The sequence below is a fragment of the Delftia sp. DT-2 genome (assembly GCF_028401915.1).
Classification (GTDB): Bacteria; Pseudomonadota; Gammaproteobacteria; order Burkholderiales; family Burkholderiaceae_C; genus Comamonas; species Comamonas tsuruhatensis.
The window spans coordinates 396,015-507,550 of sequence record NZ_JAQOTI010000002.1; the positions used below are offsets into that span (position 1 = coordinate 396,015).

General features: G+C 67.9%; 110 protein-coding genes and 1 tRNA gene (2 of these 111 cut by a window edge). 36 read left to right on the forward strand and 75 right to left on the reverse strand.

Going from position 1 to position 111,536, the window contains the following annotated elements:
• The 3 genes in view from PO605_RS04290 to PO605_RS04300 are tightly spaced (each overlapping or abutting the next) and all read left to right on the forward strand, a layout consistent with a single transcriptional unit that may run on beyond the window.
• Window positions 1-934, forward strand: partial view of a putative FMN-dependent luciferase-like monooxygenase gene (locus PO605_RS04290; protein WP_272206135.1) — the 3' portion only. It extends 179 nt beyond the left edge of the window; the window shows 934 of its 1,113 coding nt (coding positions 180-1,113); its start codon lies off the left edge, out of view; it ends in the stop codon at window positions 932-934.
• Entirely contained in the window at window positions 931-1,623 is a 693-nt protein-coding gene (locus PO605_RS04295) for a CMD domain protein (RefSeq protein WP_016449183.1), read from the forward strand. Before PO605_RS04290 ends, PO605_RS04295 begins: the two co-directional genes overlap by 4 nt.
• Window positions 1,620-2,207 (forward strand): alkylhydroperoxidase domain protein, encoded by a 588-nt coding sequence (locus PO605_RS04300; protein WP_016449182.1) that lies wholly within the window; start codon window positions 1,620-1,622, stop codon window positions 2,205-2,207. Before PO605_RS04295 ends, PO605_RS04300 begins: the two co-directional genes overlap by 4 nt.
• Window positions 2,208-2,219: 12 nt before the next feature.
• On the opposite strand, the gene PO605_RS04305 is transcribed toward PO605_RS04300, so the two are convergent.
• The gene (locus PO605_RS04305; protein ID WP_272206136.1) at window positions 2,220-3,725 is read right to left on the reverse strand and encodes a DASS family sodium-coupled anion symporter; all 1,506 of its coding nucleotides are present in this window, start codon (window positions 3,723-3,725) and stop codon (window positions 2,220-2,222) included.
• A 294-nt stretch (window positions 3,726-4,019) separates the two neighbouring features.
• Between PO605_RS04305 and PO605_RS04310 the strand changes: the two genes are divergently transcribed.
• A complete protein-coding gene (locus PO605_RS04310) occupies window positions 4,020-4,337 on the forward strand; it encodes a hypothetical protein (protein ID WP_016449180.1) in 318 nt (105 codons plus the stop codon).
• A gap of 82 nt (window positions 4,338-4,419) precedes the next feature.
• Here the strand turns inward: PO605_RS04310 and PO605_RS04315 are convergent.
• The 25 genes from PO605_RS04315 to PO605_RS04435 all read right to left on the reverse strand — a co-directional run bounded on the left by PO605_RS04315 (window position 4,420) and on the right by PO605_RS04435 (window position 22,315).
• Window positions 4,420-4,496, reverse strand: a tRNA-Met gene (locus tag PO605_RS04315).
• Between the two features lie 21 nt (window positions 4,497-4,517).
• Complete coding sequence (gene rplQ, locus PO605_RS04320) at window positions 4,518-4,910, reverse strand: 50S ribosomal protein L17 (protein WP_012202979.1); 393 nt, start codon at window positions 4,908-4,910, stop codon at window positions 4,518-4,520.
• Window positions 4,911-5,096: 186 nt separating this feature from the next.
• Window positions 5,097-6,095, reverse strand: coding sequence for a DNA-directed RNA polymerase subunit alpha (locus PO605_RS04325; protein WP_012202978.1), 999 nt, complete (start codon window positions 6,093-6,095; stop codon window positions 5,097-5,099).
• Between the two features lie 112 nt (window positions 6,096-6,207).
• Entirely contained in the window at window positions 6,208-6,831 is a 624-nt protein-coding gene (gene rpsD / locus PO605_RS04330; protein WP_012202977.1) for a 30S ribosomal protein S4, read from the reverse strand.
• A gap of 90 nt (window positions 6,832-6,921) precedes the next feature.
• Window positions 6,922-7,326, reverse strand: a complete 405-nt coding sequence (rpsK, locus tag PO605_RS04335; RefSeq protein WP_012202976.1) for a 30S ribosomal protein S11 — start codon at window positions 7,324-7,326, stop codon at window positions 6,922-6,924.
• 18 nt (window positions 7,327-7,344) lie between these two features.
• Window positions 7,345-7,710 (reverse strand): 30S ribosomal protein S13, encoded by a 366-nt coding sequence (gene rpsM / locus PO605_RS04340; RefSeq protein WP_012202975.1) that lies wholly within the window; start codon window positions 7,708-7,710, stop codon window positions 7,345-7,347.
• A gap of 22 nt (window positions 7,711-7,732) precedes the next feature.
• Window positions 7,733-7,846 carry a 50S ribosomal protein L36 gene (gene rpmJ / locus PO605_RS04345; RefSeq protein ID WP_003050535.1) on the reverse strand — a complete coding sequence of 38 codons (114 nt, stop codon included), beginning with the start codon at window positions 7,844-7,846 and terminating at the stop codon, window positions 7,733-7,735.
• A gap of 132 nt (window positions 7,847-7,978) precedes the next feature.
• Entirely contained in the window at window positions 7,979-9,298 is a 1,320-nt protein-coding gene (secY, locus tag PO605_RS04350) for a preprotein translocase subunit SecY (RefSeq protein WP_012202974.1), read from the reverse strand.
• A 24-nt stretch (window positions 9,299-9,322) separates the two neighbouring features.
• Complete coding sequence (gene rplO, locus PO605_RS04355; RefSeq protein WP_016449179.1) at window positions 9,323-9,754, reverse strand: 50S ribosomal protein L15; 432 nt, start codon at window positions 9,752-9,754, stop codon at window positions 9,323-9,325.
• A gap of 11 nt (window positions 9,755-9,765) precedes the next feature.
• Window positions 9,766-9,948 (reverse strand): 50S ribosomal protein L30, encoded by a 183-nt coding sequence (rpmD, locus tag PO605_RS04360; protein WP_012202972.1) that lies wholly within the window; start codon window positions 9,946-9,948, stop codon window positions 9,766-9,768.
• 14 nt (window positions 9,949-9,962) lie between these two features.
• Window positions 9,963-10,484 (reverse strand): 30S ribosomal protein S5, encoded by a 522-nt coding sequence (gene rpsE / locus PO605_RS04365; protein ID WP_016449178.1) that lies wholly within the window; start codon window positions 10,482-10,484, stop codon window positions 9,963-9,965.
• A gap of 15 nt (window positions 10,485-10,499) precedes the next feature.
• The gene (gene rplR / locus PO605_RS04370; protein WP_012202970.1) at window positions 10,500-10,865 is read right to left on the reverse strand and encodes a 50S ribosomal protein L18; all 366 of its coding nucleotides are present in this window, start codon (window positions 10,863-10,865) and stop codon (window positions 10,500-10,502) included.
• 11 nt (window positions 10,866-10,876) lie between these two features.
• Window positions 10,877-11,410 (reverse strand): 50S ribosomal protein L6, encoded by a 534-nt coding sequence (gene rplF, locus PO605_RS04375; RefSeq protein ID WP_016449177.1) that lies wholly within the window; start codon window positions 11,408-11,410, stop codon window positions 10,877-10,879.
• 24 nt (window positions 11,411-11,434) lie between these two features.
• Entirely contained in the window at window positions 11,435-11,830 is a 396-nt protein-coding gene (gene rpsH, locus PO605_RS04380; RefSeq protein ID WP_016449176.1) for a 30S ribosomal protein S8, read from the reverse strand.
• Window positions 11,831-11,850: 20 nt separating this feature from the next.
• A complete protein-coding gene (gene rpsN / locus PO605_RS04385; protein ID WP_012202967.1) occupies window positions 11,851-12,156 on the reverse strand; it encodes a 30S ribosomal protein S14 in 306 nt (101 codons plus the stop codon).
• An 8-nt stretch (window positions 12,157-12,164) separates the two neighbouring features.
• Entirely contained in the window at window positions 12,165-12,704 is a 540-nt protein-coding gene (rplE, locus tag PO605_RS04390) for a 50S ribosomal protein L5 (protein ID WP_016449175.1), read from the reverse strand.
• A gap of 10 nt (window positions 12,705-12,714) precedes the next feature.
• Window positions 12,715-13,035, reverse strand: a complete 321-nt coding sequence (rplX, locus tag PO605_RS04395) for a 50S ribosomal protein L24 (RefSeq protein WP_016449174.1) — start codon at window positions 13,033-13,035, stop codon at window positions 12,715-12,717.
• A gap of 10 nt (window positions 13,036-13,045) precedes the next feature.
• The gene (gene rplN / locus PO605_RS04400) at window positions 13,046-13,414 is read right to left on the reverse strand and encodes a 50S ribosomal protein L14 (RefSeq protein ID WP_016449173.1); all 369 of its coding nucleotides are present in this window, start codon (window positions 13,412-13,414) and stop codon (window positions 13,046-13,048) included.
• Between the two features lie 679 nt (window positions 13,415-14,093).
• Window positions 14,094-15,683: a glycerol-3-phosphate dehydrogenase/oxidase gene (locus PO605_RS04405; RefSeq protein ID WP_016449171.1), complete on the reverse strand. Its 1,590-nt coding sequence runs from the start codon at window positions 15,681-15,683 to the stop codon at window positions 14,094-14,096.
• A 370-nt stretch (window positions 15,684-16,053) separates the two neighbouring features.
• A complete protein-coding gene (locus PO605_RS04410) occupies window positions 16,054-17,787 on the reverse strand; it encodes an ABC transporter substrate-binding protein (protein WP_047471240.1) in 1,734 nt (577 codons plus the stop codon).
• 100 nt (window positions 17,788-17,887) lie between these two features.
• Window positions 17,888-18,196, reverse strand: coding sequence for a DUF2160 domain-containing protein (locus PO605_RS04415; RefSeq protein ID WP_016449169.1), 309 nt, complete (start codon window positions 18,194-18,196; stop codon window positions 17,888-17,890).
• Between the two features lie 174 nt (window positions 18,197-18,370).
• Window positions 18,371-19,186, reverse strand: coding sequence for a carbohydrate ABC transporter permease (locus PO605_RS04420; RefSeq protein ID WP_013804448.1), 816 nt, complete (start codon window positions 19,184-19,186; stop codon window positions 18,371-18,373).
• 75 nt (window positions 19,187-19,261) lie between these two features.
• Window positions 19,262-20,155 (reverse strand): carbohydrate ABC transporter permease, encoded by an 894-nt coding sequence (locus PO605_RS04425; protein WP_047326320.1) that lies wholly within the window; start codon window positions 20,153-20,155, stop codon window positions 19,262-19,264.
• On the reverse strand, window positions 20,152-21,234 hold the full coding sequence (locus tag PO605_RS04430; protein ID WP_272206137.1) for an ABC transporter ATP-binding protein: 1,083 nt from the start codon (window positions 21,232-21,234) through the stop codon (window positions 20,152-20,154). Before PO605_RS04430 ends, PO605_RS04425 begins: the two co-directional genes overlap by 4 nt.
• A gap of 1 nt (window position 21,235) precedes the next feature.
• Complete coding sequence (locus PO605_RS04435; RefSeq protein ID WP_034363480.1) at window positions 21,236-22,315, reverse strand: ABC transporter ATP-binding protein; 1,080 nt, start codon at window positions 22,313-22,315, stop codon at window positions 21,236-21,238.
• A gap of 277 nt (window positions 22,316-22,592) precedes the next feature.
• Here PO605_RS04435 and PO605_RS04440 point away from each other — a divergent pair, with 277 nt between their 5' ends.
• The 3 genes from PO605_RS04440 to PO605_RS04450 all read left to right on the forward strand — a co-directional run bounded on the left by PO605_RS04440 (window position 22,593) and on the right by PO605_RS04450 (window position 26,096).
• Entirely contained in the window at window positions 22,593-23,357 is a 765-nt protein-coding gene (locus PO605_RS04440) for a DeoR/GlpR family DNA-binding transcription regulator (RefSeq protein ID WP_016452008.1), read from the forward strand.
• Window positions 23,358-23,430: 73 nt separating this feature from the next.
• A complete protein-coding gene (gene glpK / locus PO605_RS04445; RefSeq protein WP_047469841.1) occupies window positions 23,431-24,927 on the forward strand; it encodes a glycerol kinase GlpK in 1,497 nt (498 codons plus the stop codon).
• Window positions 24,928-24,938: 11 nt separating this feature from the next.
• Entirely contained in the window at window positions 24,939-26,096 is a 1,158-nt protein-coding gene (locus PO605_RS04450) for an esterase-like activity of phytase family protein (protein WP_272206138.1), read from the forward strand.
• Between the two features lie 7 nt (window positions 26,097-26,103).
• On the opposite strand, the gene PO605_RS04455 is transcribed toward PO605_RS04450, so the two are convergent.
• Window positions 26,104-26,799, reverse strand: coding sequence for a GntR family transcriptional regulator (locus PO605_RS04455; protein WP_047472280.1), 696 nt, complete (start codon window positions 26,797-26,799; stop codon window positions 26,104-26,106).
• A 95-nt stretch (window positions 26,800-26,894) separates the two neighbouring features.
• Here PO605_RS04455 and PO605_RS04460 point away from each other — a divergent pair, with 95 nt between their 5' ends.
• The 6 genes from PO605_RS04460 (at window position 26,895) to PO605_RS04485 (ending at window position 37,695) form a co-directional block, all read left to right on the forward strand.
• The gene (locus PO605_RS04460) at window positions 26,895-28,592 is read left to right on the forward strand and encodes a thiamine pyrophosphate-binding protein (RefSeq protein ID WP_272206139.1); all 1,698 of its coding nucleotides are present in this window, start codon (window positions 26,895-26,897) and stop codon (window positions 28,590-28,592) included.
• Window positions 28,593-28,656: 64 nt separating this feature from the next.
• On the forward strand, window positions 28,657-29,637 hold the full coding sequence (locus PO605_RS04465; RefSeq protein ID WP_047472300.1) for a tripartite tricarboxylate transporter substrate binding protein: 981 nt from the start codon (window positions 28,657-28,659) through the stop codon (window positions 29,635-29,637).
• 38 nt (window positions 29,638-29,675) lie between these two features.
• Entirely contained in the window at window positions 29,676-30,467 is a 792-nt protein-coding gene (locus PO605_RS04470) for a VOC family protein (protein WP_047472302.1), read from the forward strand.
• A 32-nt stretch (window positions 30,468-30,499) separates the two neighbouring features.
• Window positions 30,500-31,339, forward strand: coding sequence for a pyrroline-5-carboxylate reductase (proC, locus tag PO605_RS04475; protein ID WP_047472303.1), 840 nt, complete (start codon window positions 30,500-30,502; stop codon window positions 31,337-31,339).
• 261 nt (window positions 31,340-31,600) lie between these two features.
• A complete protein-coding gene (locus tag PO605_RS04480; protein WP_272206140.1) occupies window positions 31,601-34,612 on the forward strand; it encodes a DUF7948 domain-containing protein in 3,012 nt (1,003 codons plus the stop codon).
• A gap of 224 nt (window positions 34,613-34,836) precedes the next feature.
• Window positions 34,837-37,695, forward strand: a complete 2,859-nt coding sequence (locus PO605_RS04485) for a DUF7948 domain-containing protein (RefSeq protein ID WP_272206141.1) — start codon at window positions 34,837-34,839, stop codon at window positions 37,693-37,695.
• Here PO605_RS04485 and ubiA read toward each other — a convergent pair.
• The 6 genes from ubiA to recG all read right to left on the reverse strand — a co-directional run bounded on the left by ubiA (window position 37,628) and on the right by recG (window position 44,754).
• Entirely contained in the window at window positions 37,628-38,497 is an 870-nt protein-coding gene (gene ubiA / locus PO605_RS04490) for a 4-hydroxybenzoate octaprenyltransferase (protein WP_016449157.1), read from the reverse strand. The two genes, PO605_RS04485 and ubiA, sit on opposite strands and share 68 nt — an antisense overlap.
• 126 nt (window positions 38,498-38,623) lie before the next feature.
• Window positions 38,624-39,421 (reverse strand): phosphatase PAP2 family protein, encoded by a 798-nt coding sequence (locus PO605_RS04495; protein WP_047472616.1) that lies wholly within the window; start codon window positions 39,419-39,421, stop codon window positions 38,624-38,626.
• 50 nt (window positions 39,422-39,471) lie between these two features.
• Window positions 39,472-40,059 carry a Dps family protein gene (locus tag PO605_RS04500; RefSeq protein ID WP_016449155.1) on the reverse strand — a complete coding sequence of 196 codons (588 nt, stop codon included), beginning with the start codon at window positions 40,057-40,059 and terminating at the stop codon, window positions 39,472-39,474.
• Window positions 40,060-40,179: 120 nt separating this feature from the next.
• Window positions 40,180-41,145, reverse strand: coding sequence for a LysR substrate-binding domain-containing protein (locus tag PO605_RS04505; protein ID WP_016449154.1), 966 nt, complete (start codon window positions 41,143-41,145; stop codon window positions 40,180-40,182).
• 226 nt (window positions 41,146-41,371) lie between these two features.
• A complete protein-coding gene (locus PO605_RS04510) occupies window positions 41,372-42,145 on the reverse strand; it encodes an MHYT domain-containing protein (RefSeq protein ID WP_043789162.1) in 774 nt (257 codons plus the stop codon).
• A 344-nt stretch (window positions 42,146-42,489) separates the two neighbouring features.
• Entirely contained in the window at window positions 42,490-44,754 is a 2,265-nt protein-coding gene (gene recG / locus PO605_RS04515) for an ATP-dependent DNA helicase RecG (RefSeq protein ID WP_047472614.1), read from the reverse strand.
• A gap of 184 nt (window positions 44,755-44,938) precedes the next feature.
• Between recG and PO605_RS04520 the strand changes: the two genes are divergently transcribed.
• Window positions 44,939-46,192, forward strand: coding sequence for an HD-GYP domain-containing protein (locus PO605_RS04520; protein WP_047472613.1), 1,254 nt, complete (start codon window positions 44,939-44,941; stop codon window positions 46,190-46,192).
• Window positions 46,193-46,289: 97 nt separating this feature from the next.
• On the forward strand, window positions 46,290-47,390 hold the full coding sequence (gene queA / locus PO605_RS04525) for a tRNA preQ1(34) S-adenosylmethionine ribosyltransferase-isomerase QueA (protein ID WP_016449150.1): 1,101 nt from the start codon (window positions 46,290-46,292) through the stop codon (window positions 47,388-47,390).
• Between the two features lie 81 nt (window positions 47,391-47,471).
• Here queA and PO605_RS04530 read toward each other — a convergent pair whose 3' ends face one another.
• The 9 genes from PO605_RS04530 to hpf form a co-directional block, all read right to left on the reverse strand.
• Complete coding sequence (locus PO605_RS04530; RefSeq protein WP_034363473.1) at window positions 47,472-48,230, reverse strand: iron ABC transporter ATP-binding protein; 759 nt, start codon at window positions 48,228-48,230, stop codon at window positions 47,472-47,474.
• Window positions 48,227-49,225, reverse strand: coding sequence for an iron chelate uptake ABC transporter family permease subunit (locus PO605_RS04535; RefSeq protein WP_047217905.1), 999 nt, complete (start codon window positions 49,223-49,225; stop codon window positions 48,227-48,229). The genes PO605_RS04530 and PO605_RS04535 overlap by 4 nt, the downstream gene beginning before the upstream one ends.
• On the reverse strand, window positions 49,222-50,205 hold the full coding sequence (locus PO605_RS04540; RefSeq protein WP_047472617.1) for an ABC transporter permease: 984 nt from the start codon (window positions 50,203-50,205) through the stop codon (window positions 49,222-49,224). Before PO605_RS04540 ends, PO605_RS04535 begins: the two co-directional genes overlap by 4 nt.
• A gap of 46 nt (window positions 50,206-50,251) precedes the next feature.
• Window positions 50,252-51,223, reverse strand: coding sequence for a siderophore ABC transporter substrate-binding protein (locus PO605_RS04545; protein ID WP_349303797.1), 972 nt, complete (start codon window positions 51,221-51,223; stop codon window positions 50,252-50,254).
• Between the two features lie 53 nt (window positions 51,224-51,276).
• Entirely contained in the window at window positions 51,277-53,043 is a 1,767-nt protein-coding gene (gene fes, locus PO605_RS04550) for an enterochelin esterase (RefSeq protein ID WP_272206142.1), read from the reverse strand.
• Window positions 53,044-53,047: 4 nt separating this feature from the next.
• A complete protein-coding gene (locus PO605_RS04555; protein WP_272206143.1) occupies window positions 53,048-55,225 on the reverse strand; it encodes a TonB-dependent receptor in 2,178 nt (725 codons plus the stop codon).
• A gap of 246 nt (window positions 55,226-55,471) precedes the next feature.
• Window positions 55,472-56,428: an HPr(Ser) kinase/phosphatase gene (gene hprK / locus PO605_RS04560; protein WP_016449143.1), complete on the reverse strand. Its 957-nt coding sequence runs from the start codon at window positions 56,426-56,428 to the stop codon at window positions 55,472-55,474.
• 32 nt (window positions 56,429-56,460) lie between these two features.
• Window positions 56,461-56,934 carry a PTS sugar transporter subunit IIA gene (locus PO605_RS04565; RefSeq protein ID WP_016452020.1) on the reverse strand — a complete coding sequence of 158 codons (474 nt, stop codon included), beginning with the start codon at window positions 56,932-56,934 and terminating at the stop codon, window positions 56,461-56,463.
• A gap of 155 nt (window positions 56,935-57,089) precedes the next feature.
• On the reverse strand, window positions 57,090-57,449 hold the full coding sequence (hpf, locus tag PO605_RS04570; protein ID WP_016449141.1) for a ribosome hibernation-promoting factor, HPF/YfiA family: 360 nt from the start codon (window positions 57,447-57,449) through the stop codon (window positions 57,090-57,092).
• 364 nt (window positions 57,450-57,813) lie between these two features.
• Between hpf and PO605_RS04575 the strand changes: the two genes are divergently transcribed.
• Together PO605_RS04575 and PO605_RS04580 are read left to right on the forward strand one after the other, a co-directional pair.
• Entirely contained in the window at window positions 57,814-58,737 is a 924-nt protein-coding gene (locus PO605_RS04575) for a phosphoribosylaminoimidazolesuccinocarboxamide synthase (protein ID WP_016449140.1), read from the forward strand.
• 142 nt (window positions 58,738-58,879) lie between these two features.
• Entirely contained in the window at window positions 58,880-59,464 is a 585-nt protein-coding gene (locus PO605_RS04580) for a DJ-1/PfpI family protein (protein WP_016449139.1), read from the forward strand.
• 29 nt (window positions 59,465-59,493) lie between these two features.
• Here PO605_RS04580 and PO605_RS04585 read toward each other — a convergent pair whose 3' ends face one another.
• Complete coding sequence (locus PO605_RS04585) at window positions 59,494-60,354, reverse strand: DMT family transporter (RefSeq protein WP_047472388.1); 861 nt, start codon at window positions 60,352-60,354, stop codon at window positions 59,494-59,496.
• A 94-nt stretch (window positions 60,355-60,448) separates the two neighbouring features.
• On the opposite strand from PO605_RS04585, the gene PO605_RS04590 reads away from it, so the two are divergent.
• The gene (locus PO605_RS04590; protein WP_017406462.1) at window positions 60,449-61,345 is read left to right on the forward strand and encodes a LysR family transcriptional regulator; all 897 of its coding nucleotides are present in this window, start codon (window positions 60,449-60,451) and stop codon (window positions 61,343-61,345) included.
• Between the two features lie 3 nt (window positions 61,346-61,348).
• Here PO605_RS04590 and PO605_RS04595 read toward each other — a convergent pair whose 3' ends face one another.
• The gene (locus PO605_RS04595) at window positions 61,349-62,260 is read right to left on the reverse strand and encodes a LysR substrate-binding domain-containing protein (RefSeq protein ID WP_272206144.1); all 912 of its coding nucleotides are present in this window, start codon (window positions 62,258-62,260) and stop codon (window positions 61,349-61,351) included.
• 99 nt (window positions 62,261-62,359) lie between these two features.
• On the opposite strand from PO605_RS04595, the gene PO605_RS04600 reads away from it, so the two are divergent.
• The gene (locus PO605_RS04600; RefSeq protein ID WP_047473336.1) at window positions 62,360-63,166 is read left to right on the forward strand and encodes an aminotransferase class IV family protein; all 807 of its coding nucleotides are present in this window, start codon (window positions 62,360-62,362) and stop codon (window positions 63,164-63,166) included.
• 63 nt (window positions 63,167-63,229) lie between these two features.
• On the opposite strand, the gene trxA is transcribed toward PO605_RS04600, so the two are convergent.
• Entirely contained in the window at window positions 63,230-64,186 is a 957-nt protein-coding gene (gene trxA, locus PO605_RS04605; RefSeq protein WP_016449132.1) for a thioredoxin, read from the reverse strand.
• Window positions 64,187-64,454: 268 nt separating this feature from the next.
• Here trxA and PO605_RS04610 point away from each other — a divergent pair, with 268 nt between their 5' ends.
• The 6 genes from PO605_RS04610 (at window position 64,455) to PO605_RS04635 (ending at window position 70,482) form a co-directional block, all read left to right on the forward strand.
• The gene (locus tag PO605_RS04610) at window positions 64,455-65,441 is read left to right on the forward strand and encodes an ABC transporter ATP-binding protein (protein WP_043789141.1); all 987 of its coding nucleotides are present in this window, start codon (window positions 64,455-64,457) and stop codon (window positions 65,439-65,441) included.
• A complete protein-coding gene (locus PO605_RS04615; RefSeq protein WP_047470695.1) occupies window positions 65,438-66,826 on the forward strand; it encodes a hypothetical protein in 1,389 nt (462 codons plus the stop codon). The genes PO605_RS04610 and PO605_RS04615 overlap by 4 nt, the downstream gene beginning before the upstream one ends.
• Window positions 66,827-66,909: 83 nt before the next feature.
• Window positions 66,910-67,407, forward strand: coding sequence for a 5-(carboxyamino)imidazole ribonucleotide mutase (purE, locus tag PO605_RS04620; protein WP_047470696.1), 498 nt, complete (start codon window positions 66,910-66,912; stop codon window positions 67,405-67,407).
• The gene (locus tag PO605_RS04625; RefSeq protein ID WP_272206145.1) at window positions 67,404-68,567 is read left to right on the forward strand and encodes a 5-(carboxyamino)imidazole ribonucleotide synthase; all 1,164 of its coding nucleotides are present in this window, start codon (window positions 67,404-67,406) and stop codon (window positions 68,565-68,567) included. The genes purE and PO605_RS04625 overlap by 4 nt, the downstream gene beginning before the upstream one ends.
• A gap of 11 nt (window positions 68,568-68,578) precedes the next feature.
• Complete coding sequence (locus tag PO605_RS04630; RefSeq protein ID WP_047326340.1) at window positions 68,579-69,577, forward strand: L-threonylcarbamoyladenylate synthase; 999 nt, start codon at window positions 68,579-68,581, stop codon at window positions 69,575-69,577.
• A gap of 215 nt (window positions 69,578-69,792) precedes the next feature.
• Complete coding sequence (locus tag PO605_RS04635) at window positions 69,793-70,482, forward strand: NYN domain-containing protein (protein WP_272206146.1); 690 nt, start codon at window positions 69,793-69,795, stop codon at window positions 70,480-70,482.
• 36 nt (window positions 70,483-70,518) lie between these two features.
• Here PO605_RS04635 and PO605_RS04640 read toward each other — a convergent pair whose 3' ends face one another.
• Window positions 70,519-71,418 (reverse strand): MurR/RpiR family transcriptional regulator, encoded by a 900-nt coding sequence (locus tag PO605_RS04640; protein ID WP_047470703.1) that lies wholly within the window; start codon window positions 71,416-71,418, stop codon window positions 70,519-70,521.
• A gap of 100 nt (window positions 71,419-71,518) precedes the next feature.
• On the opposite strand from PO605_RS04640, the gene PO605_RS04645 reads away from it, so the two are divergent.
• The 4 genes from PO605_RS04645 to PO605_RS04660 are packed head-to-tail and all read left to right on the forward strand — an operon-like array spanning window position 71,519 to window position 76,384.
• Complete coding sequence (locus tag PO605_RS04645) at window positions 71,519-73,492, forward strand: bifunctional 5-dehydro-2-deoxygluconokinase/5-dehydro-2-deoxyphosphogluconate aldolase (RefSeq protein WP_047470705.1); 1,974 nt, start codon at window positions 71,519-71,521, stop codon at window positions 73,490-73,492.
• A complete protein-coding gene (gene iolB / locus PO605_RS04650; protein WP_047470706.1) occupies window positions 73,489-74,292 on the forward strand; it encodes a 5-deoxy-glucuronate isomerase in 804 nt (267 codons plus the stop codon). The genes PO605_RS04645 and iolB overlap by 4 nt, the downstream gene beginning before the upstream one ends.
• 45 nt (window positions 74,293-74,337) lie before the next feature.
• Window positions 74,338-75,357, forward strand: coding sequence for a Bug family tripartite tricarboxylate transporter substrate binding protein (locus PO605_RS04655; RefSeq protein WP_082001514.1), 1,020 nt, complete (start codon window positions 74,338-74,340; stop codon window positions 75,355-75,357).
• Between the two features lie 46 nt (window positions 75,358-75,403).
• Window positions 75,404-76,384 carry a tripartite tricarboxylate transporter substrate binding protein gene (locus tag PO605_RS04660; protein WP_016452035.1) on the forward strand — a complete coding sequence of 327 codons (981 nt, stop codon included), beginning with the start codon at window positions 75,404-75,406 and terminating at the stop codon, window positions 76,382-76,384.
• Window positions 76,385-76,394: 10 nt separating this feature from the next.
• Here PO605_RS04660 and PO605_RS04665 read toward each other — a convergent pair whose 3' ends face one another.
• Entirely contained in the window at window positions 76,395-77,345 is a 951-nt protein-coding gene (locus tag PO605_RS04665; RefSeq protein WP_016449120.1) for a LysR family transcriptional regulator, read from the reverse strand.
• Window positions 77,346-77,427: 82 nt separating this feature from the next.
• Here PO605_RS04665 and PO605_RS04670 point away from each other — a divergent pair, with 82 nt between their 5' ends.
• A complete protein-coding gene (locus PO605_RS04670; RefSeq protein WP_047470711.1) occupies window positions 77,428-78,966 on the forward strand; it encodes a CoA-acylating methylmalonate-semialdehyde dehydrogenase in 1,539 nt (512 codons plus the stop codon).
• 63 nt (window positions 78,967-79,029) lie between these two features.
• Here PO605_RS04670 and PO605_RS04675 read toward each other — a convergent pair whose 3' ends face one another.
• From PO605_RS04675 to dacB, 3 genes are all read right to left on the reverse strand, one after another.
• On the reverse strand, window positions 79,030-79,701 hold the full coding sequence (locus tag PO605_RS04675) for an OmpW/AlkL family protein (protein ID WP_047470713.1): 672 nt from the start codon (window positions 79,699-79,701) through the stop codon (window positions 79,030-79,032).
• A gap of 31 nt (window positions 79,702-79,732) precedes the next feature.
• Window positions 79,733-80,866: an SGNH/GDSL hydrolase family protein gene (locus PO605_RS04680; protein WP_047217891.1), complete on the reverse strand. Its 1,134-nt coding sequence runs from the start codon at window positions 80,864-80,866 to the stop codon at window positions 79,733-79,735.
• A 264-nt stretch (window positions 80,867-81,130) separates the two neighbouring features.
• The gene (gene dacB, locus PO605_RS04685; protein ID WP_272206147.1) at window positions 81,131-82,699 is read right to left on the reverse strand and encodes a D-alanyl-D-alanine carboxypeptidase/D-alanyl-D-alanine endopeptidase; all 1,569 of its coding nucleotides are present in this window, start codon (window positions 82,697-82,699) and stop codon (window positions 81,131-81,133) included.
• Between the two features lie 69 nt (window positions 82,700-82,768).
• Between dacB and tsaB the strand changes: the two genes are divergently transcribed.
• The 4 genes from tsaB (at window position 82,769) to corA (ending at window position 86,116) form a co-directional block, all read left to right on the forward strand.
• Window positions 82,769-83,509 carry a tRNA (adenosine(37)-N6)-threonylcarbamoyltransferase complex dimerization subunit type 1 TsaB gene (gene tsaB / locus PO605_RS04690; protein ID WP_016449115.1) on the forward strand — a complete coding sequence of 247 codons (741 nt, stop codon included), beginning with the start codon at window positions 82,769-82,771 and terminating at the stop codon, window positions 83,507-83,509.
• Window positions 83,506-84,030 (forward strand): ribosomal protein S18-alanine N-acetyltransferase, encoded by a 525-nt coding sequence (gene rimI / locus PO605_RS04695; RefSeq protein ID WP_016449114.1) that lies wholly within the window; start codon window positions 83,506-83,508, stop codon window positions 84,028-84,030. The genes tsaB and rimI overlap by 4 nt, the downstream gene beginning before the upstream one ends.
• Window positions 84,021-84,956, forward strand: coding sequence for a uracil-DNA glycosylase family protein (locus PO605_RS04700; protein WP_272206148.1), 936 nt, complete (start codon window positions 84,021-84,023; stop codon window positions 84,954-84,956). Before rimI ends, PO605_RS04700 begins: the two co-directional genes overlap by 10 nt.
• Window positions 84,957-85,129: 173 nt before the next feature.
• The gene (corA, locus tag PO605_RS04705; protein ID WP_016449112.1) at window positions 85,130-86,116 is read left to right on the forward strand and encodes a magnesium/cobalt transporter CorA; all 987 of its coding nucleotides are present in this window, start codon (window positions 85,130-85,132) and stop codon (window positions 86,114-86,116) included.
• 31 nt (window positions 86,117-86,147) lie between these two features.
• Here corA and PO605_RS04710 read toward each other — a convergent pair whose 3' ends face one another.
• The 4 genes from PO605_RS04710 to PO605_RS04725 form a co-directional block, all read right to left on the reverse strand.
• Window positions 86,148-86,543, reverse strand: coding sequence for a RidA family protein (locus PO605_RS04710; protein ID WP_047469589.1), 396 nt, complete (start codon window positions 86,541-86,543; stop codon window positions 86,148-86,150).
• Window positions 86,533-87,675 (reverse strand): DSD1 family PLP-dependent enzyme, encoded by a 1,143-nt coding sequence (locus PO605_RS04715; RefSeq protein ID WP_272206149.1) that lies wholly within the window; start codon window positions 87,673-87,675, stop codon window positions 86,533-86,535. Before PO605_RS04715 ends, PO605_RS04710 begins: the two co-directional genes overlap by 11 nt.
• Window positions 87,676-87,694: 19 nt before the next feature.
• On the reverse strand, window positions 87,695-88,708 hold the full coding sequence (locus PO605_RS04720) for a tripartite tricarboxylate transporter substrate binding protein BugD (RefSeq protein ID WP_016452041.1): 1,014 nt from the start codon (window positions 88,706-88,708) through the stop codon (window positions 87,695-87,697).
• 66 nt (window positions 88,709-88,774) lie between these two features.
• Window positions 88,775-89,440, reverse strand: a complete 666-nt coding sequence (locus tag PO605_RS04725; protein ID WP_016449108.1) for an HAD family hydrolase — start codon at window positions 89,438-89,440, stop codon at window positions 88,775-88,777.
• Between the two features lie 72 nt (window positions 89,441-89,512).
• Between PO605_RS04725 and PO605_RS04730 the strand changes: the two genes are divergently transcribed.
• Window positions 89,513-90,421 (forward strand): LysR family transcriptional regulator, encoded by a 909-nt coding sequence (locus PO605_RS04730; RefSeq protein ID WP_272206150.1) that lies wholly within the window; start codon window positions 89,513-89,515, stop codon window positions 90,419-90,421.
• Window positions 90,422-90,427: 6 nt separating this feature from the next.
• Here PO605_RS04730 and PO605_RS04735 read toward each other — a convergent pair whose 3' ends face one another.
• From PO605_RS04735 to PO605_RS04790, 12 genes are all read right to left on the reverse strand, one after another.
• Entirely contained in the window at window positions 90,428-91,723 is a 1,296-nt protein-coding gene (locus PO605_RS04735; RefSeq protein ID WP_047472360.1) for an MFS transporter, read from the reverse strand.
• A gap of 29 nt (window positions 91,724-91,752) precedes the next feature.
• Window positions 91,753-92,820: a porin gene (locus PO605_RS04740; protein WP_013804504.1), complete on the reverse strand. Its 1,068-nt coding sequence runs from the start codon at window positions 92,818-92,820 to the stop codon at window positions 91,753-91,755.
• A gap of 198 nt (window positions 92,821-93,018) precedes the next feature.
• Window positions 93,019-93,978, reverse strand: coding sequence for a PDR/VanB family oxidoreductase (locus PO605_RS04745; RefSeq protein ID WP_047472359.1), 960 nt, complete (start codon window positions 93,976-93,978; stop codon window positions 93,019-93,021).
• Window positions 93,975-95,000, reverse strand: a complete 1,026-nt coding sequence (locus PO605_RS04750) for an aromatic ring-hydroxylating oxygenase subunit alpha (RefSeq protein ID WP_047472358.1) — start codon at window positions 94,998-95,000, stop codon at window positions 93,975-93,977. Before PO605_RS04750 ends, PO605_RS04745 begins: the two co-directional genes overlap by 4 nt.
• A 24-nt stretch (window positions 95,001-95,024) precedes the next feature.
• Window positions 95,025-95,246, reverse strand: a complete 222-nt coding sequence (locus tag PO605_RS04755) for a recombinase-like helix-turn-helix domain-containing protein (protein WP_016452043.1) — start codon at window positions 95,244-95,246, stop codon at window positions 95,025-95,027.
• Between the two features lie 43 nt (window positions 95,247-95,289).
• Complete coding sequence (locus PO605_RS04760) at window positions 95,290-96,267, reverse strand: Bug family tripartite tricarboxylate transporter substrate binding protein (RefSeq protein WP_047217886.1); 978 nt, start codon at window positions 96,265-96,267, stop codon at window positions 95,290-95,292.
• A 52-nt stretch (window positions 96,268-96,319) separates the two neighbouring features.
• On the reverse strand, window positions 96,320-97,282 hold the full coding sequence (locus tag PO605_RS04765; protein WP_272206151.1) for a VOC family protein: 963 nt from the start codon (window positions 97,280-97,282) through the stop codon (window positions 96,320-96,322).
• A gap of 11 nt (window positions 97,283-97,293) precedes the next feature.
• Window positions 97,294-98,769 carry an aldehyde dehydrogenase gene (locus PO605_RS04770; protein ID WP_017406709.1) on the reverse strand — a complete coding sequence of 492 codons (1,476 nt, stop codon included), beginning with the start codon at window positions 98,767-98,769 and terminating at the stop codon, window positions 97,294-97,296.
• A gap of 35 nt (window positions 98,770-98,804) precedes the next feature.
• Window positions 98,805-100,511, reverse strand: a complete 1,707-nt coding sequence (locus tag PO605_RS04775) for a thiamine pyrophosphate-binding protein (RefSeq protein ID WP_016452045.1) — start codon at window positions 100,509-100,511, stop codon at window positions 98,805-98,807.
• A gap of 34 nt (window positions 100,512-100,545) precedes the next feature.
• Window positions 100,546-101,343 (reverse strand): SDR family oxidoreductase, encoded by a 798-nt coding sequence (locus PO605_RS04780; protein ID WP_047472355.1) that lies wholly within the window; start codon window positions 101,341-101,343, stop codon window positions 100,546-100,548.
• The gene (locus tag PO605_RS04785; protein ID WP_047472354.1) at window positions 101,336-102,229 is read right to left on the reverse strand and encodes an IclR family transcriptional regulator; all 894 of its coding nucleotides are present in this window, start codon (window positions 102,227-102,229) and stop codon (window positions 101,336-101,338) included. The genes PO605_RS04780 and PO605_RS04785 overlap by 8 nt, the downstream gene beginning before the upstream one ends.
• A gap of 12 nt (window positions 102,230-102,241) precedes the next feature.
• Complete coding sequence (locus PO605_RS04790) at window positions 102,242-103,012, reverse strand: SDR family oxidoreductase (protein WP_012202888.1); 771 nt, start codon at window positions 103,010-103,012, stop codon at window positions 102,242-102,244.
• 821 nt (window positions 103,013-103,833) lie between these two features.
• Between PO605_RS04790 and PO605_RS04795 the strand changes: the two genes are divergently transcribed.
• Window positions 103,834-104,109, forward strand: a complete 276-nt coding sequence (locus tag PO605_RS04795; protein ID WP_082001649.1) for a hypothetical protein — start codon at window positions 103,834-103,836, stop codon at window positions 104,107-104,109.
• 367 nt (window positions 104,110-104,476) lie between these two features.
• On the opposite strand, the gene PO605_RS04800 is transcribed toward PO605_RS04795, so the two are convergent.
• From PO605_RS04800 to PO605_RS04840, 9 genes are all read right to left on the reverse strand, one after another.
• Entirely contained in the window at window positions 104,477-105,232 is a 756-nt protein-coding gene (locus tag PO605_RS04800) for a 5'-methylthioadenosine/adenosylhomocysteine nucleosidase (protein WP_012202885.1), read from the reverse strand.
• Between the two features lie 103 nt (window positions 105,233-105,335).
• Window positions 105,336-106,133, reverse strand: a complete 798-nt coding sequence (locus PO605_RS04805) for an aspartate dehydrogenase (protein WP_047474933.1) — start codon at window positions 106,131-106,133, stop codon at window positions 105,336-105,338.
• A 54-nt stretch (window positions 106,134-106,187) separates the two neighbouring features.
• On the reverse strand, window positions 106,188-106,994 hold the full coding sequence (locus tag PO605_RS04810) for an IclR family transcriptional regulator (protein ID WP_016449819.1): 807 nt from the start codon (window positions 106,992-106,994) through the stop codon (window positions 106,188-106,190).
• 22 nt (window positions 106,995-107,016) lie between these two features.
• Window positions 107,017-107,871, reverse strand: a complete 855-nt coding sequence (locus PO605_RS04815) for an alpha/beta fold hydrolase (RefSeq protein WP_047474931.1) — start codon at window positions 107,869-107,871, stop codon at window positions 107,017-107,019.
• Window positions 107,872-107,885: 14 nt separating this feature from the next.
• Window positions 107,886-108,416, reverse strand: coding sequence for a cupin domain-containing protein (locus tag PO605_RS04820; protein ID WP_016449821.1), 531 nt, complete (start codon window positions 108,414-108,416; stop codon window positions 107,886-107,888).
• A 199-nt stretch (window positions 108,417-108,615) separates the two neighbouring features.
• Window positions 108,616-109,812 carry an MFS transporter gene (locus PO605_RS04825; protein ID WP_272206152.1) on the reverse strand — a complete coding sequence of 399 codons (1,197 nt, stop codon included), beginning with the start codon at window positions 109,810-109,812 and terminating at the stop codon, window positions 108,616-108,618.
• Window positions 109,813-109,834: 22 nt separating this feature from the next.
• Window positions 109,835-110,719 (reverse strand): NAD(P)-dependent oxidoreductase, encoded by an 885-nt coding sequence (locus PO605_RS04830; protein WP_047475230.1) that lies wholly within the window; start codon window positions 110,717-110,719, stop codon window positions 109,835-109,837.
• Between the two features lie 137 nt (window positions 110,720-110,856).
• A complete protein-coding gene (locus PO605_RS04835) occupies window positions 110,857-111,447 on the reverse strand; it encodes a TetR/AcrR family transcriptional regulator (protein WP_013804518.1) in 591 nt (196 codons plus the stop codon).
• Between the two features lie 81 nt (window positions 111,448-111,528).
• On the reverse strand, window positions 111,529-111,536 hold the 3' end of the coding sequence (locus PO605_RS04840) for an Lrp/AsnC family transcriptional regulator (RefSeq protein ID WP_016449824.1). It continues 484 nt past the right edge of the window; the window shows 8 of its 492 coding nt (coding positions 485-492); its start codon lies off the right edge, out of view — the gene reads right to left on this strand; the stop codon is at window positions 111,529-111,531.

Below are 111,536 nucleotides of genomic sequence, written 5' to 3' on the forward strand. Positions count from 1 at the left end.
TTTCCATGAAAGCGAGGGCGGCCTGCCCTCGCCCTTCGTCTTCCTGGCCCATGTGGCGGCGCGCACGCGGCGCATCCGCATCGGAACGGGCGTGATCACGCTGCCGCTGGAAAACGCGCTGCGCGTGGCCGAGGATGCGGCAGTGCTGGACCTGCTGACCGGCGGCCGCCTGGAGGTGGGCCTGGGCACGGGCGGCACGGCCGAATCCTTCGAGGCCTTTGGCGTGCAGAGCGCCGAGCGCGGCGCCGTCTTCGCGCGCAACTTCGGCGTGCTGCAGGACGCCTGGGCCGGGCGCGCGCTGGCCGGTGGCGTCCACCTGTACCCGGCCGCGCCGCAGCTGCTGGAGCGCGTCTGGCAGGCCACGTTCTCGGCCGAGGGCGGCGCGCGGGCCGGGGCCAACGGCGACGGCCTGATGCTGTCGCGCACCCAGCCACGGCCCGAAGGCGCGCCGCAGGCCACGCTGTCTGAGATCCAGAACCCCATCATCGACGCCTACCTTGCCCGCCTGCCCGCGGGGCGGGCGCCGCGCATCCTGGGCTCGCGCACGCTGTTCGTGGCCGACCGCCGAGACGATGCGCTGCGCTGGGCCGAGGCCGGCCTGCGCCGCGTGGCCCGGCGCCATGCCGCCCAGCCCTCGCAGTGGGCGGCCCGCGTCGATCCGCAGGCGCCGCTGGCCGATCTCATCGCCGCCTACGACGTGCATGTGGGCACGCCCGACGAGGTCATCGCCTCGCTGCGCGCCGACACGGCGCTGGCGCGCGTGAGCGACATCGTCTTCCAGGTGCATTCCATCGACCCGCCGCACGACGCCATCCTGCGCTCCATCGAGCTGACGGCCGCCCATGTGGCACCAGCCCTGGGCTGGCGCCGTGCAGATCTGCAGGCACCCTCTTCCCTCCCCGCAGCCCGGGCCGGACTGCTGCAAGCCGCATGACCATGAACACCACCGTACAGCCCCGTTTTCCGGACGACGTCATCGACCACCTCGCCGGCATCACCCCCGGCAGCGCCCTGGACCGCGTGCGCCGCCACCGCACCGAGGCGCGCACGCAGGCCCAGCAGAGTTTTGCCGCCCTGTTCACGCCCGCCGAGCCCGTGCCCGGCACGGTCTCGCTGCGCGAGCGGCTGGCCCTGGCCGCCTTCACGGCCGGGCTGCATGGCGAGCCGCGCAGCGCCGCCTTCTATGCGAAGGCACTGGCGGCCGAAGATGCGGAACTGGCTGCCGCCGTGGCATCCGAAGTCGTGCGGGGCCGTGCACAAAGCCTTCAGCCCGGCAGCGGCCCGCACGGGCCGTACGGCCGCTACCCGGCAGGCCCGCTGAGCCGCGAAGACCAGAGCGGCCCCGCCTATGCCGTGGACCCGGCCCATGCCGCGCTGCTGGGCGCGCGCCTGGCCGCGGCGCTGGCCCATGCGCACCTGCTGGCCTACCACCCGCGCGACGCCAGCGCCGGGGCCCTGCAGGCGCTGCAACAGGCGGGCTGGAGCGAGACGGACATCGTCATCGTGTCCCAGCTGGCGTCCTTCCTGTCCTTCCAGATCCGCGTGGTCGCGGGGTTGCGCGTGCTGACTGCACGCCCCGCGTCCCCGGCAGCCCATCAACCCACCCTGCAAGCCCAGCCATGACCTCAACGAACTCCGCCGCTCCCCAGGTCTTCACTCAGGAACAGCTCGACTGGCTGCCATGGATTGAGCCGCTGGACGAAAGCGAGCTGACCGAACGCCACCATGCAGGCCTGGTCGATGCCTCACGCGCGCAGTCCCCCTACTTCCGCCTGCTGGCGCGCGACCCCGACACGCTGGGCGCACGCACGCGCACCGACAAGGACATCTTCTACAACCCCGACGCCGGCCTGCCGCGTGCCGAGCGGGAGCTGGCGGCCGCTGCCACTTCGCGCGCCAATGGCTGCATCTACTGCGCCTCGGTCCATGCGCGCTTTGCCACGCACTTCTCGCGCCGGGGCGGCGACGTGCAGCGCCTGCTCGACGAGGGTCCGGGCACGGACCTGGGACCGCGCTGGAACGCCATCGTCACGGCGGCCGTGGCGCTGACCCAGACGCCGCCTGCGCTGGAGCCCGCCCACATCGATGCGCTGCGCGCCGCCGGCCTGGACGATGCCGCCATCTCCGATGTGCTGCACGGCACGGCCTTCTTCAACTGGGCCAACCGGCTCATGCTGTCGCTGGGCGAGCCACGGACCACCGCATGAGGGCGGCCGCCCTCACCACAGGCCCAGCAGCTTCCACCAGACACTGCCGACCACGGCAAAGACCAGCAGCTCGATCACGCACATGGCCGCGCCCACGCGCCACCAGTTGCCCAGCGTGACGTAGCCGCTGCCGAAGATGATGGGCGAAGTGCCGGTGGCGTAGTGGGTCAGCGTCATCATGATGGCCGAGCCGGCCGTCATCATCAGCATGAAGGGCACGACATAGTCGGCAGGAATCAGCTGGGCGCCCACGGTCAGGAAGGCCAGCATCATGGCGCTGATGTGGGCCGTGGTGCTGGCGAACAGGTAGTGCGAGAACACGAACACGCCCACCAGGATGGCCGCCACCGGCAGCCAGTCCAGGCCGCTGGCGACGATGGCGTTCTTCATGCCCACGGCAAACCAGGACACCACGCCCAGCTTGTTGAGCTGCTCGGCCAGCATGACCAGGGCGCCGAACCACACCAGCGTGTCCCAGGCGCTTTTCTCGGACAGCACGTCATCCCAGTCGATGGTGCCCGTGATGATCAGCACGAACAGGCCCAGGAAGGCGACCACCGTCGGGTCCAGCGTGAAGGCAGGCCCGAACAGCATCTGCGGCACGTTGGCCCACAGCAGCAGCATCAGGCCGAAGGTGCCCAGCATCACGCGCTCCTTGCCCGACAGCGGCCCCATGCGTGCCATCTCGCTGCGCGCGTACTCCACGGCATTGGGCGTGGCCTTGAGTTCGGGAGGCGACAGAAGGTAGATCACCAGCGGCATCAGCAGCAGGCACAGCAGGCCCGGCAGCAGCATGTACAGCGCCCAGGTGGTCCAGCTCAGGTGCAGGGCCTGGCCCGTGGCCTTGGCCACGAAGTCCACCACCAGCGGATTGGGCGCCGTGGCGGTCAGGAACATGGCCGAGGTGATGGGATTGGCGTGGTAGTTGACCAGGGCCAGATAGGTGCCCACCTTGCCCTGCGTACCCTTGGCCGGGTCCGACTCGAAGGCATTGGCGATGGACTTCATGATGGGGTGCACGATACCGCCGCCGCGCGCCGTGTTGCTGGGCGTGAACGGTGCCAGCACCAGCTCGCAGATCGCCAGGCCGTAGCCGATGCCGATGGTCCGCTTGCCCAGCAGCGCGATGAACATCAGTCCGATGCGGTTGCCCAGCCCCGTCTTCTTGAGGCCGCGCGAGATCAGGATGGCCACCACGATCAGCCAGATCAGCGGGCTGGAAAAGCTGCTCAGCGCATCGGTGACTGCGCCCTTGGACGAGCCAGACGTGACCTGGGACAGCGAGACGATCACGATGGCCATCAAGGCCATCACGCCAATGGGCATGACCTTGAGGATGATGGCCACGATGGTGGTCAGGAAAATGGCCACCAGCTGCCAGGCCTTGGGCGTCAGCCCCTCGGGCACGGGCACCAGCAGCAGCCCGAACAGCACGGCGGTGGCGATCAGCGCCGGCACCAGCCGGAACGGCACGGCCGACTTGAAGTAGCGGAACAGCGAGGCAATCTTCTCGAGCATGTGGATCCTTTGCGTTGCCGGAGCGGCGCCGAGAGAGCATGGCCTGCCGGGAGCAAAAGCCCACCAGCCTGCACGGGCACTGGCGGCCGCGCCGCATGACTGACATCATGATGCAGTGCAGCATGAGCCCGGCTTCCAGCGGGCGCCTGCGCCACCGAAGTTTGACAGGCATCAAGGCCGGGCCAGTAAACCTGGCGACCCAGGCCACCGAGCCCCGCTCACATGACAGCATCCCCAGACCGGGTGCCTTTCGCCCCGGTGTACCCATGCAGTGAAAAAAGGAGAAAAGCCGACATGCCAGCCAACCGATTCTTGCCCGAGGAATGGGAATGCCGGCTCCAGGAGATCGACCTGGAGATCGCCCGCCACGCCGTCATCTGCAAGATCCCGCTGCTGCAGGCCGGCGTGGTGGAGCGCGTGCTGGCCGATGACGCCAGCGTCTGCGGCGGCGACCACGAGGCCGCTTTCAAGACCCTGCGCGGCCTCTTGTACATGCATTACACCGAGCTGCTGCACATCAGCGAGGTGCTCAGCCCCGATGCCGCCCAGGAAATCGCCCACCGCGTGCGCCTGCGGCTGGGCCAGCGCATCGGCAACCAGCTGGGCGGCTGATGCCGGGCTGTCTGCCTGGCCTTTGCCCTGGCGCGAGGGCATGAAAAAAGGGCTACGACAACTGTCGTAGCCTTTTTCAATTTGGTTGCGCGAGAAGGATTTGAACCTCCGACCTTTGGGTTATGAGCCCAACGAGCTACCAGACTGCTCCATCGCGCGGTATTCCAAAATTATAGCAGATTATTCAGCTGCCTTGGCTTCGGCGGCGCCTTCTTCAGCGCGCTCGACCAGTTCCACGAAGGCCATGGGGGCGTTGTCGCCCACGCGGAAGCCCATCTTCAGGATACGGGTGTAGCCACCAGGACGCTTTGCGAAGCGGGGGCCCAGCTCGTTGAAGAGCTTGGTCACGCTGTCGCGGTCGCGCAGGCGGTCGAATGCCAGGCGGCGGTTGGCAACGGTGTCGACCTTGGCCAGGGTGATCATGGGCTCGATCACGCGGCGCAGTTCCTTGGCCTTGGGAACGGTGGTCTTGATGGCTTCGTGCTCGATGAGCGAATTCATCATGTTCTTCAGCATCGCCAGGCGGTGCGAAGAGGTGCGATTGAGTTTGCGGAGGCCGTGACCGTGACGCATGGTGCTTTATTCCTAAAATATGTAATTAGGGCTTGCGCAAACAAGGATGCAAGCCTGGACCCGTTACCGGATCTGCAGCTTGCCTCAACCGAATTTGCGCAAGTTGTTGATTAATTCGGGCAGCCGTATCAGGTACTGCCCGAGGCACTGAGGCTCTCCAAAAAGGAGAGCCCGCAATTATAGTGCTTAGCGCTTTTCCAGGCCAGCAGGCGGCCAGTTCTCCAGCTTCATGCCCAGCGTCAGACCGCGGGAAGCCAGGACTTCCTTGATCTCGTTTAGCGACTTGCGACCCAGGTTGGGGGTCTTGAGCAGCTCGTTTTCGGTACGCTGGATCAGGTCGCCGATGTAGTAGATGTTCTCTGCCTTGAGGCAGTTGGCCGAACGCACGGTGAGTTCCAGCTCGTCCACGGGACGCAGCAAGATGGGATCAAAGGCGGTTGCGGCACCACGGCCACCGGCCGGAGCATCGAAGACGCTGGCGATATCGCCGCCGTCCAGCTGAGCGAACACGGCGAGCTGTTCCACCAGGATCTTGGCGGAGGCGCGCACGGCGTCCTCGGCAGTGATCGCACCATTGGTTTCGATCTCCACCACCAGCTTGTCGAGGTCGGTGCGTTGTTCAACGCGGGCCGATTCGACGGCGTAGCTCACGCGCTTGACGGGCGAGAACGAAGCGTCCAGCACAATGCGGCCGATCGACTTCGTGGACTCGTCGCCATAGCGGCGCACATTGCCGGGCACATAGCCGCGGCCCTTCTCGACCTTGATCTGCATGTCCAGCTTGCCGCCTTGCGACAGGTTGGCGATGACATGATCAGGGTTGATGATTTCCACGTCGTGGGGCGTCTGGATGTCGCGCGCCGTCACGACGCCTTCGCCATCCTTGCGCAGGGAGAGCGTGACCTCGTCGCGGTTGTGCAGCTTGAACACCACACCCTTGAGGTTCAGCAGGATGTTGACCACATCTTCCTGGACACCGTCAATGGACGAGTACTCGTGCAACACACCAGCAATCGTCACTTCCGTCGCTGCGTAACCCACCATGGACGAGAGCAGGACACGGCGCAGGGCATTGCCCAGCGTATGGCCGTAGCCACGCTCAAACGGCTCCAGAACAACTTTGGCGCGATTGTGGCCAAGCTGCTCGACATTGATCGTCTTGGGCTTCAGCAAATTGGTTTGCATGCAGACTTCCTCTCAATACCCCCGGCTCGTTACACCGGTAAGGCTGGTGAAGCACCCCAGCGCGATGCCTCGCGGCTGGGGGACGGTTTTACAGAAATGTCGCTGCGCGGAATTAACGCGAGTACAACTCAACGATCAGGGATTCGTTGATGTCTGCACCGAACTCGTCGCGGTCAGGCGACTTCTTGAACGTGCCTTCAGCCTTGTCGGCCGACACTTCCACCCATGCGGGGAAACCGACTTGACCAGCCAGTTGCAGGGCTTCGACGATGCGGGCCTGCTTCTTGGACTTTTCACGTACCGCGACCACGTCACCCACCTTCACCATGTAGGAAGGGATGTTGACGGATTGGCCGTTGACCGTGATGGCCTTGTGCGACACCAGCTGACGCGCTTCCGAGCGGGTCGAGCCGAAGCCCATGCGGTACACCACGTTGTCCAGACGCGACTCCAGCAGCGACAGCAGATTGGCACCGGTGTTGCCCTTCTTCTTGTCGGCGGCTTCGAAGTAGCGGCGGAATTGCTTTTCCAGCACGCCGTACATGCGCTTGACCTTCTGCTTTTCACGCAGCTGCAGGCCGAAGTCGGAAGTACGCTGACCGGAAGTGCGGCCGTGCTGACCGGGCTTGGTGTCGAACTTGGACTTGTCGGCGATCGAGCGACGTGCGCTCTTCAGGAACAGGTCAGTGCCTTCACGGCGGGAGAGTTTGGCCTTGGGGCCGATATAGCGTGCCACTTGATTTCCTTTGTGTCATCTGCCGTGCACAAGCACGGGAGCCGCCCGCGATGTTACACATCTGGGCGGCGGTGGGCTTGGTGAAAAAGCTTAGATACGACGGCGCTTTTGAGGGCGGCAGCCGTTGTGGGGAACCGGCGTCACGTCCGCGATGGAAGTGATGCGGATGCCCAGGGCGCCCAGGGCGCGAACCGAGGATTCACGGCCGGGACCGGGACCCTTGATTTCGACGTCCAGGTTCTTGATGCCCTGTTCGATGGCAGCACGACCAGCCACTTCCGAAGCCACCTGGGCAGCGAAGGGAGTCGACTTGCGCGAACCCTTGAAGCCCTGGCCACCCGACGAGGCCCACGACAGAGCGTTGCCTTGGCGGTCGGTGATGGTGATGATCGTGTTGTTGAACGAAGCGTGCACGTGGGCAATGCCGTCCGAAATGTTCTTACGGACTTTCTTGCGAACGCGCTGTGCAGCGTTGTTTGCGGGAGACTTAGCCATAGTGATCTTTCAATCTCTTTATTTCTTCAAAGCCGCGGCACCCTTGCGCGGACCCTTGCGGGTACGTGCATTCGTGCGGGTACGCTGACCACGCATGGGCAGGCCACGACGATGACGGAAACCGCGATAGCAACCGATGTCCATCAAACGCTTGATGTTCATCGTTGTTTCGCGACGCAGATCACCTTCCAGCGTCAGGGAAGTCAGCTGATCGCGGATCTTTTCCAGATCGCCGTCAGTCAGTTCCTTGATTTTCTTGGAATATGCGATGCCAGCGGCTTCGCAGATCTTGCGTGCAGTGGTGCGACCGATCCCATAGATAGCGGTCAGGCCGATTTCAGCGTGCTGATGCGGCGGGATGTTAATGCCAGCGATACGTGCCATTATTCGTCCTCAAACTTTCCTATCAACCCTGGCGCTGCTTGTGGCGCTGGTCCGTGCAGATCACTCGCACCACACCCTTGCGGCGGATGATCTTGCAGTTACGGCAGATTTTTTTGACCGAAGCCGAAACTCTCATTTCATTCTCCTAAAACTCTACATCCGTTACGGCCTATCGACCGGGAAACATGCCCGCGATGGATAGATCGAATGGGCGTCTACTAACTCTTACTGGACCCGCCGGCACCGCCGGCCAGGCCCATCACTTAGTTCAATTGCCAAGTGTCGCTTTGAAGTTCGCCTTTTTGAGGAGCGATTCGTACTGTTGCGACATCATGTAGTTCTGCACCTGGGCCATGAAGTCCATGGTCACCACCACAATAATCAGCAGTGATGTACCACCGAAGTAGAACGGGACGTTGTACTTCAGGATCAGGAACTCGGGCAACAAGCACACGAATGTGATGTACACCGCACCAGCCAGGGTCAGGCGAACCAGGATCTTGTCAATGTAGCGGGCCGTCTGGTCACCGGGACGGATCCCGGGGATGAAGGCACCACTCTTCTTCAGGTTGTCGGCGGTTTCCCGGCTGTTGAACACCAGGGCCGTGTAGAAGAAGCAGAAGAAGATGATGGCGGTGGCGTAGAGCATCACATAGATCGGCTGACCGGGGGTCAGCGTGCTAGCAATGTCCTTCAGCCAGCGCATGGATTCCCCTGCACTGAACCAGTTCACAACGGTCGCCGGCAGCAAGATGATCGAGGAAGCGAAGATGGGAGGAATGACCCCCGCCATGTTCAGCTTCAGCGGCAAGTGCGAAGACTGACCGCCATACACCTTGTTACCCACCTGACGACGCGCATAGTTCACCAGGATCTTGCGCTGTCCCCGCTCGACAAACACGACGAAGTACGTCACGGCTGCCACCACGAGAACGATGAAGATCGCGGCCAGGATGCTCATGGCACCGGTGCGCACCAGCTCCAGCAGACCACCGATGGAGCTCGGCAGACCTGCGGCGATACCTCCAAAGATGAGGATCGAGATGCCGTTGCCCAGACCACGTTCCGTGATCTGTTCACCGAGCCACATCAGGAACATGGTGCCGGCCGTCAGGCTGACCACCGCCGTGAGGCGGAAGCCGAAACCGGGGCTCAGAACCAGACCTGCGGAGCTTTCCAGAGCCACGGCAATTCCCAGGGACTGAAAAATCGCCAGGCCCAGAGTGCCATAGCGGGTGTACTGGGTGATCTTGCGACGACCCGATTCACCTTCCTTTTTCAGCTGCTCGAATGTAGGGACCACATAGGTCATGAGCTGCATGATGATCGATGCCGAGATGTACGGCATGATCCCCAGTGCGAACACCGTGAAGCGCGACAGCGCCCCACCCGAGAACATGTTGAACAGATTGAGAATGCCGCCCTGCTGGCCATTGAACAGCTGCTGCAGCTGCGCTGGATCGATGCCCGGCACGGGGATATGAGCCCCGATGCGGTAAACGACCAGCGCGAGCAACAGAAAAACCAGACGGCGGCGAAGATCGCCGAATTTTCCGGTTTTTGCAATTTGAGCTGCGCTAGTAGCCACGGATGTCTTCTTTCAGATCATTAATCAGGCGATGCTGCCGCCGGCAGCTTCGATGGCAGCCTTGGCGCCGGCGGTAGCGCCGATGCCGTTGAGCTTGACAGCCTTGCTGATTTCACCGCTCTTGATGATCTTGACCACCTTTGCGATTTCACCAACCAGACCGGCTTGCTTCAGAGCTGCCAGATCGACTTCGGCCAGGCCCAGCTGTTCCAGAGCGGACAGGGTCACTTCTGCGTTGAACTTCAGCAGATGCGACTTGAAGCCACGCTTGGGCAGACGGCGCTGCAGAGGCATTTGACCGCCTTCGAAGCCCACCTTGTGGTAGCCACCCGAACGCGACTTCTGGCCCTTGTGACCACGGCCGGCAGTCTTGCCCAGGCCGGAGCCGATGCCGCGGCCGACACGGCGCTTGGCATGCTTGGCACCTGCTGCAGGCTTGATGCTATTGAGTTCCATCATCAATCCTTTCAGAGGACTTTGACCAGATAGCTGATCTTGTTGATCATGCCGCGCACAGCAGGCGTGTCCTGCAGTTCGCTGATGCTATTCAGCTTGCGCAGGCCCAGGCCACGGACGGTGGCGCGGTGCGATTCCTTGGTGCCAATGGGGCTGCGCACCAGTTGCACCTTCACGGTTTGTTGCGTTGTCATGTGATTGACTCCGATCAGGCGGTGAAGATGTCTTCAACCGACTTGCCGCGCTTGGCTGCCACTTCCGAAGGGGTCGTGGAGTTCTTCAGAGCGTCAAAAGTCGCGCGGACCATGTTGTAGGGATTCGACGAGCCATGGCTCTTGGCCACGATGTCGGTGATGCCCAGCACTTCGAAGACGGCGCGCATCGGGCCGCCGGCGATGATGCCGGTACCCTTGGGAGCGGGGTTCAGCATCACGGATGCTGCGCCATGCTGACCCATCACGGTGTGATGGATCGAGCCGTTCTTCAGGGACACCTTGATCATGTTGCGACGGGATTCTTCCATCGCCTTTTGCACGGCTGCAGGCACTTCCTTGGACTTGCCCTTGCCCATGCCAACACGGCCATCACCGTCGCCAACCACGGTCAGTGCAGCGAAGCCGAGGATACGACCGCCCTTCACAACCTTGGTGACGCGGTTCACCGCGATCATTTTTTCGCGCAGACCGTCGTCACGACCTTCGTCTTGCACCTTGGGAGAAAACTTTGCCATTTCTATCCGCTCCGCTTAGAACTGCAGGCCGGCTTCACGAGCGGCTTCTGCCAAAGCCTTCACGCGGCCGTGGTATGCGAAACCAGCGCGATCGAAAGCCACTTTCTCCACGCCTGCAGCCTTGGCCTTCTCGGCAATGCGCTTGCCGATCAGCGTAGCGGCAGCCACGTTGCCACCCTTGCCGATGGCGCCCAGTTGGGTGCGCACTTCGGCTTCGGCAGTCGAGGCCGAAGCCAGCACCTTGGTGCCGTCTTCCGACACCACGCTTGCGTAGATGTGGAGGTTCGTACGGTTCACGCTCAGACGTGCCACGCCTTGCTGTGCAATGCGGATGCGGGTCTGGCGGGCACGACGGAGACGCTGCTCTTTCTTGGTCAACATAATGCAGCTCCTTACTTCTTCTTGGTCTCTTTGATCACGACCTTCTCATCCGAGTAACGGATGCCCTTGCCCTTGTAGGGCTCGGGAGGACGAACGGCACGGATCTCAGCAGCCAGTTGGCCAACGGCCTGGCGGTCAGCACCCTTGACCACGATTTCCGTGGGCGTGGGGGTGGCAACAGTGATGCCGGCCGGCATTTCGAAGTTCACCGGGTGCGAATAGCCGATCGCGAGGTTCAGCTTGGCGCCAGAGGCCGAAGCCTTGAAGCCCACGCCGACCAGCGACAGCTTCTTCTCGAAGCCCTTGCTCACGCCCACCACCATGTTGTTCACCAGCTGACGCATGGTGCCGCTCATGGCGTTGGCTTCGCGCGAGTCGTTGACGGGCTCGAAAGACAGCTTGCCTTCGTTGTTGGAGATCTTCACCAGAACGTTCTGGGCCAGCGACAGCGTGCCGCCGGTGCCCTTCACATTGATCTGGTCAGCCTTGATGGACACATCCACGCCTGCGGGGATGGCCACGGGAGTCTTTGCTACGCGAGACATTTCAGTATTTCTCCTTAATGTCCGTTAGGCCACGTAGCACAGCACTTCGCCGCCCACGCCGGTGGCGCGTGCCTTGCGATCCGTCATCACGCCCTTGGGAGTGGTGACGATGGCCACGCCCAGACCGTTCATGACCTGGGGGATTGCGTCGCGGCCCTTGTACACGCGCAGGCCGGGACGGCTCACGCGCTCGATGCGCTCGATCACCGGACGGCCGGCGTAGTACTTCAGGGTAATTTCGAGTTCGGACTTGCCAGCGTCGGTCTTCACTTGGAAGCCGTCGATGTAGCCTTCATCCTTCAGCACCTGGGCGATGGCAACCTTGACCTTGGAGGAAGGAGCCGTCACGGTGGTCTTGGAGACCATTTGTGCATTGCGGATGCGGGTCAGCAAGTCAGCGATGGGATCACTCATGCTCATGTTTAATCTCTCCTGCTTGCTTACCAGCTGGCCTTGGTGACACCGGGGATGTCGCCAGCGAAGGCCAGTTCACGGATCTTGGCGCGGCCCAGACCGAATTGACGGAAGGTGCCACGGGGACGACCCGTGATCTCGCAGCGGTTGCGCTGGCGAGTGGGGTTCGCGTTACGGGGCAGCTTCTGCAGGCCCAGGCGAGCGGCGTCGCGCTCTTCGTCGCTGCGCTTTGCGTCAGCGGCGATTGCCTTCAGTTCTGCGTACTTGGCAGCGTACTTGGCCGCCAGCTTTTCGCGCTTGAGTTCGCGCTGAATCAATGCAACTTTAGCCATGCGCCACCTCAGTTCTTGAAGGGGAAACGGAAAGCGGCGAGCAGTGCCTTGCACTCGTCGTCGGTCTTTGCCGTAGTCGTGATGCTGATGTTCAGACCACGCAGAGCGTCCACCTTGTCGTACTCGATTTCGGGGAAGATGATCTGTTCCTTGACGCCGACGTTGTAGTTGCCGCGACCGTCGAACGAACGGCCGGAGATACCACGGAAGTCACGCACGCGGGGCAGAGCCACGGTGACGAAACGATCCAGGAATTCATACATCTGAACGCCACGCAGGGTCACCATGCAGCCGATGGCCTGGCCTTCGCGGATCTTGAAGCCGGCGATAGCCTTCTTGGCCTTGGTCACCACGGGCTTCTGACCAGCAATCTTGGTCAGGTCGGCCACGGCGTTGTCCATCACCTTCTTGTCGGCCACGGCTTCGCTCACACCCATGTTCAGGGTGATCTTGGTCAGGCGGGGCACTTCCATGGTGGAGGTGTAGCCGAACTTTTCCTTCAGTTCAGCCGCGATCTTTTCGCGATACAGTTTTTGCAGTCGTGCCATGTGTTACCCCTTAGGCCGCCTTGATTTCGGCGCCGTTGGACTTGAACACGCGAACGCGCGTGCCGTCGGCTTGCACCTTGATGCCCACGCGATCGGCCTTGCCGGTCGCTGCATTGAAGATGGCCACGTTGGATTGGTGGATAGGCATGGCCTTTTCCACGATGCCGCCGGTGGTGCCCTTCATGGGGTTCGGCTTGACGTGCTTCTTCACCAGGTTGATGCCGTCGATCAGCAGGTGGGAGTCGTCCTTGCGAGCCGAGACCACGCCTTGCTTGCCCTTGTCACGGCCGGTCAGCACGATGACTTGGTCGCCCTTGCGAATCTTGTTCATGGTGCTTCCTTTAGAGAACTTCAGGTGCCAGGGACACGATCTTCATGAACTTTTCGTTGCGCAGTTCACGAGTCACGGGGCCAAAGATGCGGGTGCCGATAGGCTCCAGCTTGGCGTTCAGCAGCACGGCGGCATTGCCGTCGAACTTGACGAGCGAGCCATCAGCGCGGCGAATACCCTTCGCCGTGCGCACCACGACCGCGCTGTAGACCTCGCCTTTTTTGACGCGTCCACGCGGTGCAGCTTCCTTGATGCTCACCTTGATGATGTCACCAACACTCGCATAGCGACGATGAGAACCGCCCAGCACCTTGATGCACTGAACAGACTTCGCGCCGGTGTTGTCGGCAACCTCTAACCGAGATTCTGTTTGGATCATTTCAATATTCCCAACTTGCTCCAGCAAACACCCGACAGCCCCAGAGTCTTCTCAAGGGCCGCGAGCAGCCAGTCAGTCTTGGGCCCGTCGTCCACGCCGAAAACCATTTCTCGGCGCTTCCACTGGGCAGATAACTTCACGATTTTCACGTGAAGCATGGGATTGTCCCAGAAATTCCTTTGCGCGTCAAACCCTTAGCGACTTTTCCCGCCCCTGCCCGGCAGCGTTGCGCAACGCCCACAAGGGCGCCGGCAACCGAGGGGCCGCCCGGGCCTCCCGATCGGCCCATGCCACCGGAGACGCCCATAAAAAAGCCGAGCCACGCGGGCTCGGCAAAGGGTGGCAGACTCAACGCAATTGTTGGCTGCGGACGGACCGCGCCGACGACGGCACAGACCGCGCAGCGGCTTTGGGGCCACCGCGTCGGGCTTGGGCGCGGCCCTTGCCCTGCGGAAAACGCACTTTCAAGCGCTTTCTTTCTTGCTTCCCTCCCTCGTCAGCCTTGTGCTGGCTGCTGTTCACTGGCACTAAAGCTGGGCGCCATGAACCGCATTCTCATTCATAAAACCAATCGAGTAAACATATTCATCAATTTTGACAATCACGCGTGGCGCAAGCGTCTTACGCAGAAAGCACAACGCCCTGCGTTGCAGGGCGTTGTGCATGGAGATGGACAGGATCAGGCAGGCAGGTACTGCGCCGCCAGCGGCATGAAGTCCGCCAGGCCGGCGTCGTGTCCCAGCTCCTCCTGGAGGATGGCCGCCACGCGCGGGGCCACTTCGGCGGCCTTGCGCGCGTCGAGGAACAGCAGGCGGCTGCGGCGCGCCAGCACGTCTTCCACGGTGCGCGCGTACTCGAAGCGCGCGGCAAAGCGCACCATGGCTTCGTTCAGGCCGTCGGCCAGCCATTCGTCGTTGCCCGGCAACGCCTGCACCGCCGAGGCTTCCGTGCCGTAGGAATGCAGGCCCTGGATCTGGTTCATGCGGTGGTGCACGGCGGACTCGGCCGGGGCGCCGGCCAGCGGCAGGCGGGCCGTGACACCCCCGGGGCGGTGCGGCAGGCGGCCGATGGCAAAGCATTCGGAGAGCACGTCTTCGGCCATGGCGCGGTAGGTGGTCCACTTGCCGCCCGTGACGGTCACCAGGCCGGTGCGGCTGGACATGACGGTGTGCTCGCGGCTGATCTTCTTGGTGTTTTCGCCATCGTCGTCCTGGGGCTTGACCAGCGGGCGCAGGCCCACCCACATGCTGCGCACGTCGGCCAGCGTGGGCTGGCGCGTGAGGTAGCGGCCTGCCTCGGTGAGGATGAAGTCCAGTTCTTCGGGGAAAGGCAGGGGTTCGCGCGCCAGGTCGTTGCGCGGCGTGTCGGTGGTGCCCAGGATGACCTTGCCCAGCCAGGGCACGGCAAAGAGCACGCGGCCATCGGCCGTCTTGGGCACGAGCAGGGCATGGTCGCTGGGCAGGAAGTCGCGGTCCACGACCACGTGCACGCCCTGGCTGGGCGCGACCATGGGCTTGACGGGACGGCCCTGGGCCTCGGCGTCCTGCTGGCGAAACAGGTCCACCCAGGGGCCGGTGGCGTTGACCACGCACTTGGCGCGCAGCGTGAAGCGCTGGCCGGATTCCGAGTCTTCGCAGATCAGGCCGGCGACCTTGCCGCCTTCGTGCAGCAGTTCACGTGCGGGGCAGTAGTTGACCAGCAGCGCGCCCTTGGCAGCGGCCGTGCGGGCCAGCGCCAGCGCCAGGCGGGCATCGTCGAACTGGCCGTCCCAGTATTTGACGCCGCCCTTGAGGCCCTGCTGCCGCACGGTGGGCAGGCACTTCACGGTGCTGGAGCGCGAGAGGAATTCCGTGGCGCCCAGGCCTGCCTTGCCGGCCAGCGCGTCATACATCTTGAGGCCGATGCCGTAGAACGGCGTGTCCAGCAGCTTGTAGGACGGCATGACGAAGGCCAGCGGCTGCGCCAGGTGGGGCGCGTTGTGCAGCAGCGTGGTGCGCTCATGCAGCGCTTCCCGCACCAGGGCGATGTTGCCCTGCGCCAGGTAGCGCACGCCGCCATGGACCAGCTTGGTGGCACGCGAGGACGTGCCCTTGGCGAAGTCATGCGACTCCACCAGCACGACCTTGAACCCACGCGCCGCCGCGTCCAGGGCCACGCCCAGGCCGGTGGCACCGCCGCCGATGATGGCCAGATCGTAGGTTTCAGGCTGGGCCAGGCGTTCCAGCAGGGCGGCGCGGCCGGTGGGCAGAGGGGAAGCAGCGAGGGACATGGATCTTCGACGAAGGAATGTGGGGCAAGTTAACAGGGCGCCATGTAGCCGCCATGTCAGCACCCGGGACGCCACGCCTGCGCCCAATGCGAAGGGGACGGAATCGGGTTTTCCGCTATTTTCGCTCGTTTTTGTATTTTTTTCTTCGCTATCTTTCGTTTTGTGTTTTTGGCGACCCAGGACGCCCAACGATGGACTGTGATGCCAGCGCAGGGTATTGCGCCCAAAGCCGACGCGGCCCAACTCAGGGACGCCGAGCAAGAGCCGCCTCGCGGCGAGGGCGTCGCCGGCTGCCCGGACGCCCCCCTCCCGCGAAGCGAGAGAGGGCGCCGTGCATACGGGGGAAGGCGCGCAAGCGCCTCAGGGGGTGCTAACGCACCTTGCCGTTTTTCCAGGCATTGAGCAGCGTGTCATACGCAATCGTCTCGCCCTTGGGCTTTTCATTGGCCAGCTTCTTCCACGGCGCCTGCTTGTCGCTGAGCCACTTGGCCGGGTCGCCCTTGGGGTTGAGCTTGGGCGCGCAGTGCGCCATGCCTGCGCGCTGCAGGCGGGCCATGACCTGGTCCATTTCCTCGGCCAGGTTGTCCATGGCGTCCTGGGGCGTCTTCTCGCCGGTGACGGCCTGGGCCACGTTCTTCCACCACAGCTGGGCCAGCTTGGGATAGTCGGGCACGTTGTTGCCGGTGGGCGTCCAGGCCACGCGGGCGGGGCTGCGGTAGAACTCGACCAGGCCGCCGAGCTTGGGCGCCATGTCGGTCATGGCCTTGGAGCGGATGTCGCTTTCGCGGATGGGCGTCAGGCCGACGATGGTCTTCTTGAGGCTGGTGGTCTTGGCGGTGACGAACTGCGCGTAGAGCCAGGCGGCGGCCGTGCGGTTGGCGTCATGGTCCTTGAAGAAGGTCCAGCTGCCCACGTCCTGGTAGCCGTTTTGCATGCCGTCCTTCCAGTACGGGCCGTTGGGGCCGGGCGCCATGCGCCATTTGGGCGTGCCGTCGGCATTGACCACGGGCAGGCCGGGCTTGGTCATGTCGGCCGTGAAGGCGGTGTACCAGAAGATCTGCTGCGCGATATGGCCCTGGGCCGGCACGGGGCCGGACTCGCCGAAGGTCATGCCCATGGCTTCCTTAGGCGCGTACTTCTTCATCCAGTCCACGTACTTGGTGAGCGCGAACACGGCGGCCGGCGAGTTGGTGGCGCCCCCGCGCGAGACCGAGGCGCCCACGGGCGTGCACTTGTCGTCGGCCACGCGGATGCCCCATTCATCGACGGGCATGCCGTTGGGAATGCCCTTGTCGGCCGCGCCGGCCATGGACAGCCAGGCATCGGTGAAGCGCCAGCCCAGCGAGGGGTCCTTCTTGCCGTAGTCCATGTGGCCGTAGACAGGCTTGCCGTCGATCTGCTTGACGTCGTTGGTGAAGAACTCGGCGATGTCCTCGTAGGCGCTCCAGTTCAGCGGCACGCCCAGCTCGTAGCCGTACTTGGCCTTGAACTTGTCCTTGAGGTCCTTGCGCTCGAAGAGGTCGGCGCGGAACCAGTAGAGGTTGGCGAACTGCTGGTCGGGCAGCTGGTAGAGCTTGCCGTCGGGCGCGGTGGTGAAGCTGGTGCCGATGAAGTCCTTGATGTCCAGGCCCGGATTGGTGAAGTCCTTGCCGGCGCCGGCCATGTAGTCGGTCAGGCTCATGATGCGACCGTAGCGGTAGTGCGTGCCGATCAGGTCGGAGTCGGAGATCCAGCCGTCATAGATGGACTTGCCCGACTGCATCGAGGTCTGCAGCTTCTCGACCACGTCGCCTTCCTGGATCAGGTCGTGCTTGACGGTGATGCCCGTGATCTCGGTGAAGGCCTTGGCCAGCGTCTTGCTCTCGTACTCGTGCGTGGTGATGGTCTCGGAGACCACGGCGATCTCCTTGACGCCCTTGGCCTGCAGCTTCTTGGCCGCCTCGATGAACCACTTCATCTCGGCCATCTGCTGGTCCTTGGACAGCGTGCTGGGCTGGAACTCCGCGTCGATCCACTTCTTGGCTTCCGCCTCTCCGGCCCAGGCCGCCTGCCCCGCCGCCAGCAGGGCCGCCGCGAGGGCGATGGTGTGAAGTCGTTGTTTCATCTGCCGTCTCCTAGATTCTTGCTGTCTCCCCGACATGCACATGCACCAGCGGGCCCCGGGGGAGCTTCGGACCCGGCTGTCGATAAATGGAATGAAGTGATCAGCCTTTGCGCATCACGACGGCCAGCACGAGCATGGACAGCACGAAACTGATCCACACCGAAGGCTCGGCCTCCAGCGAGAACCACTGCGCCATCTTCTCGCCCAGACCCACCCAGGCCAGATTGACATAGGCCGCCAGCAGCAGCCCGATGAACAGCCGGTCCCCGCGCGTCGTCGCCATCGGCAGCCAGCCCTTGCGCATCACGGTCGGGCTGCGCAACTCCCACAGCGTCATGCCCACCAGCATCAGCACGATGCAACTGAAGAACACCGCCACCGGCAGCGTCCAGGCCATCCAGGAAAACATTGACGAGTCCTTTCAGAAACAAAAACCACTGCCCGTCGAAACTGGCGCGACCCCAAGCGAGGGACAGCAAGCAAGGGCCGCCCCGCCGCGAGGCTATCGTCCCCCTCCCCCGCGAAGCGGGTAGAGAGGCGCCGTGCCACGGGGGGAAGGCGCGCAAGCGCCTCAGGGGGGGCCTCACACCCTCCCCATGGCGAACCCCTTGGCGATGTAGTGCCGCACGAACCAGATCACGATGGCGCCCGGCACGATGGTCAGCACGCCCGCCGCCGCCAGCGTCGCCCAGTCCATGCCCGAGGCCGAGACGGTGCGCGTCATGGTCGCCACGATGGGCTTGGCGTTCACGCTGGTCAGCGTGCGCGCCAGCAGCAGTTCCACCCAGCTGAACATGAAGCAGAAGAAGGCCGCCACGCCCACGCCGGCCTTGATCAGCGGCAGGAAGATGGTGAGGAAAAAGCGCGGGAAGGAGTAGCCGTCGATATAGGCCGTCTCGTCGATCTCGCGCGGAATGCCGCTCATGAAACCCTCCAGGATCCAGACGGCCAGCGGCACGTTGAACAGCAGGTGGGCCAGGGCCACGGCGATGTGCGTGTCCATCAGGCCCACCGTGGTGTAGAGCTGGAAGAAGGGCAGCAGGAAGACGGCCGGCGGCGTCATGCGGTTGGTCAGCAGCCAGAAGAACACATGCTTGTCGCCCAGGAACTGGTAGCGCGAGAACGCATAGGCCGCCGGCAGCGCCACCGTCAGCGAGATCACGGTGTTGATGGCCACGTAGATCAGGCTGTTGATGTAGCCCGAGTACCAGGAGGCGTCGGTGAAGATGGTTTGGTAGTTGGCCCAGGTGAAATGCTGGGGCCACAGCGAGAAGCTCGACAGGATCTCCTCGTTGGTCTTGAAGCTCATGTTGACCATCCAGTAGATGGGCAGCACGGCGAACAGCAGGTAGGCGACGAGGAACAGCGTGCGCTTGTGGAAACGGCGGTCTTCAGTCATGTCCAGCCTCCCGCAGGGCCACCCCAAGGCAGGCCGAGCCCCCTCGGGGGGCAGTGAACGAAGGGAGCGTGGGGGTCATTCTCTTGCCCCTTCCTTGTCTGCCGTGCCCACGCGCTGCATCCAGTTGTAGAGGATGAAGCACAGCAGCAGGATGATGAGGAAATAGATCAGCGAGAAGGCCGCCGCCGGCCCGAGGTCGAACTGGCCCACGGCCTTTTGCGTCAGGTACTGCGACAGGAAGGTGGTCGCATTGCCGGGCCCGCCGCCCGTGAGCACGAAGGGCTCGGTATAGATCATGAAGCTGTCCATGAAGCGCAGCAGCACGGCGATCATCAGCACGCCGCGCATCTTGGGCAGCTGGATGTAGCGGAACACCGCGAACTTGCTGGCGCCGTCGATGCGCGCGGCCTGGTAGTAGGCGTCGGGAATGGAGCGCAGGCCCGCGTAGCACAGCAGGGCCACCAGCGGCGTCCAGTGCCAGACATCCATGACCAGCACGGTGAGCCAGGCATGGGTGGCATTGCCCGTGTAGTTGTAGTCCACGCCCAGCGTGTTGAGCGCCGCGCCCAGCAGGCCGATGTCGGCGCGGCCGTAGATCTGCCAGATGGTGCCGACCACGTTCCACGGAATCAGCAGCGACAGCGAGACCACGACCAGCACCGCCGAGGCCTTCCAGCCCTGGGCCGGCATGGACAGGGCCAGCGCGATGCCCAGCGGGATCTCCACCAGCAGCACGGCCAGCGAAAAGCCGATCTGGCGCAGCAGGGCCGAGTGCAGTTCCTCGTCGCGCATGACCTGGGCAAACCATTCCGTGCCCACGAACACGCGCCGGTCCGGACTGATGATGTCCTGCACCGAGTAGTTCACCACCGTCATCAGCGGGATGATGGCCGAGAAGGCCACGCAGATGATGACCGGCAGGATCAGCAGCCAGGCCTTCTGGTTGACGGGCTTGATGGTCTGGCTCATGCCTGCAGCTCCTCGTTGACGTAGTAGCAGGTGTGGGGGCCCTGCAATTGCACCCAGACGGTCTGCCCTGCGGCGGGCAGGAAGGCGTCGGCGCCGCAGCGCAGCTTGAGAAGCCGCTCGCCCAGGCGCGCCACCAGCAGCTGGTGCGTGCCCACGTCCTGCACGCGCTCCACCGTGCAGGCCACGGCGCCAGGCGCGTCGGCCGAGGCCAGTGCCAGGTACTCGGGGCGTATGCCCAGGCTCAGGGGCAGGCCGGGCGCCACGCTGGCCAATGCGGCGGGCAGGGACAGGTACTGGCCCTCGGCCAGCAGCCGGCCGCCGTCCTGCTGCAGCGGCACGAAGTTCATGCCCGGCGAGCCGATGAAGTGGCCGACGAAGGCATGGCTTGGCCGCTCGAAGAGCTGGGCCGGCGTGCCCACCTGCACGGCACGGCCACGCGTCATGACCACCACCTGGTCGGCAAAGGTCAGGGCCTCCACCTGGTCGTGCGTCACATAGATCAGCGTGAGCCGCAGCTCGTGGTGGATCTGCTTGAGCTTGCGGCGCAGCTGCCACTTGAGCTGGGGGTCGATCACCGTGAGCGGCTCGTCGAACAGCACGGCCGAGACATCGGGCCGCACCAGGCCCCGGCCCAGCGAGATCTTCTGCTTGGCGTCGGCCGACAGGCCCGACGCGCGCTGGTCGAGCTGGCCGCTCATCTCCAGCATCTCGGCGATCTGGCCCACGCGGGCGCGGATGCGGTCGGCAGGCATGCGGCGGTTCTTCAGCGGAAAGGCCAGGTTCTCGGCCACGGTCATGGTGTCGTAGATCACCGGGAACTGGAACACCTGGGCAATGTTGCGCTCCTGGGGCGTGGCGCGCGTCATGTCGCGGCCGTCGAACAGCACCTTGCCCTGCGAGGGGACCAGCAGGCCCGACATGATGTTGAGCATGGTGGTCTTGCCGCAGCCCGAGGGGCCGAGCAGCGCATAGGCGCCGCCGTCCTCGAAGACCATGCTCAGCGGCAGCAGCGCATAGTCGCTGTCCTGCTGCGGGTTCGGCTTGTAGGAGTGGGCCAGATCGAGTTCTATGCGGGCCATCTCATCGTCCTCCGGGCCGCGCCGGCGCCAGCAGCAGCGCGCCGTCCGTGCCGAACACATAGGCATGGGCCGGGTCCAGGTGCAGCGTGACCGCGCTGCCCAGGTCCAGGTGGTGCACGCCCGTGACCTGGGCCACCAGCTCGCCCCAGGGCGTGGTGGCATGCACGAAAGTGTCCGACCCCGAGATCTCGGCCAGTTCCACCACGCCTTGCAGCGCCACATCCCCGGGCCGGGCCTGCAGGCGCAGCGCGCTGGCGCGCAGGCCCAGGGTCAGGGGGCCGGCAGCGGCCAGGCCCACCGGCAGCGCCATGGGCAGCCGCGCGCCGCCGGGCAGCTCCAACCCGGTGTCCACGGCCTGCGCGGGCACCAGGTTCATGGGCGGATCGCTGAAGGCCCGCGCCACACGCAGCGAATTGGGTCGGTGGAACACCTCCGCCGTGGGGCCGTACTGCAGCAGCTCCCCCTCGTGCAGCACGGCCGTGTGGCCGCCCAGCAGCAGGGCCTCGCCGGGCTCGGTGGTGGCGTAGACCACGGTGGAGCTGCCGGTGGCGAACAGCTGGGTCAGCTCCTCGCGCAGTTCCTCGCGCAGCTTGTAGTCGAGGTTGACCAGCGGCTCGTCCAGCAGCATCAGCGGAGCGCCCTTGGCCAGCGCCCTCGCCAGGGCCACGCGCTGCTGCTGGCCACCCGACAGCTCGGCCGGATAGCGGTCCAGGAACATCTCTATGTGCAGCCGCTCGGCCAGGGCGCGCACGCGCTGCGCCACGTCGCGATCGCCGCGCAGCTTCAGCGGCGAGGCGATGTTGTCCGCCACCGTGAGCGAGGGATAGTTGATGAACTGCTGGTAGACCATGGCCACATTGCGCTCGCGCACGGGCATGCCGGTCACATCGACGCCATCGACGCGCACCCGGCCTTCGGTGGGCACGTCCAGACCGGCCATGATGCGCATCAGGCTGGTCTTGCCGGCCTGCGTGGCGCCCAGCAGCACGGTCACCGCGCGGCTTTCCAGTTCCAGGTGCATGGGGTGCAGCCAGGTCTGGCCGCCCACACGCTTGCTGATTCTCTCCAACACCAGTTCCACGACTGCCCTCTTTTGACGAGGCCGCCACCGGGGCAGCATTTGAACAAGGAGAAAGGCGGGCCTCCAAAGCGCGTTTGAAGGCCCGAACGTCTTCATTTTTGTTCTTTCCGGATCGCAGCCCATCAACACATACCCTAGGTGCTGTTCCTTTTTCTTCGTTTTAAAGTTCCCCAGCCCACGGCTGGCCGCGTCAAATGCGCTATAAACCCGTCGCCCGGCCCGATTGACTGCCCGACCATCCACCCGCCCCCCCGATCGCCCCTCCGATGGATTTGCCGTGAACACCAACCCCCGCCAACTACAGCTGCTGGACGAAGTCCGCAGCCGCCAGTCCACCACGGTGGAGCAGCTGGCCGAGATCCTGGGCGTGACGCTTCAGACCGTGCGCCGCGACATTCAGAAGCTGGCAGATGCCGGGCTGATGGTGCGCTTTCACGGCGGCGTGCGCGTGCCCAGCGCCACGGTCGAGAACCTGGGCCACCCCCAGCGCCAGGTGCTGCATGCCGAAGGCAAGTCGCGCATTGCGCGCGCCGTGGCCGAGGCCATTCCCAACGGCTGCTCGCTGATCCTGAACATCGGCACCACCACCGAGGCCGTGGCCCAGGCCCTGCTCAAGCACCGGGGCCTGCGCGTGATCACCAACAACCTCAACGTGGCGGCCATCCTCAGCTCCAACGCCGACTGCGAAGTCATCGTGGCCGGCGGCGTGGTGCGCACGCGCGACCGGGGCATCGTGGGCGAGGCCGCCGTGGATTTCATACGCCAGTTCAAGGTGGACATCGCCCTGATCGGCATCTCGGCCATCGAGCCCGATGGCAGCCTGCGCGACTTCGACATGCGCGAGGTCAAGGTGGCCCAGACCATCATTGCCCAGTCGCGCGAGGTCTGGCTGGCCGCCGACCACAGCAAGTTCCACCGCCAGGCCATGGTGGAGCTGGCCCGCCTGGACCAGATCGACCGCCTGTTCACCGATACCGCGCCCCCTGCGCCCTTCGACGCACTGCTTCGCGAAGCCGAGGTGCAATGCGTGGTGGCGCAATAAGTTTTCCGCAGCCGCTGCGCCACCGCCCGCACAGGACACGCGCACCGGCCCTGCTTTTCCTGGATACCGCACCATGACCTATCTGCTTGCCCTGGACCAGGGCACCTCCAGCTCGCGCAGCATCGTCTTCGACACCCAGGGCCGCATCGTGGCCTCTGCCCAGCTGGAGCTGCCGCAGATCTATCCCCGCCCCGGCTGGGTGGAGCACGATCCGCGCGAGATCTGGCGCACCCAGCTGGCCACGGCGCGCGAGGCCCTGGCCAAGGCCGGGCTGGCGGCGGCCGACATCCGCGCCCTGGGCATCACCAACCAGCGCGAGACCACCGTGGTCTGGAACCGCGCCACGGGCCAGCCCATACACCACGCCATCGTCTGGCAGGACCGCCGCGCCGAGCCGCTGTGCGCCCAGTTGCGCGAGGCCGGCCATGCCGACACCATCCAGCGCAAGACCGGCCTGCTGATCGACGCCTATTTCTCGGGCACCAAGCTGCGCTGGATCCTGGACAACGTCAATGGCGCACGCGCCGCCGCCGAGCGCGGCGAACTGGCCTTCGGCACCGTGGACAGCTGGCTGATCTGGCAGCTCACGGGCGGACGCCGCCATGTGACCGATGTCTCCAACGCCAGCCGCACCATGCTGTTCAACGTCCACACCAACCAGTGGGACGACGATCTGCTGGCGCTGCTGGAGATTCCGCGCGCGCTGATGCCCGAGGTGCTGCCTTCCGCCGCCGATTTCGGCCGCACGGCAGCCGAGGTGCTGGGCGGCGAGATCGCCATCGGCGGCGTGGCCGGCGACCAGCAAAGCGCCCTCTTCGGCCAGGCCTGCTTTTCGGCCGGCATGGCCAAGAACACCTATGGCACGGGCTGCTTCATGCTCATGCACACAGGCGGCGTGTTCCAGACCTCTGCCAACGGCCTGCTGACCACCGCTGCGGCACAGCCCACCGCTGCGCCGGCCTATGCGCTGGAAGGCAGCGTCTTCGTGGGCGGCGCCGTGGTCCAGTGGCTGCGCGACGGGCTGCGCGCCATCGAGCACAGCGGCCAGGTGCAGCAACTGGCCGAGAGCGTGCCCGACTCGGGCGGCGTGATGATGGTGCCGGCCTTCACGGGACTGGGCGCCCCCTACTGGAAGCCCGATGCGCGCGGCACCATCACGGGCCTGACGCGCGGCACCACCATCGCCCACATCGCGCGGGCCGCGCTGGAATCCATCGCCTTCCAGAGCGCCGCCCTGCTGCTGGCCATGAGCCGCGACGCGGTGGCCAGCGGCGGCGCGCCGGTGAGCGAACTGCGCGTGGACGGCGGCGCCTGCGTCAACAACCTGCTCATGCAGTTCCAGGCCGACCTGCTGGGCATTCCCGTCGTGCGCCCGGCCTGCGTGGAGACCACGGCCCTGGGCGCGGCCTACCTGGCGGGCCTGTCCTCGGGCATCTACCAGAGCACCGAGGAACTGTCGGCGCTGTGGAAGGCCGAGCGCCGCTTCGTGCCTACGCTGGACAAGCACCGCGCCGACGAGCTGATGGCACGCTGGGAGCATGCGGTGGCCCAGACCGCGCTGGCGGCCTGAGGCTGACTGTCTTGCGCCGGCTTGCCAGCCTGGTTGCTTTCGGCCTGTGGCTGGCAGGCTGTGCCGCGCCACCGCAGGCGCTGCTGGTCCCGCAGCCCACCGCCTGCGCACGCCTGCAATGGCTGGGCAGCACCACCCTTGCGCGGGACGAGCCCATCGACGGCGCCATCACAGGCGGCATCTCGGGCCTGGACTACGACGCGCAGCGCGGCGACTACGTGGCCATCAGCGATGACCGCTCGGCCCGCGGCCCCGCGCGCTGGATGCGCCTGCGCATGGAGCCGCTGGACGCCGGCCAGCGCGCCGGCCCCAGCCCCTGGCAGGCGCAGGTCACCGAAGTGCACCCGCTGCTGGATACCGAAGGCCACTGGCTGCGCCCGCGCCATGCCGCGCCCGCCACCCAGCCCGTGCCCGACCCCGAAACCATCCGCCTGCTGCCGGACGGCGGCCTGCTGTGGACCGACGAAGGCGACCCGGGCCGGGGCTTTGGCACCTCGCTGGTGAGGACCGACGCCACGGGCCGCCAGATCGCGCGGTGGTTCTACGCATTCAAGGACAAGGACGGCAGGCCGGGCCTGCGCTCGAACTTCGGCTTCGAGGGGCTGGCCGTCACGCCGGACGGACAGCAGGCCTGGCTGGCCCTGGAGGCGCCGCTGCGCCAGGACGGACCGCGCGCCAGCGCCGCCACGGCAGGCGCGCCCGTGCGCATCAGCCTGGTCAGCCTGGACGACGGCCGGCTGCTGCGCCAGATCGCCTACCAGCCCGATGCCGTGCCGGCCGCCAGCTGGGCCCTGCCCCAGCGCGAGGTCAACGGCATCAGCGAAATCCTGCCGGACGGTCCCGACCATCTGCTGGTACTGGAGCGCTCCTACAGCCCGGGCCACGGCTTTGGCGCGCGGCTGTACCGCATCGGCCTGCAAGCGCCCGATACGCTGGCCATGGACAGCTTCATACGCAACCCGCCGCAGATGGCAGCCAAGCAGCTGATTGCGGACCTGTCCACGGTTCAGCGCGGGCGGCTGGACAACATGGAGGCCATGTCCTGGGGCCCGCCGCTGCCCGATGGCACGCGCGTGCTGGTGTTCGCCAGCGACGACAACTTCAACCCGGCGCAGGCCAACCAGATCCTGGTCACCGCCTACCGGCCCTCGACGCCCTGCGCCCCCTGAAGGCGCTTCAGGGCGTGGCCTGCACCTGCTCCTGCGGCAGGTAGATGCGCGTCAGACCGCGCGCAATCGCCTCCACGATCTGCTCGCGCCGCAGGCCGATGTGCTCGGCCATCAGGCGTTCGCTGGCCTGGGCGTGGCGGTCGCTCAAGGCCTGCAGGATTTCCAGGTGCTCGTGCTGGGTGGAGGCGCGCCCCACGTTCTCCATGTCGATCCACCGGATGAAGCGAATGCGCTCGTTCAGGCTCACCAGCATGCGCCGCAGCTCGGCATTGCCGGCCATGTCGGCAATGCGCAGGTGAAAGCCCTCGTCCAGGTCTACCAACTGCCGCACCGGCGTGTCGGAGGCCACGCGCTGGCTCTGCTCCAGATAGGCCCGCGCCTCGTCGATCTGGGCATCGGTGGCGCGCTCCACGGCCAAGCGCACGCATTCGCGCTCCACGGCCACGCGGGCCTCGTACAGGTCCAGTGACTCCTTCACGTCCAGCTCGCGCCGCATGTAGCCGCGGCTGGCGGGCAGCAGAAAACCGTCGGCCACCAGCCGCGTCAGTGCCTCGCGCACGGGCGTGCGGCTCACGCCCAGGCGCAGCGCCAGTTCGCTCTCGCTCAGGCGCTCGCCCGGCTTGAATTCGTAGGAGATGGCCATGTCACGCAGCGTGCTGTAGACGCTGGAGCCCCGTTCGTGGCGGATGTTGGAGATTTTCATGGCGCCATTGTGCCCTCTGGCGCTTTGGATACTTTTAAGTATACTGAAATGGATTCTTAAAATCCCGTCACCCAACCTGCCTGGAGACTCCCGACATGACCACCGCTTTCAATGGCGCCGACGCCATGGTCCGCATGCTGCAGCTCAACGGCGTCAAGCACATCTTCGGCCTGTGCGGCGACACCAGCCTGCCCTTCTACGACGCCATGGCGCGGCTGGACCACGGCATGGACCACATCCTGACGCGGGACGAGCGCAGCGCCGGCTACATGGCCGACGCCTATGCGCGCGTCACCGGCAAGGTGGGCGTGTGCGAAGGCCCCAGCGGCGGCGGCGCCACCTACCTGCTGCCCGGCCTGGCCGAGGCCAACGAATCCTCGGTGCCCGTGCTGGGCATCACCTCGGACGTCTCCGTGGGCGCACGCGGCAAGTTCCCGCTGACCGAACTGGACCAGCAGGCGCTGTACAGGCCGCTGACCAAGTGGAATACCACCATCGACCGCGTGGACCAGATTCCGCACGCCGTGCGCAGCGCCTTTCGCGCCATGACCACGGGCCGGCCCGGCGCCACCCATATCTGCCTGCCCTATGACGTGCAAAAGCACACGCTGGATCCGGCCGATGTCTGGGCCCAGCCCGGCCATGACCGCTATCCCGCCTACCGGTCCGCGCCCGATCCGGCAGCCGTGGCCGAGGCGGCCGACCGCCTGGTGGCGGCACGCTCCCCCGTGCTGATCTGCGGCGGCGGCGTGCTCATCGCGGGCGCCGGCGCCGCACTGGATGCGCTGGCCACCCTGCTCAACGCGCCCGTGTGCTCCAGCGTCAGCGGCCAGGGCAGCCTGGCGGGCAGCCATCCGCTCAATGCCGGCGTGGTGGGCACCAATGGCGGCGTGGAGGCCACGCGCGCCGTGGTGGCGCAGGCGGACCTGGTGATGTTCATCGGCGCCCGGGCCGGCTCCACCACCACCGAGCACTGGCAGATGCCCTCGCGCAAGGTCACCATCGTCCATCTGGACGTGGACGCCATGACCATAGGCACCAACTACCGCACCGACGTGGCCCTGGTGGGCGACGCCCTGCTGGGCCTGCAGGCGCTGCACGCGGCCGTGCAGCAGCGCATCGCCCGCCGCCCCGCCGATGCCTCGGACGGCGCCGCGCTGGCGGCCACCGCGCGCGCCGCCAAGCAGGCCTTCTTCGCGCCGCTGGCGGCCTCGCTGGAGCGCCCCATCAAGCCCGAGCGTGTGGTGGACACGCTCAACCGCCTGCTGCCCGCGCGCGCCATCGTGGTGGCCGACCCCGGCACGCCCTGCCCCTACTTCACGGCCTATTTCGACGCGCCCCAGGCCGGCCGGCACTTCATCACCAACCGCGCGCACGGGGCGCTGGGCTTTGCCATGTCCGCCGGCTTTGGCGCAGCCATCGGCCAGCCCGATTCCGTGGTGGTCGCGGTCATGGGCGACGGCAGTTTCGGCTTCACCTGCGGCGAGCTGGAAACCATCGTGCGCCGCAACGTGCCGCTGAAGATGATCGTGTTCTCCAACAGCGTGTTCGGCTGGATCAAGGCCAGCCAGAAGTCCGGCTACGATGAACGCTACTTCTCCGTCGACTTCAACCGCACCCACCATGCCCGCGTGGCCGAGGCCTTCGGCGTCAAGGCATGGCGCGTGGAGGACCCGGCAGACCTCGAAGCCGCGCTCAAGGCTGCGCTGATGCACGACGGCCCGGCGCTGGTGGATGTGATCTCGCAAGAGCTCCAGGACACGGCCGTGCCGGTGAGCCAGTGGATGGGTTGACGCCAGCCCCACGCACAGATTCCCGATTTCCTGCCCGCCAATGCGCTTGAAAAGGAGCCTTACCATGCCCCATCCCCCCTCACGCCGCCAGCTGCTGCTGGCCATGGCCGCCGCATCCCTGCTGGGGCCGTCCGGCACGGCATCCGCGCAGGGTGCCGCCCCGCTCAAGCTGGTCATCACCTTCCCGCCAGGGGGCAGCACCGACATCGCCGCGCGCATACTGCAGCCGCGCCTGGGCGAGGTGGCCGGGCGGTCGGTGATCGTGGAGAACCGCCCCGGCGCCGCCAGCCAGATCGCCACCCAGTACGTGGCCAAGTCGGCCCCGGACGGCAACACCCTGCTGTTCAGCTTCGACACCCATGCCATCAATCCCATCGCCAAGTCCCGGCTGCCCTACGACACCTTCAAGGACTTCACGGGCGTGTCGCTGGCGCTTCGCTTTCCGCTGGTGATCGGCGCCTCGGCCTCGGTGCCCGCCAGGGACCTGGCCGGCTTCCTGGAGCTGGCGCGCCGCAACCCGGGCAAATACAGCTACGCATCGACCGGCCTGGGGTCCATGAACCACCTGGTGATGGAGGACATCAAGCGCCGCTCGGGCACCTACGTGCTGCACGTGCCCTACGGCGGCGGCGGCCCGGCCGTGCAGGCCGTGCTCGGCAATGTGTCCGACCTCACCCTGCTCAGCTATGCGGCGCTGCGCGGCCAGATTTCGGCGGGCAAGATCAAGCCGCTGGCGGTGACCGGCCTCAAGCGCCTGCCCGAGCTGCCCGACGTGCCCACCGTGGCCGAGTCCGGCTTCCCGGGCTTCGAGGCCTACTCGTGGATCGGCGTGTTCGCGCCTTCCGCCACGCCGGCCGCCACGGTGCACAAGCTCACCGAAGACTTCCAGGCCACGCTGAACACGCCCGACATCCGCAGCAAGCTCATGCAGTCGGGCTTCGAAGTCATGGCCACGGACGGACCCGCCCTCGACCGCTGGGTGCGCCAGGAATATGAGCGCTGGGGCCGCTTCGTGCGGGACAACAAGATTCAGCTCGAAGACTGAGAATCCGGACGGCCCCCCCTTACAACACAGGAGCATTCATGGCACTTCCGCTGGACCACATCGTCATCGCCGTGCAGGACCTCGAGGCCGCCGTGGCGGACTACCGCGCGCTGGGCTTCCAGGTCGCCATCGGCGGCCGCCATCCGGGCCGCACCTCGCACAACGCGCTGGTCGTCTTTGCCGATGGCGCCTACCTGGAGATCATTGCCTGGACCGCCCCGGCCCCCGAAGAGCGCTGGTACCGCACGCTGCGCGACCATGGCGAAGGGCTGGTGGACTTCGCCCTGCTGCCCCGCAGCACCTCCCAGGCCCTGGCCGAGGCGCGCGGGCGGGGGCTGGACACCCTGGTCGGCCCCGTGGATGGAGGCCGCGTACGCCCCGACGGCGCGCAACTGCTGTGGCAGACGGCGCGCCACGCCACGCCCGACCTGCCCTTTCTGTGCGGCGACGTCACGCCGCGCGCGCTGCGCGTGCCCGAGGGCAGCGTGCGCGCGCATCCCAACGGCGCGCTGGGCGTGGCCTCGCTGACCGTCGCCGTGCACGACCTGGACGCCAGCCTGGACCGCTACCGGGCGCTGCTGGGCCCGGGCCTGCCGCTGCAGCGGCTGGACAACCAGGGCGCGCGGTTGGCATTGCCGGGCTTCGATCTGCTGCTGCAAGGCGCGCAGGCGCTGGCGGCCTCCGACGCACTGCGCCAGCGCCTTGCCACGCGCGGAGAGGGTCCTTGCGCGCTCACCCTGCGCCAGCGGCCCGGCGCCCCGGCACAGCCCCTGGACCTGGCCGCCAGCCATGGCGTGGACATGCGCTGGCACGGTGGGAACACGCTCTAAACTCTTCGTTTTCCTTCTCCACCGCCACCAGCATGAACACCGTTTCCACAGCCTCCCCTGTCATCGCCTTCATCGGTGGCGGCAACATGGCCAGCGCCATCATCGGCGGCCTGATCGGCCAGGGCCAATCCGCAGACCGCATCGTCGTCGTCGAACCCTTCGAGGCTGCACGCGACGCGCTGCGCACGAACTTCGGCATCACGGCCCATGCCGATGCAGCGGCTGCCGCCAGCGCGCTGGACGGCGCCGGCATCGTGGTCTGGGCCGTCAAGCCCCAGACCTTCAAGGAAGCCGCCCAGGCGGCGGCGCCGCACACCGCCCAGGCCTTGCACCTGAGCGTGGCCGCCGGCATTCCCACGGACGCCATCGCCCAGTGGCTGGGCACGGGCCGCATCGTGCGCGCCATGCCCAACACGCCGGCCCTGGTGGGCAAAGGCATGACAGGCCTGTTTGCGCGTGCCGAGGTCGATGCCGCGGGCAAGAGCGCCATCGAGCAGGTCGTGGCCACCACGGGCCAGTTCGTCTGGGTCGACCAGGAAGCGCACCTGGACGCCGTCACCGCCCTGTCGGGCTCGGGCCCGGCCTATGTCTTCCTGTTCCTCGAAGCCATGACGAAGGCTGGCGTGGACATGGGCCTCACGGCCGAGCAGTCCTACCGCCTGGGCGTGGCCACCTTCCAGGGCGCCTCCGAACTGGCCGCGCGCTCCACCGAAAGCGCCGAGGTGCTGCGCCAGCGCGTCACCAGCAAGGGCGGCACCACGCACGCCGCCATCACCCACCTGCAGGCGCAGCAGGTGCCCGAGCATTTCGTGGCCGCCATGCGCGCGGCGCAAACGCGGGCCAAGGAGCTGGCCGCCGAGTTCGGCCGGTAAGACCCACCCCAACCCGCGCGCACGCCTTTTGTGGTGGCAAGGGAACGGTGCGCCAGATTCGTGCAAAAACCAGATAGTTCTGATGGTGGAAGCAAGCGGCACTCGGTAGAAATCGGCAATTGACCGGCAGCGCGGAAAGCCCCGCGCCGGTCATGCCCTGCCACCGCAGTTTCCACCAAGCATCCGCCTCGGCGGGACGTGCATCGCCTGCCCGCCCCTGTCCATGGCTTGCCTTGGATTCGCTGCATCCAAGGAGAAAGCATGCGTTTCCATCCCTCTTCCGTGCCCAGGCGGCGCCGCAGCAAGCCGGCCCTGGCGGCATGCCTGCTCTGGGCATCGGCCGGCCTGGCGCAAGCCGTACCCGGCCCCGCCCAAAGTCCTGTCCCCCACCGGGTGCATTCGCCAGCGCTTGGCTCCGCCCAGGCCCGGCAGATACAGCACGCGCAGCAGGCCCTGCAGGGCCTGTCCGTGCCGTTCGAGGCCAACAGCGGCCAGTTCGACCCTGCCGTGGCCTTCACGGGCCGCACCTTCGCGGGCGCGATCCACGTCACCCGCCAGGGTCAGATCGTCTACAGCCTGGCCGCGCCCGCGCAGCAGCAGGGCATGACCTCGGCCCCCCCGCCCGAGACACCTCCCCAGACGCCCCCCAAGAATCCTCCCAAAACACCCTCTGGCACCCAACCCCAGGCACCACCCGAGACCCCGCCGCCCCCCCAGCGCGTGTCCGGCTGGAGCCTCACCGAAACCCTGGCCGGCGCACTGCCGCTGTCGCCCACCGGCGGCGAGGCCGCCGCCACCCAGATCACCCGCTTCAGCGGCCCGCACAGCTACCAGCCGGCCACCTACCGCAACCTGCACCTGGGGCAGGCCTGGCCTGGCGTGCAGGTGGAACTGGCCGTGCGGGGTGCCAATGTGGAAAAGCTCTTCCACGTGGCCCCGCAAGCCGACGCTTCGCAGATCCATGTACGGATGGCCGGCGCGCTGTCCCTGCGCCTGGGCGAAGGCGGCGAACTGGTGGCCGCCACAGGCCATGGCGACGTGGCCTACACGGCGCCCGTGGCGTTCCAGGAAGTTGCGGGGCGGCGCGTGGAGGTGCCCGTGCAGTACGCACTCAACAGCCAGGGCGATGGCTACGGTTTCGCACTGGGGGCGTATGACCGGGCGCTGCCGCTGGTAATCGACCCCTTCCTGCAGAGCACCTACCTGGGCGGGTCTGACTACGATATCCTTAACGCCCTGGTCGTGACCCCTTCGGGGCAGGTGCTGGTGGCCGGCGTAACCGAGTCCAGCGATTTCCCAGGCACCGCCGGCGGTGCCCAGCCCTCCAGCGGCACGAGCAACCTCTTTGTGGCACGCCTGTCCGGCGACCTGCGCACCCTGGAGCAAAGCACTTATCTGGGCGATGGAGGCCCCCGCAGCATGGCCATCTTGCCCTCGGGCGATGTGGTGGTGGGGGGCACCATCTGGAGCGGAAATCTTCCTGGCACGGAGAACGGAGCGCAACCGGCAAAGCCAGCAAGCGGCTCTGGCTTTGTCACCCGCCTGTCGGCCGATCTGCGCACCCTGGTGCAGAGCACCTATCTGGGGGGAGGCGATGAGGACCACCTGACAGCCCTGGCCATCGCCCCCTCGGGCGACATCGTGGTGGGCGGATCTACGCGCTCCTCCGATTTCCCCGGTACGGCACAGGGGGCCATTGCGGACATAGCGCCAAATACCCGCAACGGCTTTGCAGCCCTGCTCTCGGCGGACCTGCGCACGCTGGTGCGCAGCACCTATATCACCGGAGCGGAGTCGCCTAACGCACTGGCCCTCACGCCTTCAGGGGACGTGCTGGTCGCCGGATCCACAACTTCCCCCAACCTGCCGGCCACCACCGGCAGCGCCCAGCCCAAGCCTGGGTCGGACAACGGCTTCTTCGGACCGGTGGACGGCTTCATCACACGCCTGTCCGCCGATCTGCGCACGCTGAAACAGAGCACCTACCTGGGTGGAGCGTTCAATGACGACATCACCGCATTGGCCATCACGCCCTCCGGGGAAGTGGTGGTGGGCGGATCTACCGAGTCAAACGACCTGCCGGGCACGGCAGGCGGCGCACAACCGGACTACTACTTCATCCGCGGCAACAGCGGGGACGGCTTCGTCACACGCCTGTCCGGGGACCTGCGCACGCTGGTGCAGAGCACCTACCTGGGTGCTGCGGACTCTGACGCCATCACCGTATTGGCCATCACGCCCTCCGGGGAGGTGGTGGTGGGCGGCCATACCCGATTCTCCGGCTTTCCGGGCACGGCAGGCGGTGCACAGCCGAATCGCGTCTTCGGCTTCCAGAGCGGCTTTGTCACACGCCTGTCCGCCGACCTGCGCACGCTGGAGCAGAGCACCTTCCTGAGCGGCGAGTCCGATGACGCCATCACCGCATTGGCCATCACGTCCTCCGGGGAAGTGGTGGTGGGCGGCCATACCTATTCCCGCAAACTGCCGGGCATGGCCGGTGGCGCACAGGAGACCAATGCAGGCGTTGCAAACGGCTTCATCACACGCCTGTCCGCCGACCTGCGCGCCGTCTCCCCCCAGACCATCGCCTTCCCGCCCCAGGCCGACCAGGTGCTCACCGCGCCCGGCGACACCTTCCAGATCCGCCCGATCGCCACGGCCAATTCCGGCCTGGCCGTGAACTACACCGCCCATACGCCGGCCGTGTGCACCGTCTCGGGCACCACGGTCACCATGGTGGATGCGGGCCCCTGCATGCTGGAAGCCTGGCTGCCCAGCGTGCCCGGCCAGTGGCTGGCGGCCAACGGCATCTTCGTGACCCTGCAGATCCGCAGGCCGCAGGTGATCACCTTCCCGGCCCAGGCCGACCAGCCCTTCACGGCCGGCGCCAGCTTCGACCTCGGCCCGCCCGCCACGGCCAGTTCGAACCTGCCGGTGGACTACGCCAGCACCACGCCCGGCGTTTGCACGGTCTCGGGCGCCACGGTGACCATGGTCAGCGCAGGCATCTGCAGGGTCACAGCCAGCCAGCCGGGCAACACGCTGTGGCTGGCGGCCACTGACGTGTCGCAGGACATCGAACTGGTGGCCAGCACCGTTTCACCTCCGTCGCCACTCCCGCCGCCTCCTCCTCCCGCACCCGGCCCGGGACCCGGCGCTGCGTCCCCCGTGCCTACCCTGGGCCCCTGGGCCCTGGCCTGGCTGGGCACGCTGGCGGCAGGCCTTGGCGCCATCTCGCTGCGCCGCCGGGCGCGCCATAGCAGCGCTCGCTAGCAACGCACGCGTGGCCGGGCAGGAGAGGGTAGCCCCCGTGCCGGTCACGCCCCAGGAACCCGGCCCCGCCAGGCCTCCGCCTGCGGGGCTCACACCCGGAGGCAAGCTTGCCTCGGGGCGGCCGCATTCAGGGAGACCCCATGAGCCTCTTTCTTCAGCCTGCGCCCTGGCTCCGGTGGCGCAGCCCAGCCCTCCTCTGGCTCGCCATGGCAGCAGCCGCATGCATGGCCGCCAGCACCGCCCATGCAGCGCCGGGTGAGAGACCCGGTGCGGCGCAGTTGCAGCATGCGCAGCAGGCCCTGCAGGGCCTGTCCATGCCCTTCGAAGCCAACAGCGGCCAGTTCGACCCGGCCGTGGCCTTCATGGGCCGCACCTTCGCGGGCGCCGTCCATGTCACGCACCAGGGGCAGATCGTGTACGGCCTGCCCGGGCCCGACACGGGACGGCTGGCGGAATGGGCAAGAAGCAACGCGGCCGGCGATGTGCCCAAGAGCGCCCCCATCCTGCGGCCCGGCTGGAGTCTCACGGAAACCCTGGTCGGCGCGCTGTCGCTGTCGCCCACCGGCGGCGAGGCCGCCGCCACCCAGATCACCCGCTTCAGCGGCCACCACAGCTACCAGCCGGCGACCTACCGCAACCTGCACCTGGGCCAGGCCTGGCCCGGCGTGCAGGTGGAACTGGCCGTGCGCGGCACCAATGTGGAAAAGCTCTTCCACGTGGCGCCGCAGGCCGACCCCGGGCAGATCCAGGTCCGCGTGGACGGCGCGCTGTCCCTGCGCCTGGGCGAAGATGGCGAACTGGTGGCCGCCACAGGCCATGGCGACGTGGCCTATACAGCTCCCGTGGCGTTCCAGGAGGTTGCGGGGCGGCGCGTGGAGGTGCCCGTGCGATATGCGCTCAACAGCCAGGGCGATGGCTACGGGTTCGCACTGGGAGCGTATGACCGGGCGCTGCCGCTGGTGATCGATCCGCTGCTGCAGAGCATCTATCTGGGTAGCCTCGAGACCTCCTGGATAGAGGCCATAGCCACAGCCGCCCCTTCAGGCGACGTGCTGCTGGCTGGCACGACCCTGTCCACCCGCTTCCCCGGCACTGCGGGTGGGGCGCAGCCGGCGCCCCCAGAGGGCATGCCTGCATTGCACGGCTTCGTCGCCCGGCTGTCCAGTGATCTGAGCCAGCTGATACAGAGCACGTACCTGAGCGGGTCGCGGGGTAGCCAGGCTCACGCACTGGCCGTCACAGCGTCGGGTGACGTGGTCGTGACCGGCGAGACACTGGCCAACGATTTTCCCGGCACGGCCGGGGGAGCACATCCCATGCCCCGCAACTTTCCTGCGGGCTTCGTCGCCCGGCTTTCCGGCGACCTGCGCACCCTGGAGCAGAGCACCTATCTGACCGGAGACGGCTGGGTGACCGCCAACGCCCTGGCCCTTCCTGCCTCGGGGGAGGTCGTGGTGGCCGGGGCCACAATTGCCACGGACCTGCCCCGCACAGCCAACGGAGCCCAGCCCGCCCTCAGCGCCGACAATGACGGCTTCGTCATGCGCCTGTCCTCCGACCTGCGCACCGTGGTGCAAAGCACCTATCTGGGCGGTACGAGACTGGACCGTATCACCAGCATCGCCATCGGACCTTCAGGGGAGATACTCGCCGGCGGGCAGACCCGATCCGCCGATCTGCCTGCCAGGGCGCACGCAGCCCAGCCAGAGATCGGCGGCGATGCCGACGGCTTCATCGCATTGCTTTCAGATGATCTGCACACCCTGGTGCGCAGCTCCTACCTGGGGGGCAACGGCTGGGAGACACTCTCGGCATTGGCCTTCCACCCCTCGGGAGAGATCGTGGCAGCCGGGCAAACATCGTCCTCTGCCTTTCCTGGCACGAACGGTGGTGCGCAGCCTGCAAGCAATGGTGACTACTCCGGCTACATCACAAGGCTGTCCGCCGATCTGCGCACCCTGTTGCAGAGCACCTATCTGGGCGGCGCAAACCCAGACTGGATCGCTGCCCTGGCCATCGCTCCTTCGGGCGAGATCCTGGTGGCCGGCAACACCTCATCCGACAATTTTCCCGGCATGGCGGGCGCCATCGAGCCTGACTACGGTGACGGATTGCAGACCGGCTACGTGGCACGCCTGTCGGGCGATCTGCGCACCTGGGAGCAAAGCACCTACCTGGGCGCAAGGGGCCTGGATGGTGTCACCGCGCTGCACATCACTGCTTCTGGCGAGCTTCTGGCCGGCGGCTACTCCGGAGCACAGCTCACGAACCTCAATGCCTTTGTCTCACTCCTGACCGTGGACCTGCGCGCCCTCTCCCCCCAGACCATCACCTTTGGGCCACAGGCCAGCCAGGTCCTCGGCAGCCCTGGCTCCACCTTCACCATAGACCCTCCCGCCACGGCCAGCTCCGGCCTGCCGGTGGACTACAGCAGCCCCACCCCGGCCGTCTGCACCGTCTCGGGCACCACGGTCACGATGATCGATGGCGGCATCTGCACGCTGGTGGCCCGCCAGGCGGGCAATGCCCACTGGCTGCCCGCCGACGCAAGCGCCGATGTCCGCATCCGCAGAACCCAGGCGATCCACTTCCCGGCCCAGGCCAGCCGGACCTTCGAGGCGGGGACGGCCTTTGCCATCGACCCGCCCGCCACGGCCAGCTCCGGCCTGCCGGTGGATCATGCCAGCACGACGCCAGGCATCTGCACGGTCTCGGGCAACAGGGTCACGATGGCAGGCGAAGGCATCTGCACGGTGACCGCCAGCCAGCCCGGCGATGCACGGTGGATGCCGGCCACCGAGGTGGCGCAGGACATCGCGCTGACTGCGGTGGTGCCGCCTACCTTGCCGCCCCCCGTAGATCCTCCTGTGGATCCTCCTGTGGATCCACCTGTGACTCCACCCGTGCCACCGCCCGCTCCGGCGCCCATTCCCGCACTCGGCGCCTGGCAGCTGGCACTGCTGGGTGCCATGGCGGCAGGCTGCGGAGCGCACGCACTGCGGCGGCGTGGCGCCCTCAGCGCAGCGCAAACCCCAGCGCCACGCCCGCGAACAGGCTGGCACCGATCCAGTGGCTCTTGCTGAACGCCACGAAGCAGCCTTCGCGCGTGCGGTGGCGGATCAGGGTGAAGTGCCAGATCACCTGGGCCGCAGCCACGGCCAGGCCCAGCCAGAAAGGCCAGGCCAGGCCGAAGGGCGCCAACGCCCAGACCGTGAGCAGGCCGCAGAGCACGAAGAAACCCATGACGGCCACCACGTCGAAGCGGCCCAGGGTGATGGCCGAGGTCTTCATTCCGATCTTGAGGTCATCGTCACGGTCCACCATGGCGTATTCGGTGTCATAGGCCAGCACCAGGAACATGTTGGCCAACCACAGAATCCAGGCCGTGGCGGGCACCTGCCCCTGCACGGCGGCGAAGGCGATGACGATGCCGAAATTGAAGGCAATGCCCAGAAACGCCTGGGGCATGGCGAAGAAGCGCTTGGTGAACGGGTAGAGGATGGTGAACAGCACGGCGGGCACGGACCAGGCCACGGCCTCCCAGCGGGTGGTCAGCACCAGGCCCAGCGAAACCAGGGCCAGGGCCGCGCCCAGCAGCGCGGCCTCCTTCACCGAGACCAGTCCCGAGGTGATGGGGCGCTGCGTGGTGCGCTTGACGTGGCGGTCGAAGTCGCGGTCGGCGATGTCGTTGATGCAGCAGCCGGCGCTGCGCATCAGCACCGTGCCCAGCACGAAGACCACCAGCAGATGCCAGCCCGGAAACCCGCCCGCCGCCACCCACAGTGCGGCCAGCGTGGGCCAGACCAGGACCAGCCAGCCGGCCGGCCGGTTGAAGCGGACCAGGTCCAGGTAGAGCGACAGTTTGCTGCGCCGGGGCGCAGGCATGGGCGTAGAGGAGGAGGTAGGCATGGCTTCTGGGCGCCGATGGCGGCCGTGGGCCGACCATCGCACGCATCACATTCGAAAATGCCCGCATTGTCGCCGCTGGGCGGGCGGGCTCGGCGGCGCGCCTCAGCAGCGCCTGCCGGCAACGCGGGTTTGCGCCCACTCCACGGCACAGATCACCAGCGCCATCCAGGCCAGGCCCAGCAGCCAGCCAGCCAGCACATCGCTGGCATAGTGCACGCGCAGCACGACGCGGCTGGCGCCTACGCCCAGGGCAACGGCCAGGGCCGCCAGGCCCACGCACCAGCGCCAGGCAGGCCGCAGGTACGGCAGCAGCAGCCAGGCCAGCATCAGATAGAGCACGAAGGTGCCGGCGCTGTGGCCGCTGGGGAAGCTGAAGCCGCCCTCGGGCACCCAGCCGCCCACGGGGCGCGGGCGGCCCACGCTGGTCTTGATGGCGCGTATCCACAGGCCGACTCCCGCCGTGGCCACCACCCAGGCGGCCGCATGCAGCCAGTCGCGGCGCCACAGCAGCAGCGCCAGCACGGCAACAGACAGCGACACCATCCAGCCCACATGGCCCAGCTGGGTGAAGGCGACCACGGGGCGCACCCAGGCATCGGTGGCATGGCCAGCAAGCCACTGGTGCAGGGCATCGTCCAGCACCGGCCAGTCGGTGCAGGAGGCGCAGCCTGCGGGCTGGCCCAGGCCCAGCATGTCGCGCACCATCACGCCCAGGGCCAGCGCGGCCAGCAGGCCCGCCGCAACCAGTCCCTGCCATGCGGCGCGTGGCATGGGCAGGCCTGCATGGCGCAGCCGCGCGGCGGCGGGCAGGCGCAGGTAGAAAAAAAGGCCGCCCAAGGCGGCCAGTACCAGGCACAGGCCGCTCGTGGCGGCGTGTGCGTCAATCCAGGTCCGGAGCATGCGCGGTCATCACTCCCGGGCCGTGGCAGGTGCTTGGGACATGTGCAGCATCACTCTTCAAGCAGGGCACGCAGCATCCAGGCGGTCTGCTCATGCACGGTCAGGCGCTGGGTCAGCAGGTCGGCCGTGGGCTCGTCGCTGGCTTTGTCGGCCAGCGGGAAGAGGCTGCGCGCCGTGCGTGCCACGGCTTCATGGCCTGCCACCAGGATGCGCACCATCTCCAGGGCCTTGGGCGGATCGTGGGGCACGTCGGCCAGGCTGGTGAGCTTGCCGAAGTCGGCATAGGAGCCCGGTGCGAAATGGCCCAGGGCGCGGATGCGCTCGGCGATGGGATCAACGGCGTTCCACAGTTCCGTGTACTGCCCCATGAACATGGTGTGCAGTGTGTTGAACATCGGGCCCGTGACGTTCCAGTGGAAGTTGTGCGTTGTCAGATAGAGCGTGTAGGTGTCGGCCAGCAGGGCCGACAGGCCCTTGGAGATGGCGGCACGGTCCTTGTCGCTGATGCCGATGTGGATGGCGCTGGAGCGCACGGACACCGGTGCGACATCGGCCGTCGCTGCCTGCACGGTCTTGGCGGCCTGCACGGCCTCTGGCTTCTTTGCACCGGACTTGTCTTTGCTGGCATTTTTGGCCATGGGATCCCTTTCAACTTCGTACGGATGGAATATGCCCCGGGCAGACCGCCCGGAGACCGAAAGCAACGATAACGCAAGCGCGGTGGCCCTGGAGGCACGGCCCGCGCAGCGGTGCAGTCATCAGGACAGGCGTTTGACGCCGGGCAAGGCGCAGGCGTAGACCGCGTTGCGCAGGGCGGCGATGGCCTCGTAGCGCGTGAAGCTGCGGCGCCAGGCCAGGACCACGCGGCGCGTGGGCGGGGCCGAGCCGTCGTCCTCGAGGATGGGCAGGTAGCGGATGTGCGGCTCGTCGGTTTTGCGGCGGCGCGCCGTGGTCTCCAGCGCATCGGCGGGCACGGACAGGCGCGGCACCAGGGTCACGCCCATGCCGGCGGCCACCATGTGCTTGATGGTCTCCAGCGACGAACCTTCGAAGGTGCGGCGAATGCCTTCGGCGTTGCTGGCATAGCGTGCGAACTCGGGGCAGACCTGGAGCACATGGTCGCGGAAGCAGTGGCCCGAGCCCAGCAGCAGCATGGTCTCGTTCTTGAGATCGCTGGTGGAGACATGGTCCTTCTGGGCCAGCGCATGGGTGCTGGGCACGGCAGCCATGAAGGGCTCGTCATACAGCGGCGCCAGCGCCAGGCCGGTGTCGGGGAAGGGCTCGGCGACGATGGCGCAGTCGATCTCGCCCGTGCGCAGCATCTCCAGCAGCTTGATGGTGTAGTTCTCCTGCAGCATCAGCGGCATCTGTGGCGTGCGCAGAATGGAGTTGCGCACCAGATCGGGCAGCAGGTAGGGGCCGATGGTGTAGATCACGCCCAGCGTGAGCACGCCCGACAGCGGGTCCTTGCCGCGCTTGGCGATTTCCTTGATCTCGGCGGCCTGCTCCAGCACGCTTTGCGCCTGCCGGATGATCTCCTCTCCCAGCGACGTGACCGACACTTCGCCGGCGCTGCGCTCGAAGAGCTTGACATCGAGCTCCTCCTCCAGCTTTTTGATCGCCACGGACAACGTGGGCTGGGACACATAACAGGCTTCGGCGGCGCGGCCAAAATGCTTTTCACGTGCCACGGCCACGATGTATTTGAGTTCGGTAAGTGTCATTGGCGAGCTGTGTCTGGGAGGGAACCTCGGGAAATACGATGGTCTTAGACCTGGAGCCTGGGCCGAAACCTTTGTGCAACCAGGCCTTGCGGCCCGGTTGCCGGGGTGCTCCCCTCAAAAGTTCCTGTGCAGACTCTAGGATTTGTCCTATTTCGATTGTGCCAGTCCTCGTCCACGCATGACCACTGCGCGCTCCCCGACCTGCCGGCTTTTTGCATTTATCCACCTAGTGCAGCGGCCGGCGCATCCGGTCGCGCTGTTGCATGAGCTGGTCCATGCCTATCAATGCTGCCAGGCCTATGGCCACGATCACGGTAAAGACGGGAAGGTCCAAAGCGCTGATCACGGCAAAACCTTGCGGCCGAGCATACCGCTGTGTCTCGGAAATGCATACAAAGTCTGCTGCGGCCATGCCCGTGTAATGCATGGAGCATACTGCCGCCCCCATCACGGCAGCCGCCAGCGCCCGCATGCCCAGCGAGCCGGTGCGAAACGACAGCCAAAGAGCGGCGCTGGCCGCCACCACGGCAATGGCCACGGACAGCACCACGGTGGGAACGGACCAGACGATGAAGCCCGGAAAGCGCATGCCGTACATGCCCAGGTAATGCATGAAGGCCACGCCCAGGCCCAGCAGGGTGCCGGCGCCCAGCACGCGCAACCCGCTTTCGGGCCGCCGCGCGACAAAGGCCAGCGCCACCGAGGTCGCAGCGACGGCAGCCACCAGGGACACCAGGGTTTCGACCATGGAGTAGCCCGAGCCCATGCCCAGGTTCAGCGCCAGCATGCCCGTGAAATGCATGGACCACACGCCTATGCCGCCCAGCGCCGTGCCGGCCGCCAGCAGATTCAGCCAGCTGATTCCCGTGCGCCCGCGGATGCGCTGTGCCGCCGTGAGGGCCACGAAGGAGCCCAGCACGGCAATGCCATAGGACAGGGCCACCAGGCCCATGCGCCAGGAGGTCTCGACGAGTTCATTCGCTTGAACGGCTTCATTCATGTGGACGGCTCCTCATTCTCAGAAAGATGGGACAACACAAGAGTGATCACGGCCGTCCTCCCCGTGGGGAAGCGTGGGGGAGGAGTGGCAGGCCATCCCCTCCCGGATGGACCTACCCTGTTTTTTGCGACTCAATGTACCAAAATGTCACAAATACTCAATGCCGTCGCCGCGCGCAGCTGTCACCGCCAGGACCGCATGAAGCGCTCCCTACCGACAGCTACAACGCACACGCAAACCTTGCCTGGCGCGGGCTGCAGGCCTGCGGAGCAGGCCGCCACCAGGCAGCGCCCGTGCGCGTAAAAATACGTAACAGGAACATCCCACAAGCAGGGGCCGGCCCATCAGGCCTTGAGGAATTCGGCCTTGCCGCCCAACCAGCGGTCCACATGCCTCTGGGCCAGTTGCGGGTGCTGCTCCAGCATGCGAGGCGCCAGCTCGCGGGCCCAGTCGAGCAGCATCAGGTCCTGCTCCAGATCGGCAAAGCGCAGCATGGGAGCGCCTGATTGGCGCGCACCCAGGAATTCGCCCGGACCGCGAATCTCCAGGTCGCGCCGCGCGATCTCGAAGCCGTCGTTGGTTTCGGCCATGGCACGCAGCCGGTCCTTGGCCGTCTCGCCCAGGCGGCCGCTGTCTCCCACCGAATACAGCAGCACGCAGGCCGAAGCTGCAGCGCCCCGTCCCACGCGCCCGCGCAGCTGGTGCAGCTGCGACAGGCCAAAGCGCTCCGCATGCTCGATCACCATGAGCGAGGCATTGGGCACATCGACGCCAACTTCGATCACGGTGGTGGAGACCAGCACGCCCATGACGCCGGCCGAGAACAGCTCCATCACCGCCTTCTTCTCGGCCGTGGGCATGCGCGAATGCAGCAGGCCGACCATGACATCGGGCAGCATCTCGCTGAGGTAGGCGTGGGTGGCCGTGGCGTTGGACAGGTCCAGCGCCTCGCTTTCCTCGATCAGCGGACACACCCAGTAGACCTGGCGCCCCTGGGCGACCTGGGCGCCGATGCGTTCGATGACTTCATCCTTGCGGCTGTCGGCAATGAGCTTGGTGACGATGGGCGTACGCCCAGGCGGCAGCTCGTCGATGGTGGAGACATCCAGGTCGGCGTAGTAGCTCATGGCCAGGGTGCGCGGGATCGGGGTGGCGCTCATCATCAGCAGATGGGGCTCCATGCCCGAGGCTGCGAGTTTCTGGCGCAGCGCCAGCCGCTGGGCCACGCCGAAGCGGTGCTGCTCGTCGATGACGGCCAGCGCCAGGTTCTTGAACTCCACCTGGTCCTGGATGACGGCATGCGTGCCCACCACCAGGGCCGCCTCGCCGCTGCGGACCAGCTCCAGCATGGCGGTGCGCTCCTTCTTCTTCTGCGCGCCGGCCAGCCAGGCCACGCGCTTGCCCAGCGGGGCCAGCAGCGGCTCCAGCCAGCTGACCAGCTTGCCGAAATGCTGCTCGGCCAGGATTTCGGTGGGCGCCATCAGCGCGCACTGCCAGCCGGCCTCGATGCAGGCCACGGCCGACAGCGCCGCCACCACCGTCTTGCCCGATCCCACATCGCCCTGCAGCAGCCGGTGCATGGGCATGCGGCGCTGCATGTCGGCGAGGATCTCGCCCACCACGCGCTGCTGGGCACCGGTCAGGCCAAAGGGCAACTGGTCGAGAAACTGGCGCGCCAGTCCCTGGGCGCTGTCCATGGGCAATGCGCGCAGCACGGGCGCCCTGAGCCGCGCGCGCTCGCGCTTGGCCTCGTATTGCGACAGTTGCTGGGCCAGCAGTTCCTCGGCCTTCAGGCGCTGCCAGGCCGGATGCGAATGGTCTTCCAGCGTGGCCAGGGCCACATCGGGCGTGGGATGGTGCAGGAACTGCAGCGCGTCACGCAGGCTGAACAGCGGCGGCAGCCCGCCGTTGCCGTGGAAATGGGCCACGGGCGGGTGCTCTCCTGCGGGCAGCGTATCGGAGAGGTCGGCCCGCAGCATGGCCGTGGCCGCTGCGCGGCGGATATAGGCCTGGGGCAGTCCTGCCGCCACCGGATAGACGGGCGTGAGCGCCGTGGGCAGATCCCCTCCGGCCGCGCGGAACGCGGGGTGCAGCATCTGCCGCCCCCAGAAGCCGCCCTTGACCTCGCCGCGTATGCGCAGCCGCGCGCCCACGGACAGGGTTTTCTGGTGCGAAGGGTAGAAGCTGAAGAAGGTCAGCACGCATTCGGCCGTGCCGTCGTCCACCGTGACCTTGAGCATGCGGCGAGGGCGCAGTTGCACTTCGCTGTGGGTGACCGTGGCCTCGATCTGCACCGTATCGCCTTCGCGCGCATTGCGCAGCGCGGTGATGCGGGTCTCGTCCTCATAGCGCAGCGGCAGGTGCAGCGCCAGGTCGATGTCGCGCACCAGTCCCATTTTCTGCAGCGCCTTCTGCGCGGGACTGGCGGCAGGCCTGGCGGCGGGCTGTGCAGGCGAGGCGGCCTTGTCGCCCGAAGTGGCCGAGGCCTTGCCGGCCTTCCTGGCGCCGCCCTTGCCTGCGCCAGCCTTTGCCTTGCCGGCGCGCGCGGCCTTGCCACCAGGGGCGTCGCGCCCCAGGTCGGGAAAGGCAGAGGAGACGTTCAGGGGCATGGGCTTTCCTGTTTCAGAACATGCGCGTTGTCTGGCAGCATAGTGTATGAATATACAGGTGTAGGCAACACGCCACGTTCATGCCGGCCGGCCCTGCCCAAAGCACCCTTGACGCCCCGGGTCTCTGGGGAAGCCGCTACCATGCAGGCTGACGTTACGTAGTGTTACCCCGCCACCGAATGCCATGTTGAAGCGTATCAATGTCCAGCATGTCACTCTGGGCATGTTCCTGCACGAGTTCTGCGGCTCCTGGATGGAGCATCCCTTTTGGCGAACCCGTTTCCTGCTTCGCTCCGAGGCCGATCTCCAGCGTCTGCGCGCCACCTCCATCCAGGAGGTCTGGATCGATGTGCGCAAAGGCCTGGACGTGGGCGTGCAGGTGCCCTGCCTGCGCTTCGACCCGCAGGACGAGCTTCGCCACCAGATCCCCGACAACGCCCGCCCTGCGTCCGAGCAGAGCACGGCCCCCATCTCCACCGCCACCGAGCTGCGCCGCGCGGCCCAGACCTGCGCCCAGGCCAGGCAATTGCTGAGCCGCCTGTTCAGCGATGCGCGGCTGGGCCGGCCCGTGGACGCCTCTGCCGCCGGACAGCTGGTGGACGATGTGACGGCCTCCGTGGCACGCAATCCCCATGCGCTGATCGGCCTGGCCCGCCTGAAGACCGCCGACGACTACACCTACATGCACAGTCTGGCCGTGTGCGCGCTGATGGTGGCCCTGGCCAAGCGCATGGGCCTGGACGACCACAGCCTGCGCAAGGCCGGCATGGCCGGCCTCATGCACGATCTGGGCAAGACCGCCATTCCGGTGACCGTGCTCAACAAGCCCGGCCCGCTGGACGACGCCGAATGGGCGCTGATGCGCGCCCATCCACGCCACGGCGAGCAGCTGCTGCGCCCGCTGGGCCTGGACGACGAGGTCATCGATGCCTGCCTGCACCACCATGAAAAGGTGGACGGCAGCGGCTACCCCGACGGGCTGCAGCATGGCGACATCGGCCTGCTGGCGCGCATGACGGCGATCTGCGACGTCTACGATGCCATCACCTCGGACCGGCCCTACAAGAAGGGCTGGCCGCCTTCGGAGGCGCTGCGTCGCATGGCCGAGTGGAGTCCGCGCCATTTCGACAAGCGGCTGTTCGAGCAGTTCGTGCAGACCGTGGGCATCTACCCGCTGGGCTCGCTGGTGCGCCTGCATTCGCAGCGTCTGGCGGTGGTGGTCGATGCCTCGCCGGCCAGCCTGCTGGCGCCGCGCGTCAAGGTCTTCTATTCGCTGCGCCAGTCCTGCCGCATCACGCCGGAGATCGAGGACCTGTCCGAAAGCCAGGGCAACGACCGCATCATCGCGCGCGAAGACCCTGCGGACTGGGACTTCCCCGATCTGGAATCGCTGTGGCTGGAGTTCGAGCGCCAGCCCCAGGCCGCCATGGCCAGGTGATCACCGGCAATTCCGGGGATGACCCCAGGGTTTGCGACAATTGCCAGCTTCCGTTCAACGAACTTGGAACGGGCCATGTCCGGCCCTCAAGCACTGCATGTCCTCCCTGTCCCGTGTGTTCTCGCTCAGCGATTTCGACTTCGAGCTTCCCGAGAAGCTGATTGCCCAGCATCCTGCCGCCCAGCGCAGTGCCTCGCGCCTGCTCGACGGCCGCGACGATGCCAACCCGCCCGCCGACCGCATCTTCCACGAGCTGCCCGATCTGCTGCAGCCCGGCGACCTGCTGGTGTTCAACGACACGCGCGTGATCAAGGCGCGCATCTTCGGTGAGAAGGCCAGCGGCGGCCGGCTGGAGCTGCTGGTCGAGCGCGTGCTCGAAGGCAACGACGTCGTGGCCCACATGCGCGTCAGCAAGAAGCCCCTGCCCGGCTCGCGCATCCACCTGTGCGGCGGCAAGAACGGTGGCGGCTTCGACGCCGTGCTGCGTGGCCGCTGGCCCGACGAGAACGGCCCGCTGTTCCACCTGAGCTTTGAAGGCCCGCGCGGCGAGACGCCCCATGAGCTGATGGAGCGCTTCGGCCATCTGCCGCTGCCGCCCTACATCGAGCGCCACCAGGAAACCGGCAACGACCCCGATGCCGCCGAAGACAGCGAGCGCTACCAGACCGTCTTCGCGGCCCGCCCCGGCGCCGTGGCCGCACCCACGGCCGCCCTGCACTTCGACGACGCCGTGCTGGCCCGCCTGGCCGAGCGCGGCATCGAACGCGCCAGCGTCACGCTGCACGTGGGCGCCGGCACCTTCCAGCCCGTGAAGACCGAGAACCTGGCCGACCACCAGATGCACAGCGAGTGGTACGAAATCCCGCTGGCCACCCTGGCCGCGCTGGAACGCTGCCGCCAGCGCGGCGGCCGCATCATCGCCGTGGGCACGACCACGGTGCGCACGCTGGAGTCCTGGGCCCAGACGGGCAACTTCTCAGGCGATACGCGCATCTTCATCACACCGGGCTTCGAGTACCAGGTGGTCGATCTGCTGATCACCAACTTCCACCTGCCCAAGAGCACGCTGATGATGCTGGTCAGCGCCTTCGCCGGCTACGAGCAGGTGATGGCGCTGTACCGCCATGCGATCGCGCAGGAGTACCGCTTCTTCAGCTATGGCGACTCCATGCTGTTGAAGAAGAAAAGCACCCCCTGAGCGGCCGGCTTAGGCCCTTGCTTGGTGTCCCTCGCCTCAGGCCGCGCCAGGTTCAAGCGCCAAGCCCGAAACACCGCATGTTCAGCCAAAGTAATGGCAGAGCCTGCGGCCCTTGACCTCGTGCACGCTGACGGGGATGCCGTAGAGGGTGCTGAGGACCTCGTCCTGCACGACCTCGGCCGGCGTGCCCGCCACGGCCAGGCGGCCGTCCTTGAGCGCGATGATGTGGTCGGCGTAGCAGGAGGCGAAGTTGATGTCGTGCAGCACCATGACCACGGTCTTGCCGCGTTCGGTGACGGCGCGGCGCAGCAGGCCCATCATGCTGACGGCATGGGCCATGTCCAGGTTGTTCAGCGGCTCGTCCAGCAGGATGAAAGGCGTGTCCTGGCACAGCACCATGGCGATGTAGGCGCGCTGGCGCTGGCCGCCTGACAACTCGTCGAGAAAGCGCTCGGCCAGCGGCGTGAGCTGCAGGTACTCCAGCGCCTCGTCCACATGGCGCACATCCTCGGGGCCCAGCCGGCCCTTGCTGTGCGGAAAGCGGCCGAAGCCCACCAGGTCGCGCACCGTCAGGCGCAGCGTGCTCTGGTTGTCCTGGCGCAGGATGGCCATGATGCGCGCCAGCGCCTCGGTGGGCGTGGTGGCCACGTCGCGGCCAGCCACCAGCACCTGGCCTTCCGTGATCGGCATGAGGCGGCTGACCAGGGACAGCAGCGTGGATTTGCCGGCCCCGTTGGGGCCGATGATGGCCGTCAGCGCCCGCTCGGGCACGTTGAAGTTGAGCTCCTGCAGCACGGTCGTGCCGCCATGGCGCTTGAGCAGATCACGCACCTCGATCATTGGGTCCCCTTGCGCATGAGCAGCACGATGAAGACGATTCCACCCAGGAACTCCACCACGATGCTCAGCACGGTATTGAATTGAAAAAGCTGCTCCAGCAGCACCTGGCCGCCCATGAGCAGCACGCAGCCCCAGAGCACGGCCGCAGGCAGCACCCAGGCATGGCGGCGCGTGCCCATGGCGTGATACGCCATGTTGCTGACCAGCAGACCGAAGAAGATGACAGGCCCGACCAGGGCCGTGGACACGGCCACCATGCAGGCCACCACGGCCAGCAGCCGCAGCACGCGGCCATCGTAGTCCAGGCCCAGGCCGATGGCGGCATCGCGCCCCAGCGAGATCACGTCCAGCACGTGGCGCTGGCGCCAGATCCAGGCGCTGCCCAGCGCGATCAGCAGCAGCGACGGCACCAGCAGCTGCAGGTTCACCGCGTTGAAATTGGCGAACATGCGGTCCTGCAGCGCCGTGAACTCATTGGGATCGAGCACGCGCATGGCCAGCCCGGCCAGGCTGCGAAAGAAGATGCCGCCCACCATGCCCACCAGCAGCATCAGGTGCAGGCTGCTGGCATGGCCTACGAACAGCCAGCGCATCAGCAGCACGCTGAAGCCCACCATCAGCACGATGTTGAGCGCATAGCGCCCGACCTCGCCCATGGCGGACACGCCTGCCGCGCCCAGCATCAGCACCATGGACGCCTGCACGAACAGGTACAGCGCATCCAGCCCCATCACCGAAGGCGTGAGGATGGTGTTGTGCGACACGGTCTGGAACACCACGGTGGACAGGCCGATGGCGCAGGCCACCAGGGCCATGGTCAGTACCTTGGCGCCCCGGTGCTCCAGCACGAAGGCCCAGTCGGTCCTGACGCCCACGGTCATGAAGGCCAGCAGGCACAGCAGCGCCAGCCCTCCCAGCAGCGCCAGGCGTCGGCCCCGGCCCCAACTGCGCGCAGCCGGATCGGCGCAAGCAACGGATTGGGGCAGGCTGCTCATGCACGGCCCTTGCGGCGGCGCAGGATGAGCGCCAGGAACAGGGCACTGCCCAGCACGCCCAGCACGGTGCCCACGGGGATTTCATAGGGCGCGATCAGCATGCGCCCGACCAGATCGCACAGCAGGGTCAGGCCCGCGCCGATCAGCGCCACCCACAGCACGCTGCGGCGGACGTTGTCACCCAGGACCAGGCGCACCACGTTGGGCACGATCAGTCCCACAAAGGGAAGGCTGCCGGCCGTGACCACCACGGCGGAAGTGGCCACGGCCACCACCACCAGCCCCTGCCAGACCAGGCGCCGGTAGTTCAGGCCCAGATTGGTGGCAAAGCTCTCGCCCAGGCCGGCGACGGTGAAGCGGTCGGCCGCCAGGCAGGCCAGGGCGGTGACACCCAGCGACAACCACAGCAACTCGTAGCGGCCCTGAACCACCAGCGAGAAATCGCCGTTGGACCAGGACTTGAGCGCCTGCATCATGTCGAACTGCAGCGCCAGAAAGCTGGCGGCTGCCTCCAGCACGCCGGCCAGCACCAGGCCGACCAGGGGCACCATCCACGACGAGCGCAGCCGGATGCGCGAGAGCACGGCCAGGAACAGCGCCGTGCCCAGCAGTGCCGCCACGGCCGAAATTCCCATCTTGGCCATCACCGGCCAGTGCGGCACCCAGAGGAACGCAGCCAGCATGCCCAGGCTGGCCGACTCCACCGTGCCCACGGTGGAAGGCTCCACGAAGTGGTTGCGTGCCAGCATCTGCATGAGCAGTCCGCAGACCGCCATGGACGCGCCGGCCAGCAACAGGGCCAGGGTGCGCGGCACGCGGCTGTAGACCAGCACCTGGCTGGCCAGGTCGTCCTCGCTGCGCGACCACAGCACGCTCCAGTGCATGTCGCCCGCGCCCACCATCAGGCTGGCCAGCGACAGCGCCAGCAGCAGGCCCAGCGCGAAAAGCCAGGCAAGGGCCTGGCGAGAGGGGCGTGACATGGGCACGGCGTGCGCGGTGGCGACAGGCGGGCTCAACGCTTTGGCGTCATGTGCGGGCAAAGGCATCCGACAGTTGCTGGATATTGGCCTTCAGCGCGCCCGGCCCGGCGTTGGACAGGGTGTACCAGTTGGCTGCGTTCAGATAGACCACCTGCTTGCCGCGCCAGGCCTTGGTGGCGCGCACCAGCGGGTTGTCCAGCAGTTGCTGGGCGGTCTTGCCATCCTGGCCGATGGCCACGTCGCGGTCGATGACGAACAGCCAGTCGGGATTGGTCTTGAGCAGGAACTCGAAGGAGACCACCTGCCCATGGCGCGCCACCGTCAGGTTGTCGATGGCCGGCTTCACGCCGAACACATCGTGCAGCATGCCGAAGCGCGAGCCCGGACCGTAGGCGCTGAGCTTGCCGCCCGAGGTCAGCAGCACCAGCCCCTTGCCCGCGTTCTGCGCCTTGCCATGCAGCGCGGCGATGGCCTGCTCCACGGCCCGGACCTCGGCCTCGGCCTTGTCCTGCAGGCCGTAGACGGCGCCCAGCGTGCGGATGTTGCGGTAGATATCGGCCATCTGGTGCTGGTCGCTGACGCTCAGGTCCAGCACGGGGGCGAAGCGCGACAGCTCCTTGTACTTGGCCTCGGAGCGGCCGCCCACGATGATGAGGTCGGGCGACAGCGCCTTGACGGCCTCGTAGTCGGGCTCGAACAGGCTGCCGATGCGTGCGTATTTCGCATCGGCATAGCGGGCCAGCAGCGGCGGCATCTTGAACTCGGGCACGCCACGCACCTCGCCGCCCAGCGCCTGCAGCGTGTCCAGCGCCGCCAGCTCGAACACCAGCACGCGCACGGGCTTGAAGGGCACCTGGACCTCGCCCTTGGCGTGCGGCACGGTCACGGTCTTGCCGACCGCTGCCGTCTGCGCATGGGCCATGGACAGTGCCAGAGGCAGCGTGACCAGCATGCCCGCGCCCTGGCCCATCGTCGCCAGGATGTGGCGCCGGGAATGATTTGCATTCAAGGTGTTCATTCTTTCAATGATTGCTGTATCGCCAGGAAGTTCAAACATTGGCCTTGGCGGCCTCAGGGAAGTGCGGGCGTGCTGTCCGGCATGCGCTCGCAGGCCGGCAGGCCCTGGGCAAAGCGCCCGGGGTTGAGCAGGGCCACCAGGCCGCAGGCCAGCGATCCCTGCCATTGCAGGTAGTCATGGCTGGTTTCATGCTCGGCCTGCGTGACCTCGTAGCCCTTGGCGCGCAGCACGTCGGCCAGGTGGCGGTTGGTTTCCAGGATGCCGTCCTGCCCGCCGCGTGCACGCTCGTAGCGGCCTGCATCCAGATAGAAACGCACGGGCTGGCGCGGCTCCTGGGCATAGCGGCGCTGCACCCAGCCCGGCACCTCGCCGGCCGGCGACCACCAGAACGATCCCGACATGCTCAGCACGTTGCCGAACCAGCGCGCATTGACCAGGCCCGCATAGGCAGAGGCCAGGCCGCCGAAGCTGGAGCCGCCGATCACCGTGCGCGCCGCAGGCTGGCCCAGGCCCTGCTCCTCCACCCAGGGCATCAGCTCCTCATCCAGAAAGCGCGCGAAGGCGGTGTTGGGCGGCAATTCCCTGCCGCGTGCCTGCGGGCTGGCGTTGTCCACCAGCACCACGGCCGTGGGCGGGATCAGGCCGTCGGCCATGAGGTTGTCGATGAGGGTGGGCGTGGACACCTGCTTTGCATAGGCATTGCCGTCGAACAGCACCAGCAGCGCCTCGGGCGCCTGGCCGCCCGCCGGGCGGTAGGTCCAGACATCGCGGCTGTTGCCCAGCACGCGGCTTCGCAGGCGATGCTGCACCAGTTGTCCTTGCGCCACGCCCGCGCGCGGCGCCGTCCAGGGCTGGGGTGGGGCCTTGGGCAGCTCCAGCACGGAGGCGCCCTGGAAGACATCGATGAAGCCGCCCTCGGGCGGCTGCGGGAAGGTCTTGGGATTGAGCGGATCGCGCTGCGCCGTGGCCAGCAGGGCGCGGCGCTGCTCCATGGCCGAGCCTTCGATCAGCGGCACATCGGGCGCCAGCCGGTAGCTGAGCCTGGCGTTGTCCGCCATGCGGAAGCTGGCCCACCAGACATCGCTGCCGGGCAGATGCTGCAGCGGATCATGGTTGCCGGCCGGGCTGCCGAACAGGCGCACGCCCTGCATGCCCGCACGCGGCTGGCCGCGCCACAGGAAGGTGACCAGGGAGTGCCCCTCGGACAGAGGCTCGACCATGGGTGTTCCTTCCTCCTGCACGCGCCGCCAGAAGGCGTCGGCAGCCACACCAGCACCCGCGCCGCGCTGGATTGCCTGCGCCAGAGCCCGCAGCCGCGGGCTTTGCAGTGCCGGAGGCTCGGAGGTGGCCGAGGCCTTGTTGCCGGCAGGCGCCAGGCTGGAGGTCAGCCGCAGCGCGAAGCGCCCCGCTTCTTGCGCCTCACCGCCGGAACCGGGGTCAGCCAGGGCCACGCGCCTGGCCACCAGCCGCTGCCGTCCGGCTCCCTCCGTGACCCACATCAGCGACTGGGCGCCGCCATCAGGCCTGGCCAGGCGACGCAGGTGCCGGCCCTCGGCATCCTCCAGGTCGAGGACCACGCCCTGCCCCTCGAATTCACCCTGGACCACATGGCCGGCGGGCAGATCGACGCGCCAGGACTCGCGCCCACCGGCAGCCAGGACCCCTGTGGCCGCCTGGCCCGGCGCCAGCGTGCCCGGCCGTGCGGCCAGGGCCTGCCGCGATGCGGCTGCCGTCATGTCTTCACCGGCATGGACGGCTGCGCCCAGCAGGCACAGCAGCGAGGCGGCCACGCACAGGCCTTGTCGTGCAGCTTGCGCCATGGCGTCAGAAGTCCACCGTGGCCGAGACACGTACCGTGCGCGGGCCGCCCGTGGTGGCGAAGTTGTCGTTGAAGCTACCGGCCCAGTAGGACTTGTCGAACAGGTTCTCCACCGTGGCGCGGAAGGTGACGGGTTTGGCCGCGATGCGGGTGGCATAGCGCGCGCCCACGTCCACGCGGGTCCAGCTGGGCATCTTCAGCGTGTTGGCCGAATTCACCCATTGCGCGCCCGTGTAGATCAGGCGGCCGGTGAGCGTGGCGCCCGGCAGCGCGGGCACATCCCACTCGCCGCCCAGGTTGGCCGTCCAGCGCGGCACGCCGTAGACGCCGTAGCCGTCGCGCGCGCCGCCCTGGGTCTTGCTCTGGATGGCCTGCGTATAGGCCAGGCCGCCCAGCACGCGCGTGCCGCGCAGCGGCTCGCCGAACACATTCCACTCCAGGCCCCGGTTGCGCTGCTCGCCATCCATCAGCAGGCGGTTGGTCGCAGTCTCCACCACGGACGAAGGCCGCTCGATCTGAAACAGCGAGACCGTCTGCGTGAAATCACCCGTGCGCCACTTGGCGCCGATCTCGAACTGCTTGGTCTTGTAGGGCGCGAACACTTCGCCGGCATTGGCGTAGGTGGCGCCGACGATGGAGCCCGCGCTCAGGCCCTGCACATGGTTGGCGTACAGCGAGACCGTATCGCCCCAGGGCTTGACCACCAGGCCCAGCGCGGGCGAGATGGCATGTTCGTCATAGCGCGCCATCTTCTGGTTCACGCGCTGCAGACGCGCGCCCACGGTGAGCTGTACGGTGTCGCCACCCCAGCTCAGCGTGTCGGCCAGGGCCAGGCTGCTGAGCACGTCGTCGCGCTCCTGCTTGATGGCGCCGTAGGGGCCGGCCAGCGTGATGGGCGCAGGGTCGTAGATGTTGGTGATGTAGCTGGCGCTGGTGGCCACGGCCGCGCGGCCGCCCTTCTGGTTCATCCAGTTCACGGAGGCGACCAGCAGATGGTTCACGCTGCCCGTGCGCAGGCGCCCGCGCACGCCGAACTCGGCCGCCATGCTGTCGGTGTAGCCGTACTGGTTGTAGGTCTGACCCACGGCCGAGCCGTCGCCCTGGGCGCGCATCACCACGCGCGTGCCGTTGAGCATGCCGTCATAGGAATGCTTGCCGCTGCCCACCGAGCCGAACAGCGTCCAGTCCGCCCCCAGGTCCACCGAGCCGCGCAGCATCAGCGCATCGCTTTGCTGCTGGGCACGTATGCCCGGGAAGAGATTGGTCTTGGCGTCGGGCGCTGCAATCACCTGCTTGAGGTTCTGCATGCTGACCATCATCGGGCTGCCGTCGCGGATGTTGGAGCGGTAGCTGTAGGCATCCAGACCCAGCGTGAAACCGTCGCCCTGGTAGTCGAGCGCCAGTGCGCCCAGGCCATGGCGGCGGTTCTGGCCGTCGATCTCGGTATCGCCGCCCGAGGTGCTGCCGTTGATGCGTATGCCCAGGCGGCGTTCCGGGCCGAAGCGGCGCGACACATCGGCCTGCAGGCCCAGCTGCGAGGAGCTGCTGAGCATGGTGGTCACGCGCGTGAGGTCCCGGGCCAGCGGACGCTTGGTCACCAGGTTGATGGTGCCGCCCACGGCGCCGCCCGGCGTCATGCCGCTCAGCAGCGCACCCGGGCCCTTGAGCACTTCCACGCGCTCGATCATCTCGGTGGGCACATGGCCATCGGGCGCCAGGCCGTACAGGCCGTTGAAGCCCAGTTCCGAGGCATTCACACCCAGGCCGCGGATGGTGAAGTTCTCGTAGGCGTGGCCGGTGTTGGTGGTGAAGCGCACGGAGGGGTCGTTTTCCAGCACCGACATCAGCGTGGTCGCGTGCTGGTCGGCAATGCCTTCGGCCGTGTAGGAGGTGATGTTGAACGGCGTATCCATCACATCGCGCTGGCCCAGCACGCCCAGGCCCGCGCCCTTGGCCACCTGGCCGCCCGGCGCCACGGTGGGCAGTGCCTGGGGATCGGTGGTGCTGCGCACCGTGATCTCGCCCAGTTCGGCGTCGGCCGCCCAGGAGGCGGCGGGCAAAGCGGCAGCGGCAACCATGGCGCAGACACGGGCGATGGTGCCCAGGCCGTGGAACGGTGAAACGGGGGCGAAGGGGCTGACAGCGCCTGCGCGCGGCAGGCCGGTGCGGGAACGAGAGGACATCCGGGAGGGCTTTCAAGGCGGAAGAAAATGCGCCGCATCCAGGCCCGCAGCCCGTCGGGACACAGGCCGGATACGGCATCTGCCCGAATTATAGAAAATGAGAATTATTCTTATTTGAGAAAACAACGACAACGCACCGCGCGCAAACATGGGCGCACGGTCCGCAAACAATCCCGGGGAAAACAGTGGGGGCCAGGCAACAGGCCGCCGGCAACAGGCAGCCGGACGCCGCGACGGCGCAGACCGCTAAAAGGTGTCGCCGCGTTCCATGGCGCGGCGGTGGCGCTGCACGAATTCCTGGTAGGTGTCGATGCCGCGCAGCTGCAAGATGGCATTGCGCACGGCCGCCTCCACCAGCACGGCGATGTTGCGGCCCGCCACCACCTGGATCACCACCTTGCGCACGGGCACGCCGAGCACGTCCTGCGTCAGCGGCTCGGCTGGCAGCCGCTCGTATTCGCGCTCCATGGTTTCCTTGCGCACCAGGTGCACGATGAGCTTGAGACGCATCTTGCGGCGCACGGCCGTCTCGCCAAAGATGGCGCGGATATCGAGCAGGCCGATGCCGCGCACCTCCAGCAGGTTCTGCAGCAGCTCGGGGCACTTGCCTTCGATCGTGGTCTGGTTGATGCGGTACAGGTCCACGGCATCGTCGGCCACCAGGCCGTTGCCGCGCGTCACCAGCTCCAGCCCCAGCTCGCTCTTGCCCAGGCCCGACTCGCCCGTGATCAGCACGCCCATGCCCAGGATGTCCATGAACACGCCATGCATGGTCGTGCGGTCGGCGAAATGCTTGGCCAGGTAGGCGCGCAGCACATCGATCACGAAGGCCGACTGCTCGCGCGTGGCGAACATGGGAATGTGAGCACGCTCGCACATGGACAGCAGCGCCTCGGGCGCCGTCTGGCCATCGGCCAGCACCAGCACGGGCGGCTCCAGCGTGACGATGCGTGCCACGCGGCGCTGGCAGTCCTGCGGCGTGGCGTTGGTCAGATAGGCGATCTCACGCTCGCCCAGCACCTGCAGCCGGTAGGGATGGATGTAGTTCAGGTAGCCGACGAGATCGGCGCCCGAGCGCGCCGAGCGCACGGCCATCTCGTCGAAGCGGCGCTCCGAGGCCCCCAGGCCCGCCACCCACTCCCAGCGCAGGCTGGAGCGGAACTCCTCGAAAAGGACGTCGGCGCTGATGGCACTGGGTCTCATGGCAAGGCCCGTGAAAAGGGGAAGACGAAAGTCTAGACCAGCGGAGCGGCGGAAGACTGCCAGCCGGCAATCATTCCATGCAGCCGGGCCGCATCGCCGCAGGACTTCAGCCGCTCGCGCAGCTGGCTGTCGCTGAGCAGTTCGGCGATTTCAGAAAGGATTTCCAGATGCTTTTGCGTCGCCGCTTCGGGCACCAGCAAAAAGATCAGCAGGCCCACGGGCTGCTCATCGGGCGCATCGAAGCCAATGGGATGGTCCAGCTGGAACACGGCTGCCATCGGAGCGGTCAGCCCCTTGATGCGACCGTGGGGAATGGCCACGCCATGGCCCAGCCCCGTCGAGCCCAGGCGTTCACGCGCGAAGAGGCTGTCGGTGATGAGTGCGCGGGACAGGCCATGCAGGCTCTCGAATAGCAGACCTGCTTCTTCGAAAGCGCGCTTTTTGCTGGTGACGTCGACGCTCACGAGCACTTGAGCGGCGGGCAGGATGGAGGCAAGACGGTTCATGGTTCGGGAAACAATTATGCACCGCAGTGCCGGAAACCGTGGGGAAACCCTGACCCCCATCAAAAACCGCCCCGAAGGGCGGTGGTCGTGCGTGGCACATCAGCCACAAAAACGCAGGTATTGTAAGCGCCCGCACAGGGCCGGCGCCTTACCTGTCACCCGACTGACGCCAGGGTCAGTCCAGCATCATCGAGCCGCTTGGCCGTGCCGTAGCGGCTGCCCTGCTGGCGGGTCTTGTAGCGCACCACAAGGCGGTCCAGCTTGTCAGCCAGCGCGTCGACGGCGGCATAAAGGTCGAAGTGAGAGGTTTCGACAAAGAGATCCTGGCCCTTGACGCGCAGCGTGCAACCGGCACGTTGGCGCTTTTCCTTCTCCTTCTGGTTATGAACGGTCAGCAAGACCTTGACATCCACCACCTGGTCAAAGTGTCGAAGAATGCGTTCGAGCTTGGCCATGACGTAACTGCGCAGCGAGGGAGTGACCTCCAGGTGATGCCCACTAATCGTCAGATTCATATCTAAACACTCCTTGCTCTGGATGGAAACAGCCCGGTCCACCGGGGGACGATCCGCCGGGACAGGTGCTTGCAGGCCGGAATGCGCATTCGTTTGCTTGCGAATCCACTATGCGCCCGGGTCGGGTCAAAAGCAACGCCGCAAGCCGATAGCGCAGGACGGTGCAGGGCCTTGGAGGCGGGTTTTGCGCGCCATGCGATTGGGCGCACAATCGGCGGGTTTGCCAGGCTGCGCCCCTGGGGTGGGGGTGGCCACAGGCCGTCCGTCACCGTGAGGCGCCGTTGGGTAGAATCGCGCTCCTGCGCGTGCCGCTTGCAGCCCTCCGGCCCCTGCAGCCTCTTTGCCAGATTGCCCCTTGCCTCACATGACCACCCAGTCCCGTCCCTCCGCCCTGCACACTTCCAACATTGCCTCGCTGCCGCTGCTCGCGCGCGGCAAGGTGCGCGACAACTATGCCGTGGGCGATGACCGCATCCTGATGGTGGCCTCGGACCGCCTCTCGGCCTTTGACGTGATCATGGGCGAGCCCATCCCCGGCAAGGGCGAGCTGCTGACGCAGATGGCGCTGTTCTGGTTCGACAAACTCGGCCACATCTGCCCCAACCACCTGACCGGCGAAGCGCCCGAATCCGTGGTCACGCCCGCCGAAGTGCCCCAGGTCACGGGCCGCTCCATGCTGGTCAAGCGCCTCAAGCCCGTGCTGATCGAGGCCGTGGTGCGCGGCTACCTGGCCGGCAGCGGCTGGAAGGAATACCAGGAATCGCGCTCGGTCTGCGGCGTTCCCCTGCCCGAAGGCCTGACCAACGCCGCCAAGCTGCCCGAGCCCATCTACACGCCGGCCGCCAAGGCCGAGATGGGCGACCATGACGAGAACATCACCTACGAGCGCACGGTGGAGATGGTCGGCGAGAAGCTGGCCTCCCAGATCCGCGATACAGCCATCCGCATCTACAAGGAAGCTGCGGCCATCGCCCTCGAAAAGGGCATGATCATTGCCGACACCAAGTTCGAATTCGGCCTGGACGAAAACGGCGAACTGGTGCTGATGGACGAGGTGCTCACGCCCGACAGCTCGCGCTACTGGCCCGTGGAAGGCTATGCCCAGGCGCTGGCCAAGGGCGAGAACCCGCCCAGCTACGACAAGCAGTTCGTGCGCGACTGGCTGGAGCAGGCCCAGGTCAACGGCAAGCCCTGGGACAAGAGCGCCCCGGCGCCCCGCCTGCCCCAGGAGGTGACCGAGAAGACGGCCGCCAAGTACCGCGAAGCGCTGCAGCGCCTGACGGCCTGAGCTGCAGCCTGCCTGTCCCCGCAAAAGAGAGCTTCGGCTCTCTTTTTCATTGCGCGGGCCCGTTTCTGCAGCCGGTCACGTTGGCGTCACCGACACTGCCACAATGCTCGTTCCCTCTGACTTTTTTCGAAGGAGCAAGCACATGGCCGGCAAGAAGATTCTGATGATCTGCGGAGACTACTGCGAGGACTACGAAACCATGGTCCCGTTCCAGGCCCTGCAGGCCGTGGGACACACGGTGCACGCGGTCTGCCCCGACAAGAAGGCGGGGGACCACATCAAGACGGCCATCCATGATTTCGAGGGCGCCCAGACCTACAGCGAAAAGCCCGGCCACAACTTCACGCTCAACGCCAGCTTCGCCGACATCAAGCCCGAGCAGTACGACGCCCTGGTGATCCCCGGCGGACGCGGCCCTGAATACCTGCGCAACTACGATGCCGTGCGCGCCGCCGTGCGCCACTTCTTCGACAACAACAAGCCCGTGGCCGCCGTCTGCCATGGCGCCCAGCTGCTGGCCGGCGCCGGCGTGCTCAAGGGCCGCACCTGCTCGGCCTACCCGGCCTGCCGTGCCGAGGTCGAACTGGCCGGCGGCACCTACGCCGATATCGGCGTGGACCAGGCGCACACCGAAGGCAATCTGGTCAGCGCCCCCGCCTGGCCGGCCCATCCGGCCTGGATCGCACAGTTCCTGTCCCTGCTGGGCACGCGCATCAGCCACGGCTGAGCACGCAGCCGCCGTTGGCGCCGGGCGGATCAGCCGCCCCAGCGCACCAGCACGATGCCGCCGAACACCAGGGCCGAGGCCAGCATGCGCACGCGGCCCGGGCGCTCGCGCATCAGCCAGGCGGCAATCCAGCCTGCAAACAGCACGCTGCTTTCACGCAGTGCAGACACCAGCCCCATGGGCGCCTGCGACAGCGCCCAGGTCGCCATCCAGCTGGCGCTCAGCTGCATGGCGGCGGCCAGGGCGCACAGGCGCCAGGTGCGTGCATCGGCGCGCAGCACGGCAGGACCGCGCCGCCAGGCAACGATCAGCACCGTGGCCAGGCCATCGCCCAGCGTGAGCAGGGCCGCATAGAGCAACGCGGAACCGGATGCGCGCGCACCCAGCCCGTCGATGACCGTGTAGCAGGCAATCATGGCGCCCGTGGCCAGCGCATGGCCGCTGCCGCCATAACCGCTGGCCGCGCCGCTGCGCAACGACAGCGCCAGCACGCCCAGCGACAGGCACAGCACGCCGGCCAGCCCGGTCGCGCCCGGCCACTCACCGGCCAGCAGCGCCGCGCCCAGCGTGACGAACAGTGGCGCACTGCCACGTGCCACCGGGTAGACCACGCCGAACTCGCCATGCTGGTAGGCCCGCGGCAGCACGAAGTGGTAGACGGTGTGCACGGCCACCGAAGCCGCCAGCCACCACCACACCGATGCATCCCACAGCGCCGCCGCACGCCAGTCCAGCCAGGGCAGCACCAGCAGAGACCACAGGCTGGCCAGCCCCGTGGTCAGCGCCATGGCGACCATCTTGTCGCCGCCCAGCTTGATGGCGCTGTTCCATCCCGCATTCATCAGCGCGGCCCCCAGGGCCGCGGCCAGCACCGCGTTGCTCAATTCCATTCCATGGCCTCGTTCCTGATACGGGACGGGATGATGGATTCGCACCCAGATTAGATAAAGTCGAATCTTCGGAACCTTATCTTCAGGAAACCTGATGCGACGCCTGAACCTCGACCAGCTCCAGACCCTGGTGGCCGTGGCCGACCTGGGTACCCTGGCCGCCGCGGCCCAGGCCCTGCACCTGTCGCCGCCTGCCGTCAGCCTGCACATCCAGGAGCTGGAAGCGCGCCTGGACACACCGCTGCTGGTGCGCGGCAAGCGCCAGGCGCAGCTGACGCCTGCGGGCGAACTGCTGGCCGAAGGCGGACGCCGCCTGCTGGCAGACAGCGAATCCCTGCTGCGCCAGGTGCGCAAGCGTGCCGAGGGCTTTGGCGCCAGCGTGCGCATAGGCGCCTCGGCCGGCGTCAGCCCCCTGCTGCTGCCCGAACTGCTGCAATGGCTGGCCGAGCACGCACCGAGCGTGGAGCTGCGCCTGGAAGTCGTGAGCTCGGCCCAGGCCATGCAGCGCCTGGCGGCCGGCAGCCTGGACCTGGCCCTGGTCGGCCTGCCCCAGCCCGTGGCTGCGGGGCTCGAGGTGCTGGCCTGGCGCAACGACCCCATGGAGCTGTTCGCGCCGCCGCAGATGCCGCTGCCCGACCAGATCACGCCCGAATGGCTCAACGCCCAGCCCTGGATAGGCTTTGCCGCCGGCACCCAGATGCACCGCCTGCTGTCGCAATGGTTTGCCCAGGCCGGCCTGCTACCCCAGCCGCGCATGGAGATGAGTTATCCCGAAGGCATACGCGCCCTGGTCGCCGCAGGCCACGGTCCCACCGTCCTGCCACGCGAGGAGCCCATGGACGCCGTCAGCCGCACCCTTCAGCAGCGCGGGCTGAGTCCCGCCCTGACACGCCCGCTGGGTCTGGCCTGCCGCAGCGCCTCGCAGCAAGACCCGGCCGTGCAGGCCGTGGTGCGCGGGTTGATGCGATTTGCCGATCCCGTACGGAAGTAGGCGCTACAGCCCGGCCTCCTGCAGCACCCACGCACGCAGGGCCTCGATGGCCGGCCGGCCCTGGCTGCGCCGGGGGTAGAGCAGGTTGTAGGCATAGGCCGGGCCCAGGCCCACGGCGATGTCGAACAGGCGCACCAGGCGGCCGCGGGCCAGGTCTTCGGCCACCAGGTCCTGCTCGACCAGGCCCACGGCGCCGCCGTCCAGCACGGCCTGCACGACATGGCTGGAGTCGGTGAATGCGATGCAGCGGCCTGCGTCCAGGCCCTCCACGCCGGCCGCTGCCATCCACATCGGCCAGTTCGGCCAGACCTGGCCGTCCACCATGCAGTCCACGTGGCACAGCGTGTGGCCCAGCAGGTCGGCGGGGCTGGCCAGCGGCGGGCCGGACTGCAGCAGGGCCGGGCTGCAGACGGGGATCACCCTGGCGTCGAACAGGCGCACCGCCAGGGTGTGCGCATCACGGCCGGTGCCGAAGCGGATGCCGGCATCAATGTCATCGGCGTCGAAGTCGCGCACCTCGTCGCTGATGTCAAAGCTCAGTTCGATCTGCGGATGCGCGGCGCGAAAGCGCGGCAGCCGGGGCAGCAGCCACTGCGTGGCAAAGCGCGCGCCCAGCGACAGGCGCAGCCGCGTCTCGCCCCGGGCCAGCTGGCGCGCCCGGGCGGTGGCGCGCCGCAGCAGGCCCAGCGCCTCGGCCGTGGCCTCCAGCAGCACGCTGCCTGCGGGCGTGAGCTGCATGCTGCGGCTGTTGCGCGTGAAGAGGACGAGGCCCAGCTGTTCCTCCATCTCCTTGATCTGGTGGCTGACCGCCGCCGGGGTCAGTCCCAGTTCGTCGGCCGCACGCGTGAAGTTCAGGTGGCGCCCTGCGGCCTCGAAGCTGCGCAGGGCGCGCGTGCCCGGTGGAAGCTGGCGCATGGATCTTCAAATCTTTCTTGATGGAGCATCGAATACTACTTGCTTCCTCTTTTGGAACCGCCATCGAACAATCAAGAAAATTTGTTGATGGATGAATCCATGGAAACCGCCTCTTTCTTCACCAGCCTTATCGATGGACAGCCCGCGACGGCGGCCGAACTCGCCGCCCTGGCCTTTGCAGGCCATGCCCATTTCACGGCCATGCAGGTGCGCGGCGGCAGGCTGCGCGGGCTGGACCTGCATCTGCAGCGCTTGCGCCAGGCCTCGCTGGAGCTGTACGGCCAGGCCTTGTCCGATGACCATGTCCAGGCACAGCTGCGGAAGGCGCTTGCCAACGGCCCGCAGGATGTGTCGCTGACCGCCACGGTGTACTCGCCTGCCGGTGAATTCACGGCCGCCGATGCGCGGCCGCGCATGCTGGTGCGGACCTCGGCACCCGCCTCGGGCCCTGCCGGGCCCTTGAGCCTGGCGCTGTTCGAGCATGAACGCATGCTGCCCCACCTCAAGCATGTGGGCGAGGTGGCGAAGACGCATCTGCTGCGTCGCGCCGTAGCCCAGGGCTTTGACGATGCCGCCTTTGCCGATCGCCACGGCCGTATTGGCGAGGCCACCATCTGGAACCTGGCCTTCTGGGATGGAGATGCCGTGGTCTGGCCGCGCGCCCAGGTGCTGCCGGGCACGACCGAGTCCATGCTGCGCCGCCAGCTGCAGCGCATGGGCGTGGCGCAGCGCGAGGCCGTTCTGACCCTGGCCGACCTGCCCGACATGGCCGGCGCCGTGGTGATGAATTCATGGTCCCCCGGCATTGCTGTCAGGCGCCTGGCCGATGTGCATCTGCCGGATGCGCCCGGCTTCGTGCAGTTGCTGCACCGCGCGCATGCGGCCGAGGAGCCGGTTGCACCCTGAGCCCTCGCCATGAAAAAAGGGAGCCGCAAGGCTCCCCGTCTCTTCACCGGCGCGCGGCCGGACTCAGTTCAGCGCCATGCTGAGCTTGCGGCGGTAGCCGTTGACCAGCTGCGTGGCCTCGTCCTGCTCGGCCGCGCCCTTGCCCAGCAGCTCGATGCCGCCGCTGCTCTTGCCGGGGATGGCGTCCTGCTTCTTGGGCTTCGGGGGTGTGAGCAGCTCCAGGATGCCCACATAGAGCTTGCGCGCGGCCTGGCCGTTCCATTCCTTGTCGCGCATGATGATTTCCAGCAGCTCGTCCATGCTGGCTGCCCACTGGCCTTCGGCGGCCAGGGCCTGGGCCTTGCCGAAGCGGGTGTCGAAGTCGCGCTTGTTCTGTGCGATGACGGCATCGAACTGGGCAAACTCCCAGTTGCCGCGATCGTCGTTGTGCACGAAGAGCATGCACTGCAGCCATTGGTTGAGCGCCTCGAAGCGCGTGGGCTGGGGAATGCGCTTGAGCGGCTCGGTCAGCAGGGCGCCGGCCTCTTCGTAGCCGCCCGTGGCGATCAGCAGGCGCACGTAGTCGAAGCGCGCATCGTCGTTGGCTGGGTCGGCGGCCAGCGCATCGGCCAGCTTTTGCAGGGCGGCCTGCGTGTCGCCGGCTTCCAGCAGCTGGTGGGCCTCGTCGGCTTCGGCCTCGGCCGCCAGCTCGCCTTCGGAGGGCAGGTGCTTGTCCAGGAACTCGCGCAGCTTGCCTTCGGGCTGGGCGCCCATGAAGCCGTCCACGGGCCGGCCGCCCATCATCAGGATGCAGGTCGGGATGGAGCGGATGCCGAACATGCCGGCCAGCTGCTGCTCCTGGTCGGAATCGATCTTGACCAGCTTGAAGCGGCCTTCGTAGGCCACTTCCAGCTTTTCCAGGATGGGGCCCAGCGTCTTGCACGGGCCGCACCAGGGCGCCCAGAAGTCGACGAGCACCGGCACCTGCATGGAGGCGGCGACGACTTCGGCTTCGAAATTCTCAATGGTGACATCAATCATGTGATCAGACCCTGTGGCAAGGCGCGCGGCCAGGGCGCGCGAACTGTGGCGGTTCGGAGTTCGGCGGCCGGATGCCTCCGATGCGGACCGTGTGATTCTCCAGCAATTCCATGGCGTGGGCGCCATGGACGGCAACCACCCCAGTTGGGAGCCGGCTGCGTGCATTTCAAGCCGCCCGGCCGGGGACGAGGCGCGGCAGCGCTGGGCTATATTGGCGCGCTGAGCCGCCATTGCGGCCTGCCATCAACACAATGAGGGAGGGCTCGCCTTGATCAAGGTTTCGCAGCTGGTGTTCGAGTACCCGGGCCACCGCGCGCTGGACGGCGTCAGCGTCCATATCGCCGCAGGCACCGTCACGGCCCTGGTAGGGCCCAACGGCGCCGGAAAATCCACGCTGATGCGCTGCATCGCCGGGCTGGACCAGCCGCTGTCGGGCCAGGTCGAGGTGCATGGCATTGCCGTGCAGGAGCAGCCCCGCGAAGTGCACCGGCACCTGGGCTATCTGTCGGATTTCTTCGGCCTCTATGACCGCCTGAGCGTGCGGCGCTGCCTGCAGTACGCAGCCCTGTCCATGGGCGTGCCCCCGTCCGAGGCGCCGCAGCGCGTGGCGCACGTGGCCGGGCAGCTGGGCCTGGCCGACCTGCTGGAGCGCCTGCCCACCGAGCTGTCTCGCGGCCAGCGCCAGCGCGTGGCCATCGGCCAGGCCATCGTCCACCAGCCGCGCGTGCTGCTGCTGGACGAGCCGGCCAGCGGCCTGGACCCCGAGGCACGCGCCAGCCTGTCCCGGCTGATGCGTGCGCTGCAGGCCCAGGGCATGACCCTGATCGTCTCCAGCCACATCCTCAGCGAACTGGACGAGTACTGCACCCACATCCTGAGCCTGCGCGGCGGCCGCGTGGAAAGCCACGAGGCCCTGCACGGCGGCATCAAGTCACCTGCCGCCGGCGACGATGCCCCGCTGGCACTGTACGCGCTGGAGCTGGCGCCGCCCCCGGGTGCCTCGGCCGGGTCGCTGGCACGGCAGCTGCATCTGGTCCTTCCCGACACCCCTGTGCCGCCGCCCGATGACCAGGGCCTGGTGCACCTGCAGCTGTGGCTGCCCACCCTGCCGCGCGAGCGCGCCGATCTGCTGGCCCGCCTGGTCGGTACCGGCCTGCCCGTGGCCAGCCTGGCCCCGGTGCGCGAGCGCCTGCAGGACCGCTATGCGCGCGGCCTGCAGAACGCAGCAACCCCCACGCCTGCGGAGCAGCCATGACGCACAACCCCGAATTCCAGCGCCAGCTCTGGCTCAACTGGCGGCCGTCCCAGCTGGGCTGGAGCCTGCTGCTCACCGCCTTGCTGCTGGCCACGCCAATGGCCCTGGTCCAGCCCGACCGCCGCCTGCACACGCTGCTGATCGCCGCCCTGGTCGGCATGTGGATCGCCGCGGCCGGCCTGGGCAGCGTGCTGGCCGGACGCGGCCTCAACGAGGAAGCGCGCCAGCACACCTGGGACTGGCAGCGCCTGTCGGCCCTCACGCCCTGGCAGATGGCCTGGGGCAAGCTGCTGGGCGCCCCGCTGCCGGCCTGGCTGTACATGCTGTGGTGCGCGCTGGCCGTGCTGGCCACCTCGGCAGGCCAGCCGGGCGGGCTGGCCTGGGGCGTGCACGCCGTGCTGCAGGCCGTGCTGTGGGGCCTGGCCCTGCAGGCCTGGAGCATGCACTCCGTGCTCATGGGCTGGGGGCCGAAGGAGCAGCCCGCGCGCCGCATCCGCTTCGTGCTGGTGCCGCTGCTGTTCGTGATGGTGCTGCCCGGCCCCATCCTGGGCCGGTTGACCGAGCAGCTGGGCCGCGAGGAAGGCCGCCCTGTGCTGTGGTGGTCCGTGCCGCTGCACGGGCGCGGCGCCATCTACCTGTTCGGCGCCATCGCGCTGGGGCTGGGCCTGCTGGCCCTGTGGCGGCTGCTGTGCACGCGGCTGGATGTGCGCACCCTGCCCTGGGCCTGGCCGCTGGGCCTGTGCGTGGCGGGCCTGGCCTTTGGCGGCATGCACCTCGATGCAATGCAGTTGCAGGGCCCCGGTCCGGCCTCCTTCTTCGCATGGACCACGGGGCTGGCGCTGGCGGGCACGGCCTATGTCTGCCTGCACGGCATGGACGAAGGCCTGCGCAGCTGGCGCCAGGTGCAATGGTGCGTGTTGCAGGGGCGCTGGCGTGGCGCGCTCGAGGCCCTGCCGCTGTGGCCTGTGAGCTGGCTGCTGGCCGTGCAGGCCTGTGCGCTGTGGCTGCTGTGGCCCGCAGGCGGCCAGCCCATCCTGCCCGGTACAGCCCAGTTGGCGGCACTGGCAACGGCGCAGTTGCTGCGTGATGCCGCGCTGGCCACGGGCTTTTCCCTGCTGGCCGGGCGCATCAAGTCGCCGCTGGCCGCGTTCGCCGTCACCTGGCTGCTGGTCAACATCGTGCTGCCGCTGCTGGCCTTTGGCCTGGCCGGGGCCGATGCCGCCATGCTGGCCCAGCCGCTGGCAGCCGGCCTGACAAAGCCCGTCACCAGTGGAATGTGGCTGTCGCTGGCCGTGCAGGTGGGGCTGGCCCTGGCCTGGCTGGCCCATGTGTTTCGCCAGCGCGTGCTGGGTTTTGCGCGCGAGCAGCACACGGCTGTGCGGTGATTTGGCGCATGGATTACGCGAATTAGGACTAAAAAAGTAAAATCGCGGGTTCCACTAGGCCGGGCCGCAGGCGCCCTCACGACATGAACTCCATCCAGATCGGTGTGGTCATGGGCTCCAGCAGCGACTGGGAGACCATGCAGCACGCAGTTGCCATTCTTCAGCAATTTGGCATCGCCCATGAAGCCCAGGTCGTCTCGGCCCACCGCATGCCCGACGACATGTTCGCCTACGCCGAGGCCGCTGCCGGCCGTGGCCTGAAGGCCATCATCGCGGGTGCGGGGGGCGCTGCCCACCTGCCCGGCATGATTGCCGCCAAGACCGTGGTGCCCGTGCTCGGCGTGCCCGTGGCCAGCCGCCACCTGCAGGGCGTGGACTCGCTGCACTCCATCGTGCAGATGCCCAAGGGCGTGCCCGTGGCCACCTTTGCCATCGGCGCGGCCGGTGCGGCCAATGCGGCCCTGTTCGCCGTGGCCCTGCTGGCCAATGAGGACCCGGCCCTGCGGGCGAAGCTCGAAGCCTTCCGCGCCGAGCAGACCGCCGCAGCGCGCGCGATGACGCTTCCCCCGGTGGCCGTATGAGCGCAGATGTGATCCTGCCGGGCGCCACGCTGGGCGTGCTGGGTGGCGGCCAGCTGGGCCGCATGTTCGTGCAATCGGCCCAGGCCATGGGCTATTTCACGGCCGTGCTCGACGCCGACCCGACCAGCCCTGCCGGCCTGGTCAGCCACCACCACATCCGTACCGGCTACGAAGACCCGCAGGGTCTGGCCGAACTGGCGCGCCTGTCGGCCGCCGTCACCACCGAATTCGAGAACGTGCCCGCCGCGGCGCTGAACCTGCTGGCCGCCCAGCGGCCGGTCTCGCCGGCTGGCTCGTCCGTAGCCATTGCCCAGGACCGCGCCCAGGAGAAGGCCCACTTCGTGCGCTGCGGCGTGCCCTGCGCGCCCTATGCGGTGATCGAGACGCCGGCCCAGCTGGCGGCCGTGCACGCCAGCCTGCTGCCCGGCATCCTCAAGACCGCGCGCATGGGCTACGACGGCAAGGGCCAGGTGCGCGTGAAGAACGCCGCCGAGCTGGCCACCGCCTGGGAGCAACTGGGCCGCGTGGCCTGCGTGCTGGAAAAAATGCTGCCGCTGGCCCATGAATGCTCGGTCATCGTGGCGCGCGGCCGTGACGGCTCCATGGTCAACCTGCCCGTGCAGCGCAACCTGCACCGCGAGGGTATCCTCTCCGTCACCGAGGTCTACGAAGGCAACCTGCCCCAGGCCCAGGTCGAGCAGGCGCTGGCCGCCGCACGTTCCGTGGCCGACGGCCTGGACTACGTGGGCGTGCTCTGCGTCGAATTCTTCGTGCTGCAGGACGGCATGCTCGTGGTCAACGAGATCGCGCCGCGCCCGCACAACAGCGGCCACTACAGCCAGAACGCCTGCGATGTCTCGCAGTTCGAGCTGCAGGTGCGCTGCATGACCGACCTGCCGCTGACGCAGCCGCGCCAGCACAGCCCGTCCATCATGCTGAACCTGCTGGGCGACCTGTGGTTCAAGGACGGCGAACAGGCCAAGGCGCCGGCCTGGGACCAGGTCCTGGCCCTGCCCGGCTGCCACCTGCACCTGTACGGCAAGCACGACGCCAAGCGCGGCCGCAAGATGGGCCACCTGAACGTCACCGGCCCCACGCCCGAGGCCGTGCGCTCCACCGCCCTGCAAGCCGCTGCCATCCTGGGTATAGAGCCGTTCTGAAGGCCCGCGCGATGATTCTTGATGGAACGCTGGCGGCCTCTGTCCAGGCCGCCGCACAGGCGCTGCAGCGCGGCGAACTGCTGGGCCTGCCCACGGAAACCGTCTATGGCCTGGCGGCCGATGCCGACAACGACGCGGCCGTCGCGCAGATCTTCACCGCCAAGGGCCGGCCGCCCAACCATCCGCTCATCGTGCATGTGGCCGACAGCGGCGCCATCACGCGCTACGCACGTGAAGTGCCGCTGTTCGCGCAGCAGCTGATCGACGCCTTCTGGCCCGGCCCGCTGACCCTCATCCTGCCGCGCCTGCCCCAGGCCGCCCGGGCCTCGACCGGCGGCCAGGACAGCGTGGGCCTGCGCTGCCCCTCCCACCCCGTCGCCCATGCCGTGCTGGCCGCCTGCCAGCAGTTGCAGCCGCCCGTCTGGGGTGTGTCGGCGCCCAGCGCCAACAAGTTCGGCCGCGTCAGCCCCACCACGGCGGCCCATGTGGCCGACGAGTTCGGCGACACGCTGCTGGTGCTGGACGGCGGCGCCTGCGAAGTGGGGATTGAATCGACCATCGTGGACTGCACGCGCGGCGTGCCCGTGCTGCTGCGCCCCGGCGCCATCACGCGCGACGATATCGAGCGCGCCTGCGGCCAGCGCCCCCTGTCCAAGGACGAGCTGCTGGAGAACACGCCACGCGCCTCCGGCACGCTGCTGGCCCACTACGCGCCCAACGCCAAGGTCCGGCTCATGGATGCAAGGCAGCTGCAGGCCGGGCTGGACGTGCTGGGCGCCGACGCCCGGAACCTGGCCGTCTACCACCGCGCACCGCTGCGCACCGCCTCGCGCGCCGTCACGCTTCGCGCCATGCCCGCCGACGCCGCCGCCACCGCGCGCGAGCTGTTCGGCGCCCTGCGCGACTTCGACGAGATCGGCGCCCAGCTGATCTGGATCGAGACCCCGCCCGACACGCCGGACTGGGAAGGCGTGCGCGACCGGCTGCTGCGCGCGGCGGCTGCGGGATAGAAGAGGCCCCCCCGGGGACTGCAGTGCCGCATCGGGCATCAACCCGCGCACCTGTCCAACGGCGTGCGGCGCAGGAACAGGCGCCGTTCCAGGCCTTTGAATGGCAGGAGTTGCTAGAATCGCGCTACACAATCCCTTCGCGGTGTCATTCAGTTGGCTCAGGCTTAGGGCGAAAAGGCCACCGCAAGGTGGTCTTTTCATTGGTGGATTGGACATTGACCAGAACAACCATCTACATCGACGGCTACAACCTCTACTACTCGCGGCTCAAGGGCGCGCCGTACAAGTGGCTGGACATTGCTGCGCTGTTTCGTGATCGCATCCTGCTGCCGCAAGACCCTGGCGCAGAGGTTGTCGCCATCAAGTACTTCACGGCTCCCGTCAAAGCCTCGTACGCCCGGCATGGCGAGGCATCGGTCCAGGCACAGACCCAGTACCTTCGCGCCCTGCAGGCACGAGACCCTGGCCTGATCCAGATCGTCAACGGCTTCCACGTCTTCGAACCCACATCCCTGCCGAGCTATCAAGCGGGCGCCAACCCGAGCAAGAACAACGTGTCGCGCGTCTGGATGATCGAAGAAAAGCAGACCGACGTGAACCTTGCGCTGCACGCCTACCGTGATGCAGTACGTGGCGAATGCGACCAGTTGGTGATCTGCTCCAACGACAGTGACGTGGAACCCGCACTGCGCATGCTGCGCGAGGACGTGCCCGCCGCCAGGCTGGGGCTGGTCATGCCATTGCGCGACAGGACCGCAGCAGACGGCAAAGTGCCCAACAAGCGCTTGACGGCGTTGGCGCACTGGGTTCGCCATCACATCAGGGACGACGAGCTGGCGCAATCGCAGTTGCCGCTGAACGTGCAGACGCGGAAAAAACCAGCCGGCAAGCCTGCGCATTGGTGAACCCCCACAAAGCGGCCCTGGGCGGAACGCTGCCGCCTAGGACCTCTTCACCGAAGGCTCGTACGCCAGCTCCATCCGGTAGGCCAGCGCCAGGAACAGCGACTGCGCCAGGGTGAGCGTGCTGGTCAGGGAGCGAAAGCCGAAGGTGGCCGCGTCCTGGGCCAGCAGGGTAACGGTGGCGCGGGATGCCAGGGGGCTGAGCTGGCTGTCGGTCAGCGCCAGCAGGCGCGCGCCGCGTGCCAGGGCCGCGTCCACCACCTCCAGCGTTTCGGGCGCATAGGGCTCGAAGGAGACGGCCAGCATCACGTCGCCGGGCGACAGCGCGCGCAGCTCGCCCTTTTGCATGGCGCCCAGGCCGTGCAGCCAGTGCACGGGCTTTTCGGTGTGCTGCAGCGCATAGGCCAGGTAGGCGCCCACGGGGAAGGCCCGGCGCGAGGCGGCCAGCCACAGCGAGGGGGCATCCAGCATGAGGTCCACCGCCGCCTCGAACTGCTCGGGCGGCAGGCCGCGCTGCAGGGCCTGCAGGCTTTCGATGCTGCCTTCGATGACCTCGTGCGCCAGGCGCGCGCTGCTGCGTGGCTCGTTGCCCGAGGCGATCAGGCCCCGGATGCGGTCCTGGTAGTCATGCTGGGCCGAGAGCTGGCGCGCCGCATCGGCGCGGAACAGCGCCTGCAGTTCCGAGTACCCCGAGAACCCGAAATGCTTGGCAAAGCGCACCACGGCCGAAGGCTGCACGCCACATTGCTCGGCCGTGGCCTGGATGCCGTCGAAGGCCAGGCGATCGCCCTGCATTTCCACATGGCGGCCGATGGCCTTGAGCTGGCGGCTCAGGGCCTCGAAGCCTTCGCGCAGCACGGTGAGGAAGGCGGCGCGGTCGGCGTAGGGGCCGGCCAGCGAGGGGGCGCCTGCATCGCCAAGGGCTTTTCTATTTTTCATATATATGGAAAACTTTTTCTATTTCGATCTATGATCGCATGCACGCAACGATTATGGACAGGCCCGCACGCGGGTGTCCGCAACGCACAGGCCTATGACGATGAGCATGCTGAACTTTCCCTCCGACCGGCCGCTGGACGTGGCCTGCCTGGGCCGACTGGCCGTGGACCTTTACGCGCAGCAGATCGGCTGCAGCCTGGAGGAGGCCAGCAGCTTTGCCAAGTACCTGGGTGGCTCCTCGGGCAACATGGCTTTCGGCACGGCGCGCCTGGGGCTGCGCTCGGCCATGATTTCGCGCGTGGGCGATGAACAAAATGGCCGCTTCCTGGTCGAGACGCTGCGCCGCGAGGGCTGCGACACCAGCCAGGTGCAGGTCGATGCCCAGCGCCTGACCGGCATGGTGCTGCTGGGCATCAAGGACCAGGAGACCTTCCCCCTGCTGTTCGCCCGCGAGAACTGCGCCGACATGGCCCTGGACGCCGAGGCCATCAGCGAGGCGTTCCTGGCCCGCTGCCGCTGCCTGGCCATCACGGGCACCCACCTGAGCGCACCCGGCGTGCTGGCCGCCAGCCGCAAGGCACTGGAGATGGCAGGCCGCCACGGCCTGGTGCGCGTGCTGGACATCGACTACCGGCCCGTGCTGTGGGGCCTGGCCGGACGGGGCGACGGCGAGACGCGCTATGTGGCCAGCGCCGAGGTCAGCCGCAGGCTGCAGGCCGAGCTGGGCCAGTTCGAACTCATCATCGGCACCGAGGAGGAATGGCTGATCGCCGGCGGCGTGGAGGGCGACCTGATCGCCAGCCTGCGCCGCGTGCGCGAATGCAGCCGCGCCGTCTTCGTGGTCAAGCGCGGGCCGCTGGGCTGCTCGCTGATCGAGGGCGAGGTGCCCGATGCGATCGCCGATGCGCCCACGGTGCTGGGCGAGCGGGTGGAAGTGCTCAATGTGCTGGGCGCGGGCGATGCCTTTGCCTCGGGCCTGCTGTCCGGGCTGCTGCGCGGCAAGAGCCTGGAGGAATCTGCGGCGATTGCCAACGCCTGTGGCGCCATCGTGGTCTCGCGCCATGGCTGCGCGCCGGCCATGCCCACGCAGGCCGAGCTGGCGCACTGGTTCTCGGGCCACCGCCATCCGCGTCCCGACCAGGACCCCGAGCTGTCCCACCTGCACCGCGTCAGCCGCGCGCGGCCGCAGTGGCCCGCGCTGTGCGTGCTGGCCTATGACCACCGCAGCCAGTTCGACGATCTGGCGCGCGAGGCCGGCGCAGCGCCCGCGCGGCTGCGCCCGCTCAAGCGGCTGATCAACGAGGTGGTCGCCCAGGTCGAGCGCGATCCGGGCAACGCGGGCCGCATGGGCGTGCTGATCGACGGCCGGCACGACCTGGGCGAGGCCGCGCTGCACGACGCCACGGGACGCGGCTGGTGGATCGGCCGGCCCATAGAGCGGCCGGGCTCGCGCCCGCTGCGCTTCGACGGCACGGACTCGCTGGCTTCCGAGCTGCTGCACTGGCCGCAAAGCCATACCGTCAAATGCCTGGTCTTCTACCACCCCGACGACACGCCCGCACTGCGCGCCGAGCAGGATGCCTGGCTGCAGCAGGTCTGGACCGCCACGCGCGCCAGCGGCCATGAATTGCTGCTGGAAGTGATCCCGCCAAAGGACACGCTGGCGCCCGACGACCGGGGCGAGGCCGTGCTACGCGCCATACGCCATTTCTACGACCTGGGCCTCAAGCCCGAATGGTGGAAGGTCGGCACCATGGCGCGCGAGAACTGGGAGGCGCTGGACGCCCTGGTGAACGAACGCGACCCCTGGTGCCGGGGCGCCGTGATCCTGGGGCTGTCCCAGCCCGTGGAGCAACTGGTGCAGGGCTTTGCCCAGGCACGGGCGCCCGTGGTCAAGGGTTTCATGATCGGCCGCAGCGTCTGGGCCGGTCCGGCCCTGCAGTGGCTGCGCAACGAGCTGGACGACGCCGCGCTGCGCGATGCCGTCGCCGCCAACTTCCGCGCGCTGATCGCGGGCTGGGATGCCAGCCGCGTGGACGCGCGCCAGGACATCACCGAAGGAGCTGCGGCATGAGCCTGCTCGTCAAGGCCGCGCCCGGCCGCATCGTCACCGACATCACGCCCGCCAGCGCGGGCTGGAAGCACATCCACTTCAAGGCGCTGCAGCTGCAGGCGGGCGAGCAGGAGGAGCTGTCCACGGGACCGCTCGAATACTGCATCACCGTGCTCACCGGCCAGGTGGACGTGCAGGTCGGCAGCCAGGCGTTCAGCGCCCTGGGCAGCCGCGCCAGCGTGTTCGAGGAGAGTGCGCCCACGGCCGTCTACGTGCCGCCCGGCCAAAGCCTGCGCATCACGGCGCGCGGCCCGGCCGACATTGCCTTGAGCGCCGCACCCGCCACGGGCCGCCACGCCACGCGCGTGATCGCCCCCGAAAGCATGCGCCGCAGCGTGCGCGGCCAGGGCAGCAACACGCGCCATGTCTGCGACATCCTGCCCGAGACCGAGGCGGCCGAGTCCCTGCTGGTGGTCGAGGTCATCACGCCCGCAGGCAACTCGTCCAGCTATCCGCCGCACAAGCACGACAGCGCCGACCCCGCCGCGCCGGACGCCGAGACCGTGCTGGAGGAAACCTACTTCCACCTGCTCAACCCCAGCCAGGGCTTTGCCTTCCAGCGCGTCTACACCGATGACCGCAGCATCGACGAAGCCATGGCGGTGGAGCATCGCGACACCGTGATGGTGCCGCGCGGCTACCACCCCTGCGTGGCCCCGCACGGCTACGACCTCTACTACCTCAACACCATGGCCGGGCCCGAGCGGCGCTGGGCCTTCCGCAACGACCCCGCGCATGAATGGATGCTGCGGCCGCGCTGACGCACGGCGCAACAGACGCCCATAAAAACCACCGGAGACAAAAAAATGCTGTTCAACCCAATGGCCCTGCACCGCAAGGCCTGGCTTTCCTGCGCCCTGCTGACGCTGGGCATGGGCACCGCCCAGGCGCAATCCGCCCCAGCCCCGTCCTCCCAGGGTGCGCCAGCCTGGCCCACCCAGCCCGTCAAATGGGTGGTGCCCTACGCACCGGGCGGCACCACCGACGTGATCGCGCGCCAGCTGGCCGTGCAGATGGGCAAGGACCTGGGCCAGCCCGTGGTGGTGGACAACCGTCCCGGCGCGGCCAGCATCATCGGTGCCACGCTGATCGCACGCGCCCCGGCCGATGGCTACACGCTGGGCACGGCCGACTCGGGCACGCTGGCCTTCAACCCCGCCATGTATGCGCGCCTGAGCTATGACGCGGGCAAGGACTTCAGCTACATCGGCGGCCTGGGCCGCATGCCGCTGGTGCTGGCCGTGCATCCGTCCTTCCCCGCGAAGAACGTGCAGGAATTCCTGGCCATGGCGCGCAAGGAGCCGGGCGGCATCTCCTCGGCCTCGTCGGGGCCGGGCTCGCCGCTGCACGTGGCGCTGGAGCTGTTCAAGCAGCGCACGGGCACCCAGATCCTGCACGTGGCCTACAAGGGCTCGGCCCCGGCGCTGCAGGACCTCATGGCCGGCCAGATCCAGTCCATGTTCGTGGACCTGCCGCCCAGCATCTCGGCCATCCGCGCGGGCAAGCTGCGCGTGCTGGCCGTGGCCACGCCCCAGCGCCTGCCCATCCTGCCCGACATACCCACCATGGCCGAGGCCGGCGTGCCCGGCTTCGAAGCCTATGCCTGGCAGGGCTTCGTCGGCCCCGCCCACCTGAGCCCTGCGCTCACCGAGCGCCTGAACAAGAGCCTGGCCACCGCCCTGCGCCACCCCGAGACGCGTGCCAAGCTCGAAGAGATCGGCATACAGCCCATGGAGATGACGCCGCAGCAGTTCGCAGGCTTCGTGCGCTCGGAACAGGCGCTGTGGAGCGGCGTGATCAAGGCGGCCCAGATCAAAATGGATTGAAGCGCAGCAGCGACAAAAGACACTTAGAACAGATTCCGGAGACAACATGACCACCGCATCCCGCCGCCATTTCATCCGCTCACTCGGCGCCCTGGCCGCAGCGCCCGTCCTGCCCGCCGTGGCACAAGCGCCTGCCGGCGCCTGGCCCCAGCGCCCCATCGAACTCATCGTGCCCTTCGCTGCAGGCGGCGGCACCGACGTGCTGGCACGCGCGCTGGCCGAGGTGGCGCGCAAGCACCTGCCGCAGGACCTGATCGTGCTCAACCGCGCAGGCGCCAGCGGCGCCGTGGGCTGGACCGAGCTGGCCAATGCCCGGCCGGACGGCTACAAGATCGGCATCATCACCGTCGAGCTGACCATGATCCCGCACATGGGGCTGACCAAGATCAGCTCCGACGCCCTGCTGCCCGTGGCCCGCCTGAACGCCGACCCCGCCACCATCGCCGTGCGTGCCGACTCGCCCTATCGCAGCATCGAGGAACTGATCGCCGCCGCGCGCAAGGACGAGGCCGCCGTGCGCATCGGCAATGCCGGCCCGGGCTCGCTGGGCCACCTGGCCGCCGCCGCGCTGCAGGACAAGGCGGGCGTGAAGTTCAACCACGCGCCCTACCGCGGCGCCAACCCCGCCGTGCTCGACCTGCTGGGCGGCCACATCGAGGCCGTGGCCGTCACGCCCGTGGAGGTGGCCACCTATGTGGCGGCCGGCAAGATCCGCCCGCTGGCCATCATGGCCGAGCAGCGCATACAGGCCGGCTGGGAAGCCGTGCCCACGCTCAAGGAGCGCGGCATCGACCTGCTCATCGGCGGCTGGCGCGGCCTGGCCGTGCCCCGCAACACGCCCGACGCCGTGGTCCAGACCCTGCGCAAGGCCATGGCCCTGACCCTCAAGGACCCCGTCCTGCGGGAAACCATGGCCAAGCAGAACATGGGCGAGGGCTACCTGGACCAGCCCGAATTCAAGGCCGTGATCGACCGCGACAACGCGGTGTTCAAGCAGTTGGTGGACAAGCTGGGGATCAAGGCCTGAGGGCTCGCCCTCAGCGGATGAACCCCGCCGCAAACGACTCCCGCAGAAAGTCCACGAACACCGCCACCGCGCGCGGGACGTGGCTGGCGTAGGGGCGGATGGCGAACAGCTGTTCGCCGAAGGCGTCGACGGGCCGCCAGCCGGGCAGGACTTCGCTCAGGTGGCCGGAGGCCAGGCCCGATTGCGCGCTGAAGTCCGGAACCAGGGCGATGCCCAGGCCGGCCAGTGCCGCGTCGCGCAGGATTTCGCTGTTGTTGGCGGCAAAGCCGCCGGTCACGGGAACGACGACGCGCACGCCGTCCACGCCGGCGTCGCGGGGAACGAAGCTCCAGGCCGGGGCACCCTGGGTGCGCGGATAGTGCAGGCAGTGGTGCGCGGCCAGGTCCTGCGGCGTGGACGGGGTGCCGTGCGCGGCCAGGTAGTCCGCGCTGGCCACGAGCAGCGAGCGCGTGGGCGCCAGCGCCCAGGCCACATGGGTTTCGGGCGGCGCCGTGACGTGGCGTATGGCCAGATCAAACCCTTCCAGCGCCAGCGAGCGTATCTGGTCCGATAGGTCCAGCTCCAGCCGAATCTGCGGATGGGCACGCAGGAAGGCCGGCAGGCGCGGCATGAGTTGCTGGCGCGAAAAGGCCAGCGGCGCCGTCACGCGCAGCAGGCCGCGCGGTGCGGCAGCCAGGTCGCGCACGCCGGAGAAGCTGTGGGCAATGTGCTCGAAGGCACCGCGCGTGTCGTCCACCAGGCGCTGGCCCGCTTCGGTCAGGCGCACGCTGCGCGTGGTGCGGGTGACCAGGGCGATGCCGGCTGCACGCTCCAGTTCGGCCACGCGCTGGCTCATGGCCGCCTTGCTCACGCCCAGGCGCGCGGCGGCCGAGGTGAAGCTGCCCTGCTGCTCCAGTACGACCAGCCAGTGCAGGTGGCTCCACAAGGCCTCGGCCTTGGCATCGGGTTTTTCATTTGCCATGCATGGATTGTTCAGCAAATTGAACAATCAATTCAAGCGCAGCGCCTAGGCAGGCAGAAAGCGCACTTCTAGACTGCCTGGCATGAACACCGCAAACACCTCCTTCGCTTCCATCGTCCACTACGTCAACGGCCAGCGCACGGCAGGTGCCAGCGACCGCGGGCAGGACGTGACCAACCCGGCCACCGGCCAGGTCACGGGCCGCGTGGCCCTGGCCTCGCGCGCCGATATCGATGCCGCCGTGGCTGCGGCCAAGGCGGCCTTCCCGAAGTGGGCCGATACGCCGCCCATCCGCCGTGCACGCGTGCTGCTGCGCTTCCTGGAGTTGCTCAACCAGCACAAGGACGAGCTGGCCCATGCGATCACGGCCGAGCACGGCAAGGTCTTCACCGATGCGCAGGGCGAAGTCAGCCGCGGCATCGACATCGTGGAATTCGCCTGCGGCATTCCGCAGCTGCTCAAGGGCGATTTCACCGACCAGGTCTCCACCGGCATCGACAACTGGACGCTGCGCCAGCCCCTGGGCGTGGTCACGGGCATCACGCCCTTCAATTTCCCGGTGATGGTGCCGATGTGGATGTTCCCGGTGGCCATTGCGGCGGGAAATACCTTCGTGCTCAAGCCCAGCCCCATCGATCCCACACCGTCGCTGCTGATCGCCGACCTGCTCAAGCAGGCGGGCTTGCCTGACGGCGTGTTCAACGTGGTGCAGGGCGACAAGGAGGCGGTGGACGCGCTGATCGAGCATCCCGACGTGAAGGCCGTGAGCTTCGTGGGCTCCACGCCCATTGCCAACTACATCTACGAGACGGGCGCGCGCCACGGCAAGCGCGTGCAGGCCCTGGGCGGCGCCAAGAACCACATGGTGGTCATGCCCGATGCCGATATCGAGCAGGCCGTGGACGCGCTGATCGGCGCCGGCTACGGCTCGGCCGGCGAGCGCTGCATGGCCATCAGCGTGGCCGTGCTCGTGGGCGACGTGGCCGACCAGCTGCTGCCGCGCCTGATCGAGCGCACCAAGGCGCTGAAGGTGCTGGACGGCGAGGACCTGGCCGCGGAAATGGGCCCCATCGTGACGCGCGCCGCGCACGAGCGCATCAGCGGCTATATCGACCTGGGCGTCAAGGAAGGCGCGCAGCTGCTGGTCGATGGCCGGGGCTTCGACGGCAAGGCGGCCGGCGCCGCCACAGGCACGGACACCTCGGGCGGCTTCTGGCTGGGCGGCACGCTGTTCGACCATGTCACGCCCGACATGCGCATCTACAAGGAAGAGATCTTCGGCCCCGTGCTGGCCGTGGTGCGCGCCAAGGACTTCGCCGAGGCCGTGCAGCTGGTCAACGACCATGAGTTCGGCAACGGCGTGGCCTGCTTCACGCGCGACGGCAATGTGGCGCGCGAGTTCGGCCGCCGCATCGAGGTCGGCATGGTCGGCATCAACGTGCCGATTCCCGTTCCCATGGCCTGGCACGGCTTCGGCGGCTGGAAGCGCAGCCTGTTCGGCGACATGCACGCCTATGGCGAGGAAGGCGTGCGCTTCTATACCCGCCAAAAGAGCATCATGCAGCGCTGGCCCGAGAGCACGCCCAAGGGCGCGGAATTCGTGATGCCCACGGCCAAGTAGGCGCAGTCCCCCTCCATGAAAAAACCAGCCCGCGGGCTGGTTTTTCTTTGGGGCTGCGACCTGTCAGAAGCGGTATCCGATGCCGATGGCGTAGACGTTCGGATTGAGCTTGAGCGACACGCTCTGGCCCGAGGACAGGTGTGCCGTGGTCTTCAGGAAGCTCTTGTAGTAGGCCACGTCCAGGAACCAGCGCTCGTTGAAGTTGTAGACGAAGCCGATCTGGGGCGTCAGGCCCCACTTGCTGTCCACCGAGGCCGTGGTGGGGTTGGCCAGCGTGCCACCGGTCAGGCCGTTGAGGGAGGCCGTGGTGCGCTCGCCGAAGAACTTGGCATAGGTCACGCCCAGGCCCAGGTAGGGGCGGAAGGCGGAGTTGGCCTCGCCGAAGCGGTACTGCGCGAACACGGTGGCGGGCAGCACCTTGGTGCGGCCGAGCTTGCCCGTGCCGGAGATGGCGCCATCGCCCACGAAGTCGTGCTTGAACGGCAGGCCCATGGGCACGTCGATGGCCCAGTTGTTGGTGACCATGTAGGTCACGCCGCCCGTGAGCTGGCTGTTGGCCTTCACGTCCACGCGGGTGTCGGGGAAGCTGGGTGTGCTCAGCCAGCCGCTGCTGGTCTGGGGATCGATGCGCGTGGCGCCCAGGCGCACGCTCCAGGTGCCGGCGGACTGGGCGGTGGCGGCCATGCAGGCCGTGGCCATGGCCATGGCGGCGGTGATACGCAGGAATGTCTTCATGGATGTGTCTCCTCGTGCTGCGTGTCTGCTATCACAGCCAGCCTGCGCGGGCCAGGGTACGGGAGGCCAGCTGGCTCATCTGCTGGTGGCCGTAGGGCGTGGGGTGGAAGCTGTCGGCAAAGGCATAGCTCTTCCACCAGTTGGCGCTGGTCTCGCCCACGGGAATGGAGGCGGACAGCGCGGCCTCGGTGCAGGTCGGGAAGCTGTAGGTGGGCAGGCCGTCGGCGCCCACGCCGGTGGCAGGGCAGGCCGCCTTTTTCACGTTGGTGTAGGCGTACTGGGCGGGGTCGGCCATCTGCTGGCGGAACTCGCTGTAGAAATCGATGATGGCCACGCGGCTCTCGCCCGCGAAGCCGGTGGCAACCTGCTGGTTGAAGGCCTTGACCCAGCCGTCGAACACGGTCTCCAGCTGGGCGGCGGCGGCCGAGCCCTGCTGCTGGGCCACCGATTGCAGTACCAGCTGGAAGCGCGGCGTCAGCGTGATGGCCGGCACGTTGAGGATGGCCACGCGCGTGGCGCCCTTGCCCAGCACATTCGCCTGGATGGTGGACACATAGCCCTTGGCCAGGTTCTGCATGTACAGGCCGCCGGCCTGGGCCATGCCGGCCTGGCCCTGCTGCAGCAGCGCACCCAGCGTGGCCGCGTCGATCTTGGTGGACAGCAGCGCCTTGAAGTTGGCGCCCTGGTCCCTGGAAGCGGCCAGGAAGGCGCCGATCACGTCGGCCGCGTCATTGGCGCCGCCGTCGATCACGGCCAGGTCATCGGCCGTGAAGCCCGCCGCGCCGGCCAGCAGGATCTGCTGCGTGATGGAGATGGGCGCCGTGGGCGCGCTGGTGTAGTTGATGCGGCCGCCGCCCACGGCGTAGTTGTTGCACGAGGTGTTGGGCGTGAAGGCCGTGCCGTTGAAGCGCGGGCACAGGGAGATGTTGTACAGGCCCGCCACGCGCTCGGCCCAGACCTGGTTGGAGCCGGCGCCTGTCAGCGTGGCGTTCTGCACGGTGAACTTGTAGCCGAAGGTGCCGCTGTCGGAGAGGCTGTCGCCCATCACCTTGACGGAGGTGATCTTGGCACGGGGGGTGGTGTCGGCGCCGCTGCCGCCACCGCAAGCGGCCAGCAGGCCGGCCGTGGCCAGGGAGGCCGCGAGGATTCGATAACGATTTGCCAAGGTGTGATCTCCGTGAAGTGTTGTGAATAGCACGACCGTGCTTTTTTTGGTGATTGCCATCGTAGCGACAGTCGCACCTTGGCGACACCGGGCAAGTACCGATAGGAATCGCGGGCCGACCGGGCATTTCGCACGCGGGCGAATAGACGATAAATACCGGTCTGGCGCCCGCAGGCAGGACAAGGCCCTTGCCGGGCAGGAGGCAGAAACACAACGGAAAGGGCCTGCAAAAGCAGGCCCTGGAACAAGAGCGCAGGCAGCGTATCAGCGGTCGTGCGCCGTCCAGTCCACCAGCGCATCCCAGGCCGCGCGCGCGGCGGCCGCATTGGCGTGGTTGGCCATGGCCACCAGCACGTATCGGCGGCCGCTGGCGCCATCCACATAGCCGGCCAGGGCCGAGGCATCGCGCAGCGTGCCGGTCTTCAGGTGCGCCATGCCCTGGACGCGGCTGAGGCTGCGGCGCAGCGTGCCATCGACGCCGACGATGGGCATGGAGGCCACGAACTCCGGCATCACGGGCGAGGCCCAGGCCTGCTGCAGCATGCGGCCCAGGCCGGAGGCCGTGATGCGCGCCTCGCGGCTCAGGCCCGCGCCGTTGTCGGCCACGGGCTGCTCGGCCGCACCCCAGCGCGCCTGCCACCACTGGCCCAGCGCCTGGCGCGAGGCCTCGAAGCTGGCCACGCCGGTGCGCTGCATGCCCATGGTCAGGAACACCTGCTGGGCCATGACGTTGTTGCTGTATTTGTTGATGTCCCGCACCACCTCGGCCAGCGAGGGCGATTCGCTCTGGAAGGCCGGCTGCAGGCCGGCCGGCACGCGGCCGTCGCGCACGGTGCCTGTGAGCTTGCCGCCCAGCTCGCGCCACATGCCCTCGATGGCGCGCGCCGCGAAGGCCTCGGGCTGGGCCGGCGCCAGCGACCAGCTCTTGTCGCCGCAGCTGGCCGGGAACGTGCCGGCAAAGGCGATGCGCAACGGGTCGGCCATGTCCAGCTGCAGCCGGGCGCGCCAGTCGCCGCACTCGCTGCCTGCCGGCGCCAGGGGCACGGTTTCCTGTTGCTGGATTCCGGCCAGCGGCGGATCGTATTGCAGCCGCGCCACGCCCGCCGCGGCGTCGGGCACAAAGCCGACCGTCACGGCCTTGTAGTTGACCAGCAGGGCGTCGGGCGCCACGTTGTAGGGGCGCCAGGGCTCGTTGTCGAAGGTGGCGGGATCGTGGGCGGGGACGGAGAACGCGCTGCGGTCCAGCACGATGTCGCCCACGATGACCTTGATGCCCATGCCCTGCAGGCGGCGCAGCATCAGCCACAGCCGCTCCATCACGAGCTTGGGATCGCCCTGGCCCTGGATGTACAGCGGCCCGCGCAGCACGCCGTCCTGCACCGGCCCGCCCAGGAAGACGGGCGTGCGCCAGACATGGGCAGGACCCAGCTGGTCCAGCGCCGCATAGGTGGTGACCAGCTTCATCACCGAGGCCGGGTTCATGGCCACATGGCTTTGCCAGTCCAGGCGCGGAGCGGCCCGGCCATCGACCTCCACCACCAGGGCGGAGACCGCCTCGCGCGGCAGCTTGGCGCGCGCCAGGGCGGCTTCCACGGGAGGCGGCAGCCGGCTTTCGCGCGCAGTCTTGGTGGAAAGGGCCGCCGGTGACGTGGGCGCATCGGCCTGGGCAATGGCCATGCCGGGCAGGGCAGCCGCCGCCAGCAGCGCGGCTGCCAGGCCTCGGTGTGAACGCGGCGTTCCGAGTGAGAAGGCGGAGGAAATCGAGGAAATAAGGAAAGAAGACAGCGAAAGATGCAACATGGCCAGCAAGTCTACGCCGGTCATTGCGGCCATGCCGCGCGCGGGCCGGGCGGGGCACCGATAATCCAGGGCTTGCTGCGGCACCGCCGCCTGCCCCACGCCATGAATCTTCTTGCCCTAGACACCAGTACCGACACCCTCTCCATCGCCGTGCAGCGCGGCGATGCCGTCTGGGAACACAGCGGCCCCGGCGGCCCGCAGACCTCGACCGAGCTGATCCCCGCCATCCTGGCCCTCATGGCCCAGGCCGGACTGGAGTTCGCCGAGCTGCGGGCCATCGTCTTCGGCCGGGGTCCGGGCTCGTTCACGGGCCTGCGCACGGCGTGCTCCGTGGCCCAGGGCCTGGCCTTTGCCGCCCGCGTGCCCGTGCTGCCCATGGACAGCCTGCTGGCCGTGGCCGAGCAGGCGCGCATGCAATACGGCTGCACCGACCTCATCGCCGTGATCGATGCGCGCATGAACGAGGTCTACCACGCCGCCTACCACTGGGCCGATGGCCGCTGGAACGACATCGGCGAGCAAAGCGGCGACTTCGGCCTGTGCGCGCCCGAGGCCCTGCAGCTGCCGCCCGGCACCGTGGTGGCCGGCAACGCCCTGGCCGCCTATGGCGAGCGCCTGGCGCCCCAGGCCAGCCATGTGGCTGCGCTGCCCACGGCCGCCGCCATGCTGCGCCTGGCCCCTGCGATGCTGGCGGCCGACCGCGCCCTGCCGGCCGACCAGGCCCTGCCGCGCTACATCCGCGATAAAGTCGCGCAGACCACGGCCGAGCGCGAGGCTGCCAAGGCGGCAGCCGCGCTTGCTTCACCCGTGCAGACCACAGAGACCCCTCCTGCCCAGGCATGAGCACGCACACGCCACAGCCCTCGCGGCCGCTGCCGCCCCTGACCGACGCCTTGGCGTCGGAGCGGGACAGCGTGCGCTTCGAGCCGCTGAACGTGCTGTGGCTGGACACGCTGCTGCCCGTGGAGCAGCAGGCCTATTCCCATCCCTGGACGCGCGGCAACTTCATCGACGCCATGGCGGCCGGCTATGAAACCCAGCTGCTGGTGGATGCCCAGGGCGGGCTGGTCGGCTACTTCGTCGCCATGATCGTGCTCGACGAGGTGCACCTGCTCAACATCACCGTGGCCCCGGCGCGCCAGCGCCAGGGCTGGGCCCGCATCCTGCTGGACGCCCTGGCCCTGTGGTCGCGCCAGCGCCAGGCCCAATGGATCTGGCTGGAAGTGCGCGAGAGCAATGTCCGCGCACGCAGCATCTACGCCGCGCATGGCTACCAGGAGGTGGGCCTGCGCAAGAACTACTACCCCATGCACGACGGCCCGCGCGAGCATGCCGTGCTCATGAGCCTCAAGCTATGGCCCTGAATCTAGACACCCGCCAGCGGGCCATGCTGCATGCCATGGGCATCACTGTCTGGCTGCCCGAACCCGAGACCGCGCCCGCCGTGCTGTCCGAGGCCCTGGCTGCGCCCTCCGATGCGCCTGCAGCGGCGCCCCTCCCGGCGCCTGATGCACCGGCGCCTGATGCACCGGCGTCTGCTGCATCGTCGCCTGTCGCCGCGCCAACGCCCGTACGCGTTCAGGTGCCTGTTCAGGCGCCGGTCCAGGCGACACCGCCTCCCGCACCCGTGCACGCCTCTCCCGCACCCGTCATCCCCGAACGCGAACGCCCGCCGCGCCGCTACGTGCAGCAGCCCGTGGCCGGCGCACCGGGCCTGGGCTGGCGGCTGGGCCCCGTGCGTCCCGTGTATGCGGCAACGCCGCCGGCCGGTGATGGCGGCGAAGGCGGCTGGCTGATCCTGCTGGAGCCGCCGGCCAACTCCCTGCCGCTGCCGCCCGCCCGGCGCCCCGGCCCCGACTGCGCGCGCACCGCGCTGGAAGGCGACGCGGCCCGGCTGCTGGACAACATGCTGCGCGCGCTGAACCTGCAGGACCATCCGCGCCTGTACAGCGCCGCCCTGCACCGTGTGCAGCCTCCGGCCGAAGGCCAGGAGGCGCCCGAGGTCCCGGCCCTGCAACCGTCGCTGGAGGCACTGCTGCGCGATCTGCGCCCGGCCTGCGTGCTGGTGCTGGGCCTGGCCACGGCGCGCGCCGTGCTGGGGCGCCAGGAGGCCCTGGGCCGCCTGCGCGCCGAGCCGCACCGCATCGCCGGTGTGCCGGCCGTGGTCAGCTACGACCCCAACTATCTGCTGCGCGCCCCCCAGGCCAAGGCCGGCGCCTGGGCCGACCTGTGCCATGCCCAGGCTTTTGTGACAGGCCGCCAGATGCCCCCTGGAGCCGCTTCCGAATAGCGCGGCCGGCCCGCATGCTGCAGCGCAACGCTGCATAATCCGATGCTTTGCATCTTGGAGAAAGCTCCGTGGAAACCTACCCCAGTTGGTAGCTTTCAACTCCCGGTTGGCCTGTGGGGTTGAAAGCACCCCCGATACCCCGCACGCCTGAGAAGAACACCTGGAGTGAGCCTATGCTCAACATCTTTACGCTGGCCAATGGCCGCCTGGTTCAAGAAGAGATCGAGTCGCTGGAGGAGCTGTCCCGCTTCAAGCCGATCTGGGTGGACCTGGAGTCGCCCACGGTCGAGGAAAAGCGCTGGATCAAGCAGCACTACGAGTTGTCCATCCCCGAAGATGCGATGGACGACGACATCGAGGAATCGGCCCGCTTCTACGAAGAAGACAACGGCGAGCTGCACATCCGCAGCGACTTCCTGATCGACGATGACGAGGACCCACGCTCCGTGCGCGTGGCCTTCATCGTCAACGAGCACAACAAGAACCTGCGCAGCTGCGGCGTGCTGTTCTCCATCCATGACGAGGACGTGCCGGTCTTCCGGCTGCTGCGCATGCGCGCGCGCCGCGCGCCGGGCCTGATCGACGAGGCCAAGGACGTGCTGCTCAAGCTGTTCGACGCCGACGCCGAGTACTCGGCCGATACGCTCGAAGGCATCTACGACGACCTGGAGAAGGCCAGCAAGATGGTGCTGTCCGGCGACGTGACCGACGACGTGGCCCGCGAAGTGCTGGGCGCCATCGCGCGCCAGGAAGACCTGAACGGCCGCATCCGCCGCAACGTCATGGACACGCGCCGCGCCGTCAGCTTCATGATGCGTTCCAAGATGCTCAATGCCGAGCAGTTCGAGGAAGCGCGCCAGATCCTGCGCGACATCGAATCGCTGGACAGCCACACGGCCTTCCTCTTCGACAAGATCAACTTCCTGATGGATGCCACGGTCGGCTTCATCAACATCAACCAGAACAAGATCATCAAGATCTTCTCGGTGGCCAGCGTGGCCCTGCTGCCGCCCACGCTGATCGCCAGCGTCTACGGCATGAACTTCCGCTTCATGCCCGAGCTGGAGTGGGAGTTCGGCTACGTCTACGTCATCGCGCTCATGGTGCTCAGTGCCGTCGGGCCCATGCTGTATTTCCGCAAGCGCGGCTGGCTGAAGTAGCGGCAGCCGGCCCCCTCGGGCCGGGCTTTCTTCAGGCCAGCGCCACGGCCTCGATTTCCACCTTCAACCCGAAATGCAGCGCCCCCGTGGGCACCACGGCGCGCGCGGGCCGGTGCGCGCCGGCCCAGTCGGCATAGAGGCGGTCGAAGGCCGGCCAGTGCGCCATGTCGTCCAGGTACACGCGCACCTGCAGCAGGCGGGGCACGCCGCTGCCGGCCAGCTCCAGCGCCGCCGCCAGATTGGCCAGCGCCTGGCGCGCCTGGTCCTCGAAGCTGGCGTCCACCAGGCGCGTGCCGTCGGGCCGTATGGGCAGCTGCCCTGACACGAAGACCAGCCCCTGGCCCGTGGCCGTGTGGCTGTAGTGGCCGCCCGGCGCAGGCAGCTGCGGCGATGCATGGCGCAGATCGATCCCGTTTTCACCAGCCATGGAGCCGCTCCCAGGTTTGCACCGAGCCATCTGCCGCCAGCGCCTGGTAGGCCGGGAACTGCGCGCCCGTGGCGCAGGCATGGTTGGGCAGGATGCGCAGCCGCGTGCCCAGGGGAAAGCGGGCGGCGATGTCGGCCTCTATCGCGCCATCAGCGCGCGCCAGGATGCCGTGCTCCTGGTTGGCGCCAGTCAGCACGAAGCCCGGCATCACCTCGCCATGCAGGTCGCAGACCTGGCCGTAGCCGAAGTCCTGCCGCTGTTTCGCCGTGCCCCGGTCGCGGCTCATGGCCATCCAGCCTGCGTCCACGATGGCCCAACCCTTGTCGGCCTGGTGGCCGATCACGGTGGCCAGCACCGACAGCGCCACGTCCTCGGCCGTGCACACGCCGATGTTGCGCATCACCAGGTCGAAGAACACATAGACGCCTGCGCGCACCTCGGTCACGCCGTCCAGCCGGCATGCCGCCAGCGCGGTGGGCGTGGAGCCCACGCTGACCACGGGGCACGGCAGGTCGGCCGCGCGCAGGGCTTCGGCGGCCTGCACGCAGCCGGCGCGCTCGCGCTCGGCCAGCGCCTGCAGCGCCTCGGGCGTGTCCAGCTCGTAGCTGGAGCCGGCATGCGTGAGCACGCCGCCCAGGCGCATGCCGCCGTCGTGCAGCGTGCGGCCAATGGCCAGCAGCAGCGGCGCATCTTCGGCGCCCACGCCGGAGCGGTGGCCGTCGGTGTCGATCTCTATCCATACCTCGAAGGCCTCGCCCTGTTCGCGGCCGAACGCGGCAATGGCCTGGGCCGCCGCCACGCTGTCCACGATGAGCTTGAGATCGCAGCCGCGCCGGCGCAGTTGCAGGGCCTGCGGCAGGCGGTGCGGCGCCATGCTGACTGCATAGAGGATGTCGGTGGTGCCAGCGGCAAAGAACTGCTCGGCCTCCTTCAGGGTGGAGACCGTGATGCCCGAGGCCCCGGCCGCGCGCTGCGCGGCGGCCACGGGCACGCTCTTGCTGGTCTTCACATGGGGGCGCAGGCGCACGCCCTGCGCGTCCATGCGCTGCTGCATGCGGTGGATGTTGCGCTGCATGCGTGAGAGGTCGATCACGGCAGCGGGCGTGTCCAGGGTCAGAAGTGTGTCTTGCATGGTGTTTCTCTCTCCATCGTCAATCCAGGTATTGGCCTTTGGCCTTGAGGGCAGGCACGTCGTTGCGCAGTCCCTGTTCGATCAAGGCGGAGACCGTGGCCGGCACGGCCTGCTCGGGCGACGGCAGCTCCACCCCCAGCGCGGCCATCTGTGCGCGCAGGCCCGCATCGCCCATGGCGTGCTGCAGCGACCGCGTCAGCCGCGCGAGCACCGCCGGCGGCGTGCCGCGTGGTGCGAAGATCGCGTTCCATGAGCGCGCCTGCAGGGGGTGGCCGGCCTCGGCGCTGGCCGCCGTGCCCGGCAGCTGAGCCAGGCGCTGTGTTCCCAGCACCGCAATCGCCTTGATGCGGCCGCCCGCGATCTGCGGTAGCGCCGTCGTCGTCTGGTCGCACATGAAATCGGTCTGTCCGCCCATGAGATCGTTCATGGCAGGCGCGATCCCGCGATAGGGAACATGGGTGGGGCTTTGGCCCAGCGCCGACAGCAGCAGCACGCACCCATAGTGCGATATCGAGCCCACGCCGGCGCTGCCATAGGAGGCTGCGGCCTGGTTGCGCTTGAGCCAGTCGGCGAACTGGCGCAGGTCGGAGGCCGGCAGATTGGCACGCGCCAGCAGCAGCATGGGCGCCGCGCCCGCAGGTCCCACAGGGGCGAAGTCGGCCACGGGGTCATAGGGCAGCTTGCGGTACAAGGCCACATTGACCACATGCGTGCCTATGCCGCCAAAGGACAGGGTGTAGCCGTCGGCGGCAGCCTTGCGCGCCTGGTTCAGGCCGATGGTTCCATTGGCGCCACCCAGGTTCTCGATCACCAGGGGTTGGCCCAGATGCTCCCCCATCTTCTGAGCCACGGCACGGGCCAGCGCATCGCTGGGGCCTCCCGGGGGAAACGGCACGACCAGCGTGACCGGCCTGGCCGGAAAGGCAGCGCCGGCCTGCGCCAGGGCTCCCTGGCTCCACGCCATGGCACAGACGATGGACAGGACCGGGAATGCGGACACAAGGGACAACGGCAGGGCTGGACGCAGCTGCATGGCAGGCTCCTCACAAGGGTGGACAGGATAGGAGGGCGGGCACAGCACCGGCTGCACCCTCGGGGTTCAACCCTGCTGCAGGGAAAAGTCCCTGAGCCAGGGCAGTGCCGGCGCCAGCGTGGGTGCTTCGGCCTCGGCCTGCGGCGCGCCCGTGGGCCGCGACAGGCCCACGCGGTTGTGCCAGAAGGTACGCAGGCCCACGGCCGAGGTGCCGAACAGGTCATAGCCCGATCCGGCCACGAAGGCGGCCTGGCCCGCAGGCAGCCCCAGCCGGTCCAGCGCCAGCTGGTAGGGCCGGGGGTCGGGCTTGTAGAAGCCTGCTGCTTCCGAGGTCACCACCACATCCCAATCCACGCCCAGCAGCGCGGCGGCACGTTGACCCAGGCGCTCGGAGCAATTGGTCACCACGGCCAGGCGGCAGTGCGGGCGCAGGGCGGCCAGCAGCTCGCGTGCGCCATCCCAGGGCTGCAGCTGCTCCCATTGCGCCTCCAGCCTGTCGGCCACCGCCTCGGGCAGGCCCCGGTTGCGGGCCGCCGTGCGCACCAGGTCCTCATAGGGCTGGTAGGCGCCGCAGCCATAGGTCAGGCGCAGGTATTCGGCGCGCCAGTCGCGCCCGGCAGCCTCGCTGCCGGCGGCCGCATTCCAGACGGTCCAGGAGTCCAGCAAGGCGGTCAGCAGGTCGAAGAGCACGGCCCGGGGCCATGCGGCAGAGGTGGGGTATGGGGTGTTCATGCCTTGGCACTGTACGGACCAAGACCATGGTCGTGGTTAAATCCGCCGTCATCAATCGTTAAGGCAAATTGAATGATTGCCATCGAAGACCTGCAGCTTGCCGCCGCCTTGCTGCGCGAAAGCTCGCTGAGCGCGGCGGCCCGTGCGCTTGACGTGACACCGCCTGCACTGTCCATGCGCCTGCGCCGGCTGGAGGCCGAACTGGGCCTGTCCCTGGCCAACCGCAGCGCGCGGCGCCTGGCGCTGACGCCCGAGGGCGAGCGCTTTGCCCGCGAGGCCGTGCGGCTGCTGGGCCAGATCGAGGAGCTGCGCGACTCGCTGCACGGCGATGCCCGCCAGCTGGGCGGCACGCTGCGCATTGCCGCGCCCTTTGGCTACGGGCGCAGCCGGCTGGCCCCGGCCCTGGTGCCCTTCACGCGCCAGCACCCGCAACTGAAACTGCAGCTGGACCTGCGCGAAACGCCTTTCCCCGACCGCCACGATGCCGATGCCGTGGTCCACATCGGCGCGGTGCGCGACTCCTCCTGGGTGGCGCGCGAGCTGGCTGCCAACGACCGCTGGCTGTGCGCCAGCCCCGACTACCTGCGCCGCCATGGCACGCCCGCCACGCCGCGCGAATTGCTGGAGCACGCCTGCATCTGCATCCGCGAGAACGAGGAGGATGTGACGCTGTGGCACCTGCGCCCCGCCGCCAGCCGGCGTGCCGTGGACGGCCAGACCCTGCGTGTGACGCCGTCCTATGTGACCAACGATGGCGGCGTGGCCCGCCACTGGGCCGAACAGGGCCTGGGCCTGGTACTGCGTTCGCAATGGGACATGGCACCGGCCATTGCCGAGGGCCGGCTGGTGCGCGTGCTGCCCGACTGGCATTTCGGCAGCGCGCCCGTCACCCTGCTGGTGCCCACGCGCAAGGGCCGCACGGCGCGCGTGCAGGCCTTGGTGACGTTTCTGGAGCAGTGCGCCGCAGCGGGCGCGCTGTAGTGCAGGTCAGGCCGTGCGCGCGGACGTATCCCGGGCATCGCTGGCACCGTGGGTGCCCTGGCCGCGCTCGCGCAGCCACAGCACCAGGCCGCAGACCATGACCACCAGCTGCGTGCCCACCAGCAGGCCGAAGCCGGCAACGAAACCGCCGCCGGCCGAACGCGATGTCCAGCCAATGACGGCGCCCATGAGCGCAGGCATGAAGCCCGCCACCAGGGTCGCCGTGCCGTTGACGACGCCATAGGCGCTGGCCACATGCTCGGGCCGCGCGCAGTACTGCACGGTGCTGGGAATGGCCGGGCTCATCAGGCCCCAGCAGAAGTTGGCGGCGATCAGGCAGTAGGCCGCCGCGTAGCGGTCTTCCATGTGGATGGCCAGCCAGATGGCCAGCGCCAGGCCCAGGCTGCCGCCGACGAAGATCAGGGGCACCTGGCGGCGCGGCAGGCGGTCGATGACGATGCCGCCGACCAGCACGGCCAATACCGTGGCGTACTGCGGCAGCGAGGCCAGCCAGCCCATCTCGCGCAGCGAAAAGCCGCGCGACTCCAGATAGGCCGGCAGCCAGTTGCTGCTGCCCCAGAGGTAGGAGAAGAAGGCCGCCGACAGCACGGCCACCAGCACCAGATAGCGCGTGTGCATGGCGCCGCGCACGATCTGCCCGACCTGGCCCACCGCCTCGCCCAGCGAGCGCGGGCGCGGCATGCCGGTGTCCACGCGGGGCATGCGGATGAAGGCCAGCACCAGCGGAATGCCGATGGCCACATTGATCAGGCCCAGCACGTGGAACGAGGTCTGCCAGTCATGGCCGGCCACCAGGTAGCCGATCAGCGGATAGCCCACCGCCAGCCCCAGTCCCGTGCCCATGTTCACGAAGGAGTTGGGCAGGCCGTTCTCGTGGCTCTGGAAATGCGCCTTGATGTAGCTGCCCGCCAGCGAGTACAGAGGCCCTTCGGAGATGCCCAGCAGGATGCGCGAGGCCAGCAGCAGGCCATAGCTGTTCATGGCCGGGGACAGAAAGGACACGGCGCCCCACAGCAGCAGGCCGACCACCAGGCTTCGGCGCACGCCGAAGAGCGCCGCGCAAAACGGCGTCAACACGAAGGAAGAAACGCCGTAGCCCACCATGAAGGCCGTGGCCAGCAGGCCCTGGCGCGTGCGGTCGTCGTGCGTCAGCCCGATGTGGTCCAGAAATCCCTGGTCGAGGATGAGGATCGAAAGGTTGATCCGGTCCACATAGGAGATGGCGACGATGATGAAGAGGCTGATCACCCCCCACCAGCGGGCCGCACGCATATCTTTCATGGCAAGTCTCTATCGCCCGATGGGCTGTATCAGAAGAAGTGGCGCACGCCCACCTCGAAGCCGGAGGAGCGGCCGCCCAGCGTGGTGCCCGGGGCCGACAGGCCCTGCACGCCGATGGACTTGGCCGCGCCGTCCTTGTTCTTGAGGAAGGCCACCGTGCCGTAGACCTGGGTGCGCTTGGACAGGTTGTGCCCGTAGCCCACGCTGATCTTGTTCCAGTCGGCATTGCTGCCGTCGGTGTTGTAGTGGCCGTAGGAGGCCTTGAACTCGCCCATGCCCACGGGCGCGGTCACGCCCAGCTGCAGGGCGGTGACCTTGAGGGCGCCGCGCTTTTCGCTGGCCCACAGCAGCATGGGCTTGGCCACGCCGAAGTCCCAGCTCAGGCCCACGTTGCTGGCCGTGAGGTTGGTCGCATCGCTGTCGCCATAGAACTTGCCCGTGGCCAGCGCGCCGTTGAAGGGGCCCTGGCGGTAGCCGAAGCGCAGGCCGCGGTAGTCGCCCTGGTTCTTGTTGGGTGCGCTGCGCGCCTGCTCGCCCATGGCCACCTGCACCTGGCCGTAGAAGCCGCCCAGGTTCTGCGGCAGGAAGTAGCTGACCGCGTTGCTGATCTGGATGGGCGCGCCGCCCGTGGCCGTGCCCGTGCCGGGAATGCCCAGCATGGTGAAGCCCATGGTGCCGCCCACGCCGTTGGTGAGGAAGGGGTCGAAGATCAGCGTGCTCAGGAAGGTGGCCGAGTCATCGCGGCCCAGGCGCACTTCGCCGAAGTCGCCCGACAGGCTCACGGTGGAGCGGCGGTTGAAGCTCAGGCCGCCACCGCTGGCCTTGCCCGAGCCGCTGTCCACGTCCATGCCCGCCTCCAGCCAGAAGCCCGCACGCAGGCCGCCGCCCAGCTCTTCCGTGCCGCGAAAGCCGAGGCGGCTGATGTTGGCGCCGCCCGTGGACAGGCCGGTCTTGGAGGGGCCGGAGCCGTTCAGGTGCGTGACGCCGACATCGACGACGCCGAAGATCTCGACCTTGGACTGCGCCGAAGCGGCACCGGGCAAGGACGCCAGGCAGGCTAGCGCCACGCCCAGCATGGGCGTATGGATGGTTTTCATGGGGTTGTCTCCTCTGGGGGTGGTGGCTTGGGGGGTGGTGGTGGTTTGTCTTCAGTTGCTAGCCCAGGGCCTCGCTCGTCAATTCAGCATGGCCCAACTCAGGGACACCGAGGAAGGGCCGCCCCGCACCGAGGGTGTCGTCCCCCTCCCCCGCGAAGCGGGTAGAGAGGGGGAAGGCGCGAAGCGACTCAGGGGGTGTCATACATCCAGCACTAAACGTTCGCTCTTGCAGCCGGAAACGCAGACCATCATCACTTTGTTGCTGGCCTTTTCCTTGGGGCTGAGCACCGAGTCGCGGTGGTCCGGAATGCCTTCGAGCACGCGCGTCTCGCAGGAGCCGCAGACGCCTTCGCAGCAGCTGTGGTCCATCTGGATGCCGGCATCCAGCAGGGTGTCGAGCAGCGACTTCTCGGGCGTGATCTCGATGAAGCGGCCGCTGCGCTTGAGTTCCACCGTGTAGTTGCTGCACGCATCGTCGGCGGCCTTGACCTCCACGGGCGTGAAGCGCTCGACGTGGGCGTTGGCGTGGCCCAGCTCGGCGCAGAACTTCTCGAAGGCGTCCAGCATGGGCGTGGGGCCGCAGGCGTAGTGGTGCGTGCCCGCGTCGGGCTGGCGTTGGGCCAGCAGCGCGCGCAGGTCGGGCGGGCCGCCGGCCTCGCTGTCGAAGTGCAGGTGCAGCGGCATGCCCAGCGCCTGCAGCTCCTCCAGGAAGGCCGCGCCCTTGCGCTCGCGGGCGAAGTACAGCATCTCGAACGAGCGGCCCTGGCCCTTGAGGCGGCGTGCCATGCACAGCAGCGGCGTGATGCCGATGCCGCCGGCCACCAGCACGGTGTGCGCGGCGCTTTCGTCCAGCGCGAAATGGTTGCGCGGCTCGGAGATGGTGATGGGCATGCCCACGCGCAGCGACTCGTGCACGCAGCGCGAGCCGCCGCGGCTGGCGCGGTCGCGCAGCACGCCGACCACGTAGCGGTGGCGCTCCTCGCTGGGGTTGCTCAGCGAGTAGCTGCGCACCAGGCCGTTGGGCAGGTGCAGATCGATGTGCGAGCCCGGCGTGAAGGCGGGAAGCTCCCCGCCCGCCACGGGCCGCAGGTCCACACTGATGGTGTCCTGGGCCTCGAAGCGCAGCGTGTGCACGAAGGCCTGGAGGTTGGTGCTCATGATGCGGCGCCTTCGTCGATCTGCTCCTGGGCCAGGCGGCGCAGGTGGCGGCGCAGGCGCACCAGGCCGATGTCGTGCTGGTAGAGGTTCTCGCGCTCGTTGGCGTCCAGCTCCATCTGCTCCATCATGATCCGGTCCTGCTCCAGCACGGCCCAGTGGCGCGCCTCCAGGCGGTTGCGGTACAGGAAGCGCCAGGTGTCGCGCATCCAGCCTTGCACCTTGCGGCAGCGCCAGAAGAACACGGCGCACAGGTCGGCGCTGATGGGCGTGACGCAGGCCACGATGGCGAAGTTGCCGCCGGGGCCGCCGGTCTTGGGGTACGGAATCTCCAGGCGCATCCAGTGCACGCCCGTGCTGCCCCACTCGGTCCAGTCGAAGTTCACGCCGCGCTGGCCCACCTTCTCGAAGACGAAGCCGTCATCGGTCTCGCGCACCTGGAACGTGGCCTTGCTGTCACCCTCGGCCATGGAGTGCGACTGCTTGTGCAGGAAGGTGCCGTGCATGGGGTCCATGACGTTGTCCAGCGCATAGCGGTAGTCGCTGCGCCACTCGGCATAGCACAGGAAGTTGGAGTACTCGGGCGAGGTCAGCTCCTCGGGCAGCGTGAACTCGGGCGCCTCGTCAACGGTCTTGTCGCTGTTGTAGAGAAAGATGGCGCCATGCGCCTCGCGCGCATGGAAGGCCAGCGCCGCGCGCGAGCCTTCGAGCTTGCAGCCGGGGCTGCCGGGCACCTTGGTCACGGTGCCGTCGCCGCGCACTTCCACGCCGTGGTAGGGGCAGGCCAGGCGGTCGCCCAGGATCACGCCCTGCGACAGCGGCGCGCCGCGGTGCGGGCAATGGTCTTCCAGCGCGTGGACCTGGCCGTCGGCATCGCGCCACAGCGCGATCTTGCGGCCGAAGCGGCGCACGGACACGGGCTGGGTCTTCACGAAGTCCGAGGGGCAGACCGCGTACCAGAGGTTCTTCAGGCCTTTGTTGAGCAGGCCGTCCACCGGATCGATGGTGATGGTTTGTACGTTCATGGGGCTCTCCAGTCCTGCTCGGTATCAATAGCCCAGCCGCGCCATCAGCGCCTGGAAGCTGTCTTCGGTCCAGGCCTCGCCGTTCTCGCCGGAGGGGCCGCTGCGGTTGAGGTAGGCCACCAGTTCGGGCAGGGTCTGCACGCCTTCGCCGAAGGCGCGTTCGATGGAATCGCCCAGCAGGTCTTCCATCAGGGTGGGGGCACGTTCGCGCGCCTGGTGCGGCTCGAGATAGCGATCAGCGGCCATGGTTCTCTCCTTCGAAAACTGTCTTGTGTGGGGTTGGCTGCGCTCAGTCGGCGCGGATGTCCAGGTCTTTGATGAGCTTGCCGAAGCGATTGAAATCGGCGGCATTCGTCTTTTCCAGGCGCGCGGGCTCGCCGCCTGCGGGCAGCGCGCCGAAGGTGGCCATCTTGGAGACCACGTCGGGCATCTTCAGGATCTCGTTGAGGTGCGTGTTCAGCAGCTTCACGGTCTCGGGCGACATGCCCTTGGGGCCGAACAGGCCCTGCCATGCGGACACTTCCACATCCTTGACGCCCAGCTCGGCCAGGGTGGGCACATTGGGGGCCAGCGCGCTGCGCTGGCTGTCGGCCACGGCCAGGGCGGTGACCTTGCCGCCGACGTAGGGCGCGATCGGTCCCCAGGTCATGAAGGTCGTGGGCACATGGCCGCCGATCAGGTCGTTGACGGCAGGTGCCACGCCCTTGTAGGGAATGTGGGCGATGCGCGTGCCGGCGGCGCGGTTGAACATCTCGCCCAGGATGTGCATGGGCGAGCCGCTGCCGGGGCTGGCGTAGGTCAGGCCGTCGCGCTTGCCCTGGGCGATCAGGGTCTTCATGTCCTTGATGCCCGAGGCCTGGTTGGTGGCCACGAACATGGGCTGCACGCTGGTCTGCACGATGGGCGTGAAGCCGTGCAGCACGTCGTAGCTGGAGCCCGAGGCCGTCTTGAGCACGAACTGCGCGATGGCGAAGGTATTGGGCGCCAGCAGCAGCGTGTAGCCGTCCGGCGAGGCCTTGGCCACATGCACGCTGCCGATGGTGCCGCTGGCGCCGGGGCGGTTGTCCACCAGCACGGGCTGGCCCAGGCGCGTGGACAGCTTCTCGGCATACAGGCGCGCCATGGCATCGGTGTCGCCACCGGCCGGATAGGCCACGATGATGGTGATGGGCTTGGCCGGATAGGCCTGGGCCATCGCGGTGCCGGACAGCGTGGCTGCAGCCAGGAATGCAGCGGCAAGAGAAACCTGGCGACGTGTCTTGTTCATGGTGGGGGCCGTGGGGTGGTTGGGTTGTGGGGGTAGGCCGTCAGGCGCGGTCTCAATGCCGCTTGTCGGTGATGAATTTCCCGTCGCTGGTACCCACGCCCTTTTGGCGCCGGGTGTTGCCGTCGATGCCGCCATCGATGGCCCATTCGGCAAACACCGTGGGGCCGGGCTCGAACTCGCGGGGCTGCCAGTCGGCGGTGAGCTGGTCCTCGTCGGCGTAGTACTCGACCAGGGCGCCGGCCGGATTGCGGAAGTACCAGAAATAGGCCGAGGACACGGGATGGCGGCCCGGGCCCAGCTGGGTGTCCCAGCCGCAGCGCGAGATGTGCATGCCGCCGCCGAAGACCTCGTGGATGTCGCGCACCGTGAAGGCCACGTGGTTCAGGCCAGCGTCCTTGGCGGGGCGCTGCAGCAGGAAGATGTCGTGGTGGCCGCCGTCGGGCGCGCAGCGCAGGAAGGCGCCGCGCTCGGGGTAGCGGTCCGAGGCCGCGAAGCCGAAGTTGTCCACGTAGAAGCGCTCGCAGGCCTGCACGTCCTTGACGAAGAACACCACATGGCCGACCTCGATGGGCTGGGCGCGTTCGTAGGCCGGGCTGGCCTGGTTGACGCGGTCCTTGCGGTTCCAGGTGTTGTAGGCGGCGCCTTGCACATCCACATCACGCTTTTGCGTGACCTGCAGGCGCACGGACAGGCCGTTGGGGTCGATGCAGCCTATGCGCCCCTGGCCCTGTGTGAAGCCCGGCAGCGCGGCAATGCGGCTGGCGTACAGCGCAAGGTCCGCCTCGCTTTCCACACCCCAGACCACTTCGCGCAGCGTGGGGCCGGCCTCGATGGCGGGCGGCAGATCGGGATGGTCCACGGCGGCCACGATCACGCGGCAGCCGTTGAGGGTCTCGAACACCAGCCGGTCGTCCGCTTCCTGCACCAGCGCCAGGCCCCAGTCCAGGAAGAAGCGGCGGCAGGTGGCCAGGTCGTCCGCGCCGTAGGTGATTTCGTCTATGCCCAGTACGCTCATGTCGTGCTCCTTCAATTTGCCCAAGCGATGGGGCTCTCGTTCAAGCCCCAGTACATGCTCTTTTGCTCCATGTACTGCTGTATGCCCAGCCGTCCCTTCTCGCGGCCCAGGCCGCTGTCGCGCCAGCCGCCGAAGGGCGTGGAGATGGAGAACTGCTTGTAGGTGTTGATCCAGACCGTGCCGGCCTGCACGGCGCGGCCTATGCGCCAGGCGCTCTTGTAGTCGCGCGTCCAGATGCCGGCGGCCAGCGCGTAGACGCTGTCGTTGGCCTGGGCGAGCAGGTCGTCCTCGTTGTCGAAGGGCATGGCCACGAGCACGGGGCCGAAGATTTCCTGCTGGCAGATCTGCCAGTCGTTCTTCACGCCGTCGATGATGGTGGGGCGGTAGTAGTAGCCGCGCTCGAACTGCGCGCCCTCGGGCCGCTGGCCGCCCGTGAGCAGCCGGCCGCCCTCGGACAGGCCCAGGGCCACATAGCTCTCTATGGATTCGCGGTGCTTGGCGGTGATCAGCGGGCCCATCTGCGTACGCTCGTCGGCCGGGTCGCCCACCTGCAGCGCGGCGGCCTTGGCCGTCAGGCGCTGCATGAATTCGGCATGCAGGCTGCGCGCCACGAACAGGCGCGAGCCCGCGATGCACGATTCGCCCGAGGAGCTGAAGATGCCGTAGAGCACGCCGTTGACGGCATGGTCGATGTCGGCATCGGCCAGCACCATGGTGGCCGACTTGCCGCCCAGCTCCAGCGAGACCGGCATCATCTTGTCTGCCGCGATGTGGGCGATGTGCTTGCCCGTGGACGTGCCGCCCGTGAACGACACGCGCTTGACCAGCGGATGCTTGGTGATGGCGTCGCCGATCACCGAGCCACGGCCCGGCAGCACGCTGACCAGGCCCTTGGGCACGCCGGCCTCTTCGCAGATCTTCGCCAGCTCCAGCGCCAGCAGCGGCGTGGCCTCGGCGGGCTTGACGACCACGGCGTTGCCGGCGGCCAGCGCGGGCGCCAGCTTTTGCGCCTCGCTGGCGATCGGCGAGTTCCACGGCGTGATGGCCGCCACCACGCCCATGGGCTCGTACACGCTCATGGTCATGAAGTCGCCGCGCGAGGGCGTGATGGTTTCCTCCATGGTCTCGCAGGCCGCTGCAAAGAACTGGAAGGTGGCGGCGGCGCTGGCCACCAGCATGCGTGTTTCCTTGATGGGCTTGCCGTTGTCCAGGCGCTGCAGCTGGGCCAGGGGCTCGGCGCGCTCGCGGATCAGCTGGGCCACGCGATGCAGCACGGCCGCGCGCTCATGGGGCTTTTTCTGAGCCCAGCCGCTGGTGCGGAAGGCGTGGTCGGCCTTCTGGATGGCCTCTTCCACATCCTCCAGGCTGGGCGCGCGCAGGCGGCCCACCACTTCGCCGGTGGCGGGATAGAGCGTGGTGGATTCGCCGCCGCCGCCCAGGCGCCATTCGCCGGCGATGTTGATGGGGAGCAGTTCCAGGTTCGACATGGTGAGCCTCTCTCGTTCGTTCGAATCCAGCCGCCTCAGGCGGCCTTGGTGGCCGTGGTGGTGGCCGGGATCTGGTCCAGCTTGTTCACGGGCGGGCCAGAGAACGTGGCCTTGAAATTGCCGATGGCACGCATGTCGATCTCCAGCAGGAAGGGGCCCTTCTTCGTCCAGGCCGACTGCAGCACCGCCGGCAGCTCCTTGAGGTCTTGCACGCGGGCATGGGGCAGCTGGATGGAGGCGCACAGCTGCGCGTAGTCGGGCGTGTGCAGCTCCACATAGCAGCGGCGGCCGCCGTAGGAGGCGTCCTGGATGTTCTGGATCACGCCGTAGCGCTGGTCGTTCATCAGCACGATCAGGGTGTCGCACTCTTCCTGCACCAGCGTGGCCAGCTCGCCCAGGTTCAGGATGAAGCCGCCATCGCCCGCCAGGCCCAGCGTCTTGCGGCCCGAGCCGCTGACCGCCGCGCCCACGGCCGCGCCGATGGCCATGGGCATGCCCATGCCGATGCCGCCGCCCGTGGCGTGCACACCCGCGTTGGGCTCGAAAAAGCGCAGCTCGCGGTTGCCCCAGGTGCTGTTGGAGACGGTCACGTCGCGCACCCAGTTGAAGTTGCGGCCCACGGCCTTTTGCAGCTCCTGCACCAGCACGCTGTACGGGCCCAGGCCGTCGCGCATGGTGGCCACGGCCTCGTCGTGCACCTGGCGCAGGTCGGCCAGCAGCTCGGGGTCGGCCTTGTAGCCGCGCGCCTCCAGCCGGTCGGCCAGGCCTGTCAGCGCCAGGGCCGAGTCGCCGCAGACAAAGCCGTCATCGGCATAGCAGCGGCCCTGCTGGGCGGCGTCCACATCGATGCGCAGCAGCGGGCGCGGCAGCTTCAATTCGTACTTCAGCGTCTCGTTGCTGCGCAGGCGCGTGCCCACGGCCAGCATGGCGTCGCAGCGCTGGTAGAAGGCCTCCACGGGCTTTTGGATGTTGTAGGCGCCCAGCGAGGCCGGATCGTCCTCGGCCACGATGCCGCGGCCCTGGCCCGTGCTGACGATGCCGAAGCCCAGCGCCTTCAGGCGCTGCACGGCAGCGACTGCGTGGCGTGCGCCGCCACCCAGCCACAGCAGCGGGCGGCGTGCCTTGGCCAGCGTGTCGGCCAGGGCATCCAGCGATGCCTCGCTGGGGGCCAGCACGGCCACCGGCAGCGGCGACAGGTCGGCCGGCATGTCGATCACGGTCTGCTGGATGTCGATGGGAATCTCCACGCTCACCGGGCCGGTCGGCGCGGTCATGGCGGCCTGCACGGCGGCCTTCAGGGTGGACAGGCAGGTCTCGGCGCTGCGCACGCGGAACGCCGCCTTGGACACGGCGCCCAGCATGGTCAGCTGGTCGGGCGCCTCGTGGATGTACGACAGCTTCTGGTCCAGGTACTGCGTCTCGATCTGGCCCGTGATGTGCAGCAGCGGCGTGCCGGCCGTATAGGCCTCCACCAGGCTGCCCGCAATGTTGCCGGCGGCCGGGCCGGTGCTGGTGATGCACACGCCCAGGCTGGAGGTGGAACGCGCGCAGGCATCGGCCATGTTGCCGGCGCCGGCCTCGCCGCGCGCCATCACGAAGCGGACCCTGCCGCGCGCATGCATCGCGTCCAGGATGGGCATGTTGTGGATGGAGATCACCCCGAACGCGGCCTGCACGCCGCAGTGTTCGAGGAACTGGGCCACAACGGCGCCGACGGTGATTTTGGATGCGGAAGAAGTCATGTTCTGCTTTGAATCGGGTGAAGGGGCTGAAGCACTACGCTTGCCGTGCAAGGCCACCGGAGACGTCGATGTGGCTGCCGGTCGTGTAGGAGGACAGGGGCGTGGCGAGATAGAAGATGGCGCGCGCGGCCTCGTCGGGCGAGCCCAGGCGGCCCAGCGGAATGGACTTCTTGCGGGCGAGGTCGGCGCTCCAGGCGTTCCAGTCCTGGCTGCGGTCCTCGCGCGCCTCGAAGCGGCGGCGCCACTGGCCGGACTCGATCAGGCCGACCAGGATGCCGTTGACGCGCACACCCTTGGGCGCGAACTCGGTGGCCATGGAGCGCACCAGGTTCTTGAGGCCGGCGCGCGCGGCCGAGGTGGCCACCATGTGCGGCTCGGGCTGCGAGGCCAGCAGCGAATTGACGCAGACGATGGCCGGCTGCGCCGTGCGCTCGAGCTGCGGCAAAAAGGCGCGCGTGGGATGCAGCACCGAGAAGAACTTCAGGTGCAGCTCCTCGGTCCAGGCCGCATCGTCGGTGCTGGCAAACGTCGAGACCCGGCCCTGGCCCGCGTTGTTCACGAGGATGGAGGCCGGACCCAGCGCAGCCTCGCTGTCGCGCGCGAACTGCTGCACCTGGGCGGCGTCGAGCACGTCGCAGGCCTGGGCGAACAGGCGGGCCTCGGGATGGCTTCCGCGCAGTTGCTGCACGGCCTGCTCCAGGCGTTCGGCGCTGCGCCCGCACAGGGCGACACGCGCGCCCTGCGACAGCAGCAGATCGACCGTGGCCAGGCCAATGCCCGAAGAGCCGCCGGTGACGACGGCCGTGGTGTCCTTGAGTTGGGAATCAAACATGGCCGCCTCCTGCGCGCCGGGAATTGAGGGAAAGCAGCTGTGCCGTCTGCGTTTGCGTTTGCGCTTGCGGGCGGTAGTTCAGCAGCTCGGACAGCTCGGCCGCCGCGTCGCAGACGCCGGCGATCAGGGTCTCGGCACGGCCCTCCTCCACATGGGGCGCGGGGACCGTCGTGCCCAGCGCCGCCACCACGCGGCCGCTGTGGTCGCGCACGGGGGCGGCGATGGTGCAGATGGAGCTTTCGTAGAAGCCCTCGCTGAACACATGGCCGCGCTCGCGGTCGGCCTCGACCAGGTTGAACAGGTCCAGCACCGTGCGCGGCGTCTTGGGCGTGTGCGCTTCCAGGTGGTCTTCGGGGTAGAGCGCGCGCAGTTCGGGCAGGGACAGGTCGGCCAGCAGCACGCGGCCCAGGGCCGTGGCATGGGCAGGCAGGCGCGTGCCCACGCGCACCGAACTGGTCAGCGGCGTGGGTGGCGTGACCTTGGCCACATAGACGATGGAGCGGCCATCGCGCACCACGATGTTGCAGGGATAGCGGATCTCGCCGCACAGCCGCGCGATCACAGGCTGGCCCAGCTCGGTCAGGTCCATGGACGACAGGAACTCGAAGCCCAGGCGCAGCACGGACAGGCCCAGCCGGTAGTCATTGCTTCCCTCGGCACGCTGCAGAAAGCCCATGGCCTCCAGTGTGTTGAGCATGCGGAACACCGTGGCGCGCGGCAGCTGCAGGCGGCGGGCCAGCTCGGGCGCGCCCAGCGTGGCATTGCCGCGCCCGAACTCCTGCAGCAGGCGCAGGCCGCGCTCCAGCGCGGGCACCATGTATTTGTCGGTGCCGTTGTCCGCGCTCTCGGCGCTCTCGGCATTCCCGGAAGAGGGGGTGTCGTTCATGGCGAAACCCCTTCAATTCATGACGAAGCCGCCGTTGACGGGCAGCACCTGCCCCGTCACGAAGCGCGCGCCATCGGACAGCGCATAGGCCACGGCGCCCGACACATCCTCGGGCCGCTGCTCGCGCTGCAGCGCGCGCTGGTCGATGTACAGGCGGTGGCGGTGCTCGGGCACGTATTCCGTGGCCTCCACCAGCACCAGGCCCGGCGCCACGGCGTTGATGGTGATGCCGTCGGCGCCCAGCTCGCGCGCCATGGAACGCGTCATGGCCATCACAGCGCCCTTGCTGGCCACATAGGCCATCAGGTTCGGGGCGCCCCACATCGCGGTGTCGGACGCCAGGTTCACGATGGCACCCCGGCCGCTGTCGCGCAGCGCGGCGCGGCAGGCCCGCGTCATCAGCCACACGCCGCGCACGTTCACGTTCATCACCTGGTCCCACTTGTCCAGATCGATGTCGTCCATGCCCTTGCCGCCCGAATCGGTCACGGCCGCGTTGTTCACCAGGCCGTCCAGCCCGCCCAGCGCCTGCACGGCCTGCTGCGCGCAGCGCTCTATCGACTCCGGATTGCCGGCATCCAGCCCGAAGCCATGGGCCTCGAAGCCCTGCGCACGCAGCCGGGCCACGGACTCGGCCAGCAGCTCCTCGCGCAGATCGGCCATGGCGACACGCGCGCCCTGCTCGCAAAAGGCCTTGGCGAACGCAAAGCCCAGGCCGCGCGCCGAGCCTGTGACGAGGATGCGGCGGCCGGCAAGCTGGCCTGTGGAGGGCGTGGTGTTCATGGCGTACCTCAATCGAAGGGGGTTTGCGTCTGTTTCAAATTTGAAATGACACTTTTTTCTTGAAACAAGCGTGAGTTTAGGACTGATGGTTCGGGGTGGGATTGGGGAAAACACGGAGACGTGTGGGAAATGGATGACAGAGGTGTGTCTGGGTGTGTGTTTTTCGGGGTCTTTTTTGATGCTTCCTTGGTCTGCTTTGGACGCATGCCCGGCCTGCGGGCAGAGGCCGGGTTTCGGCCCGGCAGCCGACCGACTTTCTTGCCGCGCGGCAAGAAAGTCGGCAAAGAAACGCGCCCAAATGCCCGCGACCCCTGCGCTTCGCTCCGGGGCAACCTGCGTCGTGGCGGTTGCGGGGTTCGCTGCGGAACTCGCTGCGTTCACTGCGTGAACTCCGCTCAGACAACCGCAGCGAGTCAGTTGACGAAGCAGTCCTGTCCTTCGGCACGACTGCAACCCCGCAACCACCACGCCGCAGGCGCGTTCATACGGGGAGTGGATGCGGGCCGTCGCTTCGCTCGGCCTGGGGTTTGAGGCAGGGTTGTGGAATGCCTCTATGATTTCGGTGGCCCCCTGTTCCGGGGCTGGTGCTTGAAAACACCATCAACACACAGCGGCAGAGCCTCCCCGAAAGAGAGGCCTCGTCACGTCTGAACACTTGGACAGTGGGCATCGCACCCGCACGTCCACACGGTTTTGGATGGGATGGGGCTACCCGCAAGGCTGCCCGCACGTCTGTGTGCGTGTTTTCAACATCCCATCCACCCTTTCTGCGCTTGAAAACGCAGGTCGGGTGTTTCCGTCTCGCACAGGAGTACGAAAACATGAACGAACAGCGCACCGCTCTTCCCACACGCGCCAGCTTCGAGCAACTGGCTCGCACCATCACCGACACCAATGGATGGGTACAGGAAGGCTCCAACGAAATATGGGCCCTGGCCCAACTTGCATTGGCCAGCCTCAATGCCCCAGAAGACTTGCGACGTCCGCAAGCCATGGCTCACGCACTGCGCGCCATCCGCGACGGCGCTGAGTCACTGGCCGACTATGTGCAAGGCGAAGCCAGAAGCGTAGGTTGCGACCCCACTCAAAGCCCATAGCCGCGAGGGCGGCCACATCCGGCCGAGCGCAGCGAAGGCCCGAGCAAACTCCCCGTATGTCAGCGCCTGCGTCGGGCCGCCTGCGGGGTTGCAAGCCTGCCGAAGGACAGGCTTGCTTCGTCATCTGACTCGCCGTGATTGTCTGAACGTAGCGCGCAGCGCGAAGTGAGTTTCACGGCGAACCCCGCAGGTGGCCCGACGCAGGTTGCCCCGTAGCGCAGCGAAGGGGTCGCGGACATTCGGGGGGCTTTTCTTTGCCTACTTTCTTGTAGCAAGACAAGAAAGTAGGTCGGCCGCCGAGCCGAAACCCGGCCTCGAAAAACACCCCCCCGGCAGGATCAAAAAACGCCCCCGCCAGGGTAAAAAATCAAACAGCAAGCCGCCGCAAAAACCCATCAACCACCCGCAACGCATACCGACTCGCCACCACCCTCACAAACTCCGCAAAGTCCACATGCGCACTGTCATCCGCCCGATCGGAAACAGTCCGCATCGCAGCAAACGGCACGCCATAGTCCAGGCAGGCCTGCGCCACGGCGGCGCCTTCCATCTCCACCGCCAGCACCTCATGCCCTGCAGCACGCAGGCCCTGCGCCAGCGCGGAAGAGGCGCCCGCCGTGCCCACGAACTGGTCACCGCTGGCAATCAGCCCCTGGTGCGCGCGCGGCGCCGTGGTGGCGTGGGCGGCGCGCAGGTCTTCGCCCGCCTCGGCCACGCAGGCCTGGGCGGCGGCCAGCAGCGCGGCGGTCATTTCGGGGTCGCAGGGCAGGCGCGTGCGGCCATAGCCGGGCATTTCCCAGCGCGGGAAGATGGGCGAGGCGTCCAGGTCGTGCTGCAGGTATTCGTCGGCCACGACCACATCGCCCACGCGCACGCCTTCGCCCAGGCCGCCGGCGACGCCGGTGAAGGCGATGCGGCGCACGCCGAAGCGCTCGATCAGCGCCGTGGCCGTGGTGGCGGCCGCCACCTTGCCTATGCCCGACAGCGCGCAGACCACGTCGTGCCCGTGCAGGCGCCCGCGCCAGAACATGCGGCCGGCGTGGGCCGTGCCCTGGGCGTCGGACAGGGCATGGACCAGGCCTTCCTGTTCCTGCGGCAGGGCACTGAGGATGGCGATGGTCATGGTGGCTTCTCTTTCAACGGCACAGGGAAAAAGCAAAGGCGGCCCGGGGGCCGCCTGCGGGGCGAAAGCGCCCATTGTGCCGCGAGCCTGTGCCCGGCGCGACTCAGATGGCGATGGCCGTGGCCTGGTTGAGCACGGCGCGCACCACGCTGTAGACGGTGAGGGCCGAGGTCTTGGGGTTGGCCGCCAGCGGCTTGCCGCGCATGGTCAATTCCATGGACCCGAAGGCGCCGCGCGCGGCCACATGGTGCACGTTCTCGTCCACGCCCGGGTCGGCGTACAGGCGCACCGTGGTGCGGTCCAGGCCCATGCCGGCCAGCGACAGGGTGGCGGCCACGTTGGCGTTCTTGGGGTAGAGCTGGGCGGCCTCACGCGCGCTGCCTTCGAAGATGCAGAAGGCTTCCTTGAGGCTGGCAAGGTCGCAGCGCTGTTCTGCGGGCGTGCCGGTCCAGGCCAGGGGCGGCTTGCGGCCGGTGTAGACCACTTCATCCAGGCCGCCGATGCGCGCAGCGGCCAGCGCATCCACGCCGCCGATGGCACCCGACAGCAATTGCACCTGGGTGTCTCCGGCCTCGGCCGCCGCCTGCACGGCCTCGGCCATGCCCGGGGCGCTGAGTGCGCCGATGGAGGCCACGACGGCAGGAATGCCGCGCCGCAGGGCGGGCAGCACATGCTCCTCGATGGCGGCATGGCCCGCGCACTCCACGATGAGGTCGGGCCGGTCTTCGGCCGCCAGCGCAGGCACGGCACGCGCCTTGGGCGCATGCAGGGCCAGGGTGGCGCGCACGGCGTCGGTCACTTCCGGCACAAGCACCCAGCCCACCTGCACGGCGGCATGTCCCTTGAGCAGTTCGAGCACGCTGGCGCCAATCGCACCGCAGCCAATCACAGCAATCTTCATCGTCATATCTTTCTGGGAAGGAATGCGCTGGCGGCCGGTGTGCCCACCATCCGTTCAGCGCAGAAAACCGGGATGCTGGGTGCGCAGGTGGCCGGCCAGCTCATCGGCGGCGGCACGTACCTGCTCCACCCAGTCGGCCATGCGGCCGGGAGCGATTTCGGTGAAGGCCACGGCCATGCCCAGGCCCGCCACGATGCGCCCCTGCGCATCGCGCACGGGCGCGGCGATGCTGGAGACGCCGGGCTCGTAGAAGCCCTCGCCCATGGCGTAGCCGCGTTCATGGTCCTGCTGCAGCAACTGCAGCAACTGCTCCACGCTGCGCGGCGTGCTTTCCGAGAACTGGGGCAGTTCGCTGCCGCCGAACAGGGCGCGCAGCTGGTCCGCGTCCATGTCCTGCAGCAGTGCCCGGCCCAGCACGGTGGCATGGGCCGGCAGCCGCGAGCCCACGCGCACGGCGCCCTGGAAGGCGCCGGCCGGCGCGATGCGCGCCACATAGACCACGGAGGTGCCGTCCAGCAGCGCCAGGTTGGTGGTGAAGCCCAGCCGGTCGCACAGCGACTGCAGCACGGGCTCGGCCAGCTGGGCCAGCGGCTGGGTGGACAGGTAGTCGTAGCCCAGGCGCAGCACGGCCAGGCCCAGCCGGTATTCGGTGCCCGAGCGTTGCAGGTACCCCATGCCCTCCAGCGTCGTCAGCATCCGGAACACCGTGGACCGGGGCAGCGCCAGGGTGCGCGCCAGGTCGGGCGCGCTCCACACGGGCTGCGAAGGCGTGAAGCAGGCCAGCAGGCGCAGGCCGCGCTCCAGCGCGGGGACGGTGTAGCGGTCGTTGTCGTTCGAGAGGGTTTCGGAGGTATCGCTCATCGCAATTCGGGCAGGTAGGCCATCAGGTCAGCAGGGTGGCCAGCCTCTGTGCGACATCCGCAGGTTGTTCGACGACAGAGGCATGGCCGGCTGCCGCAAGCGTAACGTACCGCGCCCCCAGTCTTGCGGCCCAGGCCGCGCAGGCAGCCGGCGGCGTGACCACGTCGTGCTCTCCCACCCAGACCTCGACCGGCATGGCAAGGCGCCCCGCCGCCTGCCCCAGGTCGCTGCCGCACAGCAGCTCCACGGCCTGGGCGTAGCCTGCGGCATGCAGGCGCGCCGTGTTCCAGCGCACCCATTGGCGCACGGGCTCGGGCGCGGCGGGCGAGACCAGGCGCTGGTCGATGGCGGCGGCCAGGCCTTCGATGCCTTTTTCCTGCAGGGCCGCAAGACGGCCCTGGCGTACCTTGGCCTGCTGCTCGCCCATGCCGGGTGCGCCATAGCCGCCAGCGGGGCTGATCAGCACCAGTTGCTGCACGCGCCCGGCACCGGCCTGCACCGCCCAGGGCGTGCCCATGAGCGCACCCAGCGAGTGGCCCACCAGCAGGCAGCGGCGCACGCCCAGCGCCTGCAGCGACTGCTCCAGCACGCGGGCGTAGTCGGCGCCCGTGGGCGCGGCGGGTGTCAGCGGTGTGGAGCGGCCATAGCCGGGCGCGTCCCAGGCCAGCACACGCGTGCGCGGCGCCAGCGCCAGGGCCACGTCCAGCCAGGAGGCGGCGCCCGAGCTGATGCCGTGCAGCATCACCACGGCAAAGTCCGAGGCCGTGTCGCCGGCCTCGCGCCAGGCGACCTGGGCGCCCCCGGGCAGGGCGATGAGGTGTTCGGGGAACTGCGCCTGAAGGCGCTGCTCCATGCGTTGCAGCGTCTGCGCGGTCATGGCAGGCCCGCTACTCAACGTTTGATTTTTGCCAGGGGGTGTTCTGGGGGATAGGTGGGCGTGATGGGCTTCTTGGCACCCAGCATCACGCACATCAGCGCGTCTTCGTCGCCGATGTTGATTTCCTCGCGGTACACGCCGGGCGGCACGGAGACCACGTCGCGGTCGGTCAGGATGGTCTCGAAGCGCTGGCCGTCCTTCTCCAGCACGAGCTTGAGCTTGCCGCGGATCAGGAAGAAGACTTCCTCCACATCGGTGTGCAGGTGCGAGGGGCCTTCATTGCCGGCCGGGATGACCATGGTGGAGAAGGTGAAGTGCTCGGCCGGAATGGTGTTGCTGTCCGCAGCCACGCCCGTGCCGCCCGTGCCGATGTAGCGCATCTGGCCACGGCGGTACTTGGGATCGAAGTCGGCCTGGAACTTCAGCGCGTCGAAGTCGTACTTGCGCGTGGAAAACCGCGCCACGCGCGATTCCATCCATTGTTCGAAGCTGGAGCCTTCGGGCTGGTCCCAGGTGCGGGGCGTGTTCTGAGCGGATTCGGACATGTGTCTCTCCATCAACGTCGGTGGATCATGGCGGGGAAGGTGCCATTTGTTTTATCCATGAATCACAGTTCATGGGGTAAAACAATTATAGGAAGATTGATCGCACGCAACAAGGGCCACATGCGCAGCGGCATGTGGCCCCTTTGCTGCCCCGTCTGTTAGGGAACAGCGATGCGGGTGCAACAGCGATGGCCGTGCCTCAGGCAGCCATGCTGCGCCGCCCAGGCCGAAAGCCCGCATGGCTGGCCGGCCAGACCACGGACAGGCAGGCCAGTGCCAACACCGCCAGCGCCCAGGGCAAGGCGCGGGCACCCCGCCAGCCCAGCAGCAGTCCGCCGGCCACGCCGCCGCTCGCCACGGCCAGGTTGAAGACCGTCACCAGCATGGACTGGGCCACGTCGGCGCCCTCGCCTGCCGCGTCGGCCAGCGCGGTCTGCAGCAGCGTGGGCGCGCCGCCAAAGCTCAGGCCCCAGGCCGCAACGCCGATCAGGATGGCCACGGCCGACTGCCCGGCCAGGCCCAGCACCAGCGCAGACACGGCGAACAAGGCCAGGCTCAGCACGGTGAGTGCGCGCAGCCAGCGGTCCACCAGCAGGCCCGTGAGCCAGATGCCGGCAATGGCCGCAAGGCCGAACAGCAGCAGCACCCCATCCACCCTTTGCCCCAGACCCGCCGAAGCCAGGAAGGGCGCGATGAAGGTGTAGAGCATGTTGTGGGCCAGCATCCAGCCGAACAGCGCCAGCAGCACGGGGCGCACGCCGGGCATGAGCAGGATGCGCGCCACGGGCAGGCGCTGCTGCGCCGTCTGCCCGGCGTAATCCGGCACACCCAGCCGCACCCAGGCCAGCAGCAGCAGGCATAGCGCCGACAGCGCCCAGAACACGCCGCGCCAGTCGAACAGGCTGCCCAGCCAGGCGCCCAGCGGCACGCCGGCCGCCAGGGCCAACGGCTGGCCCACGCCCGCCACGGCCAGTGCACGCCCCTGCAGATGCGGCGGCACCATGCGCCGCGCATAGCCGGTCACCAGCCCCCAGATCACGCCCGCAGCCATGCCTGCGGCAAAGCGGGCGGCCAGGGTCAGGCCGTAGTGGCCGGACAGCGCGGTGAGGCTGTTGAACAGCAGCAGCCCGCCCACCGCCGCCATGAACAGCGGCCGGCGCCTGAGGCCGCGCGTGGCGGCCACGACGGGAATGGCGGCCAGTACCGAACCCAGCGCGTACAGCGTGACCATCTGGCCGGCCATGGCTTCGGACACTGCCAGTCCCGTGCCGATCTGGGGCAGCAGGCCGGCCGGCAGGGCCTCGGTCATGATGGCCAGAAAGCCTGCCATCGCCAGGGCCAGCAGCCTGCCCAGTGGCAGGCCTGTGTCGAAGGAGGTGTCCATGGGCGAATTCATTGCCTTGTCCTTGCTGCGCATCTCAGGCATGGGAGGCTGGATGGGATGCCAGGTGGGATGCCGCCATGTCCTTGTCGCCATGCCCGGCGGCCAGCGCGCGTTCGAAGCGGCGCAGCCCGGCCTGGGCGCCATCCAGCAGCAGGCCTGCGCCGGCGGCGGCATCGGCCACCAGTTGCGCGTCCTTGACGGCATTGGCCACGGTGAAGCTGGCGTCGTAGCGGCCTGACAGCATGGCAGCGGCCTTGGCCTGGAAGAAGCCGCTGTCCATGGGCCCGCCCGTGACGGCATCGACCACCAGGGCCGGCTCTATGTCCAGCCCCTTGGCCAGCGCCAGGCTTTCGGCCAGGCCATGCGTGAGTGCGAAGGCCCAGTGGTTGAGCGCCAGCTTGAGCCGGCTGGCGGCGCCTGCCTGCTGCGCAATCCACAGGCTGCGTTTGCCGATGGCATCGAACACCGGCTGCGCCTGGCCGCGCTGCGCCAGCGGGCCTGCGGCCAGGATGACCAGCTGGCCCTGCTCGGCCGGCTGGCGCGTGCCCTGCACGGGGCAGTCGTAGAACACCAGGCCATGCCGATCGGCGAACTGCGCCAGCGGCGCGATGGCATCCACACCCACCGTGCTCAGTTGCAGCCACAGTGTGCCCGGCTGCAATGCGGGCGCTGCAGCCTGCATGGCCTGCAGCACGGCCGGCCCGTCCTTGAGCACAGTGACGACGATGCGGGCGCCACGCACGGCGTCGGCCGCATCGCCACAGGCCTGAACGCCGTCCGCCGCAAGGGCCTGGGCCTTGGCGGCCGTCCGGTTCCAGGCGCGGACGGTGAAGCCCTTGCGTTGCAGGTTGCGCGCGACGGGCGCACCGATCAGGCCCGTGCCGAGCACGGCAATGGTGGTTTGAAGGTTTGTATGCATGGGAGCTCCTGGGGTGATGAGAGAGTGAAACAGACGCGGAAAACTGAGATCCGCATTACTGGAACGATCATTCCAATTCAAGGAAAATAAAAACCCGCAACGGCACGACATGCGCGCGGCGGGTGGCGGGTGGCCGGCTATTGCGCCTGCAGCGCCATGTCGACCACGTCGACCACATCCATCAGGCACTGGCGGCGCTGCGGCGCGCTGCTGCCCTTGCCCAGCACGCGCAGGCCCTGCACGGTGTTCAGGACGAAGCGCGCCAGGGCGCGCGGCTTTTTGCTGTCGGTGATGTCGCCTTCCTGCTGGCCGCGCAGGATGAGCTTTTCCAGCGCCTTTTGCAGGCGCTGGAAGTTGCCGGCCACCCTCTCGGCGACGGCCTCGTCATGGCCGGCCAGCTCCAGCGCGGCATTGGCGACCAGGCAGCCACGACGCCCGGCATCGCTCAATTCGTCCTGCACGATGCGCAGCAGCAGCTGCCGCACCAGGTCCCGGGCGCGTCCCGGGCCGGACAGCAGTTCCACGTTGGAGGTGGTCACGGCCTCATAGCGGCGCAGCGCATGCTGGAACAGCCCCTGCTTGTTCTCGAAGGTGCCGTACAGGCTGCTGCGCGACAGGCCCGTGCCGTCCACCAGGTCCTGCACCGAGGTGGCCGCGTAGCCGCGCTGCCAGAACACCTGCATGGCGGCGTCTGCAATGTCATCGGGGTCGAAGTCCTTGGTGCGCATGGTGGCTCACTGAATTGGAACGATCATTCCATTCAATGTAGGCGGCCGTTTAGCGGCTGTCAAGATTGCGCCAAAGGGCCTTCACTCGC

Bases quoted from the DNA above. Each gene is read 5' to 3' on its own strand.
- rplX (WP_016449174.1), bottom strand. From the start codon at position 13,035: ATGAACAAGATTCGCAAGGGCGACCAAGTCATCGTGCTGACCGGCCGT.
- hpf (WP_016449141.1), bottom strand. From the start codon at position 57,449: ATGAATCTGACGATTAGTGGGCATCACCTGGAGGTCACTCCCTCGCTG.
- PO605_RS04595 (WP_272206144.1), bottom strand. From the start codon at position 62,260: ATGCGCCAGCTTCCACCGGGCACGCGCGCCCTGCGCAGCTTCGAGGCC.
- PO605_RS04795 (WP_082001649.1), top strand. From the start codon at position 103,834: ATGAACGAACAGCGCACCGCTCTTCCCACACGCGCCAGCTTCGAGCAA.
- PO605_RS04790 (WP_012202888.1), bottom strand. From the start codon at position 103,012: ATGAACACCACGCCCTCCACAGGCCAGCTTGCCGGCCGCCGCATCCTC.
- rpsM (WP_012202975.1), bottom strand. From the start codon at position 7,710: ATGGCACGTATCGCTGGCATTAACATCCCGCCGCATCAGCACGCTGAA.
- PO605_RS04590 (WP_017406462.1), top strand. From the start codon at position 60,449: ATGCGACGCCTGAACCTCGACCAGCTCCAGACCCTGGTGGCCGTGGCC.
- PO605_RS04805 (WP_047474933.1), bottom strand. From the start codon at position 106,133: ATGAAGATTGCTGTGATTGGCTGCGGTGCGATTGGCGCCAGCGTGCTC.
- PO605_RS04735 (WP_047472360.1), bottom strand. From the start codon at position 91,723: ATGAAAGATATGCGTGCGGCCCGCTGGTGGGGGGTGATCAGCCTCTTC.
- PO605_RS04765 (WP_272206151.1), bottom strand. From the start codon at position 97,282: ATGAGCGTACTGGGCATAGACGAAATCACCTACGGCGCGGACGACCTG.
- PO605_RS04725 (WP_016449108.1), bottom strand. From the start codon at position 89,440: ATGAACACCCCATACCCCACCTCTGCCGCATGGCCCCGGGCCGTGCTC.
- PO605_RS04830 (WP_047475230.1), bottom strand. From the start codon at position 110,719: ATGCATACAAACCTTCAAACCACCATTGCCGTGCTCGGCACGGGCCTG.
- PO605_RS04575 (WP_016449140.1), top strand. From the start codon at position 57,814: ATGACCACCCAGTCCCGTCCCTCCGCCCTGCACACTTCCAACATTGCC.
- rimI (WP_016449114.1), top strand. From the start codon at position 83,506: ATGAGCACGCACACGCCACAGCCCTCGCGGCCGCTGCCGCCCCTGACC.
- PO605_RS04305 (WP_272206136.1), bottom strand. From the start codon at position 3,725: ATGCTCGAGAAGATTGCCTCGCTGTTCCGCTACTTCAAGTCGGCCGTG.
- PO605_RS04835 (WP_013804518.1), bottom strand. From the start codon at position 111,447: ATGCGCACCAAGGACTTCGACCCCGATGACATTGCAGACGCCGCCATG.
- PO605_RS04760 (WP_047217886.1), bottom strand. From the start codon at position 96,267: ATGAACAAGACACGTCGCCAGGTTTCTCTTGCCGCTGCATTCCTGGCT.
- PO605_RS04715 (WP_272206149.1), bottom strand. From the start codon at position 87,675: ATGCAAGACACACTTCTGACCCTGGACACGCCCGCTGCCGTGATCGAC.
- glpK (WP_047469841.1), top strand. From the start codon at position 23,431: ATGACCTATCTGCTTGCCCTGGACCAGGGCACCTCCAGCTCGCGCAGC.
- PO605_RS04325 (WP_012202978.1), bottom strand. From the start codon at position 6,095: ATGCAAACCAATTTGCTGAAGCCCAAGACGATCAATGTCGAGCAGCTT.
- PO605_RS04495 (WP_047472616.1), bottom strand. From the start codon at position 39,421: ATGCTCCGGACCTGGATTGACGCACACGCCGCCACGAGCGGCCTGTGC.
- trxA (WP_016449132.1), bottom strand. From the start codon at position 64,186: ATGATTGATGTCACCATTGAGAATTTCGAAGCCGAAGTCGTCGCCGCC.
- rpsK (WP_012202976.1), bottom strand. From the start codon at position 7,326: ATGGCTAAGTCTCCCGCAAACAACGCTGCACAGCGCGTTCGCAAGAAA.
- rplQ (WP_012202979.1), bottom strand. From the start codon at position 4,910: ATGCGTCACGGTCACGGCCTCCGCAAACTCAATCGCACCTCTTCGCAC.
- rplF (WP_016449177.1), bottom strand. From the start codon at position 11,410: ATGTCTCGCGTAGCAAAGACTCCCGTGGCCATCCCCGCAGGCGTGGAT.
- PO605_RS04410 (WP_047471240.1), bottom strand. From the start codon at position 17,787: ATGAAACAACGACTTCACACCATCGCCCTCGCGGCGGCCCTGCTGGCG.
- PO605_RS04615 (WP_047470695.1), top strand. From the start codon at position 65,438: ATGACGCACAACCCCGAATTCCAGCGCCAGCTCTGGCTCAACTGGCGG.
- PO605_RS04455 (WP_047472280.1), bottom strand. From the start codon at position 26,799: ATGAAAATCTCCAACATCCGCCACGAACGGGGCTCCAGCGTCTACAGC.
- PO605_RS04520 (WP_047472613.1), top strand. From the start codon at position 44,939: ATGTTGAAGCGTATCAATGTCCAGCATGTCACTCTGGGCATGTTCCTG.
- queA (WP_016449150.1), top strand. From the start codon at position 46,290: ATGTCCTCCCTGTCCCGTGTGTTCTCGCTCAGCGATTTCGACTTCGAG.
- rplO (WP_016449179.1), bottom strand. From the start codon at position 9,754: ATGGAACTCAATAGCATCAAGCCTGCAGCAGGTGCCAAGCATGCCAAG.
- PO605_RS04710 (WP_047469589.1), bottom strand. From the start codon at position 86,543: ATGGCTGGTGAAAACGGGATCGATCTGCGCCATGCATCGCCGCAGCTG.
- PO605_RS04800 (WP_012202885.1), bottom strand. From the start codon at position 105,232: ATGACCATCGCCATCCTCAGTGCCCTGCCGCAGGAACAGGAAGGCCTG.
- PO605_RS04675 (WP_047470713.1), bottom strand. From the start codon at position 79,701: ATGAAGACATTCCTGCGTATCACCGCCGCCATGGCCATGGCCACGGCC.
- rpsH (WP_016449176.1), bottom strand. From the start codon at position 11,830: ATGAGCATGAGTGATCCCATCGCTGACTTGCTGACCCGCATCCGCAAT.
- PO605_RS04755 (WP_016452043.1), bottom strand. From the start codon at position 95,246: ATGGCCGCTGATCGCTATCTCGAGCCGCACCAGGCGCGCGAACGTGCC.
- PO605_RS04745 (WP_047472359.1), bottom strand. From the start codon at position 93,978: ATGAGCACCAACCTCCAGGCCTTCGTGCACACGCTGCGCTTCGAGGCC.
- rplR (WP_012202970.1), bottom strand. From the start codon at position 10,865: ATGTTGACCAAGAAAGAGCAGCGTCTCCGTCGTGCCCGCCAGACCCGC.
- ubiA (WP_016449157.1), bottom strand. From the start codon at position 38,497: ATGCCTGCGCCCCGGCGCAGCAAACTGTCGCTCTACCTGGACCTGGTC.
- PO605_RS04465 (WP_047472300.1), top strand. From the start codon at position 28,657: ATGCCCCATCCCCCCTCACGCCGCCAGCTGCTGCTGGCCATGGCCGCC.
- PO605_RS04775 (WP_016452045.1), bottom strand. From the start codon at position 100,511: ATGACTTCTTCCGCATCCAAAATCACCGTCGGCGCCGTTGTGGCCCAG.
- PO605_RS04470 (WP_047472302.1), top strand. From the start codon at position 29,676: ATGGCACTTCCGCTGGACCACATCGTCATCGCCGTGCAGGACCTCGAG.
- PO605_RS04750 (WP_047472358.1), bottom strand. From the start codon at position 95,000: ATGAACGTACAAACCATCACCATCGATCCGGTGGACGGCCTGCTCAAC.
- PO605_RS04655 (WP_082001514.1), top strand. From the start codon at position 74,338: ATGCTGTTCAACCCAATGGCCCTGCACCGCAAGGCCTGGCTTTCCTGC.
- PO605_RS04405 (WP_016449171.1), bottom strand. From the start codon at position 15,683: ATGTCCCTCGCTGCTTCCCCTCTGCCCACCGGCCGCGCCGCCCTGCTG.
- fes (WP_272206142.1), bottom strand. From the start codon at position 53,043: ATGGCGCAAGCTGCACGACAAGGCCTGTGCGTGGCCGCCTCGCTGCTG.
- rpsN (WP_012202967.1), bottom strand. From the start codon at position 12,156: ATGGCTAAAGTTGCATTGATTCAGCGCGAACTCAAGCGCGAAAAGCTG.
- proC (WP_047472303.1), top strand. From the start codon at position 30,500: ATGAACACCGTTTCCACAGCCTCCCCTGTCATCGCCTTCATCGGTGGC.
- rpmJ (WP_003050535.1), bottom strand. From the start codon at position 7,846: ATGAGAGTTTCGGCTTCGGTCAAAAAAATCTGCCGTAACTGCAAGATC.
- PO605_RS04645 (WP_047470705.1), top strand. From the start codon at position 71,519: ATGAGCATGCTGAACTTTCCCTCCGACCGGCCGCTGGACGTGGCCTGC.
- PO605_RS04700 (WP_272206148.1), top strand. From the start codon at position 84,021: ATGGCCCTGAATCTAGACACCCGCCAGCGGGCCATGCTGCATGCCATG.
- PO605_RS04660 (WP_016452035.1), top strand. From the start codon at position 75,404: ATGACCACCGCATCCCGCCGCCATTTCATCCGCTCACTCGGCGCCCTG.
- rplN (WP_016449173.1), bottom strand. From the start codon at position 13,414: ATGATCCAAACAGAATCTCGGTTAGAGGTTGCCGACAACACCGGCGCG.
- PO605_RS04485 (WP_272206141.1), top strand. From the start codon at position 34,837: ATGGCCGCCAGCACCGCCCATGCAGCGCCGGGTGAGAGACCCGGTGCG.
- PO605_RS04500 (WP_016449155.1), bottom strand. From the start codon at position 40,059: ATGGCCAAAAATGCCAGCAAAGACAAGTCCGGTGCAAAGAAGCCAGAG.
- PO605_RS04630 (WP_047326340.1), top strand. From the start codon at position 68,579: ATGATTCTTGATGGAACGCTGGCGGCCTCTGTCCAGGCCGCCGCACAG.
- PO605_RS04480 (WP_272206140.1), top strand. From the start codon at position 31,601: ATGCGTTTCCATCCCTCTTCCGTGCCCAGGCGGCGCCGCAGCAAGCCG.
- PO605_RS04770 (WP_017406709.1), bottom strand. From the start codon at position 98,769: ATGTCGAACCTGGAACTGCTCCCCATCAACATCGCCGGCGAATGGCGC.
- PO605_RS04740 (WP_013804504.1), bottom strand. From the start codon at position 92,820: ATGAAAACCATCCATACGCCCATGCTGGGCGTGGCGCTAGCCTGCCTG.
- PO605_RS04640 (WP_047470703.1), bottom strand. From the start codon at position 71,418: ATGAAAAATAGAAAAGCCCTTGGCGATGCAGGCGCCCCCTCGCTGGCC.
- PO605_RS04815 (WP_047474931.1), bottom strand. From the start codon at position 107,871: ATGACCGCGCAGACGCTGCAACGCATGGAGCAGCGCCTTCAGGCGCAG.
- PO605_RS04580 (WP_016449139.1), top strand. From the start codon at position 58,880: ATGGCCGGCAAGAAGATTCTGATGATCTGCGGAGACTACTGCGAGGAC.
- PO605_RS04415 (WP_016449169.1), bottom strand. From the start codon at position 18,196: ATGTTTTCCTGGATGGCCTGGACGCTGCCGGTGGCGGTGTTCTTCAGT.
- PO605_RS04425 (WP_047326320.1), bottom strand. From the start codon at position 20,155: ATGAGCCAGACCATCAAGCCCGTCAACCAGAAGGCCTGGCTGCTGATC.
- PO605_RS04585 (WP_047472388.1), bottom strand. From the start codon at position 60,354: ATGGAATTGAGCAACGCGGTGCTGGCCGCGGCCCTGGGGGCCGCGCTG.
- PO605_RS04670 (WP_047470711.1), top strand. From the start codon at position 77,428: ATGAACACCGCAAACACCTCCTTCGCTTCCATCGTCCACTACGTCAAC.
- PO605_RS04420 (WP_013804448.1), bottom strand. From the start codon at position 19,186: ATGACTGAAGACCGCCGTTTCCACAAGCGCACGCTGTTCCTCGTCGCC.
- rpmD (WP_012202972.1), bottom strand. From the start codon at position 9,948: ATGACAACGCAACAAACCGTGAAGGTGCAACTGGTGCGCAGCCCCATT.
- PO605_RS04430 (WP_272206137.1), bottom strand. From the start codon at position 21,234: ATGGCCCGCATAGAACTCGATCTGGCCCACTCCTACAAGCCGAACCCG.
- PO605_RS04625 (WP_272206145.1), top strand. From the start codon at position 67,404: ATGAGCGCAGATGTGATCCTGCCGGGCGCCACGCTGGGCGTGCTGGGT.
- PO605_RS04300 (WP_016449182.1), top strand. From the start codon at position 1,620: ATGACCTCAACGAACTCCGCCGCTCCCCAGGTCTTCACTCAGGAACAG.
- PO605_RS04535 (WP_047217905.1), bottom strand. From the start codon at position 49,225: ATGAGCAGCCTGCCCCAATCCGTTGCTTGCGCCGATCCGGCTGCGCGC.
- PO605_RS04810 (WP_016449819.1), bottom strand. From the start codon at position 106,994: ATGAGCGATACCTCCGAAACCCTCTCGAACGACAACGACCGCTACACC.
- tsaB (WP_016449115.1), top strand. From the start codon at position 82,769: ATGAATCTTCTTGCCCTAGACACCAGTACCGACACCCTCTCCATCGCC.
- PO605_RS04825 (WP_272206152.1), bottom strand. From the start codon at position 109,812: ATGAATTCGCCCATGGACACCTCCTTCGACACAGGCCTGCCACTGGGC.
- dacB (WP_272206147.1), bottom strand. From the start codon at position 82,699: ATGGCCGCAATGACCGGCGTAGACTTGCTGGCCATGTTGCATCTTTCG.
- PO605_RS04530 (WP_034363473.1), bottom strand. From the start codon at position 48,230: ATGATCGAGGTGCGTGATCTGCTCAAGCGCCATGGCGGCACGACCGTG.
- PO605_RS04730 (WP_272206150.1), top strand. From the start codon at position 89,513: ATGATTGCCATCGAAGACCTGCAGCTTGCCGCCGCCTTGCTGCGCGAA.
- PO605_RS04565 (WP_016452020.1), bottom strand. From the start codon at position 56,934: ATGAACCGTCTTGCCTCCATCCTGCCCGCCGCTCAAGTGCTCGTGAGC.
- PO605_RS04540 (WP_047472617.1), bottom strand. From the start codon at position 50,205: ATGTCACGCCCCTCTCGCCAGGCCCTTGCCTGGCTTTTCGCGCTGGGC.
- rpsE (WP_016449178.1), bottom strand. From the start codon at position 10,484: ATGGCAAAGTTTTCTCCCAAGGTGCAAGACGAAGGTCGTGACGACGGT.
- PO605_RS04820 (WP_016449821.1), bottom strand. From the start codon at position 108,416: ATGTCCGAATCCGCTCAGAACACGCCCCGCACCTGGGACCAGCCCGAA.
- PO605_RS04545 (WP_349303797.1), bottom strand. From the start codon at position 51,223: ATGAACACCTTGAATGCAAATCATTCCCGGCGCCACATCCTGGCGACG.
- iolB (WP_047470706.1), top strand. From the start codon at position 73,489: ATGAGCCTGCTCGTCAAGGCCGCGCCCGGCCGCATCGTCACCGACATC.
- PO605_RS04460 (WP_272206139.1), top strand. From the start codon at position 26,895: ATGACCACCGCTTTCAATGGCGCCGACGCCATGGTCCGCATGCTGCAG.
- hprK (WP_016449143.1), bottom strand. From the start codon at position 56,428: ATGAGACCCAGTGCCATCAGCGCCGACGTCCTTTTCGAGGAGTTCCGC.
- PO605_RS04720 (WP_016452041.1), bottom strand. From the start codon at position 88,708: ATGCAGCTGCGTCCAGCCCTGCCGTTGTCCCTTGTGTCCGCATTCCCG.
- rplE (WP_016449175.1), bottom strand. From the start codon at position 12,704: ATGGCACGACTGCAAAAACTGTATCGCGAAAAGATCGCGGCTGAACTG.
- PO605_RS04600 (WP_047473336.1), top strand. From the start codon at position 62,360: ATGGAAACCGCCTCTTTCTTCACCAGCCTTATCGATGGACAGCCCGCG.
- purE (WP_047470696.1), top strand. From the start codon at position 66,910: ATGAACTCCATCCAGATCGGTGTGGTCATGGGCTCCAGCAGCGACTGG.
- recG (WP_047472614.1), bottom strand. From the start codon at position 44,754: ATGCCCCTGAACGTCTCCTCTGCCTTTCCCGACCTGGGGCGCGACGCC.
- PO605_RS04295 (WP_016449183.1), top strand. From the start codon at position 931: ATGACCATGAACACCACCGTACAGCCCCGTTTTCCGGACGACGTCATC.
- PO605_RS04785 (WP_047472354.1), bottom strand. From the start codon at position 102,229: ATGAACGACACCCCCTCTTCCGGGAATGCCGAGAGCGCCGAGAGCGCG.
- PO605_RS04780 (WP_047472355.1), bottom strand. From the start codon at position 101,343: ATGTTTGATTCCCAACTCAAGGACACCACGGCCGTCGTCACCGGCGGC.
- PO605_RS04510 (WP_043789162.1), bottom strand. From the start codon at position 42,145: ATGAATGAAGCCGTTCAAGCGAATGAACTCGTCGAGACCTCCTGGCGC.
- PO605_RS04310 (WP_016449180.1), top strand. From the start codon at position 4,020: ATGCCAGCCAACCGATTCTTGCCCGAGGAATGGGAATGCCGGCTCCAG.
- PO605_RS04555 (WP_272206143.1), bottom strand. From the start codon at position 55,225: ATGTCCTCTCGTTCCCGCACCGGCCTGCCGCGCGCAGGCGCTGTCAGC.
- corA (WP_016449112.1), top strand. From the start codon at position 85,130: ATGCTCAACATCTTTACGCTGGCCAATGGCCGCCTGGTTCAAGAAGAG.
- PO605_RS04505 (WP_016449154.1), bottom strand. From the start codon at position 41,145: ATGACACTTACCGAACTCAAATACATCGTGGCCGTGGCACGTGAAAAG.
- PO605_RS04665 (WP_016449120.1), bottom strand. From the start codon at position 77,345: ATGGCAAATGAAAAACCCGATGCCAAGGCCGAGGCCTTGTGGAGCCAC.